Annotated in this window: 116 protein-coding genes and 1 tRNA gene (1 of these 117 only partly in view); 55 read left to right on the top strand and 62 right to left on the bottom strand. The window is 63.6% G+C overall.

Annotation, left to right across the window (positions count from 1 at the left end; translation table 11 throughout):
* Window positions 1-19: 19 nt before the first annotated feature.
* A complete protein-coding gene (gene glpK, locus P7F60_RS07245) occupies window positions 20-1513 on the bottom strand; it encodes a glycerol kinase GlpK (RefSeq protein ID WP_277917207.1) in 1494 nt (497 codons plus the stop codon).
* 226 nt (window positions 1514-1739) lie between these two features.
* Between glpK and P7F60_RS07250 the strand changes: the two genes are divergently transcribed.
* From P7F60_RS07250 to xdhB, 3 genes are read left to right on the top strand one after another with little or no spacing between them, the layout of a single operon-like run.
* On the top strand, window positions 1740-2516 hold the full coding sequence (locus P7F60_RS07250) for a 3-hydroxybutyrate dehydrogenase (RefSeq protein ID WP_277917037.1): 777 nt from the start codon (window positions 1740-1742) through the stop codon (window positions 2514-2516).
* A gap of 42 nt (window positions 2517-2558) precedes the next feature.
* A complete protein-coding gene (xdhA, locus tag P7F60_RS07255) occupies window positions 2559-4025 on the top strand; it encodes a xanthine dehydrogenase small subunit (RefSeq protein ID WP_277917038.1) in 1467 nt (488 codons plus the stop codon).
* Window positions 4026-4061: 36 nt separating this feature from the next.
* The gene (gene xdhB / locus P7F60_RS07260; protein ID WP_277917039.1) at window positions 4062-6398 is read left to right on the top strand and encodes a xanthine dehydrogenase molybdopterin binding subunit; all 2337 of its coding nucleotides are present in this window, start codon (window positions 4062-4064) and stop codon (window positions 6396-6398) included.
* Between the two features lie 53 nt (window positions 6399-6451).
* Here xdhB and P7F60_RS07265 read toward each other — a convergent pair whose 3' ends face one another.
* A complete protein-coding gene (locus P7F60_RS07265) occupies window positions 6452-6598 on the bottom strand; it encodes a hypothetical protein (protein ID WP_277917040.1) in 147 nt (48 codons plus the stop codon).
* Window positions 6599-6713: 115 nt separating this feature from the next.
* On the opposite strand from P7F60_RS07265, the gene P7F60_RS07270 reads away from it, so the two are divergent.
* Complete coding sequence (locus P7F60_RS07270) at window positions 6714-7637, top strand: LysR substrate-binding domain-containing protein (RefSeq protein WP_277917041.1); 924 nt, start codon at window positions 6714-6716, stop codon at window positions 7635-7637.
* Here P7F60_RS07270 and P7F60_RS07275 read toward each other — a convergent pair.
* The gene (locus P7F60_RS07275; protein WP_277917208.1) at window positions 7613-7972 is read right to left on the bottom strand and encodes a hypothetical protein; all 360 of its coding nucleotides are present in this window, start codon (window positions 7970-7972) and stop codon (window positions 7613-7615) included. The two genes, P7F60_RS07270 and P7F60_RS07275, sit on opposite strands and share 25 nt — an antisense overlap.
* 302 nt (window positions 7973-8274) lie before the next feature.
* Between P7F60_RS07275 and puuD the strand changes: the two genes are divergently transcribed.
* Window positions 8275-9513 carry a urate hydroxylase PuuD gene (gene puuD, locus P7F60_RS07280; RefSeq protein WP_277917042.1) on the top strand — a complete coding sequence of 413 codons (1239 nt, stop codon included), beginning with the start codon at window positions 8275-8277 and terminating at the stop codon, window positions 9511-9513.
* A complete protein-coding gene (gene guaD / locus P7F60_RS07285) occupies window positions 9510-10823 on the top strand; it encodes a guanine deaminase (RefSeq protein ID WP_277917043.1) in 1314 nt (437 codons plus the stop codon). The genes puuD and guaD overlap by 4 nt, the downstream gene beginning before the upstream one ends.
* A gap of 19 nt (window positions 10824-10842) precedes the next feature.
* Here guaD and P7F60_RS07290 read toward each other — a convergent pair whose 3' ends face one another.
* Window positions 10843-11187 (bottom strand): VOC family protein, encoded by a 345-nt coding sequence (locus tag P7F60_RS07290; RefSeq protein ID WP_277917044.1) that lies wholly within the window; start codon window positions 11185-11187, stop codon window positions 10843-10845.
* Window positions 11188-11354: 167 nt separating this feature from the next.
* On the opposite strand from P7F60_RS07290, the gene P7F60_RS07295 reads away from it, so the two are divergent.
* Window positions 11355-12494: an alpha-hydroxy acid oxidase gene (locus P7F60_RS07295; protein WP_277917045.1), complete on the top strand. Its 1140-nt coding sequence runs from the start codon at window positions 11355-11357 to the stop codon at window positions 12492-12494.
* A 41-nt stretch (window positions 12495-12535) separates the two neighbouring features.
* Here the strand turns inward: P7F60_RS07295 and uraH are convergent, their stop codons facing one another.
* From uraH to P7F60_RS07325, 6 genes are all read right to left on the bottom strand, one after another.
* Window positions 12536-12892, bottom strand: a complete 357-nt coding sequence (gene uraH, locus P7F60_RS07300; RefSeq protein WP_277917046.1) for a hydroxyisourate hydrolase — start codon at window positions 12890-12892, stop codon at window positions 12536-12538.
* Window positions 12889-13389 (bottom strand): ureidoglycolate lyase, encoded by a 501-nt coding sequence (locus P7F60_RS07305; RefSeq protein WP_277917047.1) that lies wholly within the window; start codon window positions 13387-13389, stop codon window positions 12889-12891. Before P7F60_RS07305 ends, uraH begins: the two co-directional genes overlap by 4 nt.
* 63 nt (window positions 13390-13452) lie before the next feature.
* Complete coding sequence (uraD, locus tag P7F60_RS07310; protein WP_277917048.1) at window positions 13453-13950, bottom strand: 2-oxo-4-hydroxy-4-carboxy-5-ureidoimidazoline decarboxylase; 498 nt, start codon at window positions 13948-13950, stop codon at window positions 13453-13455.
* Window positions 13947-14876: an allantoinase PuuE gene (puuE, locus tag P7F60_RS07315; RefSeq protein ID WP_277917049.1), complete on the bottom strand. Its 930-nt coding sequence runs from the start codon at window positions 14874-14876 to the stop codon at window positions 13947-13949. The genes uraD and puuE overlap by 4 nt, the downstream gene beginning before the upstream one ends.
* 93 nt (window positions 14877-14969) lie before the next feature.
* Complete coding sequence (locus P7F60_RS07320; RefSeq protein WP_277917050.1) at window positions 14970-15677, bottom strand: DUF1045 domain-containing protein; 708 nt, start codon at window positions 15675-15677, stop codon at window positions 14970-14972.
* A 90-nt stretch (window positions 15678-15767) separates the two neighbouring features.
* Window positions 15768-16973: an FAD-binding oxidoreductase gene (locus tag P7F60_RS07325; RefSeq protein WP_277917051.1), complete on the bottom strand. Its 1206-nt coding sequence runs from the start codon at window positions 16971-16973 to the stop codon at window positions 15768-15770.
* Here P7F60_RS07325 and mnmD point away from each other — a divergent pair.
* Complete coding sequence (mnmD, locus tag P7F60_RS07330) at window positions 16972-17709, top strand: tRNA (5-methylaminomethyl-2-thiouridine)(34)-methyltransferase MnmD (protein WP_277917052.1); 738 nt, start codon at window positions 16972-16974, stop codon at window positions 17707-17709. The genes P7F60_RS07325 and mnmD overlap by 2 nt on opposite strands.
* Window positions 17710-17746: 37 nt before the next feature.
* Here the strand turns inward: mnmD and P7F60_RS07335 are convergent, their stop codons facing one another.
* Entirely contained in the window at window positions 17747-21391 is a 3645-nt protein-coding gene (locus P7F60_RS07335) for a PAS-domain containing protein (protein ID WP_277917053.1), read from the bottom strand.
* 258 nt (window positions 21392-21649) lie between these two features.
* Between P7F60_RS07335 and P7F60_RS07340 the strand changes: the two genes are divergently transcribed.
* The 3 genes from P7F60_RS07340 to P7F60_RS07350 all read left to right on the top strand — a co-directional run bounded on the left by P7F60_RS07340 (window position 21650) and on the right by P7F60_RS07350 (window position 25388).
* Complete coding sequence (locus P7F60_RS07340; RefSeq protein WP_277917054.1) at window positions 21650-23233, top strand: trimethylamine methyltransferase family protein; 1584 nt, start codon at window positions 21650-21652, stop codon at window positions 23231-23233.
* A gap of 118 nt (window positions 23234-23351) precedes the next feature.
* Entirely contained in the window at window positions 23352-23648 is a 297-nt protein-coding gene (locus P7F60_RS07345) for a hypothetical protein (RefSeq protein WP_277917055.1), read from the top strand.
* Between the two features lie 279 nt (window positions 23649-23927).
* Window positions 23928-25388 carry a DEAD/DEAH box helicase gene (locus P7F60_RS07350; RefSeq protein ID WP_277917056.1) on the top strand — a complete coding sequence of 487 codons (1461 nt, stop codon included), beginning with the start codon at window positions 23928-23930 and terminating at the stop codon, window positions 25386-25388.
* 51 nt (window positions 25389-25439) lie between these two features.
* Here the strand turns inward: P7F60_RS07350 and P7F60_RS07355 are convergent, their stop codons facing one another.
* Window positions 25440-26321, bottom strand: coding sequence for a DMT family transporter (locus P7F60_RS07355; RefSeq protein WP_277917057.1), 882 nt, complete (start codon window positions 26319-26321; stop codon window positions 25440-25442).
* Window positions 26322-26421: 100 nt separating this feature from the next.
* Here P7F60_RS07355 and P7F60_RS07360 point away from each other — a divergent pair, with 100 nt between their 5' ends.
* From P7F60_RS07360 to P7F60_RS07380, 5 genes are all read left to right on the top strand, one after another.
* Entirely contained in the window at window positions 26422-26658 is a 237-nt protein-coding gene (locus P7F60_RS07360; RefSeq protein ID WP_277917058.1) for a hypothetical protein, read from the top strand.
* 19 nt (window positions 26659-26677) lie between these two features.
* Window positions 26678-28087 (top strand): circularly permuted type 2 ATP-grasp protein, encoded by a 1410-nt coding sequence (locus tag P7F60_RS07365; RefSeq protein WP_277917059.1) that lies wholly within the window; start codon window positions 26678-26680, stop codon window positions 28085-28087.
* Window positions 28088-28094: 7 nt separating this feature from the next.
* Window positions 28095-29036 carry an alpha-E domain-containing protein gene (locus tag P7F60_RS07370; RefSeq protein WP_277917060.1) on the top strand — a complete coding sequence of 314 codons (942 nt, stop codon included), beginning with the start codon at window positions 28095-28097 and terminating at the stop codon, window positions 29034-29036.
* Window positions 29037-29056: 20 nt separating this feature from the next.
* Entirely contained in the window at window positions 29057-29878 is an 822-nt protein-coding gene (locus P7F60_RS07375) for a transglutaminase family protein (protein WP_277917061.1), read from the top strand.
* Window positions 29879-30216: 338 nt separating this feature from the next.
* Window positions 30217-31278, top strand: a complete 1062-nt coding sequence (locus tag P7F60_RS07380; RefSeq protein ID WP_277917062.1) for an HD domain-containing phosphohydrolase — start codon at window positions 30217-30219, stop codon at window positions 31276-31278.
* Between the two features lie 215 nt (window positions 31279-31493).
* On the opposite strand, the gene araD is transcribed toward P7F60_RS07380, so the two are convergent.
* From araD to chvE, 5 genes are all read right to left on the bottom strand, one after another.
* A complete protein-coding gene (araD, locus tag P7F60_RS07385) occupies window positions 31494-33239 on the bottom strand; it encodes an L-arabinonate dehydratase (protein WP_277917063.1) in 1746 nt (581 codons plus the stop codon).
* Between the two features lie 62 nt (window positions 33240-33301).
* Window positions 33302-34300, bottom strand: a complete 999-nt coding sequence (gene araD1 / locus P7F60_RS07390) for an AraD1 family protein (protein ID WP_277917064.1) — start codon at window positions 34298-34300, stop codon at window positions 33302-33304.
* 165 nt (window positions 34301-34465) lie between these two features.
* Window positions 34466-35677 carry a multiple monosaccharide ABC transporter permease gene (gene mmsB, locus P7F60_RS07395; protein WP_277917065.1) on the bottom strand — a complete coding sequence of 404 codons (1212 nt, stop codon included), beginning with the start codon at window positions 35675-35677 and terminating at the stop codon, window positions 34466-34468.
* Window positions 35677-37212: a multiple monosaccharide ABC transporter ATP-binding protein gene (gene mmsA, locus P7F60_RS07400; protein WP_277917066.1), complete on the bottom strand. Its 1536-nt coding sequence runs from the start codon at window positions 37210-37212 to the stop codon at window positions 35677-35679. The genes mmsB and mmsA overlap by 1 nt, the downstream gene beginning before the upstream one ends.
* 157 nt (window positions 37213-37369) lie before the next feature.
* A complete protein-coding gene (chvE, locus tag P7F60_RS07405) occupies window positions 37370-38440 on the bottom strand; it encodes a multiple monosaccharide ABC transporter substrate-binding protein (RefSeq protein ID WP_277917067.1) in 1071 nt (356 codons plus the stop codon).
* A 278-nt stretch (window positions 38441-38718) separates the two neighbouring features.
* Between chvE and P7F60_RS07410 the strand changes: the two genes are divergently transcribed.
* The gene (locus P7F60_RS07410; protein WP_277917209.1) at window positions 38719-39732 is read left to right on the top strand and encodes a LysR family transcriptional regulator; all 1014 of its coding nucleotides are present in this window, start codon (window positions 38719-38721) and stop codon (window positions 39730-39732) included.
* A 46-nt stretch (window positions 39733-39778) separates the two neighbouring features.
* Window positions 39779-40231 carry a hypothetical protein gene (locus P7F60_RS07415; protein ID WP_277917068.1) on the top strand — a complete coding sequence of 151 codons (453 nt, stop codon included), beginning with the start codon at window positions 39779-39781 and terminating at the stop codon, window positions 40229-40231.
* Between the two features lie 51 nt (window positions 40232-40282).
* Here the strand turns inward: P7F60_RS07415 and P7F60_RS07420 are convergent, their stop codons facing one another.
* Window positions 40283-40522 carry a hypothetical protein gene (locus tag P7F60_RS07420; RefSeq protein WP_277917069.1) on the bottom strand — a complete coding sequence of 80 codons (240 nt, stop codon included), beginning with the start codon at window positions 40520-40522 and terminating at the stop codon, window positions 40283-40285.
* A 207-nt stretch (window positions 40523-40729) separates the two neighbouring features.
* Here P7F60_RS07420 and P7F60_RS07425 point away from each other — a divergent pair.
* Together P7F60_RS07425 and P7F60_RS07430 are read left to right on the top strand one after the other, a co-directional pair.
* Window positions 40730-40806: transfer RNA gene (locus P7F60_RS07425), tRNA-Arg, on the top strand.
* A 36-nt stretch (window positions 40807-40842) separates the two neighbouring features.
* Window positions 40843-41157, top strand: a complete 315-nt coding sequence (locus tag P7F60_RS07430) for a GNAT family protein (protein WP_277917070.1) — start codon at window positions 40843-40845, stop codon at window positions 41155-41157.
* A 186-nt stretch (window positions 41158-41343) separates the two neighbouring features.
* Here P7F60_RS07430 and P7F60_RS07435 read toward each other — a convergent pair whose 3' ends face one another.
* The 6 genes from P7F60_RS07435 to P7F60_RS07460 form a co-directional block, all read right to left on the bottom strand.
* Complete coding sequence (locus P7F60_RS07435; RefSeq protein ID WP_277917071.1) at window positions 41344-41505, bottom strand: hypothetical protein; 162 nt, start codon at window positions 41503-41505, stop codon at window positions 41344-41346.
* A 79-nt stretch (window positions 41506-41584) separates the two neighbouring features.
* Window positions 41585-41803, bottom strand: a complete 219-nt coding sequence (locus P7F60_RS07440) for a hypothetical protein (RefSeq protein ID WP_277917072.1) — start codon at window positions 41801-41803, stop codon at window positions 41585-41587.
* Window positions 41804-41935: 132 nt separating this feature from the next.
* A complete protein-coding gene (locus P7F60_RS07445; protein WP_277917073.1) occupies window positions 41936-42982 on the bottom strand; it encodes a Gfo/Idh/MocA family oxidoreductase in 1047 nt (348 codons plus the stop codon).
* A 10-nt stretch (window positions 42983-42992) separates the two neighbouring features.
* Window positions 42993-43778 carry a ThuA domain-containing protein gene (locus P7F60_RS07450; protein WP_277917074.1) on the bottom strand — a complete coding sequence of 262 codons (786 nt, stop codon included), beginning with the start codon at window positions 43776-43778 and terminating at the stop codon, window positions 42993-42995.
* A gap of 157 nt (window positions 43779-43935) precedes the next feature.
* Entirely contained in the window at window positions 43936-44277 is a 342-nt protein-coding gene (locus P7F60_RS07455) for a multidrug efflux SMR transporter (protein WP_277917075.1), read from the bottom strand.
* A gap of 19 nt (window positions 44278-44296) precedes the next feature.
* On the bottom strand, window positions 44297-44860 hold the full coding sequence (locus tag P7F60_RS07460) for a TetR/AcrR family transcriptional regulator (RefSeq protein WP_277917076.1): 564 nt from the start codon (window positions 44858-44860) through the stop codon (window positions 44297-44299).
* Between the two features lie 151 nt (window positions 44861-45011).
* On the opposite strand from P7F60_RS07460, the gene P7F60_RS07465 reads away from it, so the two are divergent.
* Complete coding sequence (locus P7F60_RS07465) at window positions 45012-45398, top strand: group II truncated hemoglobin (RefSeq protein WP_277917077.1); 387 nt, start codon at window positions 45012-45014, stop codon at window positions 45396-45398.
* A gap of 2 nt (window positions 45399-45400) precedes the next feature.
* Window positions 45401-45769 (top strand): DUF423 domain-containing protein, encoded by a 369-nt coding sequence (locus tag P7F60_RS07470; protein WP_277917210.1) that lies wholly within the window; start codon window positions 45401-45403, stop codon window positions 45767-45769.
* Between the two features lie 60 nt (window positions 45770-45829).
* On the opposite strand, the gene P7F60_RS07475 is transcribed toward P7F60_RS07470, so the two are convergent.
* The 5 genes from P7F60_RS07475 to P7F60_RS07495 form a co-directional block, all read right to left on the bottom strand.
* Window positions 45830-46144, bottom strand: coding sequence for an antibiotic biosynthesis monooxygenase (locus tag P7F60_RS07475; protein ID WP_277917078.1), 315 nt, complete (start codon window positions 46142-46144; stop codon window positions 45830-45832).
* Between the two features lie 36 nt (window positions 46145-46180).
* Window positions 46181-46441, bottom strand: a complete 261-nt coding sequence (locus P7F60_RS07480) for a hypothetical protein (RefSeq protein ID WP_277917079.1) — start codon at window positions 46439-46441, stop codon at window positions 46181-46183.
* Complete coding sequence (locus P7F60_RS07485) at window positions 46434-46841, bottom strand: DUF2325 domain-containing protein (RefSeq protein WP_277917080.1); 408 nt, start codon at window positions 46839-46841, stop codon at window positions 46434-46436. The genes P7F60_RS07480 and P7F60_RS07485 overlap by 8 nt, the downstream gene beginning before the upstream one ends.
* Window positions 46842-47055: 214 nt before the next feature.
* The gene (locus P7F60_RS07490) at window positions 47056-48360 is read right to left on the bottom strand and encodes a TonB family protein (protein WP_277917081.1); all 1305 of its coding nucleotides are present in this window, start codon (window positions 48358-48360) and stop codon (window positions 47056-47058) included.
* Window positions 48361-48427: 67 nt separating this feature from the next.
* A complete protein-coding gene (locus tag P7F60_RS07495) occupies window positions 48428-48835 on the bottom strand; it encodes a hypothetical protein (RefSeq protein ID WP_277917211.1) in 408 nt (135 codons plus the stop codon).
* A gap of 191 nt (window positions 48836-49026) precedes the next feature.
* Here P7F60_RS07495 and P7F60_RS07500 point away from each other — a divergent pair, with 191 nt between their 5' ends.
* The 7 genes from P7F60_RS07500 (at window position 49027) to P7F60_RS07530 (ending at window position 53992) form a co-directional block, all read left to right on the top strand.
* On the top strand, window positions 49027-49209 hold the full coding sequence (locus P7F60_RS07500) for a hemin uptake protein HemP (protein WP_277917082.1): 183 nt from the start codon (window positions 49027-49029) through the stop codon (window positions 49207-49209).
* 7 nt (window positions 49210-49216) lie between these two features.
* Window positions 49217-50269 (top strand): ChuX/HutX family heme-like substrate-binding protein, encoded by a 1053-nt coding sequence (locus P7F60_RS07505; RefSeq protein ID WP_277917083.1) that lies wholly within the window; start codon window positions 49217-49219, stop codon window positions 50267-50269.
* A gap of 14 nt (window positions 50270-50283) precedes the next feature.
* Entirely contained in the window at window positions 50284-51171 is an 888-nt protein-coding gene (locus P7F60_RS07510; RefSeq protein WP_277917084.1) for an ABC transporter substrate-binding protein, read from the top strand.
* Between the two features lie 63 nt (window positions 51172-51234).
* A complete protein-coding gene (locus P7F60_RS07515) occupies window positions 51235-52299 on the top strand; it encodes an iron ABC transporter permease (RefSeq protein ID WP_277917212.1) in 1065 nt (354 codons plus the stop codon).
* A gap of 5 nt (window positions 52300-52304) precedes the next feature.
* Window positions 52305-53093, top strand: coding sequence for a heme ABC transporter ATP-binding protein (locus tag P7F60_RS07520; protein ID WP_277917085.1), 789 nt, complete (start codon window positions 52305-52307; stop codon window positions 53091-53093).
* Between the two features lie 135 nt (window positions 53094-53228).
* The gene (locus tag P7F60_RS07525) at window positions 53229-53576 is read left to right on the top strand and encodes a hypothetical protein (RefSeq protein ID WP_277917086.1); all 348 of its coding nucleotides are present in this window, start codon (window positions 53229-53231) and stop codon (window positions 53574-53576) included.
* 5 nt (window positions 53577-53581) lie between these two features.
* Window positions 53582-53992, top strand: a complete 411-nt coding sequence (locus P7F60_RS07530) for a hypothetical protein (RefSeq protein ID WP_277917087.1) — start codon at window positions 53582-53584, stop codon at window positions 53990-53992.
* Between the two features lie 304 nt (window positions 53993-54296).
* Here P7F60_RS07530 and P7F60_RS07535 read toward each other — a convergent pair whose 3' ends face one another.
* On the bottom strand, window positions 54297-54854 hold the full coding sequence (locus P7F60_RS07535; RefSeq protein WP_277917088.1) for an RNA polymerase sigma factor: 558 nt from the start codon (window positions 54852-54854) through the stop codon (window positions 54297-54299).
* A 7-nt stretch (window positions 54855-54861) separates the two neighbouring features.
* Complete coding sequence (locus P7F60_RS07540) at window positions 54862-55068, bottom strand: NepR family anti-sigma factor (protein ID WP_277917213.1); 207 nt, start codon at window positions 55066-55068, stop codon at window positions 54862-54864.
* Between the two features lie 278 nt (window positions 55069-55346).
* Between P7F60_RS07540 and P7F60_RS07545 the strand changes: the two genes are divergently transcribed.
* The 5 genes from P7F60_RS07545 to P7F60_RS07565 all read left to right on the top strand — a co-directional run bounded on the left by P7F60_RS07545 (window position 55347) and on the right by P7F60_RS07565 (window position 62578).
* The gene (locus tag P7F60_RS07545) at window positions 55347-56141 is read left to right on the top strand and encodes a response regulator (protein ID WP_277917089.1); all 795 of its coding nucleotides are present in this window, start codon (window positions 55347-55349) and stop codon (window positions 56139-56141) included.
* A gap of 158 nt (window positions 56142-56299) precedes the next feature.
* The gene (locus tag P7F60_RS07550; protein ID WP_277917090.1) at window positions 56300-57316 is read left to right on the top strand and encodes a sensor histidine kinase; all 1017 of its coding nucleotides are present in this window, start codon (window positions 56300-56302) and stop codon (window positions 57314-57316) included.
* Between the two features lie 488 nt (window positions 57317-57804).
* On the top strand, window positions 57805-59166 hold the full coding sequence (locus tag P7F60_RS07555) for an NAD(P)-dependent oxidoreductase (RefSeq protein ID WP_277917091.1): 1362 nt from the start codon (window positions 57805-57807) through the stop codon (window positions 59164-59166).
* Between the two features lie 13 nt (window positions 59167-59179).
* Window positions 59180-60493 carry an NAD-dependent dihydropyrimidine dehydrogenase subunit PreA gene (gene preA, locus P7F60_RS07560; RefSeq protein ID WP_277917092.1) on the top strand — a complete coding sequence of 438 codons (1314 nt, stop codon included), beginning with the start codon at window positions 59180-59182 and terminating at the stop codon, window positions 60491-60493.
* Window positions 60494-60871: 378 nt separating this feature from the next.
* Window positions 60872-62578 (top strand): adenylate/guanylate cyclase domain-containing protein, encoded by a 1707-nt coding sequence (locus P7F60_RS07565; RefSeq protein ID WP_277917093.1) that lies wholly within the window; start codon window positions 60872-60874, stop codon window positions 62576-62578.
* On the opposite strand, the gene P7F60_RS07570 is transcribed toward P7F60_RS07565, so the two are convergent.
* Window positions 62553-63194: a TetR family transcriptional regulator C-terminal domain-containing protein gene (locus P7F60_RS07570; RefSeq protein ID WP_277917094.1), complete on the bottom strand. Its 642-nt coding sequence runs from the start codon at window positions 63192-63194 to the stop codon at window positions 62553-62555. The genes P7F60_RS07565 and P7F60_RS07570 overlap by 26 nt on opposite strands.
* Before the next feature lie 291 nt (window positions 63195-63485).
* Here P7F60_RS07570 and P7F60_RS07575 point away from each other — a divergent pair, with 291 nt between their 5' ends.
* The 3 genes from P7F60_RS07575 to P7F60_RS07585 all read left to right on the top strand — a co-directional run bounded on the left by P7F60_RS07575 (window position 63486) and on the right by P7F60_RS07585 (window position 66701).
* A complete protein-coding gene (locus tag P7F60_RS07575) occupies window positions 63486-64739 on the top strand; it encodes a Zn-dependent hydrolase (protein ID WP_277917095.1) in 1254 nt (417 codons plus the stop codon).
* Between the two features lie 133 nt (window positions 64740-64872).
* A complete protein-coding gene (hydA, locus tag P7F60_RS07580; protein ID WP_277917096.1) occupies window positions 64873-66327 on the top strand; it encodes a dihydropyrimidinase in 1455 nt (484 codons plus the stop codon).
* A 2-nt stretch (window positions 66328-66329) separates the two neighbouring features.
* A complete protein-coding gene (locus tag P7F60_RS07585; protein WP_277917097.1) occupies window positions 66330-66701 on the top strand; it encodes a hypothetical protein in 372 nt (123 codons plus the stop codon).
* 23 nt (window positions 66702-66724) lie between these two features.
* Here P7F60_RS07585 and P7F60_RS07590 read toward each other — a convergent pair whose 3' ends face one another.
* Window positions 66725-67138 (bottom strand): cupin domain-containing protein, encoded by a 414-nt coding sequence (locus P7F60_RS07590; RefSeq protein ID WP_277917098.1) that lies wholly within the window; start codon window positions 67136-67138, stop codon window positions 66725-66727.
* A 168-nt stretch (window positions 67139-67306) separates the two neighbouring features.
* Here P7F60_RS07590 and P7F60_RS07595 point away from each other — a divergent pair, with 168 nt between their 5' ends.
* The 7 genes from P7F60_RS07595 (at window position 67307) to P7F60_RS07625 (ending at window position 76197) form a co-directional block, all read left to right on the top strand.
* Entirely contained in the window at window positions 67307-68098 is a 792-nt protein-coding gene (locus P7F60_RS07595) for an ABC transporter ATP-binding protein (RefSeq protein WP_277917099.1), read from the top strand.
* Between the two features lie 93 nt (window positions 68099-68191).
* Window positions 68192-68527: a hypothetical protein gene (locus P7F60_RS07600; protein WP_277917100.1), complete on the top strand. Its 336-nt coding sequence runs from the start codon at window positions 68192-68194 to the stop codon at window positions 68525-68527.
* Window positions 68528-68529: 2 nt separating this feature from the next.
* Complete coding sequence (locus P7F60_RS07605) at window positions 68530-69414, top strand: ABC transporter permease (RefSeq protein WP_277917101.1); 885 nt, start codon at window positions 68530-68532, stop codon at window positions 69412-69414.
* Window positions 69411-70277, top strand: a complete 867-nt coding sequence (locus P7F60_RS07610) for an ABC transporter permease (protein ID WP_277917102.1) — start codon at window positions 69411-69413, stop codon at window positions 70275-70277. Before P7F60_RS07605 ends, P7F60_RS07610 begins: the two co-directional genes overlap by 4 nt.
* 15 nt (window positions 70278-70292) lie before the next feature.
* Window positions 70293-71285 (top strand): ABC transporter substrate-binding protein, encoded by a 993-nt coding sequence (locus P7F60_RS07615; protein ID WP_277917103.1) that lies wholly within the window; start codon window positions 70293-70295, stop codon window positions 71283-71285.
* 376 nt (window positions 71286-71661) lie between these two features.
* Window positions 71662-72849 (top strand): efflux RND transporter periplasmic adaptor subunit, encoded by a 1188-nt coding sequence (locus P7F60_RS07620; RefSeq protein WP_277917104.1) that lies wholly within the window; start codon window positions 71662-71664, stop codon window positions 72847-72849.
* Between the two features lie 15 nt (window positions 72850-72864).
* A complete protein-coding gene (locus tag P7F60_RS07625) occupies window positions 72865-76197 on the top strand; it encodes an efflux RND transporter permease subunit (protein ID WP_277917105.1) in 3333 nt (1110 codons plus the stop codon).
* 58 nt (window positions 76198-76255) lie between these two features.
* Here the strand turns inward: P7F60_RS07625 and ureG are convergent, their stop codons facing one another.
* The 11 genes from ureG to P7F60_RS07680 form a co-directional block, all read right to left on the bottom strand.
* Window positions 76256-76867, bottom strand: coding sequence for an urease accessory protein UreG (gene ureG, locus P7F60_RS07630; RefSeq protein WP_277917106.1), 612 nt, complete (start codon window positions 76865-76867; stop codon window positions 76256-76258).
* A gap of 34 nt (window positions 76868-76901) precedes the next feature.
* Window positions 76902-77603, bottom strand: a complete 702-nt coding sequence (locus P7F60_RS07635; RefSeq protein WP_277917107.1) for an urease accessory protein UreF — start codon at window positions 77601-77603, stop codon at window positions 76902-76904.
* Window positions 77575-78033: an urease accessory protein UreE gene (ureE, locus tag P7F60_RS07640; protein WP_277917108.1), complete on the bottom strand. Its 459-nt coding sequence runs from the start codon at window positions 78031-78033 to the stop codon at window positions 77575-77577. Before ureE ends, P7F60_RS07635 begins: the two co-directional genes overlap by 29 nt.
* Before the next feature lie 94 nt (window positions 78034-78127).
* A complete protein-coding gene (locus tag P7F60_RS07645) occupies window positions 78128-78667 on the bottom strand; it encodes a peroxiredoxin (protein ID WP_277917109.1) in 540 nt (179 codons plus the stop codon).
* A gap of 180 nt (window positions 78668-78847) precedes the next feature.
* Complete coding sequence (gene ureC / locus P7F60_RS07650; protein WP_277917110.1) at window positions 78848-80560, bottom strand: urease subunit alpha; 1713 nt, start codon at window positions 80558-80560, stop codon at window positions 78848-78850.
* Window positions 80561-80564: 4 nt separating this feature from the next.
* Entirely contained in the window at window positions 80565-81230 is a 666-nt protein-coding gene (locus P7F60_RS07655; RefSeq protein WP_277917214.1) for a Urease operon accessory protein, read from the bottom strand.
* Window positions 81227-81649 (bottom strand): lysozyme inhibitor LprI family protein, encoded by a 423-nt coding sequence (locus tag P7F60_RS07660; RefSeq protein WP_277917111.1) that lies wholly within the window; start codon window positions 81647-81649, stop codon window positions 81227-81229. The genes P7F60_RS07655 and P7F60_RS07660 overlap by 4 nt, the downstream gene beginning before the upstream one ends.
* 26 nt (window positions 81650-81675) lie before the next feature.
* Window positions 81676-81981: an urease subunit beta gene (locus tag P7F60_RS07665; protein ID WP_277917112.1), complete on the bottom strand. Its 306-nt coding sequence runs from the start codon at window positions 81979-81981 to the stop codon at window positions 81676-81678.
* Window positions 81982-81991: 10 nt separating this feature from the next.
* Complete coding sequence (locus P7F60_RS07670; RefSeq protein ID WP_277917113.1) at window positions 81992-82246, bottom strand: DUF1272 domain-containing protein; 255 nt, start codon at window positions 82244-82246, stop codon at window positions 81992-81994.
* A 10-nt stretch (window positions 82247-82256) separates the two neighbouring features.
* Window positions 82257-82559 carry an urease subunit gamma gene (locus tag P7F60_RS07675; protein WP_277917114.1) on the bottom strand — a complete coding sequence of 101 codons (303 nt, stop codon included), beginning with the start codon at window positions 82557-82559 and terminating at the stop codon, window positions 82257-82259.
* 21 nt (window positions 82560-82580) lie between these two features.
* Window positions 82581-83399: an urease accessory protein UreD gene (locus tag P7F60_RS07680; RefSeq protein ID WP_277917115.1), complete on the bottom strand. Its 819-nt coding sequence runs from the start codon at window positions 83397-83399 to the stop codon at window positions 82581-82583.
* A 64-nt stretch (window positions 83400-83463) separates the two neighbouring features.
* Between P7F60_RS07680 and P7F60_RS07685 the strand changes: the two genes are divergently transcribed.
* On the top strand, window positions 83464-83628 hold the full coding sequence (locus P7F60_RS07685; RefSeq protein WP_277917116.1) for a hypothetical protein: 165 nt from the start codon (window positions 83464-83466) through the stop codon (window positions 83626-83628).
* Between the two features lie 132 nt (window positions 83629-83760).
* Here the strand turns inward: P7F60_RS07685 and P7F60_RS07690 are convergent, their stop codons facing one another.
* The 11 genes from P7F60_RS07690 to P7F60_RS07740 form a co-directional block, all read right to left on the bottom strand.
* Window positions 83761-84885 (bottom strand): branched-chain amino acid ABC transporter substrate-binding protein, encoded by a 1125-nt coding sequence (locus P7F60_RS07690; RefSeq protein WP_277917117.1) that lies wholly within the window; start codon window positions 84883-84885, stop codon window positions 83761-83763.
* Window positions 84886-85000: 115 nt separating this feature from the next.
* Window positions 85001-85345: a DUF6867 family protein gene (locus tag P7F60_RS07695; RefSeq protein WP_277917118.1), complete on the bottom strand. Its 345-nt coding sequence runs from the start codon at window positions 85343-85345 to the stop codon at window positions 85001-85003.
* 24 nt (window positions 85346-85369) lie between these two features.
* Window positions 85370-86095, bottom strand: a complete 726-nt coding sequence (locus P7F60_RS07700; RefSeq protein ID WP_277917119.1) for an ABC transporter ATP-binding protein — start codon at window positions 86093-86095, stop codon at window positions 85370-85372.
* On the bottom strand, window positions 86095-86970 hold the full coding sequence (locus P7F60_RS07705) for an ABC transporter ATP-binding protein (protein ID WP_277917120.1): 876 nt from the start codon (window positions 86968-86970) through the stop codon (window positions 86095-86097). Before P7F60_RS07705 ends, P7F60_RS07700 begins: the two co-directional genes overlap by 1 nt.
* Window positions 86970-88523, bottom strand: coding sequence for a high-affinity branched-chain amino acid ABC transporter permease LivM (gene livM / locus P7F60_RS07710; RefSeq protein WP_277917121.1), 1554 nt, complete (start codon window positions 88521-88523; stop codon window positions 86970-86972). Before livM ends, P7F60_RS07705 begins: the two co-directional genes overlap by 1 nt.
* Window positions 88524-88527: 4 nt before the next feature.
* Complete coding sequence (locus tag P7F60_RS07715) at window positions 88528-89430, bottom strand: branched-chain amino acid ABC transporter permease LivH (RefSeq protein ID WP_277917122.1); 903 nt, start codon at window positions 89428-89430, stop codon at window positions 88528-88530.
* A 313-nt stretch (window positions 89431-89743) separates the two neighbouring features.
* Window positions 89744-92170, bottom strand: coding sequence for an FAD-dependent oxidoreductase (locus P7F60_RS07720; protein WP_277917123.1), 2427 nt, complete (start codon window positions 92168-92170; stop codon window positions 89744-89746).
* 152 nt (window positions 92171-92322) lie between these two features.
* Window positions 92323-92862, bottom strand: coding sequence for a sarcosine oxidase subunit gamma family protein (locus P7F60_RS07725; RefSeq protein WP_277917124.1), 540 nt, complete (start codon window positions 92860-92862; stop codon window positions 92323-92325).
* Window positions 92863-92874: 12 nt separating this feature from the next.
* Window positions 92875-95835: a sarcosine oxidase subunit alpha family protein gene (locus tag P7F60_RS07730; RefSeq protein WP_277917125.1), complete on the bottom strand. Its 2961-nt coding sequence runs from the start codon at window positions 95833-95835 to the stop codon at window positions 92875-92877.
* Window positions 95832-96110 carry a sarcosine oxidase subunit delta gene (locus P7F60_RS07735; protein ID WP_277917126.1) on the bottom strand — a complete coding sequence of 93 codons (279 nt, stop codon included), beginning with the start codon at window positions 96108-96110 and terminating at the stop codon, window positions 95832-95834. The genes P7F60_RS07730 and P7F60_RS07735 overlap by 4 nt, the downstream gene beginning before the upstream one ends.
* An 84-nt stretch (window positions 96111-96194) precedes the next feature.
* Window positions 96195-97448, bottom strand: coding sequence for a sarcosine oxidase subunit beta family protein (locus P7F60_RS07740; protein WP_277917127.1), 1254 nt, complete (start codon window positions 97446-97448; stop codon window positions 96195-96197).
* 37 nt (window positions 97449-97485) lie between these two features.
* On the opposite strand from P7F60_RS07740, the gene P7F60_RS07745 reads away from it, so the two are divergent.
* The 4 genes from P7F60_RS07745 (at window position 97486) to P7F60_RS07760 (ending at window position 100565) form a co-directional block, all read left to right on the top strand.
* Entirely contained in the window at window positions 97486-97782 is a 297-nt protein-coding gene (locus tag P7F60_RS07745; protein WP_277917128.1) for a hypothetical protein, read from the top strand.
* On the top strand, window positions 97776-98549 hold the full coding sequence (gene cysQ, locus P7F60_RS07750) for a 3'(2'),5'-bisphosphate nucleotidase CysQ (protein WP_277917129.1): 774 nt from the start codon (window positions 97776-97778) through the stop codon (window positions 98547-98549). The genes P7F60_RS07745 and cysQ overlap by 7 nt, the downstream gene beginning before the upstream one ends.
* A gap of 135 nt (window positions 98550-98684) precedes the next feature.
* Window positions 98685-99725, top strand: a complete 1041-nt coding sequence (locus P7F60_RS07755; protein ID WP_277917130.1) for a DUF2793 domain-containing protein — start codon at window positions 98685-98687, stop codon at window positions 99723-99725.
* Window positions 99726-99878: 153 nt separating this feature from the next.
* Window positions 99879-100565 carry a sugar transferase gene (locus P7F60_RS07760; RefSeq protein WP_277917131.1) on the top strand — a complete coding sequence of 229 codons (687 nt, stop codon included), beginning with the start codon at window positions 99879-99881 and terminating at the stop codon, window positions 100563-100565.
* A gap of 38 nt (window positions 100566-100603) precedes the next feature.
* Here the strand turns inward: P7F60_RS07760 and P7F60_RS07765 are convergent, their stop codons facing one another.
* On the bottom strand, window positions 100604-101254 hold the full coding sequence (locus tag P7F60_RS07765; protein WP_277917132.1) for a LuxR family transcriptional regulator: 651 nt from the start codon (window positions 101252-101254) through the stop codon (window positions 100604-100606).
* A gap of 464 nt (window positions 101255-101718) precedes the next feature.
* On the opposite strand from P7F60_RS07765, the gene P7F60_RS07770 reads away from it, so the two are divergent.
* On the top strand, window positions 101719-101994 hold the full coding sequence (locus P7F60_RS07770; protein ID WP_018327815.1) for a DUF1153 domain-containing protein: 276 nt from the start codon (window positions 101719-101721) through the stop codon (window positions 101992-101994).
* A 138-nt stretch (window positions 101995-102132) separates the two neighbouring features.
* The gene (locus P7F60_RS07775; protein ID WP_277917133.1) at window positions 102133-102411 is read left to right on the top strand and encodes a GNAT family N-acetyltransferase; all 279 of its coding nucleotides are present in this window, start codon (window positions 102133-102135) and stop codon (window positions 102409-102411) included.
* Window positions 102412-102613: 202 nt separating this feature from the next.
* Here P7F60_RS07775 and P7F60_RS07780 read toward each other — a convergent pair whose 3' ends face one another.
* Window positions 102614-102964 (bottom strand): flagellar export protein FliJ, encoded by a 351-nt coding sequence (locus P7F60_RS07780; protein ID WP_277917215.1) that lies wholly within the window; start codon window positions 102962-102964, stop codon window positions 102614-102616.
* A 441-nt stretch (window positions 102965-103405) separates the two neighbouring features.
* Between P7F60_RS07780 and ctrA the strand changes: the two genes are divergently transcribed.
* A complete protein-coding gene (ctrA, locus tag P7F60_RS07785) occupies window positions 103406-104107 on the top strand; it encodes a cell cycle two-component system response regulator CtrA (RefSeq protein WP_109457174.1) in 702 nt (233 codons plus the stop codon).
* Window positions 104108-104266: 159 nt separating this feature from the next.
* Here the strand turns inward: ctrA and P7F60_RS07790 are convergent, their stop codons facing one another.
* Window positions 104267-104629, bottom strand: a complete 363-nt coding sequence (locus P7F60_RS07790; protein ID WP_277917134.1) for a response regulator — start codon at window positions 104627-104629, stop codon at window positions 104267-104269.
* Window positions 104630-104808: 179 nt separating this feature from the next.
* On the bottom strand, window positions 104809-105471 hold the full coding sequence (locus P7F60_RS07795; protein WP_277917135.1) for a histidine phosphotransferase family protein: 663 nt from the start codon (window positions 105469-105471) through the stop codon (window positions 104809-104811).
* Between the two features lie 235 nt (window positions 105472-105706).
* Between P7F60_RS07795 and P7F60_RS07800 the strand changes: the two genes are divergently transcribed.
* Together P7F60_RS07800 and P7F60_RS07805 are read left to right on the top strand one after the other, a co-directional pair.
* On the top strand, window positions 105707-106294 hold the full coding sequence (locus P7F60_RS07800) for an EipA family protein (RefSeq protein WP_277917136.1): 588 nt from the start codon (window positions 105707-105709) through the stop codon (window positions 106292-106294).
* Window positions 106295-106414: 120 nt separating this feature from the next.
* Window positions 106415-107563 (top strand): hypothetical protein, encoded by a 1149-nt coding sequence (locus P7F60_RS07805; RefSeq protein WP_277917137.1) that lies wholly within the window; start codon window positions 106415-106417, stop codon window positions 107561-107563.
* 7 nt (window positions 107564-107570) lie between these two features.
* Here P7F60_RS07805 and P7F60_RS07810 read toward each other — a convergent pair whose 3' ends face one another.
* Window positions 107571-108392 (bottom strand): RNA methyltransferase, encoded by an 822-nt coding sequence (locus P7F60_RS07810; RefSeq protein ID WP_277917138.1) that lies wholly within the window; start codon window positions 108390-108392, stop codon window positions 107571-107573.
* A 5-nt stretch (window positions 108393-108397) separates the two neighbouring features.
* Window positions 108398-108787, bottom strand: a complete 390-nt coding sequence (locus P7F60_RS07815) for a hypothetical protein (protein WP_277917139.1) — start codon at window positions 108785-108787, stop codon at window positions 108398-108400.
* A 118-nt stretch (window positions 108788-108905) separates the two neighbouring features.
* On the opposite strand from P7F60_RS07815, the gene P7F60_RS07820 reads away from it, so the two are divergent.
* Window positions 108906-109928 carry an RluA family pseudouridine synthase gene (locus P7F60_RS07820; protein WP_277917140.1) on the top strand — a complete coding sequence of 341 codons (1023 nt, stop codon included), beginning with the start codon at window positions 108906-108908 and terminating at the stop codon, window positions 109926-109928.
* On the opposite strand, the gene P7F60_RS07825 is transcribed toward P7F60_RS07820, so the two are convergent.
* Window positions 109918-110685, bottom strand: the 3' portion of a protein-coding gene (locus P7F60_RS07825; RefSeq protein ID WP_277917141.1) for a DMT family transporter. The gene runs 132 nt beyond the window's last position; only the last 768 of its 900 coding nucleotides appear in the window; its start codon lies beyond the right edge, outside the window; its stop codon occupies window positions 109918-109920. The two genes, P7F60_RS07820 and P7F60_RS07825, sit on opposite strands and share 11 nt — an antisense overlap.

Consider the following 110685-nt stretch of genomic DNA (forward strand, 5'->3'; position numbering starts at 1 on the left):
CCTTGTTAAGACTCCGCAATCAGGAGTCGCTTAATGTGCGGCGCACGGCGTTGCGCCAGCCCCGGAGCTTGGTGTTGCGCGTCTTCTCGTCCATTTCCGGCTCGAAACGCCTGTCGCGGGCCCAGGCAGCCGAAAAACCTTTTTTGTCAGGGAAGACCCCTGCCCGGCTGCCGGCGAGCCAGGCGGCGCCGAGTGCGGTGGTTTCGAGAATGGTCGGGCGGTCGACGGGGGCGTCGAGCAGGTCGGCGAGGCGCTGCATCGTCCAGTCGGAAGCGACCATGCCGCCGTCGACGCGCAGCACGGTGTCGTCGCCGCCATTCTTCCAGTCCTTGTGCATGGCGTCGAGCAGGTCGCGCGTCTGGTAGCAGACGGCCTCCAACGCCGCGCGGGCGAATTCCGCCGGGCCGGTGTTGCGGGTCATGCCGAAGATCGCGCCGCGCGCATCCGGATCCCAATGCGGCGCGCCGAGCCCGGTGAAGGCCGGCACCAGATAGACCTCCTGCTCGGAATCGGCGGCGCGGGCCAGCGGCCCGGTCTCGGCAGCGTTCTGAACGATCTTCAGCCCGTCGCGCAGCCACTGCACGGCCGCGCCGGCGATGAAGATCGAGCCCTCCAGCGCATAGGTCGTTTCGCCCTCCAGCCGATAGGCGATGGTGGTGAGCAGGCGGTTCTTCGAGCGCACCATGTCGGTGCCGGTGTTGAGCAGCGCGAAGCAGCCGGTGCCATAGGTGGATTTCAGCATGCCGGGCTCGAAGCAGGCCTGGCCGATCACCGCCGCCTGCTGGTCGCCGGCAACCCCGAGGATCGGCACCGCCGCCCCGAAAATCCCGGCATCGGTGACGCCGAAATCGGCGGCGCAATCCTTGACCTCCGGCAGCATTGCCGAGGGAACGCGCAGGATATCAAGCAGTTCCGCGTCCCATTCATTGGTGGCGATATTGAACATCAGCGTGCGCGAGGCATTGGTGGCGTCGGTGACGAAACTCTTTCCGCCCGTCAGCCGCCAGATCAGGAAGGTATCGATGGTGCCGAAGCACAATTCCCCCTTGGCGGCGCGCGCCCGCGCGCCCTTCAAATTGGCGAGCATCCACGAAAGTTTCGTGCCGGAGAAATAGGGATCGAGCAGCAAGCCGGTCTTGCGGGTGAAACGCCGCTCCAGCTCCTGCCGTTTCAGCTTGTCGCAATAGCTCGCGGTGCGCCGGTCCTGCCAGACGATGGCGTTCTGGATCGGCGCGCCGCTATCACGCTCCCAGACGACGACGGTCTCGCGCTGGTTGGTGATGCCGATGGCGGCGATGTCGCTGGGCTTGATTTTTGCCTTGGCGATGGCGGTGCGGATGGTCTCGACGACGCTGTCCCAGATCTCTTCCGGATCGTGTTCCACCCAGCCGGGCCTGGGATAGATCTGCGAGAATTCCTTCTGCCCGGTGCCGACCACCTTCATCTGCGAATCGAAAACGATCGCCCGGCTCGACGTCGTGCCCTGGTCGATCGCCAGCACATAACCGCCCATCATGTCCCTCCCATCCGCATGGCTTGACGCCATCTCTCCCACTCGCAAAATTTCAATACGACACAAAAACGAATGTCAAACGAAAATAAAACGCAAATCCACTCCCCGGATTCGGTTGCAGCGCGTTCTCCATATCACAATTGCCAGCAAGCCGGATTTCATCCTAACCTGCAATCGATTTTGCGCCGCACAGTCGCGGACGCGTTACGCTTGAATGGAGCATCTCATGACAAGATCAGTCGTCGTCACCGGCTCGACCAGCGGCATCGGCCTCGCCATCGCAAAAGCCTTCGCCGCCGAGGGCGCCAACGTGGTGCTGAACGGTTTTGGCGCACGCGAGGACATCGACAAGGCGATTGCCGAGGTCGGGGCGCAAGGCGCGGGCCGCGTCGTCTATCACGGCGCCGACATGACCAAACCGGCCGAGATCGCCGATCTGATCGCCACGGCGGCCAAGGAATTCGGCGGCCTCGACGTGCTCGTCAACAATGCCGGCATCCAGCATGTCGAGAAGATCGAGGATTTCCCCATCGAGAAATGGGACCAGATCATCGCCATCAACCTCTCCTCCTCCTTCCACACCATGCGCGCCGCCATTCCCCTGATGAAGGAGAAGGGCAAGGGCCGGATCGTCAACGTCGCCTCGGCGCATGCGCTGGTCGCCTCGCCGTTCAAGGCGGCCTATGTGGCGGCCAAGCATGGCGTGCTGGGCCTGACCAAGACGGCGGCCTTGGAACTGGCCGAATTCGGGATTACAGTGAATGCCATCTGCCCCGGTTACGTACTGACCCCGCTTGTGGAAAAGCAGATTCCCGACACGGCCCGCGCCCGGGGCATCACCGAGGATCAGGTGAAATCCGACGTCATGCTGAAGTTCCAGCCGACCAAGGATTTCGTCAAGGTCGAGGAAGTGGCTTCGATGGCGCTGTATCTGGCCAGCGACGTGGCGCGCCAGATCACCGGCACGCATATCTCGATTGATGGCGGCTGGTCGGCGCAGTAACCTGAGAAGAAACGCGAAAATAACAACAAGAACAGGAACGACATGACCGACGCGATCCGCTTCATCCTCAATGGCGACGATATCACGCTGACTTCCGTCCGGCCGACGGAAACCCTGCTCGACTATCTTCGCCTGCAGCGCCGGCTGACCGGCACCAAGGAGGGATGCGCGGAAGGCGATTGCGGCGCCTGTACGGTTCTGGTCGGGCGGCTGGTGGATGGCGTTCTCGTTTACGAGAGCGTCAACGCCTGCATCCGCTTTCTCGCCTCGCTGCACGGCACGCATGTGGTCACCGTCGAGCATCTGGCCAGCGCGAACGGCGCCCTGCATCCGATCCAGCAGGCGATGGTCGACTGTCACGGCTCGCAATGCGGCTTCTGCACGCCGGGCTTCGTCATGTCGCTCTACGGGTTGTGGCTGTCGACGGAAAAGCCGACGCGCGCCGATATCGAGCGGGCGCTGCAGGGCAATCTCTGTCGTTGCACGGGTTATGAACCCATCATCCGCGCCGCCGAGCAGGTGAGCGCCGCCCGCCCCTCCTCGATCTTCGATCCGCTGGAGCGAAACCGCACCGACATCCTCGCCCGCCTGTGGACGCTACGGTCAGGCGAAACGATCCGCATCGAAACATCAGGCGAAAAGCTGGTCATTCCCGGCACGACCAGCGCGCTGGCCGAGGTGCTGGCCGAGGAGCCGAAGGCGACCATCGTCGCCGGCTCCACCGATGTCGGGCTGTGGGTCACCAAGCAGATGCGCCCGCTCGGCACCGTCGTCTTCATCAACAACCTTTCGGAGTTGCAGGCGATCCATGCCAGCGATCGCGGCATCTCCATCGGCGCCGGCGTCACCTATTCGCAGGCGCTCGATACGCTTTCGACCCATATTCCGGCACTGAAGCCGTTTATCCATCGTATCGGCGGCGAGCAGGTGCGCAACATGGGCACCATCGGCGGCAACATCGCCAACGGCTCGCCCATCGGCGACACGCCGCCGCCGCTGATTGCGCTGGGCAGCAGCGTCAACCTGCATTCGAAAGCCGGCATGCGCATGGTGCCGCTCGATATCTTCTTCATCGACTACGGCAAGCAGGACCGGCGGCCGGACGAATTCGTCGAAAGCATCTTCGTGCCGCTGCCGCCGGCCGAAAACCATGTCGGCGTCTACAAGATCACCAAACGGCGCGACGAGGATATCTCCGCCGTCTGCGGCGCCTTCAACCTCTCGCTTGCCGACGACAACACCGTCCGCTCGATCCGCATCGCCTATGGCGGCATGGCCGGCACGCCGAAGCGCGCCCTCTCCGTCGAAGCCTTTTTACGCGGCAAGCCGTGGACGGAAGAAACGGTGCTGGCCGCCCGCGACCAATTCGACCGCGATTACAAGCCGCTGACCGATTGGCGCGCCAGCGCGCAATACCGTCAGTTGACGGCGAAAAACCTGCTTTTGCGCTTCTTCCTTGAAAGCACGGGAACGCCGCAGGGCCTGACACGGTTCGAGGAGGTGGCGTGATGACGCCCGCCCGCCGCAAAGAAGGAGACCGATGACATGGACACCTCGACCTTCGAACTGAAGAGCGACATCAACGGCCGCATGCATGTCTCGCTCAAGCATGATTCCGCCCACAAGCATGTCTCCGGCGAGGCCGAATATATCGACGACATCCCCGAAATGGCCGGCACGCTGCATGGCGCGGTCGGGCTTTCCACCTGCGCCCATGGCGAGATCGTTTCCATCGATCTGGCGGCGGTGCGCGCCGCCCCCGGCGTCGTGCGTGTCTTCACCGGCAAGGATGTGCCCGGTGTCAACGACGTCTCGCCCGGCGGGCGTCATGACGAGCCACTGCTCGCCACCGACCGGGTGGAATTCCACGGCCAGCCGATCTTCGCCGTGATTGCCGAGACACGCGAGGCCGCCCGCCGCGCCGCGCGTCTAGCGAAGATCGAATACAAGCCTCTGCCGCATTACCTCGATGTCGACAGCGCCCGGCAGAATGGCGGCGCGCTGGTCACCGAGCCGATGACGCTGAAACGCGGCGAGCCGGAAGCCGAACTCGACAAGCCGCCCTTCCGCCTGCAGGGCCGGATGGCCATCGGCGGCCAGGAGCATTTCTATCTCGAAGGCCATATTGCCATGGCCATTCCCGGCGAGGACGAAGAGGTCACCGTCTGGTCCTCCACCCAGCATCCAAGCGAAGTGCAACATATGGTCGGCCATGTGCTCGGCATCCCCTCCAATGCCGTGACGGTGCAGACGCGGCGCATGGGCGGCGGTTTCGGCGGCAAGGAAACGCAAGGCAACCAGTTCGCGGCCCTCGCGGCGCTGGCGGCCAAGACCTTGAAACGGCCGGTGAAATTCCGCCCCGACCGCGACGAGGACATGGTGATGACCGGCAAGCGCCACGATTTCGTGGTCGATTACGACGTCGCCTATGACGGCGACGGCCGCATCCATGCCGTCGATGCCACCTTTGCGGCGCGCTGCGGCTTTTCCTCCGATCTCTCCGGCCCGGTCACCGACCGCGCCCTCTTCCATGCCGACAGCTCCTACTTCTATCCGCATGTGAAGCTGACCTCGCAACCGCTGAAGACGCATACGGTTTCCAACACCGCCTTCCGCGGCTTCGGCGGCCCGCAGGGCATGGTCGGCGGCGAGCGCATCATCGAGGAAATTGCCTATGCGACGGGGAAAGACCCGCTCGATATCCGCAAGGCGAATTTCTACGGCCAGCCGGGCTCGGGGCGCGATCTGACGCCCTATCACCAACAGGTGCAGGACAATATCATCGCCCGCCTGGTTGACGAGCTGGAACACTCCAGCGATTACCGCGCCCGCCGGCAGGCTATCGTCGATTTCAACCGCAGCAGCCGTTTCATCCGCAAGGGCATCGCGCTGACGCCGGTAAAGTTCGGCATTTCCTTTACCATGACCGCCTTCAACCAGGCCGGCGCGTTGGTGCATGTCTACAATGACGGCTCGATCCACTTGAACCATGGCGGCACCGAAATGGGCCAGGGCCTGAACACCAAGGTGGCGCAGGTGGTGGCCGAAACCTTCCAGGTGGATATCGACCGCATCCGCATCACCGCGACGACCACGGCCAAGGTGCCAAACACGTCCGCCACCGCCGCCTCCTCCGGCTCCGACCTCAACGGCATGGCGGCTTACGACGCCGCCCGCCAGATCAAGGAACGGCTGATCGAATTCGCCGCCTCGGCTTACGGCGTCGAGGCGACGGAGGTCGAGTTTCTGCCCAACCGGGTGCGCATCGGCGGCGAGGTCGTGCCCTTCGATACGTTCGTGCGCATGGCCTATTTCGCCCGCGTGCAGCTTTCCGCCGCCGGCTTCTACAAGACGCCGAAAATCCATTGGGACCGGCAGAGTGGCAAGGGCCATCCCTTCTATTATTTCGCCTATGGCGCCGCCTGCAGCGAGGTCTCCATCGACCTGCTGACCGGCGAATACATGATGGAGCGCACCGATATCCTCCACGATGTCGGCAAGTCGCTGAACCCGGCGCTGGATATCGGCCAGATCGAGGGCGCCTTCATCCAGGGCATGGGCTGGCTGACGACGGAGGAATTGTGGTGGGACGACAAGGGGCGGCTTCGCACGCATGCGCCCTCCACCTACAAGATCCCGCTCGCCTCCGACCGGCCGAAAGTGTTCAACGTCAAGCTGGCGGATTGGGCCGAAAACGCCGAGCCGACCATCGGCCGCTCCAAGGCGGTCGGCGAACCGCCCTTCATGCTGGCGATCTCCGTACTGGAGGCGCTGTCGATGGCGGTCGCCAGCGTTGCCGACTACCGCCTCTGCCCCCGCCTCGACGCGCCGGCAACGCCGGAACGGATTTTGATGGCGGTTGAGCGGTTGCGGGGGATGTAAGCCCCGACTTTCCCATGCGACAGAGGCGGCCCGTGAAAAGCCGCCTCTTTCCATCACCCGCCCAGATGCGGATCGCGCCCGTCGATCAGCCCGATATCGCGCTTGCGCGTCTCGGGCAGCGTCGCCATGTCGAGCCGCGCCCGGCCGGCGCCACGGGCGCCAATGAGTTGCGACAACCAGTGTTTCATCCAGTCCACCATCGAAAACCTCCGCAGGGTTTCCCCTGTCCATTTGATGATCCTGTGGCTAGGATGCGCCAGAAAATCCTGCCGATCCAATCGAATGACCGTCTATATGCATGAAGAGGCCTGATGCATGAAGCTCTCGAAACAGGTTCCGCTGAACGGCTTGCGCGTTTTCGAGGCGGCGGCCCGGCATCTGAGTTTTACCAAGGCGGGCGAGGAACTCGGCCTGACGCAGACCGCTGTCAGCTACCAGATCAAGCTGCTGGAAGAGACCATCGGCGAGCCGCTGTTCGAACGCCGGCCGCGCCAGGTGGCGCTGACCGCCGTCGGCGAAAAGCTGGCGCCGAAGGTGGCGGAGGCTTTCGGGCTGCTGGGCGACGCGCTGTCCTCGGTGCAAACCATGGCCGGCGATACGCTGACCATCCATTCGACCGCCACCTTCGCCCAGCAATGGTTTTCCCGCCACCTCGGCGCCTTCCAGCTTCGTCATCCGAAAATTGCCGTGCGGCTGCTCGCCTCCGCCAACATGGGGGATTTCAACCGCGAGAGCGCCGATGTCGCCATCCGCTGGGGCAAGGGCGACTGGCCGGGCCTTGTTTCCCACCGCATCATGCGGCTGGATTTCATGCCGATGCTGAGCCCGAAACTGGCAGCGCGCAGCGGCGGGCTGAAGGAACCGGCCGACCTGCTGAAGCTGCCGATCATCAGCGCCGGCGATCCCTGGTGGCGGCAATGGTTTACCGCCGCCGGCATCGAGGAGCCCGGCCTGGAGCGCTTTCCCCAGCATGAATACGGCACGCAACTTCTCGACGCCAACATCGCCATGGCCGGCGATGGCGTCGCCATCCTCAATCCCGATCATTTTCGCGAGGACATCGCCGCCGGCCGCTTGGTCCAGCCCTTCGACATCCTCTGCAACGACGGCCGCGACTACTGGCTCGCCTATCCGCAAAGCCGCCGCAACGTGCCGAAGATCAAGGCGTTTCGCACCTGGCTGCTGGCCGAGATGGGCGCGGAAACCTTGCGCGATCAGAACGCCATGTCGGGGGCGTAGAAGCAGCGCGGCGTATTTTCATCGGGAAACAGGCAGAGATGGTAGGAGCCGTCCTGGGAGCGGCGGGCGTCGCTCTGCTTGAGGCGGAAGATATGACTTCGGGTGATCAGGCGGTGGTCGCCGGGCACCAGCAACAACTGGTAGCCGCCGGGTGTGATCGTGACGCTGCGCGTCGGGATCGCCTGGCAATCGCCGATCACGGTATTGCCGTTGCAGCAAAAGGCTTCATAACTCCAGCCCGTATGGGCTTCATGGGCTTGAACGCTGGAGGCACAGGCAATCATCACGGCAAGCATGCCGCGCAAAAGTGTGAAACGGTTTTGCGATAACGGCATGCGATAAAGCAAAAATTTAAAGCGAAGAGAGCGAGTCCGAAGGACCGCGACGCGCTTTGAGATCGGAATGCAGCGCATGGCACATCTCCATCGATGATGGCGTCGTCTGCAGACTGCATCGCCGATCCCTCGCGCCCGCTCAAAGCCGGGGCAGCTTGTAGCGATTCAGGATTGCAGGCCAAGGCAAAACGCGCCGGCACGGCTTCCGTTCCTTTCCGCCGTGTATGGCGGCGATTTTCCCTTTCCCGCAACTCGTTTTTTTCGCAATGTGACGAGTCGGAAAAGAGCACGAGGGGAAGCCGATGTATGAATATGCGATAGCCTGGGAATGGCTTGCCTTTGCGATCCGCTGGCTGCATGTGGTGACCGCGATCGCCTGGATCGGCTCCTCCTTCTATTTCATCGCCCTCGATCTCGGCCTGGTGAAACGCCCGCATCTGCCGCCCGGCGCCTATGGCGAGGAATGGCAGGTGCATGGCGGCGGCTTCTACCATATCCAGAAATATCTGGTGGCGCCGGCCAACATGCCGGAGCATCTCGTCTGGTTCAAATGGGAGAGCTACGCCACCTGGCTTTCCGGCTTCGCGCTGCTCTGCGTCGTCTATTATGGCGGCGCCGATCTGTTCCTCATCGACCGGCATGTGCTGGATATCAGCCAGCCGGTGGCGATCGGCCTCTCCGTCGCATCGCTGGCGCTCGGCTGGCTCGTCTATGATCTCCTGTGCAAATCGCCGCTCGGCAGGAATATCTGGGGGCTGATGCTGGTGCTCTATGTGGCGCTGGTCGCGATGGCCTGGGGCTATACGCAGGTGTTCACCGGCCGCGCCGCCTTCCTGCATCTCGGCGCCTTCACCGCGACGATCATGTCGGCCAATGTCTTCATGATCATCATCCCCAACCAGAAGATCGTCGTCGCCGACCTGATCGCCGGGCGCACGCCCGATCCGAAATATGGCTTCATCGCCAAGCAGCGCTCGCTGCACAACAATTACCTCACCCTGCCGGTGATCTTCTTCATGCTGTCGAACCACTATCCGCTGGCCTTCGGCACGGCGTTCAACTGGATCATCGCGGCGCTGGTCTTCCTGATGGGCGTCACCATCCGCCACTGGTTCAACACCACCCATGCGCGAAAAGGGCGTCCGACCTGGACCTGGATCGCCACCCTCGTCCTGTTCATCCTCATCATGTGGCTTTCCACCGTGCCGAAGGCGCTCACCGGCGAGAGCCAGGCGGCCCTGCCCGCAGCATCGCAGCGCTTCGCCGCCAATGCGCATTTTCCGGCGGCGAAGGACGTCGTCCAGAGCCGCTGTTCGATGTGCCATGCGGCCGAGCCCGTCTGGGAAGGCATTGTACGCCCGCCCAAGGGCGTGAAGCTGGAGGAGGATGCCGAGATCGCCACCCATGCCCGCGAGATTTATTTGCAGGCCGGCCGCAGCCATGCCATGCCGCCCGGCAACGTCACCGAAATCACCCCTGAGGAGCGCCAGGTGCTGACCGCCTGGTTCGAAAGCGCCATATCGCAGGAGAAAACCCAATGACATCAATCCTTCTGCGCGGTCGCACCCTTAGCTTCCACCGCCGGCCGGAAAGCCTCGACGACCACGCCAGCTATGCTTATGAGGAAGACGGCGCCCTGCTGGTCGAGGACGGAAAAATCCTCGCCCGCGGCGCATACGATACGGTGCGGGCGCAGGCGCAGGCCGATGCGGTCGAGATCGACCATCGCCCGCATCTCCTGCTGCCCGGTTTCATCGATACGCATCTGCATTTCCCGCAGATGCAGGTGATCGGCTCCTATGCCGCCAACCTGCTGGAATGGCTGAATACCTATACCTTCCCGGAGGAATGCCGTTTCGTCGAAAGCGATCATGCGGCGCGTATCGCCGGCCGCCTGTTCGACGAACTCGTACGCCACGGCACGACGACGGCCGTCGCCTATTGCTCGGTCCACAAGGCCTCCGCCGACGCCTTCTTCGCCGAAAGCCTCCGGCGTGGGCTGTGCATGGTCGCCGGCAAGGTGATGATGGATCGCAACGCCCCGCAGGGCCTGCTCGACACGCCGCAGATGGGCTATGACGAAACCCGGGCGATCATCGAGCAATGGCACGGCAAGGGCCGCAATCATGTCGCCATCACTCCGCGCTTCGCCATCACCTCGACGCCGCAGCAGATGGAAGCGGCGCAGGCGCTCGCCCGCGACTTTCCCGACCTGCACATCCAGACACATCTCTCCGAAAACATCGAGGAGATCGACTATACCTGCTCGCTCTACCCGGATGCCATCGACTATACCGACATCTACGCCCATTACGGCCTGCTCGGAGAAAAGACGCTGCTCGGCCATGCCATCCACCTGTCGGAACGCGAGATGGACGCGCTGAGCGAGGCGGGCTCCATCGCCGTGCATTGCCCGACCTCGAACCTGTTCCTCGGCTCCGGCCTGTTCCCGTGGCGAAAGCTGACGCGCCGCGACAAGCCGGTGCGCGTCTCGGTCGCCACCGATATCGGCGGCGGCACCAGCTATTCCATGCTGCGCACGCTGGACGAGGCCTACAAGATCCAGCAATTGCTGGGCGAACGCCTGAACCCGCTGGAAAGCTTCCACATGATGACCCGCGGCAATGCCGAGGCGCTCGGCCTCGTCGACCGCATCGGCACTTTAGAGCCCGGCAGCGATGCCGACATCGTCGTGCTGGATGCCAGCGCGACGCCGGCCATGGCGCTGAAGATGGAGGTGGTCAACCGGCTGACGGAGGAGCTTTTCCTGCTGCAGACCATGGGCGACGACCGCGCCGTGATCGAGACCTACGTCGCCGGCAAGCCGGCCAAATCGACACTGACCGCCTGAGCCCCGCGCCGGCCGGGCCTCACGTCCGGCCCGGCTGTGCCAGCACCACCAGATTGCCGTCGGGATCGCGTAGCCGCATGATCGTCGTATAGTCGGCGGCCTCGATCCGGTTGGCCTGGATGCCGCCCGCCATCAACCGCTCGCGTTCGCCGGTGATGTCGTCGACCATCAGCGTCAGCGTGCCCTTGCCGGCATGTTCGGTATCTTCGAAGAGCTGGAACCCCGCCTGCGTGCCGTGATGCCATTCCACCAGTCCCGACATGGGCTGGGCATCCGGCTGGCGCGCGAAGACATTCGTGAACCAGACCACGCTGCGCCCGAGGTCGGAGCAGCTCAATTGCGCGTAGATCGCCGTCAGTGCCATGGTGGTCTCCTTACAGAGAAGGAACCGGGAGAAGCCGTTTTCGTTCCGGGGCGGCGTGATCCTGTCACAGGTCAACAGAATTGACCTCTCTCGATCCTCCGCCCTTAACAAGCCGGCCCCGGACATGCTATGGCGCGGTCTGGGTATCAGCAAAACAGGGGTCGGGCATGGGCAAGCCGCTTGAAATCAAGGACATCAAGGCGCTGGCAAAGCGTCGCGTGCCAAAGATGTTCTTCGATTATGCCGATAGCGGCGCCTGGACGGAAAGCACCTATCGGGCCAACGAGGACGATTTCGCCAGGATCAAGCTGCGCCAGCGGGTTCTGGTCGACATGACCAACCGGTCGCTGGCGACGACGATGATCGGCCAGCCGGTCTCCATGCCGGTGGCGCTGTCGCCGACCGGCCTCACCGGCATGCAGCATGCCGATGGCGAGATGCTGGCGGCGCAGGCGGCGGAAGAATTCGGCGTTCCCTTCACGCTCTCGACCATGAGCATCTGCTCGATCGAGGATGTCGCCTCCGTCACGACCAAGCCTTTCTGGTTCCAGCTCTACGTGATGCAGGACCGGGATTTCGTGTTGAACCTCATCGACCGCGCCAAGGCGGCGAAATGCTCGGCGCTGGTGCTGACCCTCGACCTGCAGATCCTCGGCCAGCGCCACAAGGACATCCGCAACGGCCTGTCGGCGCCGCCGCGCTTCACCCCCAGGCACATCTGGCAGATGGCGACGCGCCCCGGCTGGTGCATGAAGATGCTCGGCACCAAGCGCCGCACCTTCCGCAACATCGTCGGCCATGCGAAAAGCGTCACCGATCTGTCGTCGCTATCGGTGTGGACCAGCGAGCAGTTCGATCCGCGCCTGTCGTGGAGCGATGTCGAATGGATCAAGGAACGCTGGGGCGGCCCACTGATCCTCAAGGGCATTCTCGATCCCGAGGATGCGCAGATGGCGGTCTCGACAGGGGCCGATGCAATCATCGTCTCCAACCATGGCGGCCGCCAGCTCGACGGCGCCATGTCGTCGATCGGCATGCTGCCGCGCATCGTCGATGCCGTCGGCCACAAGATCGAAGTGCATATGGATGGCGGCATCCGTTCCGGCCAGGATGTGCTGAAGGCGGTGGCGCTGGGCGCCAGGGGCACCTATATCGGCCGCCCCTTCCTCTACGGCCTCGGCGCCGGCGGCAAGCAGGGCGTCACCGACGTGCTGGAGATCATCCGCAAGGAAATGGACGTCACCATGGCGCTTTGCGGCCGTCGCAACATCCAGGATATCGACAAGAGCATTTTGCTGCGCGATTGATTTTTTTCAGCGGGCCGGCAGTCGCCTGCCCGCTGCCTGATCTAGCTGCCGCGATAGGTCGAATAGCTATAGGGCGAGAGCAGCAGCGGCACATGGTAATGCGCCGTTACGTCGGCGATGCCGAAACGCAGAGGGATGACATCGAGGAAGGGCGGCTCGGAAAGCGCCACGCCCTTGGCCCGCAGATAATCGCCGGCATGGAAGACCAACTCGTATTCCCCGACCTGAAAACTGTCGCCGATCAGGATCGGCCCGCCATCGACGCGGCCGTCGTGATTGGTGACGATGCTGGCGATCTTTTCGCGGGCGTCGCCGGAAAGACGGAAGAGATCGATGCGCAGGCCCTGCGCCGGGAGTCCTGCGGCGGTATCGAGAACATGGGTCGTCAATCCGGTCATGGCTTGGGCTCCGCGATGAGATACGGGATGTCGTAGAAGAATTCTTCGAGGTTGTTTTCCGCGCCTTCGCGATCGACGACGAGGAAATCGCTGACGCCGCCGAGCGACATCAGCGGATGATGCCAGGTATTGCGGCGATAGTTGACGCCCTGGTCGGCGCGGGCAAAGAAGACGCGCGGACGCCCCGGCCTGCCGTCCTCATCCTCGGAGACGACCACGAGGAAGGGCCGGCCGCTCAGCGGCGAAAAGCTCTGGCTGCCGAACGGATGACGCTCCATCATATCGACGGGATAGGGAAAGGCGCGCGGCTGGCCACGGAAGAGATTGACGATGACGCGGGCGTTTTCGCCGGCTGCCTCAGGCGCGAAAAGCGCATGGAACCGCTCGGTATTCCCGCCGTTGATCAGCCGCATCCGGGCCGGATCGGCCTCGATCACGTCGCCGAAGGGCGCGAACGCGTCCTGCGTCAGCGGTTCGATGGAAAGATAATCTTGCACGTTGATGTCCTTGGATTGGCGTGGCGCCTTTTCTGCGCATCGAAGCCGGGATGCAATCCTGCCTCAGCCCGGCGGCAACAGGCCGGAGAGCCTGAGCGCCGCAATCTTCTCGACCTCGGCGCAGGCGGTCGCGAATTCGCCCTCGCGCGGATTGTGGATGCGGCGCTCGAAAGCGGCGAGGATGTCGTCCTTGCCGAGCCCCTTGACGGCGATGATGAAGGGGAAGCCGAATTTTTCGACATAGGCCGTGTTCAGGGCGGTGAAGCGGGCGTGCTCCTGCGGGCTCAACCGATCGAGGCCGGCGCCGGCCTGCTCCTTGCGGCTGTCCTCGGTGAGTTCCCCGGCAATCGCCAGGCGGCCGGCGAGATCGGGATGGGCGCGCAGCACGCCCAGCCGCTCCGCCTCGCTCGCCGCGCGGAATATCGCGACGAAGGCAGCATGCACCCCCCTGACGGTCAGCGGCACCAGGATATTGCCGGAATCGTAGGCGCGCTCGGCGATGAACGGCGAATGCTCGAAGATGCCGCCGAACTTTTCGATGAAATCGGCCCGCGCACTCATGGCAGCAGGCTCGACGGCTTGTGATGAGCATGCCAGTGCCTGGCGATATCGATGCGGCGCGGCACCCAGACCTTCTCATGGCCGAGCACATATTCGATGAAGCGTTTCAGCGCCGCCGCACGGCCCGGACGGCCGACGAGGCGGCAATGCAGGCCGACCGACATCATCTTCGGGCTGCCTTCCCGGCCCTCTTCATAGAGCGTCTCGAAGGCATCCTTGAGATAGGTGAAAAACTGGTCGCCGGTGTTGAACCCCTGCGGCGTCGCAAACCGCATGTCGTTGGTTTCAAGCGTATAGGGGATGATCAGGAACGGCTTGCCGTCGACGCCCCTGACCCAGAACGGCAGGTCGTCCGCATAGGAGTCGGAGGAATAGAGGAAACCGCCCTCTTCCATCACCAGCCGCAGCGTGTTGTCGGAAGGCTTGCCCTGATACATGCCGTAGGGGCGCTCGCCGGTGAGTTCGGTATGCAGCCGCACGGCCTCGAGGATATGCTTGCGCTCTGCCTCTTCCGAAAAATCCTTATATTCCAGCCAGCGATAACCGTGGCTGGCGATTTCCCAGCCGGCTTCCTTCATGGCGGCCACCGCTTCCGGGTTGCGGGCCATGGCCAGGGTCACGCCATAGACGGTGACCGGCACGTTCAGCCCGGTAAACATGCGCCACAGACGCCAGAAGCCGGCGCGCGAACCGTATTCGTAGATCGATTCCATGTTGAGGTTGCGCTGCCCGGCCCAGGCCTGCGCGCCGACGATTTCGGAGAGCAGGCATTCCGAGGCCGGGTCGCCGTCGAGAATACAGCTTTCGCCACCCTCCTCGTAATTGACCACGAATTGCACCGCGACGCGGGCGTCTCCCGGCCATTTCGGATCGGGAATGGCGCGACCGTAACCAACGAGATCGCGCGGATAAGTCTCGGATACCATCGAAAGAACCCCATGCAGACAGGCTTCGACGGTAGCACTCATGCCGCGAAAGTCGAGATGGAAAACCGCCGGCGCACAGCTTTACCGTCGCTCTCAGGCCGTGCGTCGCCGTGAAATTCGCCCCAGCGGATGCAGGGAATGCACCCGGAAGGGCGCGCCTGACTCCTCCTCAACGAACAGCGCGAGATTGGCGATCTCCATCGGTGATTGCAGCACCGGCGCGAAAAAATCTTCCAGCGCCGGACCGAGCACGGTCATTATCGCCGGCGCCACCGGGCCGGTCAGGCTCATATAGAAGCGGAACTCGTCCATCACATGCGGGCAGCCCCAGCGATGCAGATTGGCGAGCTGGGCGGCGCTCAACCCATGCGGGTCGCGCCGCTCGATCTCCTCTTCGGTCAAAGGCGCGCGAAAGGCGTCGAATTCCTGCACCACGGCAGCGGCAAGGAAAAGCAGCTGCTCAGATGGGCAGGAGGGCACCAGCCCGTAGAAATCGCCGAGACGGGCAACCTCCATGCGCTCGACGGCAAACGGCGCGATGGTGCCGGCAAACCGCATGAGATGGCGCAGCAGCATCGATTCCGACATCTTTTCGGAGAGACGGAACGGCGCTTTCAGCGCCGCGTGAAAGCCGTAGCGGCGCGGCAGCGCAGTATAATAGGCGATCTCGGGAATCGTGAGGCCGCGCAGCGCCGGCGGCTCGACCGGATGGCCGGAAAAGGCATTACGCCCCAACCATTGCGTCGCCGCCAGCGTCAGCGGATTACCCGCAGGCGGCGTGAAAAAGATGGCATAACGCATGTCGTCCCCTTGTCCAAAACGACTCCTGCGGCCGGATCTAGGTGATTTGCATGACAGGGATGCGAAGTGCGATGCAGCAACCGGGGGTCTTTACGGCGCATTTCGTCCGGCGACGGCCAAATGGCTCTCCAGCGTGAAGCCGGGGGGCACGTCCATCGCCCGCCCCTCGATGGCATCCACCGCCGCGCGGGCGAGAACATGGGCGAGGCCGAAACTGACCTTGAACCCGCCGGTGAGCGCGACAATGCCGGGATGGTCCGGATGCGGGCCGACCATCGGATCGCGATCGATGGCCTTCGGCCGCAGCCCGGCCCAGCGCTCGACAACGGGCGCGTCCGCCAAGGCCGGCACGAGGTCGCGCGCCGCCGCCACCAGCCCGTCGAGCTGTGCATCGGTCGAAAACGCTTCGGCAAAGCTGTTCTCGCTGGTCGAACCGATGGCGACATGGCCGCCTTCATGCGCGACGACATAGAGCCCGTCGAGGAAGATCACCGGCAGGCCGGGATCGACATCGGCGGCCAGCAGCGCCGCCTGCCCCTTCACGGGCTGCCCCAGCGGTTTTTGCAGCGCCGGCCCCAGGGCTTCGAGCAATGGGAAGGCGGAAACGCCGGCGGCGACGATGCAGGCGCCATAGGACAGCGAGTCGCCGGACGTGAAATGCAGGCGTTTTCGCGCGGCATCGATGGCGGAAACGCCCTCCCCTTGCCGAAAGGCGAGGTTCGGAAAGGTCGCGAGCGCCGCCGCCAGCGCCGCCACCAGCCCGCGCGGAAAAATCCTGGCCGCCAGCGTGTCATGCACGAAGCCGGCGGCACCCGCCTCGGCCCGCACCCAGCCCGCGACCTGCGGCGCATCGATCACATTCCAATGAAAGGCCCGCGTCGGCGTCTTCCAAGCCGTTTCGGCATCGGCCTGGTGGCGCAACGCGATATCGCGCAGATGCGGCTTCGGCAGCGGGATCAGCCGGCCGCTGCGGCGATAGCCGGCGGAAAGTCCGGTTATCGCTTCCAGCTCGGCGATGCGCGCCTCCAGCGATACCAGCGCATCGAACTGAAACTGCTTCTTCACCGACCAGCGATCCGGCATATGCGGCATCAAGGCGCCGAGCAGCCCGCCGCTGGCCCCGGCCCCCGCACCCTGCACATCGATCAGCACCGTCTTCAAGCCGGCCTTCCCCGCCTCGAAGGCCGCCCACAGGCCCATGATGCCGGCGCCGACGATGACGAGGTCGGCGGACGATTGACCGGCGCTCGCCGGCGGCGTATCGGCAGGAACGGCATTGGACGAAGAAAGAGCCATGACTGAAACCACCTCCGAAACGACGCCCGCCCCGGCCGGGCAGGCGCTCGACTGGCGCGACGGCGATATGCCCTATTCGCTGGCCTTTGGCGATCACTTTTATTGCCAGACCGACGGCCGGCTGGAATGCGGCTACGTGTTTCTCGACGGGAACGGCCTGCCCGCGCGCTGGCAGGCGGCAGAGAGTTTCCGCATCGGCGAACTGGGTTTCGGAACCGGCCTGAATTTCTGCGAGACGTTTCGGCAATGGCGGGAAACGCGGGGGCCGGGCGGCCATCTCCACTTCGTCTCCTTCGAGCTTTATCCGATGGCGGCGGCCGATATCGACCGGGCGCTGTCGCGCTGGCCCGAGATCGACCGCGAGCGGCAGGCGCTTGTCGCCCTGTGGCCGGCCGAACCTGGCGGCCATGTCACGCTCGACATCGACGACCGGACCCGGTTGACCGTCGTCTGCGGCCCGGCGCTGGAAGGCGTGCGCGACTTCGATGCAGCCTTCGACGCCTGGTATCTCGACGGCTTCGCGCCGTCGCGCAATTCGGACATGTGGTCGCTCGAACTGATGCGCGCCCTCTACGACAAGACCGTCGCCGGCGGTCGTTTCGCGACCTATGCGGCGGCGGGCTTCGTGCGCCGCAATCTGGCGCAGGCGGGTTTCACCGTCGAGCGCCGGCCGGGCTTTGCTGGCAAGCGTGAGATGCTTTGCGGGGTCAAGCCAGTATTTCCAGATATAGCGTGAACCGGCTTTCCGACCGGAAATGTGATCAAATGGAAATTTAGTTTGTGCTTGACGCCTTCGCCTTGCGCGGCAGCCAGCGGCCGATCTTTTCCTCCAGCATTTCCGGGCTGAGCGGCTTGGAAAGATAGTCGTTCATGCCGGACTGGAAGCAGAGATCCCGGTCGGCGGCGTGCGCATGCGCGGTGACGCCGACGATCGGCACCGGCTCGACCGTCTCACCGCGCGCGATCGCCGCGCCTTCATGGGCGCGAATGGCGCGCGTCGCCTGATGGCCGTTCATGACCGGCATCGACACGTCCATCAGGATGACGCCCGGCTTGTGCTCCCGCCAGGCCTCCAGCGCCTGTTGCCCGTCATTGACGATCAGGAAGCGGAGATCCAGCCCCTGGAGGATCTGCGAGAAGACGATGCAATTGACCTCGTTGTCCTCGGCGACCAGCACATCCAGGCCGCCGGCCTGCGACTGGGCGGCGGCCGATGCCACGCCTGCGGATACGGTCGACGTGATCGCCGGCCGGTCAGGCGCCGCAGACAGCCGGCGGATGCGGGCGGCGCGCACCGCATCGACGATGGCATTGCGCAGCACCTTGGCGCGGGCCGGCTTCATCAGATGCGCCTGCACCTTCAGCGCCGAGAAGAAATCGTCGTCGCCGACGGCATCCATCGAGGTCAGGAAGATGATGGCGAGATCGTCGAAGCGGGGCTCGCGACGGATGGCGCGGGCGATATCGGCGCCCGACATGCCCTGCGCCCGATAATCGAGCACGACCGCGTCGACATCCACCCCGAAATCGGCGGCCGCTTGCAGAAGCGCCAGCGCTTCCTCGCCGCTGCCGGTGGCGAAGGCATCGAACCCCCAGCGCCGCGCCTGCTCCTCGAGAATGCCGCGGCTGACCGCATTGTCGTCGATGATGAGCACCCGCGCGCCATTGACGTTGACCGGCAGACCCTTGACCTCGCCGCTTCGGGCGGGTGCGACCATCGGCAGGCGCACGGAAAAGATCGATCCCCGCCCCGGCTCGCTGGTGACGGTGATATAGCCGCCGAACAAGTCGACGAGACCGGACGTGATCGCCAGCCCCAGACCCGTGCCGTCATGCCGGCGCGTCGAGGAACCATCACCTTGCGAGAATTTCTCGAAGATCGTGTCCAGCTTTTCCCCGGCGATGCCGATACCGGTATCCTCGACCCGCAGGCCCAGCAGTACCGCGCCCTCGCCGTCCGGCTCGGCGGTGACGTCGATCAGTACATAGCCCATCTCGGTGAACTTGACGGCATTGCCGACGAGATTGGTGACGATCTGGCGGAAGCGGCCGGCATCGCCGACGACCACCTGCGGCACATCCGGCCCGCAGCGGACCAGAAGCTCGATATCCTTGTCGGCCGCCGCGGAAGACATCAGCGTCGCCACGTCTTCCACCGCCTCGACCGGATCGAACGGCGCCTTGCGCAATTTCATCTGGCCGGCATCGATCTTGGAGAAGTCGAGGATGTCGTTGATGATGGTCAGCAGCGCATTGCCGGATTTGCCGATGATATCGACGAAGGTGCGCTGGCGGGTGTCGAGCTGGGTGCGCGACAAAAGCTCGGCCATGCCGAGCACGCCGTTCATCGGCGTGCGGATCTCATGGCTCATATTGGCGAGGAATTCGGACTTGGCGCGGTCGGCGGCCTCGCTGCGGGCGAGCAGCGCGGTCAGTTCCTCCTCGCGGCGCTTCATCTCCGTGAGGTCGTTGAGCACGAACATCCAGTGCCCTTGGCCGCTGAAATTCGCCTCCATGCGCACCCATGTCTGCCCCGCCGCGAGAAAACCGTGGGAGAAGGAATGCTTGTCGGCGATCACCTTGCGCCACGACTGGCCGAGCGCTTCCGGATCGCCGCCGAAATCGCCCCGCGCCGCGCAATGATCGAAGATCGCCGACGCGCTGCCGCCATGCGCAACCAGCTCCGGCGGCACATGCAGAATCCGCGCCGCCGCCTCGTTTGACAGCACGATCAGGTCGTTCTCCATGACGATCAGGCCCTGCGTCATCACGCAGGTGGCATCCTTCATGAACTGGCCGACACGCTCCAGCTCGCGGCGTGTCTCCTGCATGCGGCGCTCGCTGTCGCGGACTGCGGAGATATCGACATAGGAGATCAGCACCTTGCCGCCGGAAAGGTTCTTGGCGGTGATGATCAGGGTCTTGCCGTTGGGGATGGAAACTTCGCGCTGGTCGTTTTCACTGACGTCGCACAGTTCCCGCACACGGCGCTGGAAAACGTCCTCGAAATCTTCGCCGTAGCAGGCATAAAGGCCCCGGTCGAAGTTGAAGCGCACATAATCGCGAAACGGGCTGCCGGCAAGCACCGTTTCGGCGGGATAATCCCAGATCTCGTGAAAGGCAGGGTTGGCGAATTCGATGGTCAGGTCGGGGGTGAGGATCAGGATGCCGACCGGCATGGATTCGAGCACGCTGCCGACATCGCGATGCAGGGTCTCCGCCTCCAGACGCGCCTCCTCGAGCTGCGCCTCGCGTGCCTTTAGCATCGAGACATCGGTCATGGAACCGACCACGTATTTTTCGGTTCCCGTGTCGATGCGCGCCATGCGGGTGATGATCGGCAGCACGCTGCCGTCGCGGCGCGGCAGGACGTCGTCGCGCTGGATAAGCGTGCCGTTTTCCAGAACGTCATCGTTCTTGGCATGGAAGTCCCGGCCGGCATCGTCGAAGACTTCAGCTTCGGTGGTGCCGATCAATTCGGCGCGCGGCGCGCCAACCATGTCGGCATAGGCCTCGTTGACGAAGGTCAGGCGGTGGGCCGCGTCGCGCATGAAGACGGCGACCGGCATCTCTTCCAGCACCGATCGGAACAGTTCCGTTTCGCCGATATGCCGACGCAGCGCCAGTTCCTGCTCCTTCTGCGCGGTCACGTCCAGGCGCAGCACGATCATCGAGCCGTCGTCGAGCCGCCGGTTGACGCAGCGCAGCCAGCCGCCGTCGCAGGCCGGCTCCACCTTGTCGTAGTGGGGGCGCTGCGCCTGCTCGATGCGGCCGGAAACCCATTGCTCCCGCGTGCCGAAGCCTTGCACGATCTCGTCGCCGAAACGGGCGACGCCGTAATCGTAGATGCGCTCCAGCAGCATCCGATAGGTAACGCCGAGATCGAAATGGCCGCAGGGTTCGCCATAGATGACGCGGAAGCCGGCATTGCAATAAACCAGCCGCCCCTGCGGGTCGAAGACCCCGAGCCCGATATCGATGAGATCGAGCGCCTCGGTGACGGTGGCGTCGAGTGGTGGCGGTGTGAAGGCGGGCGGCGCGGGGATGCGTTCGAAATCCTCGCGAACCGGCGCATGGGTGAGCACGGGTTCGTCCCGCGCCTCGCGCTCCTCGTTCCAGGCGCCGAACAGGCCGAAGACGAAGGCGCGGTCATCGGCCGGCATGAAGCGCTCGATCACCACCACCTGGTCGTCGAACCAGCCGTCACCGGCAAACAACGCGGTCTCCTCGGTTCCGAACACCAGCGCGCGGCGCTCGCAATCGCCGACATCGCGCCGGTCGGAGACATCGTCGACATCTTCGGAACGCAGGCCGTGGAATTCGTCGGGCGCGCGGCCGAACAGGCGGGCATAGGCAGCATTCACGGCGACGAAGCGCAGTTCACTGTCCTTGATATAGGCGGGCCGCTCAAGGTGCATGATCCTTTCGCAGGCTATATCGAGCAGTTCGCCAGCCATTTCTTCCACACTCTGGTGCCACGCTTCCGGGCGCATTCCTCCCGCATATCACGGCGGGCATAACAACGCGTTAACCAACCGCGATAAAGGCCGAGCCTTGCCCGACGCGTTCGCCATGTCGCGCTATCCCAAGAAAGTCGGCTTCCTGTCGCAAACAGCGGCGACAAAAGGGACAAATTCCTGCGACAACCATGTCGAGAACACACCATCGGATTTGCCATGAGCGACATCAGCCCCGCAGTACCGCCTGAAACCGATACCGCCGCCCAGCCCGAACGTCGTCGCCGCAACGGCGGCCGCGGGGTCGAGCGCAGCCGCAAAAGCGGCGCTTCCGCCTATCTCAATCTGGTCAATTCGCTCGACAAGAGCAGGGCTCTGTCGCCGGAGGCGCTGGAGGACATCCACGAGGCGTCGCTGACCATCCTCGAAGAGATCGGCATGGACATCATGCTGCCGCAGGCGCGCGAGCGCATGAAGGCGGCCGGCGCCGAGGTGACACCCGGCAAGGACCGGGTGCGCTTCGACCGCGCCATGATCATGGACTATGTGGCGCACGCGCCCTCCACCTTCACCCTGCACGCCCGCAATACGCTGCGCAACGTCGCCATCGGCGGCGACAACCTCGTCTTCGCCCAGATCGCCAGCGCCCCCTTCGTCGCCGACCGCGACGGCGGCCGCCGTGCCGGCAACCAGGAAGATTATCGCAAGCTCCTCAAGCTGGCGCAGAGCTACGACATCATCCACACGACGGGCGGCTATCCGGTCGAACCGGTCGATATCCATGCCTCCGTGCGCCATCTCGATTGTCTCTCCGATCTCGTCAAGCTCACTGACAAACCGTTCCACTGCTATTCGCTCGGCCAGCAGCGCAATCTCGATGGTATCGAGATCGCCCGCATCGGCCGCGGCATCTCGATGGAGCAGATGGAGCGCGAGCCGTCGCTGTTCACCATCATCAATTCCTCCTCGCCGCTGCGCCTGGACGGGCCGATGCTGCAGGGCATCATCGAAATGTCCTCGCGCAATCAGGTTGTGGTGGTGACGCCGTTCACGCTGGCCGGCGCCATGGCCCCGGTGACCATCGCCGGCGCGCTGGTTCAGCAGAATGCCGAGGCGCTGTGCGGCATCGCGTTTACGCAGATGGTGCGAAAGGGCGCGCCGGTCATCTATGGCGGCTTTACCTCGAATGTCGACATGAAGACGGGTGCGCCGGCCTTCGGCACGCCGGAATACATGAAGGCGGTGATCGCAGGCGGCCAGCTCGCGCGCCGCTATCGTCTTCCCTACCGCACCTCCAACACCAATGCCGCCAACACGCTGGATGCGCAGGCAGCCTATGAATCGGCCCTGTCGCTCTGGGCTCTGACGCAGGGCGGCGGCAATTTCATCATGCATGCCGCCGGCTGGAGCGAAGGCGGGCTCACCGCCTCCTTCGAGAAGTTCATCCTCGACGTCGACATGCTGCAGATGGTGGCGGAATTTCTGAAACCGCTCGATGTCAGCGCCGATGCACTGGCGCTCGACGCCGTGCGCGATGTCGGCCCCGGCGGCCATTATTTCGGCACGGCGCATACGCTGGCGCGCTACGAAAACGCCTTCTATTCGCCGATCCTGTCGGACTGGCGCAATTTCGAGACCTGGAGCGAAGCCGGTCGTCCCACGACCTACGACCACGCCAACCGGGTGTTCAAGGAAACGCTGAAGCATTACGAGCAGCCGCCGCTCGATCCGGCCGTTTCGGAGGAACTCGACGCCTTCGTCGCGCGCCGCAAGGCGGAAGGCGGCGTGCCGACCGATTTCTGAGGCCGTCGAACATGAACGAAATTTAACCCGCAATGGCGCAAATGTGGCGTGGTTCCGCCACGTTGCGCGATCATCTTCGATCCTGGCTCTTCGGAGCGAAACAGAAAGGATTCGAACGATGTCCGTATTGCAAAAGACTGTCTCTGCGGGCCTGATCGCAACCACGCTCGCCATCGCCAGCGTCGCGACCTCCGCGCCCGCCGCCGCCCATGGTCGCTTCTGGGGCGGCTTTGCCGCGGGCGCCGTCGGCGGCCTCATCGGCGGGGCGCTCGCCGCCGGCAGCCAGCCCTATTACGGCCGTCCGGTCTATTATTATCCGGACTACCTGCCGCCGCCGCGTCCGCGTTACTGCCACATGGAATGGCGCCATGATTATTGGGGTCGCGGCTATCGCGTCGAGGTCTGCCCTCGCTGAGCCTTCGGCACGAACACCCCGAACGCTTCCGGATCAGCCTGCGCGGCGGCTCGCGCAGGCTTCGTCATTTCTGCTTGGCCCTTGACATTTGCCCCGAAAACCTCCAAATGCCCGACAGCTTTCCCCTCTCCGAACGCCGCGTGAGCGTTCGCGTCGGATTTGACGCGCAAGAGAGGATGGCTCGGCCAAGAGACTTCGCCACGGTGGCGGACAAAACACGAGCGCTGGAAAGCACTTTCCAACACAAGTTCCCACTTCACGCGGGGTTCTTGACGCCAGATGCCACGGAGCCGCAATCCTGCGGCCCGCTATGGCTTCCGGCGCCACGAAGAGGCATTTATTTTGACCAATTTCCAAACGCTCGGCCTGTCGGCGCAGATCGTCGCGACCGTGTCCGCTCTCGGTTATGAAACGCCGACGCCGATACAGGAGAAGGCGATTCCGCTGCTGCTCGAGGGACGCGACCTGATCGGTCTCGCCCAGACCGGCACCGGCAAGACGGCCGCCTTCGGCCTGCCGATCATCGAGATGCTGATTGCGGACGCCCGGCGCCCGGCCAATCGCACCACCCGCGTTCTCATCCTCGCGCCGACCCGTGAGCTGGTGAACCAGATCTCCGACAGCCTGCGCTCCTTCCTCAAGAAGACGCCGTTGCGGATCAACCAGGTCGTCGGCGGCGCCTCGATCAACAAGCAGCAATTGATCCTGGAGCGCGGCACCGACATCCTCGTCGCCACGCCCGGCCGCCTGCTCGATCTCATCAACCGCAACGCCATCTCGCTCGCCCATGTCACCCATCTGGTGCTGGACGAGGCCGACCAGATGCTCGATCTCGGCTTCATCCACGATCTGCGCCGCATCGCCCGCATGGTTCCGGCCAAGCGCCAGACACTTCTGTTCTCGGCGACCATGCCGAAGTCGATCGCCGATCTCGCCGGCAGCTTCCTGAAGGACCCGGTCAAGGTCGAGGTCACGCCGCCCGGCAAGGCCGCCGACAAGGTCGAGCAATATGTGCATTTCCTCGCCGGCAAGAACGACAAGACCGAGCTTCTGAAGAAGACGCTGAACGACAATCCGCAGGCGCAGGCCATGGTGTTCATGCGCACCAAGCACACGGCGGAAAAGCTGTCCAAGCACTTGGCGGAAAAGGAATATGCCGTCGCCTCGATCCACGGCAACAAGAGCCAGGGCCAGCGCGAGCGCGCCCTGAAGGCCTTCCGTGACGGCGAAATCCGCATCCTCGTCGCCACCGACGTCGCCGCGCGCGGCATCGACATCCCCGGCGTCAGCCATGTCTTCAACTACGACCTGCCGGAAGTGCCGGACGCCTATGTTCACCGCATCGGCCGCACGGCCCGCGCCGGCCGCGACGGCATCGCCATCGCCTTCTGCACGCCCGACGAAGCGCATCTGCTGCGCGACATCGAGCGCCTGATGGGCATCGAGATCACCACTGCCGGCGGCGAGCGTCCGGAATTCAGCGGACGCGGCAATGGCGGCGGTAACCGTCAGCCGGCCCGCTCCGGCAACCGCAGCCGCGGCGGCAACGGCAATGGCGGCCAGCCGCGCAACGGCAACGGACAGCGCCGTCAGGGCGGCGAGGCTTCCGCCTCCGAGCCCGGCAAGGCCCATCCACACGCCCGCCCCGGCCAGAAGCGCCCGCCGCGCCAGAAGTTCGCCGACCGCACCGGCGGCCAGCCGCGCCGCGACGGCGGCGCCAAGCGCTCGTCCAGCCGTTAAGAGCGGGTGTAACGATCAGAAACGCCGGTCCCCTGGGGCCGGCGTTTTTCATTATCGACCAATCGGCCGGCGGTTGGTGAAATAGACGCCGATCACAACGATGACGGTGCCGACGATCATCGGCAGGGTCAGCGGCTCGCCGAAGGCGATGGCCGCCTCGACCGCGACCAGCGGCGGCACGAGATAGATCAGCGAGGCCGCCTTCGACACCTGTCCGCGCCGGATCAGGTAGAGGAGCAGGCCGATGGCGCCCATCGAAAGGCCGAAGATCGACCACAGCATGGTCAGGATCGCCGGCCAGGAGCCGTCGAAATGCAGCCGTTCGGTAAACAGCGCCAGCGGCGCGGTGACCAAGAGCGCCCCGACATATTGCAGCGTCGCGATGGTCCGGATGTCGCCGACCTGCAGGTGCTGCTTCTGGTAGACCGTGCCATAGGTCACCGAGACCATGCCGAGCAGGTTGACGACGAGCGGCACCGCCGTCTGGCCGAGATTGCCGGGATCGATGGCCATCAGCTTCGGCGAGATGGCGATGGCGATGCCGAGGAAGCCGAGCGCCAGCCCGAGTTTCTGCAGCCGCGACAGGCGTTCGCCAAGCAGGCTGGCCGCGGCCACAGCCGTCAACAGCGGTTGCAGCGCCGCGATGATGCCCGACAGCCCCGCCGGCACACCGCGCGCCACCGCCCACCACAGACCGGCAAGATAAAGCCCATGCAGGAAGATGCCGGAATAGACCGCCTTCAAGGCCTGCCGCCAGTCGCGTGGCCAGCGCGCCCCGGCGACGATGCACAGCGCCGCGAAGGCGAGGAAGGACAGGCCGTAGCGCCAGGCGAGAAAGGTGAAGGGTTCCGAATGGATGGCGGCATAACCAGCAGCGATCCAGCCTGTCGACCATAGGAACACGAACACGGCGGGAGCAAGACGATCGAGCATGGATGGTTCCGGAAACGGGAGCGTGCGGCGGCATTGCCCGGGTTGGCAAGCGTCGGCAGGTCAGGCTCTACGCCCCCGCCCCCGCCCCGTCAAAACGCGAATGGCGCCGCCGCACGCCGCCGATCGCCTTTTCCAGCCGATCGGCACCGAACTGCAACACTGCCGCATTTTCCGGCATTTGCCGAAACGGCGGCCAATCGCTTCCGGTCTTCTTCGCCAGCAAAAACCGCAGGTTGCGCCGCCACGGGCGAAAACGCCGGAAAACCGCCGCTCAAAAACTTCGATGGCGATTGTGCATGGTTCTTGCATTGCCTCTTCCGTTGTATTCAAATGGTAAAAAAATGGGGAATGCGCCATTGGCATTTGATGAAATGATGAATGCGGACGACGCGCCGCGCCAGCCTTACCAGCAATATTTCGAGTGGTATTCCGGACAGAATCCCGCGCATCTGATCGGCAAGTCCCGGGATGCGGAAAGCATCTTCCGAAAAACCGGCATCACCTTCGCAGTCTACGGCCACGCGGACTCGGCCGAAAAGCTCATCCCCTTCGATCTCATCCCGCGCATCATCTCGGCCAAGGAATGGCGCAAGCTGGCGCAGGGGATCGAACAGCGCGTCGTGGCGCTCAATGCCTTTCTCGACGACATCTATCACAAGCAGGAAATCATCCGCGCCGGGCGCATCCCGCGCGCGCTGATCGAGAAGAACAGCGCCTTCCTGCCGCAGATGATCGGTTTTCGCCCGCCCGGTGGCGTCTACACCCATATCGTCGGCACCGATATCGTGCGCACCGGCGAGGACCAGTTCTATGTGCTGGAGGACAATGCCCGCACGCCCTCCGGCGTCAGCTACATGCTGGAAAACCGCGAAACCATGATGCAGATGTTCCCCGAGCTGTTCCACCGCAACAAGGTGCAGCGCGTGGAAGACTATCCGATGCTGCTGCGCCAGAGCCTCGCGTCGCTGGCGCCTCCTGGCTGCAAGGGCAAGCCGCGCCTGGCGGTGCTGACGCCGGGCATCTACAATTCCGCCTATTACGAGCATTCCTTTCTCGCCGACATGATGGGTGTCGAGCTGGTGGAAGGCTCGGACCTGCGCGTCATGGACGGCAAGGTGAAGATGCGCACCACGCGCGGCTACGAGGCCATCGACGTGCTGTACCGCCGCGTCGACGACGATTTCCTCGACCCGCTGACCTTCCGGCCGGATTCGGCGCTCGGCATACCCGGCATCATGGATGTCTACCGCGCCGGCAACATCACCATCGCCAATGCGCCGGGCACCGGCATTTCCGACGACAAGGCGATCTATTCCTACATGCCGGAAATCGTCGAATTCTACACCGGCCGCAAGCCGCTGCTCGAAAACGTGCCGACCTGGCGCTGTTCGGAGCCGCAGAGCCTGCAATACGTGCTCGACAATCTCGCCGACCTCGTCGTCAAGGAAGTCCACGGTTCCGGCGGGTACGGCATGCTGGTCGGCCCGACGGCGTCGAAGAAGGAACGCGCCGAGTTCGCCGCCAAGCTCGCTGCCCGCCCGGCCAATTACATCGCCCAGCCGACGCTGTCGCTGTCGACCGTGCCGATCCTCGTCAAGAAGGGCATCGCGCCGCGCCATGTGGATCTGCGTCCCTACGTGCTGGTTTCCGACAAGGTGCAGATCATCCCCGGCGGGTTGACGCGCGTGGCGCTGAAGCAGGGGTCGCTGGTGGTCAATTCCAGCCAGGGCGGCGGCACGAAAGACACATGGGTGCTGGAGGACTGAGACGGACATGCTTGGAAGAACCGCAAATGGCCTCTACTGGATGTTCCGTTACATCGAGCGTGCCGAAAACATCGCCCGGCTGATCGATGCCGGCCTGCGCATGTCGTTGACCCGCAGCGGCGTTACCGACGACGACTGGGACGGGGTGCTGCAAAGCGCGGGCGTGCGCGAGCCCTATGGCGAAATGCACGACAAGACGACCAGTGTCGATGCCATCGACTACCTGCTGCGCGAGCGCGCCAACCCCTCCAGCGTCATGTCCTGCTTCGAATCCGGACGCAACAATGCCCGCATGGTGCGCACGGCCCTGACCCGCGACACCTGGGAAGCGGTCAACGAATGCTGGATCGAGATGAAGACGCTGCTGGCCAAGCGGGTGAAGCCCGCCGACCTGCCCGAAGTCATCGACGCGATCAAGCGCCGCGTCGCCCTGATCCGCGGGGCCTTCCACGGCTCGATGCTGCGCAACGAACTCTATAATTTCGCCCGCATCGGCACCCTGATCGAGCGCGCCGACAACACCAGCCGCATTCTCGATGTCAAATATTACGTGCTCTTGCCCTCGGTCTCGGCGGTCGGCTCGTCGCTCGACAATGTGCAATGGGAATCAATCCTGCGCTCGGTCTCGGCGCATCGCTCCTATAGCTGGGTCTATGACGCCGAGTACAAGCCGGCCAACATCGCCGATTTCCTGATCCTCAACGGCCAGATGCCGCGCTCGCTCAGCTACTGCTACGAAAAGATCGTCAGCAATCTCGGCTATCTCGCACAGGAATATGACGAGCGCCTGCCGGCGCACGAGACCGCCGACGCGATGCTGCGCGCCTTGCAGGCGCTGTCGGTGCGCGACATCATGGACAAGGGCCTGCATGAGTTCCTCGAGGATTTCGTGCAGCGCAACAATCAGTTGGGTCAGGAAATCAGCGAGGGCTACCGCTTCTACCAGTGAGGCGGGGATAGGTGACAGGCATGAAACTGAAGATCAGCCATACCACGCATTACACCTATGACGGCCCGGCGCACTACACCTTGCAGCGGCTGCGCCTCTCGCCGCCGACCGCGCCGGGGCAAAAGGTGTTGAACTGGTCCGTGACCGTCGAGGGCGCCGACCCCCAGGTCGTCTATGACGACCAGTTCGGCAACCGGACCGAACTGCTGTCGATCAGCGGCGACCACCACACCGTCAGCGTCGTCGCCGCCGGCGAGGTCGAGACCGAGGATCGCAACGGCGTCTTCGGCGAACATCTCGGCCATTGCCCGCTCTGGCTTTTCCTGCGCGAGACGCCGCTGACCAAGCCCGGCAAGCACATCCGCGAACTGGCGCGCGGCATCGCTGACGACAACCCTCTGGCGCGCCTGCATGCCCTGATGGGCGCCGTTCATGAGGCCGTGGCCTATGAACCGGGGGCGAGTGGCACGGAAACCACCGCCGAAGCGGCGCTGGACGCCAAGGCTGGCGTCTGCCAGGATCACACCCATATCTTTCTTGCGGCCGCCCGCCTGCTCGGCGTTCCCGCGCGTTACGTCTCCGGTTACCTGCTGATGGACGATCGCACGCAGCAGACGGCCTCCCATGCCTGGGCGGAGGCCCATGTCGCCGGGCTCGGCTGGGTCGGCTTCGATGTCGCCAACAAAATCTGCCCCGACAGCCGTTATGTGCGCGTCGCGACCGGCCTCGATTATGTCGACGCCGCCCCGATCTCCGGCCTGCGGCTTGGCGAGGCGGACGAGACCATGACCGTCTCGCTCTCCGTCGAGGCGGCGATGAGCCAGAGCCAGTCGCAGAGCTGAACAGTATAAAAGAATAACCTTATATAATTATCGTGTATTGAACCGGCGCGCCGCAGCAATGGGGCGCCCATTCATCGTTTCTTCCGGCAGTAAAACCGGATCCTACGCCCCGAATTTAGCCTTCGTTAAGCACGATGGAATGCGGCTTCGGCCTGCGCCATCATTTAGCATGCCGTCCTCAAGACTATTTTAACAGGCGCCATGCAGGCTCCGGTTGAAACATTGGGAGATATTTCAGAGCGCCGCCGCCGATGCCAGCAAGCGACCTTCGGAGGAAGGGTTTCGCTTGACGCTCGGTTCGACGGCAGCGCGGAAACGGATTTTTTTGGGGGTTTCGAATGCCGCTCCTTATCATCGATGACAGCAGGTCCAGCCTTCTGGCGATCGAAACGGCTGTCCGGCAGTTCGTGACGGACGAGGTCGAGACTTATACCAGCCCGGTCCGGGCGCTGGCACGCGCCGAAGCCGTCACCTTCGACATCGTCTTCGTCGACTACATGATGCCGATCCTCAACGGCGTCGACGTCATCAAAACGTTGCGCGAGCGTCCCGAATACGAAAACGTGCCGATCGTCATGGTGACCTCGGAGCGCGAACGCTCGATCCGCCTGCAGGCGCTGGAAGCCGGCGCCACCGATTTCCTCAACAAACCCTTCGATCCGCTCGAACTCAGGGCGCGCCTCTCGAACCTGCTGGCGTTGCGCCAGGCGCAACTGGCGCTGGCCGACAAGGCCGACAATCTCGACAAGGCGCTACGCACCGCCTCGAAACGCGCCGACATGCGCGAGCAGGAGATCATCTGGTGCCTGGCGCAGGCCATGGCCTGGCGCGACGGCAATACCGGCGATCATATAGAGCGTGTCGCGGGCGTCGCCGAGCTGATCGCCGAGGGCATCGGCCTCGACCGCATCCGGCGCCGCAACATCTATCTCGCAACGCCGCTGCACGATATCGGCAAGATCGGCATCCCCGACGCCCTGCTCCTGAAGCCCGGCAAGCTGGAGCCGCATGAAATCGAAAAGATGCGCGAGCATGTGCCGATCGGCGTCAACATCCTGCGCAACAGTTCCGCCGAACTTGCCCGCGTCGCCGTCGCCATCATCGGCGGTCATCACGAGAAATGGGACGGCACCGGCTATCCCAACGGCTTGAAGGGCGAGCAGATCCCCATCGAAGCCCGCATCGTCGCCGTGGCCGATGTCTTCGATGCGCTCTGCTCGGAGCGTCCCTATAAGAAGGCCTGGCCGATCGAGGAGGCCTACCGCGAGATCCTCGCCTGCAGCGGCACCCATTTCGACCCCGCCTGCGTCACCGCTTTCCGCGAGAAATGGCCTCAGATCCTCAAGCTTTGCGAGGCGGAAGGGCAGGATGCGCCGGAAACGGCGCGCGAGGCGGGTTAATCGTTTTTCCTGAGTGGAGCGCAAGGGTGCTGGAATAGAAGCGTTGCGTCAAAGCCCCTTCCCCTTGCGGGAGAAGGTGGCGGCAGCGGGATGAAGGGGATGCCGAAGGCAAGAAACCTCAAGGATTCCATGCGCTCGCACCCCCTCGTCCGTCCCTTTCAGACCCCCTTCTCCCCGGGGGGAGAAGGGGTTTTCCGCACCGACGTGCCACAACCTCAATGGCTGTCACGGTTCATCGGGATATCCGAACCACGCGGGCCGATGAGGAAGTCGAGATCGGCGCCGGTGTCGGCCTGCATCACGGTCTTGACATAGAGCCCGCCGTAACCGCCGGTGAGCGGCTTCACCGGATTGACCCAGGCGGCACGACGCCGCGCCATGTCCTCGTCGGAAATTTCCAGTGTGATCGAGCGGTTCGGCACGTCGACGGCGATCATGTCGCCGGTCTCCACCAAGGCCAGCGGCCCGCCATCGGCGGCCTCAGGCGCGGTGTGCAGGATGACGGTGCCATAGGCAGTGCCGGACATGCGCGCATCGGAAATGCGGATCATGTCGGTGATGCCCTTCTTCAGCACCTTGGGCGGCAGGCCCATATTGCCGACCTCGGCCATGCCGGGATAACCCTTGGGACCGCAATATTTCAGCACCATGATGCAGCTCTCGTCGATATCGAGATCGTCGCGGTTGATGCGGGCATGGTAATCCTCGATGCTTTCGAAGACCACGGCGCGGCCGCGATGCTGCATCAGATGCGGCGAGGCCGCGGACGGCTTCAGCACACAGCCCTTGGGCGCCAGGTTGCCGCGCAGCACGGCGATGCCACCCGATTGCGTCAGCGCGCGCTCGCGCGGCACGATGACGTCCTCGTTGTAGTTGACCACGTCCTTGACGCCGTTCCAGATCGTGTCGCCGGTCACGGTGATCGCGTCATTGTGCAGCAGGCCCATCTCGGCGACCGCCTTGATGACCACCGGTAACCCGCCGGCATAGTAAAACTCTTCCATCAGGTATTTGCCCGACGGCTGCAGGTTGACGATGGTCGGCACATCGCGGCCGAGGCGATCCCAGTCGTCCAGCGTCAGTTCGACGCCGACGCGGCCGGCGAGCGCCAGGAGATGCAGCACGGCATTGGTCGAGCCGCCGACGGCGCCATTGACGCGGATGGCGTTCTCGAAAGCCTCTTTGGTGAGAATGTCCGACGGCTTGAGGTCTTCCTTGACCATGTCGACGATACGGCGGCCGGAAAGCTGCGAGATCACCCGGCGCCGCGCATCGACGGCGGGAATGGCGGCATTGCCCGGCAGCGTCATGCCGAGCGCCTCGGCCATCGACGCCATGGTCGAGGCCGTGCCCATGGTCATACAGCTGCCTGCCGAACGCGCCATGCCCTGCTCGGCATCCATGAATTCTTCCAGGCTCATCTCTCCGGATTTCACCATTTCCGAGAACTGCCAGACGGCGGTGCCGGAGCCGACATCCTTGCCGCGCCACTTGCCGTTCAGCATCGGGCCGCCGGACACCAGGATAACGGGGATATCGACGGACGCAGCGCCCATCAGCAGGCTGGGCGTGGTCTTGTCGCAGCCGCCGAGCAACACGACGCCATCGACCGGATTGCCGCGGATCGATTCCTCGACATCCATGGCCGCGAGGTTGCGGAACATCATCGCGGTCGGGCGCAGCGTGCTTTCACCGGTCGAAAACACCGGGAATTCGACCGGGAAGCCGCCGGCCTCGTAGACGCCGCGCTTCACCCGCTCGGCGAGATCGCGAAGATGCGCGTTGCAGGGGGTCAACTCCGACCAGGTGTTACAGATACCGATGATCGGTCGGCCGTCGAAGGTATCGGAGGGCAGGCCCTGGTTCTTCATCCAAGAGCGATGCATGATCGCGTTCTTGCCCGTGCCGCCGAACCAGTCATAGGAACGCAGCTTGCGGGGCCATTCGGCTTTCTTCTTCATGAGTTTCATCCTCGGTTTTGCCGGGTTTCCCGGGAGCGGAAACGCCGGCAAATTGTCATGGGTTAGAGCTGGCGCACGACGATGTCGTCCTCGGGGGCGACGCTTAGCGCATTGCGCAGCGGCAGGCCGAATTCGGCGACCTCGATTTCGAAGACATCACCTTCCTCGGGCTTGATGCCGTCGGCAAAAGAGAGCGTCGCCGTGCCGAACATATGAACATGCACATCGCCAGGCGCCCGGAACAGGTCGTATTTGAAATGATGGTATTCGAGATTGGCGAAGGTATGGGACATGTTCGCCTCGCCCGACAGGAACGGCTTTTCGAAGATCAGTTCGCCGCCGCGACGGATGCGCGATGCACCCCTGATGTCGTCGGGCGCGGCGCCGATGCGGATTTCCGGACCGAAGCTCGCCGGGCGCAACTTCGAATGGGCGAGATAGAGATAGTTGATGCGCTCGGTCACATGGTCGGAGAATTCGTTGGCGAGCGCGAAACCAAGGCGGAACGGCGTACCGTCGTCAGCGATGATGTAGATGCCGGCCATTTCCGGTTCCTCGCCGCCATCCAGCGCGAAAGAGGGCGAGACGAGATTGCCCCCAGGGGCTGCCGCCTGGGTGCCGTTGCCCTTGTAGAACCATTCCGGCTGCACGCCCTTTTCACCAAGGGCCGGCTTGCCGTTTTCGAGACCCATGCGGAACATCTTCATCGAGTCGGTCAGCGTTTCCTCGGCCTGCTCGCTCGCCTTCTTGTGCATGGAATCGCGCGTCGCAGCCGAACCCAGATGGGTGAGGCCCGTACCGGTCAGGTGCAGATGCGCCGGATCGGGATGGGTGATCGGCGGCAGGAAACGCCCCTCGGCATAGACGGCCTCGAGATCGACGCTCTCGCCGAGCCCATGGGTTGCGACGACATCGGCGAAGCGCTTGCCACCATTCGCCGCTTCCAGCGCCAGTGCATAGACGCTCTCCGCGCCATTGACGATGCGCGCCGCCTCGCCCGGGCCGCCGCGCACTGCAACGGCGATCTTTCCATCCTTATCCTTGATCTGCGATATCAGCATTGTCTCGTTCCTTTCAGAGCATTTCGCGGAAAAGTGGAGATCGGTTTTCCGTCCGGAAATGCGAAATATAGTATGCTTCAGGCAAAGCCTGTCCGTTCCCGCCGCGTTATGCGGCGGGACTGCCCATTTCCATGATGTATGCAGTGCGGCTGGAGCCTTGGGGCCTCAGCCCTTGTTCTTGTTATAGACGTCGAAGAAGACGGCAGCGAGCAGCACGAGCCCTTTGACGAGCTGCTGATAATCGATGCCGAGGCCCATGATCGACATGCCGTTGTTCATGACGCCCATGATGAAGGCGCCGATGACCGCGCCGGTGATCTTGCCGACGCCGCCGGAGGCGGAGGCGCCGCCGATGAAGCAGGCGGCGATGACGTCGAGCTCGAAGCCGACGCCGGCCTTGGGCGTCGCCGAGTTGAGGCGGGCAGCGATGATCATGCCGGCGAGCGAGGCCAGCACGCCCATGTTGACGAAGGCGTAGAATGTCAGCCGCTCGGTGTTGATGCCCGAAAGCTTCGCCGCCTTCTCGTTGCCGCCCATGGCATAGATACGCCGGCCGATGGTCGAGCGGTTCGTGATGAAGGTATAAAGGGCAATCAGCAGCGCCATGACCACCAGCACGTTCGGGAAGCCGCGATAGGTCGAGAGCTGGAAGCCGATGAAGATCGCGACAGCGCCGATGATGACCATCTGCAACGCGAAAAAGACGAAGGGCTCATTCTCGGTGCCGTGCTTGGCATTGACCGCGCGGTTGCGCAGACCGAAATAGACGGCCGCCGCCACCAGCGCCACGACGACGACCAGCGCGAAGAAGTTGGTGATGGTTTCCGGGGCCGGATTGGCGAAATACAAGAGATCCGGCACGAAGCCGGTCGACAGTCTCTGAAAGTCCGGCGGGAACGGGCCGATCGGGCGGTTCTGCAGCACCAGATAGGTCAGACCGCGGAAGACCAGCATGCCCGCCAGCGTCACGATGAAGGACGGAATCTTCTGGTAGGCCACCCAATAGCCCTGCGCAGCGCCGACCAGGCCGCCGAGGATCAAACACACCGGCACGACGATGGCAAAATGGATACCCCATTTGACCAGCATGATCGCCGACAACCCGCCGGTGAAGGCGACGATCGAGCCGACCGACAGGTCGATATGCCCGGCCACGATGATCAGCAGCATGCCGAGCGCCATGATGACGATGAAGGAATTCTGCAATACCAGGTTGGTGATGTTGACCGGGCGGAAGAGAACGCCCTGCGTAATGACCTGGAACAGCGCCATGATCACGACCAGCGCCACAAGCAGGCCGTATTCACGAATATTGTTGCGCAGGTAGCTTCCGATCGAAGCCGTGTTTTTTGCGTCGGTTTCGCTCGCCGTTGCCATTAATGTTTCTCCCCGGAGCGCATGATAGCGCGCATAATCGATTCCTGACTTGCCTCGGCCTTGGCAAGCTCGGCGACGATGCGGCCTTCGTTCATCACATAGATGCGGTCGCATGTGCCCAGCAGTTCCGGCATTTCCGACGAAATCATCAGGACGCCCTTCCCCTCCGCCGCAAGCTCGTTGATGATGGAGTAGATCTCGAATTTCGCCCCCACGTCGATGCCGCGCGTGGGTTCATCGAGGATCAGCACCTCCGGATTGGTGAACAGCCACTTCGACAGCACCACCTTCTGCTGGTTGCCACCGGAGAGGTTGACCGTTTCCTGGTAGATCGAATGCGAGCGGATGCGCAGTCGCTTGCGATAGTCGGTCGCCACCTGCATCTCGCGCCGGTCGTCGATCACGCCGTTGTTGGCCACGGCGTCGAGATTGGCGAGCGTGGTGTTGTGCATGATGTTGTTCATCAGCACCAGGCCGAGATGCTTGCGGTCCTCCGTCACATAGGCGAGCCCCGCCTCGACGGCGCGTGGAATGGTGCTGACATCCACCGGCTTGCCGTGCATCAGCACTTCGCCGGTGATCTTGTGGCCCCAGGAACGGCCGAAGATGCTCATCGCCGTTTCGGTGCGTCCGGCGCCCATCAGCCCGGCAATGCCGACGACTTCGCCGGCCTTCACATGGAAATTGACGTCATGCAGGAATTTCCGGTCGCGATGCTGCTGGTGATAGACGTTCCAGTTCTTCACCTCCAGCAGCGTCGGGCCGATATCCGGCTCGCGCGGCGGATAGCGATCCTCCATGTCACGGCCGACCATGCCCTTGATGATGCGGTCCTCGCTGATGTCCTGCGTATGACAGTCCAGCGTCTCCACGGTGCCGCCGTCGCGCAGGATGGTGATCTTGTCGGCGACCAGCTTGATCTCGTTCAGCTTGTGCGAAATGATGATCGAGGTCAGGCCCTGGCGGCGAAACTCCATCAGCAGCTGCAACAGCGCATGGCTGTCGGTTTCGTTGAGCGAGGCGGTTGGCTCGTCGAGGATCAGCAGCCGCACCTTCTTCGACAGCGCCTTGGCGATTTCCACGAGCTGTTGCTTACCGACGCCGATATCGGTGATCAGCGTCGCCGGCGCCTCGTTGAGGCCGACCTTGGCGAGCAGTTCCTTCGTGCGCGCGAAGGTCTCGCGCCAGTCGATGACGCCCTTCTGGGCGATTTCGTTGCCGAGAAAGATATTTTCGGCGATCGACAGAAGCGGCACCAGCGCCAGCTCCTGGTGGATGATGATGATGCCGAGTTCCTCGCTGTCGGAAATCGTGCTGAAGGCGCGGACCTTGCCGTCGTAGTGGATTTCACCCTCATAGGTTCCGGCGGGATAGACGCCGCTCAGAACCTTCATCAGGGTCGACTTGCCGGCGCCGTTCTCGCCGACCAGCGCGTGGATCTCGCCTTCGCTGACCTTGAAGCTGACGTTGTCGAGAGCCTTCACCCCCGGAAACGTCTTGGTGATGTTGCGCATTTCGAGAATGATGTTTTCCATGTCAGGCATTCCCTGACCGCCCGGTTCTGTTCGGGCATTTCTCGATGGAAAACCGGTATTTCCCTGGAAATGCGCGCGATCCGGCCGGCGATAGACCTCCGAGTCCGAAGGGAATCCGCGCGTCTCGCGCGGATTCCCTCATGGCTTGCAGATGCGATTACTTGTCGATCTGGTCGGCGGTATAGTAACCGGCGCCGACAAGCACGTCCTTGACGTTCGACTTGTCGACGGCGACGGGCTTCAGCAGGTAGGAGGGAACGACCTTGACGCCGTTGTCATAGGTCTTGGTGTCGTTGACCTCGGGTTCCTTGCCTTCCATCAGCGCGTTGACCATGTTGACGGAAACCTTGGCGAGTTCGCGCGTGTCCTTGAAGATGGACGAATACTGCTCGCCGGCGAGGATCGACTTGACGGAGGGCAGCTCGGCGTCCTGGCCGGTGACGATCGGCATCTTCATGTCGCCGGAACCGTAACCGACGCCCTTGAGGGCCGAAAGGATGCCGATCGACAGGCCGTCATAGGGCGAGAGAACGCCGTTGACATGCGCATCGGTATAAGTCGAGGAGAGCAGGTTTTCCATGCGCGCCTGGGCGACGGCGCCGTCCCAGCGCAGCGTGCCGACCTGTTCCATGCCCTTCTGGCCGGACTTGACGACGATGTCGCCGCTGTCGATCAACGGCTGCAGGACGGACATGGCCCCGTCATAGAAGAAGAAGGCGTTGTTGTCGTCCGGCGAGCCGCCGAACAGTTCGACGTTCCACGGCTTGGTGTCGGCGAAATTCGCCTTCAGGCCGTTGACCAGCGTCGTCGCCTGCAACACGCCCACCTGGAAGTTGTCGAAGGTGGCGTAATAGTCGACATTGGCAGAGTCGCGGATCAGACGGTCATAGGCGATGACCTTGACGCCGGCGTCATGGGCGCGCTGCAGGATGTCCGACAGCGTCGTGCCGTCGATGGCGCCGATGACCAGAACCTTGGCGCCCTTGGTGACCATGTTCTCGATCTGGGCGAGCTGGTTGGGAATGTCGTCATCGGCAAACTGCAGGTCCGGCGTGTAGCCGGCATCCTTGAACAGCTTTTCCATGGTCTCGCCGTCCGAGATCCAGCGCGTCGACGTCTTCGTCGGCATCGAGATGCCGACCACGCCCTTGTCGGCGGCCAGCGTCGGCATGACAAACGAAGCGACGCTGATCGCGGTCGCTGCGAACAACGAAAGAAGGGTTTTCATGTCTCTCTCCCTGAGTGGCAATAAACAGGCCGGAAAGCCCGCAAGTCGGTCCGTGGCCGGCCGGTGACGAAAGGCGTCGTCGCCCGTCGGGCTGTGTCTGCCAGCGTCTCCCCGTCCCGCCAGCCGCTTGAGCTGCTCCAGCACACACTTTGCAACCTCGTCTTTTTTCCCATACCTGTCAAATACGATATCTTGCATATCGCATACCAAAATTGATATAATGCCTCCGTTTGCAACGTTTTAAATGGCATTTGCCGGAAACAGCCCTTCTCATGACTATGCACGTCCCGATAGCGAATTCCGGCAAGGCACACGGCCAGGACAGTGACGGCCCCACCCTGATGAAGAGCGGCCTGAAGCTCGGCCATCTGCAGATGCTGGTGGCGCTGGAAGATCTCGGACAGGTCTCGGCGGCGGCCGAAGCGCTGCACATGTCGCAGCCGGCGGCCTCGCGCATGGTCTCGGAAATGGAAGCGATCGTGCGCGCACCCCTATGCGAACGCATCGCCCGCGGCGTCGTGCTCACCACCTATGGCGCCGCCCTTGCCAAGCGCGCTCGAAAAATCCTGCTGGAACTGCGCGAGGCCGGCCGCGAGCTTTCGGAGTTGCGCACCGGGCGCGGCGGCTCGGTCTTCGTCGGCGCCGTCACCGCGCCGGCGCTCAGCCTTGTCGTGCCTGCCGTGCGCCGGGTGACCTCGGCCTATCCCGGCATCGAGATCAACGTTCAGGTGGAAACCAGCAACATTCTCGCCCGCGAGTTGATGGCGGCGCGCCACGATTTCATCCTCGGCCGCATTCCAGAAGACATCAATCCCCAGCAATTCCATATGCATGAGATCGGCGTCGAGCGCGCCTGCCTGATCGTGCGCAGCGGCCATCCGCTGTTGAAGCAGGCGCTTGCAAGCCTTGCTGACCTGACCCGCTACGACTGGGTGTTCCAGCCGCCGGGCACGCTGCTGCGCCGCACGCTGGAGGATATCTTCGTGCGCGCTGACCTGCCGATGCCGGCCAACATCATCAACATGACCTCGCTGTTGCTGACGGTCGCCGTCATTCGCGATTCCAACGCCATCGCTCCCGTTGCCCTCGACATGGCGCAGTTCCTGGTCGGGCAGAGTTCGCGCGCCGGCGAAATCCGCATCCTGCCTGCCGATTTCGACATCACCGTCAAGCCCTACAGCCTGATCACCATGCGCGAACGCGCGCTTCCGCCCAGCGCCCGCCTGCTTTACGACATGATCCTGGAGCAGTCGCGCATCCTGTCCGAAACCACCAGTTTCGCGCCACTTTGACCTCTTAGCCTTCGCGTCGCTTCACAGGGAAGAAAGGAAGCGGCCCGTGCTGTTTGGAAAATCGCTGTTCGAATCCGTTCTCGACCGGCTGAGGCAGGAGAGCGAACCGGAGGACGAAGACGGAATGCCCGCCGCCCAATCCAGCCTTTCCGCCTTCGGCGGCAGCTTTGTCGGCGCCGTTTTCGAACCCGCTTCCGACCATTGCGGCAGCCTGGACCACGGCTATCGCAACGCGCTTGACGGGATCGACGCCCCGCCGCCACCCGAACCGCAAATACCGCCGCACCTGCTGCGCCTGACGCTTGCCGAGATATCGGAGGATCTGGCCCTAGACTCCGACGATACGGTGCAAATCCTTCAGGACAAGCGTCGCGCCTTTGCCAGGAAGAACCATCCCGACGGCTTTTCCGAACCCTATCGCGACAAGGCCAATATCCGCATGACCGTCGCCAACCTGATGGTCGACGAAGCCCTGCGCCGCCTCCAGCCAGGCCGTTAAGGCATTTCCAGGAGAAGTGCGGCGGTTTTCCGGTCCAAGAAGCGTCGCGTGTTAGGGCTGCTCCGGCCCGTTGCTGTCTGAAGACGGCGGCGCGGCAGGCGTTTCAGGGGCCGGCTTGTAGGTGAACAGCAGCATATAGGCTGAATAGACCGCCGCAGCCCCGGTGATGACCGCCCAGAAAGGCTGCCGCGCATAGGCTTCGACCGCCGTCCACGCCGTACAGGACCCGACGACCAGCAATCGGATCCAGAGCGGTCGGTAGAACGGATGGCTCGGATCGATCAACTGCATGGCACTGGCTTCCCGAAAGGACGTTTTCCCAGCTCTACCCCGGAACGCCTTCAAACGAAATCCCGCGCTGCACACCCGGACGAACTTTACGGTAACATTCCACCCACCGTAAATCGCATCCGGCAGGCATTTTCAGATTGAAGCCCCGCCCATCCTGAGCTAAGAACCCTACATCAGCACGACGGCGAATCTTCGCCGCTCACGGATGCACCCGTAGCTCAGCTGGATAGAGTGTTGGATTCCGATTCCAAAGGTCACAGGTTCGAATCCTGTCGGGTGCGCCACTATTCCACGTCCCGGCTTCTTTGCTTAGTCTATTCTTGAAGGAATCCGACAAGCTTGTCGGCGATCTCTTCGCGGTTCACGAAGACGGCGATACCTTCTCCGTCGGCTGGAATTTCAATCCGGCGTTCGGCGGAGCCGGCTATGCCTTCGAAGCCGCGACAGCGCTGTTCGCCCATCTTTTCGCAGCGCGGGCAGCGCGGTGGTTTTATGCCTCTGTGGAGGACCACAACACGTCCTCCCAGCGGCTATGCGAGAAACTGGGAATGCACCGGGAAGGATTGCTCAAGGAATTCGTATCGTTCAAGAAAGACGACGGCGGCATTCCCATTTACGGGAACACGATTCAGTAGCCATCCTGCGGAAGGAATGGAAGCAAGCGGCGAGGTGAACGCGCTGCTTTAATCCGCGGCTGCCGGCGAGCCGTCGATCCGCCAAAGCGGCCATACCATGGCGCTTGCCAAAACCGCTGAATATCGATCGAGCGCTTTCGCATTGCTTGCGTAAAACGTTACATCCCGCTGTTTTCCTGAAGAACATCACACGCCGGCGGCCGCACCCGTCAGCGCGAAATAGACATAGGCAGCGATGAAGAAGGCCGCGATGGCCAGCACCACCAGCAGGCGTTTCGCCCAGGGCGGCGTCTGCCGCGGCGGCTGCGGTTTCGGGCGGGGCTGAAATTTGATGACGTTGTCGGACATGGCCCTTGCATAGCCGCAGCGGCGACATTTGCCAAACGAAGATTGCGTCGAGTCCGTGCGCAATCGTGCCGGGACAAGCTCAGGAGCGCAACACCGCATGGCCGATATCGAGCAGCATCTCCTCCTCGGCGATGCCGCGCTGAAAGGAGCGGATCAGCGTACCGGCGCAACGCGCGGCAACCGAACTGCTGGTCGGCTCGTTGCAATCGGCGCAGACCCGTTCGAAAACCCGCGCGACGACCGCAAGGTCGTCCGGGTTCAGGGCGGGCAAGACGCGATGAATCGGTGTATAGGACATGGGGCATCATCCTCTGTCCGGCAGCTTGGCTGCGTGAAACGAATCGTTGCTGAGATCGACTGCGCACCGCGGCTACAATGCGCACGAGAGCAAGGCTATCGCAAGCCTGTTTCAACCGGATGACGGGCGCTGCTACACGATGCCGCGCTCGCAACGTTCCTTTTCGGTGAGGATGGCGAGATCGAGGATTTTTTGCAGGTCGGCTGCGTGGCGGAAAGCGGGATCGGGCGGAATGCCGGTGCGCACTGCCTCGGCGAAGCGCATGTAATTGGTCGGCACCGTGCCGGCATCGAGCGTGCGCCAGGTGGCGGTTTCGGCGTCTGCGCCGAGGCAGCCGCGCAGCGACGAGCCTTCCGTGCTGTGGCTGATTTCCAGCCCGCCCTTCTCGCCATAGATGCGCAGGCGCAATTCGTTGAGATGGCCGGTCGCCCAGCGGCTGGCATGGACGACGCCGAGCGCGCCGTTGGAAAAATCCACCGACATGGTGAAGCTGTCATTGGCATCGAGCTTGTAGTCGCCGATCGACCCGCCTTGAACCTTGTCGAAGGTTTTGAGCCGCGCGAAGACGTGTTCGATGTCGGCAGCCGCGCCATAGGAGGCGAAATCGAGGATGTGGATGCCGATATCGCCGAGCACGCCATTGGAGCCGTGGCCGGTGGAGAGCCGCCACAGCCATTGCGATTCCGTGCGCCAGTCGCCCCAGGCGCGCGACACCAGCCAACTTTGCAGATAGGAGGCCTCCACATGCTTGACGCCGCCGATCTCGCCGGAAAGCACGATCTCGCGGGCCTTCTGCAATGGCGCGACATTGCGATAGGTGAGGTTCACCATATTGATGATGCCGGCGGCTTCGGCCGCCTGCGTCATCTCCAGCGCCTTCTCATAGGTCTCCGCCAGCGGCTTTTCGCACATGACATGCTTGCCGGCGGCGATCAGCGCCAGCGTCGTCGGATGATGGATGCGGTCGGGCGTGACATTGGTCGCCGCATCGAAGCCGCCCCAGGCGATCGCCTCGTCGAGCGAGGTGAAGCGGCGCTCGATGCCGTGCAGGTCGGCAAAGGCGTTGACGCGCGCGGCATCGACATCGACGGCGGCGACGACCTCGACGCCGTCGATCGCCTGAAAATTCTTGGCATGGCTATTGGCCATGCCGCCGGTTCCGAGAATGACCAGACGCATGGAAGTTCCCTCAGCGATAACCGGCCTCGCCGGCCTGGTGCAATCTCGGTCCGCGCTCCTCGATCGGCTCCAGCGCCTGTTCCACCGGGACGTTCGGAGCCTCGTTGATCGATTTCAGGTCGCCTTGCGGATTGTAGGCCCATTTGACGGCATTCACGAGCACCTTGCGGACATTGGCGTCGTGGTAGGTCGGATAGGTTTCGTGGCCGGGACGGAAATAGAAGACATTGCCGGCGCCGCGCCGCCAGGTGAGACCCGAGCGGAACACTTCGCCGCCCTGGAACCAGGAGATGAAGACGGTTTCGAGCGGCTCCGGCACGGAGAACTGCTCGCCATACATTTCCTCGTATTCGACGACGAAGCTCTCGTCGAGGCCGGCGGCGATGGGATGGCGCGGATCGATGACCCACAACCGCTCGCGCTCGCCGGCCTCGCGCCATTTCAGCGCGCAAGGCGTGCCCATCAGGCGCTTGAAGATCTTGGAGAAATGCCCGGAATGCAACACGATCAGGCCCATGCCTTCCCAGACGCGGCGCGCGACACGCTCGACCACTTCGTCGGAAACCGCGCCGTGGTCCTTGTGGCCCCACCAGGTGAGAACGTCGGTGCGGGCGAGGCGCTCTTCGCTGAGGCCGTGCTCCGGCTCCTGCAAGGTCGCGGTGGTCGCCTCGATGGCCGGATCGGCGTTCAGCGCCTCGGCGATGGTGACATGCATTCCCTTCGGGTAGATGCCGGCGACGATCTCGTTCGTCTGCTCGTGGATGTTTTCACCCCAGACCACGGTGCGTATGGCCATCACGACGGCCTCCTCTCTGACATTTGCGATGCGGAAAAAATTGCTGTCAGGGCCAAAGCGATGAGGCGGCAACTTGTTCCCGTCGTCCGTGGTCCATCGCTATCGAATAGCCATGCGCAACCGCCACGCAAGAGGGACTTGAGGTTGCAGCGGCAATTTAATGCGAAATGCTGTTGGAAAACAGATTGACGACCAGCACGCCGGCAATGATCAGCCCGAGGCCGATAATCGCCGCCAGATCCAGCGTCTGCCGGAAGAAGAAATAACCGACCGCCGAGATCAGCACGATGCCGAGCCCGCTCCAGATCGCATAGGTCAGCCCGACCGGAATGGTGCGCAGCACATGCGACAGGCAATAGAAGGAGGCGACATAGCAAAGGATCATCGCCAGCGTCGGCAACGGCCGGGTGAACTGCTGCGACATCTGCAGCGCCGACGTGCCGGCGACTTCGAGGCCGATGGCGGTGAACAAAAGGGCATACAACATCGTCGGGCTCATCGGCCTTTGCTCCAATCCGTCAGGCCAGCGTCATCGCCACCAGTCGCTCGACCAGCGCCTTGCGCGCCTCCGGGTCGATCGTCTGGCAATCGGTGACGTCCGCAAGCCAGAGCCCGTCTGCGGCGAGTCGGACGATGAGAGCGGAAACGGAGGAATCCGTGCCGACGTAGTCGGTGTTGCGCTGCTCGACCCAAGCCCGCCAGCGCTCGCGCAGATGCGGCTCGTTCAGCATCGCCATGGTCAGGCCAGCCCATTGCCGGCTTTCGACCGGGTTGTCGCGCAGGTCGGCGACGACGCGCAGATAGGCGCGGGAAAATCGCCCCTGCGCCACCGGATCCTGGCGCATTTCCTCGGCCAGCGCCCGATCGAATTCCTCGACCAGATGCTCGAACAATCCGTCGAGCAGCGGCAGCTTGCCGGGAAAATGATGCAGCAGCCCGCCCTTGCTGACGCCGGCGGCCTGGGCCACGGCGTCGAGGGTGACGGCGCCCACCCCCTGCTCGGAAGCGATGCGCGCGGCGACATCGACGAGTTGCCGGCGGACACGTTCAGGCTGTTTCTTGCGGCGGTGCGATTCTGACATATCGTATAAAGATACCGTCTGGACGGTTTTGTCAAGATGGACGCCTGGGCGAGGCCGGCTCGCCGAAAGGTCGCAGCTGACGCTTTTCCATTGAATGCAGGCCGAGAAGACGGCATGTAAGCCATATGAACACGATGAAACGGACGGGGCGATGACAGAAACCATCACGCTTTACGAAGCCATCGGCGGCGATGCGACGGTGCGCGCGCTCACCGAGCGCTTCTACGCGCTGATGGACACGCTGCCGCAAGCGGCGCGCTGCCGCGCCCTTCACCCCGCCGATCTCGGCAGTTCCCAGCAAAAGCTCTACGATTATCTCACCGGCTATCTCGGAGGCCCGCCCGTCTATGTCGAGAAGCATGGCCATCCGATGCTGCGGCGGCGGCATTTCATCGCGGAAATCGGACCGGCCGAACGCGACGAATGGCTGCTCTGCTTCCGCTTGGCGATGGAGGAGACCATCGCCAACGCAAAATTGCGCGATATCATCTGGGCGCCGGTCGAGCGTCTTGCCCACCACATGCAGAACAGGGAATGACCATGCCGTCCACCGCCTCGCCCTCGCCCTCTTTGCTGCTGGCCGGCCTGCTCGGCATCACCGGCGTGGCGCTTGCCGCGGCCGCCTCGCATCTCGGGGACGGCCATCTGCTCGGCAATGCGGCGCAGATGTGCCTCGTGCATGCGCCGGCGCTGGTCGCCATCCACGCCGCCGGCGAGCGTCTGCGCACCGGCAATGCCGCCAGCCTGCTGCTCGGCCTCGGGACGGTGCTGTTTGCGGGGGATCTGGTCTATCGCCATTCATCCGGCAACGGCCTGTTTCCGATGGCGGCGCCCACGGGCGGCATCGTCATGATGGCCGGCTGGCTGGCGGTCGGCGTCGGGGCCCTTTTCAGGCCACGGATGCCGTAAAGAATTTCCAGGAAAAGTGTGAGGCGGTTTTTCGTTCGGAAATGCGCCGAACGAAACAACTCAGATGCCTTCGACGGCATTAAACCCTTCGAAGACCGGCGGCCCGAGATAGATGGCCTTGTGGTCGCCGGCATTGCGGTGGGCGGCGCGGAAATTTTCCGACTTCGTCCAGTCGGAAAAATGCTGCTCGCTGTCCCAGATGGTGTGCGAGGCATAGAGCGTATAGCCGTCTTCGGCAAACGTCTTGCCGCGCAGCATGTGGAACTGCACGAAACCCGGCATGTCTTTCAGCGTCGAATTGCGGTTGCGCCAGATGGCTTCGAAAGCCTCTTCCTGACCCGTCGCCACCTTGAAACGATTCATCGCCACGAACATGCCTTCGTCCTCCAACTCTATTCCGTCTCGGCCCGATCAGCGGGCCTGGCGCTCATCCCGTTTTTCCACCACCGGCAGCGCAAAGGCAAGCACTTTGGCCTCGACCGGCGTTTCCGCCGCATCGCCGGGACGGCGCGTCGCCCAGGCGGGGAATTTCACGACGTTCGGATGATCCTCGCGCCAAAGGGCCTCGCGCATCAGCGCATCGTAAAGCTCCGGCACCAGCCCGTCGCCGCGGCTCGCCACCAGGCGATGCAGCCCCAGCAACCCGAAGCCGGTCAGCTTGCTCTCATCCATTGTTCGCTTCCCGTTCCTGAATCGTCAACAAAGCCCGCTCCAGGCTCGACTTGCTGCCGTTGCGCAAGGGAATGAACGCCTTGCCGAACTTCTTGCAACCGGTCTTCACCCGAAGACATGCGTCGTGGCTGATGCAGTCGATCGGGCAGAAGACGCAATCGACCGAGGGAAGCACGGTATCGATGCGCGACACCGCTTCGCGCAGGCCCCCATCATGATGGATGAGTTCGGCGCCGTGGCGGCTGGCGATTTCCCTCAGATGCGCCACCTGGCAGTCGCGGCCGCCGACATAAAGGAAGCTGCGTCCGTCCAGGCTGCTGGCCCCGCCGCGCTTGTCCGCCATCTCGCCGCCCGCCGCCGCTGCCTGGCGGTTGTTCTGCTTGCGCAATTTCTTGGCCATACCCTCTCCGTCCGCGATCTCTCTCAAACGCAATTCCGACGGGAATTGCTCCACCGACTCTCGGCCGGGCACGGGCGCACCATATTAAACTTGATTATAGGAGTAAAGTATAAACTGGAACGAATAACTCATATTTTATAACATTGATTTAAAACAAAAAACCTGCGCCGAAAGCAGCGCAGGTTTAGAATTTTCATCCCTGTGACGGCCGCGCTCAGCGGCCGGTCACCTGAACTTCCTGGGTGAAGGTCCAGCTCGGCTTGCCCCATTCCGGCGGCAAGGGCGGGAAGGGCGCGGCGCGGCGCACGCCGTTGACGACGGCTTCGTCCAGCTCGGAAACGCCGGAGCTGCGCGCCACCGAAACGCCGCCGAGTTGGCCCGAGGAAACGATGGTCAGCCGTACCCGCACGCTCATCGAGGCACGCTCGCGCCGGAAGGCGGAGGGAACGCGCACCGAGCGGCGGATCTTCGACTGCACCTTGCCGGGATAGTTGGCGACGGCGGCGCTGCCGGCGCCCGTGGCGCTGCGGCCCGCAGTGCGCGAACCGTCGCGATTGGCGTTTGCGGCCTCGGAACCGTCGGCCGAACCGCGCTTGCGATCTTCGGCGGCGTCACCCTTCGAGCCAGCCTTTTTCGGCGTCGGCTTCTTCTTCGGCTTCGGCTTTTCCACCGGCTTTTCGCGGGCCACCGGCTTCTTCGGTTCGGGCTTCTGGATGACGGGTTGCTCGACGGGCTTTTCCGGCTCCGGAGGCTGAATGTCCTGCGGCTCGACCGGCGCGACCGCGGTCTGCGTCATCGCCTCGACGGGCTCGACCGGTTCGGCCGGCGCCATGACGGGGGCTGCCTGGGCGACCATCGGCTCGGCCGGAACGATCGAAGTCAGGACGTCCGGCTCGTTGGAAACCATCGGCTCCTGCGGCTCGACCGGCGGCGTTTCCGGCTGTGCCTCGGTCGGCGCGACAGCTTGCGCTGCCTGCACCGGCTGGGTCACCACCGGCTCCGGCTCGGCGGGCGTCAGCTCCTCGGGTTGCACTTCCTCTGATTCGACGATTTCAGGGTCGCCGGCGGCAAGCTGGTCGAATTCGTTTTCGCCGAGCATGGTCACGGAAACGACGGCGCCCGCCTCTTCCACCGGCTCTTCCGGCACCGCCACCATGGTCACGGCCAGCAGCGAGAAGACAGCGGCATGGGCCAGGCAGGACATCAGCCCGGCGGCGATGCTGCGCGCCCCGCGCTTCGGCTTCGCCGCCGCCTCGCGTTCCGCGCCGTCATCGAGCGTCGGCATCGTCGTCTCGGCCGGCTGCGTCGGCGCATCGGCCGCGTTTTCCGGGAAGGAGCCGATCTGGGCGATGCGGGCGTAATGGATGACGGTCTCGGCCGCGGGCTGGCGTGGAACGCCATCGAGATCGGACATCTGGTGCCCCGGCACCAGGCCGGGAATATTGTCGTTGACGCCCCGCCCGGTCGGCAGAGTGTGAACGGCAACGGCGTCCGCCCGCATTTTCCTGGAATAGACCATCCTCGATCCTTTCAACACGGGCGGCCCGCCTGCCGCCATCACCTCGCCGGGCCTGCGCCCGGCCGCGTCAACCTTCGAACGGCACAGAAATCTGCGAGCGTGTGGTCAGGCTTTTCATGCATTCGCCGGCGGCCGGGCCTTCGCAGACCGGCGTGTCATTGACGATGATGCGGCTGATGCTCTCGCATTTGACGTTGGGCATGTCGAACTGGCGCACGCGCTTCTTGCCAACCGGCAGATCGCGGAAATCCAGCACCGTGATGCGGTCGACCACGTTCTTTTCGTTGAAGAAGGCGAGTTCGAAAGAGATTTTGCCGATGGCCGTGGGCATATCGTTTTTCGCGACGAAGGTGATCATGCAACCCTTCTGCGACGGCGCGAGCGCGTTCAGCTCGACTTCCAGCCCCGGCTTGGCTTCCTGGGCGCCAGCACCGGCCGCCGGCAAGATCGCCAGCGCAATCGCGGCGGCCTGCATCGCAAACGTCTTCATATGTCCCTCTAAACGCTGTCATGGCCGCGAGCCGGGACGATCCCCGGGGCGCGGCCGATAAAGTTGATAACTCAAGTCCTGTATTGCCACCTTAAAAAACATGAATTATGAAATCAAGATAATTTCCACCCTGTCGCGTCCGTTGCCGGCCGCGCGCCGGAGATACCCACAGCGATATGATTGCCGATGCCCCCGATGCCCCCGAGGCTCCTGTTTCACCAGCCGCCCTCCCCCGCGACATGCGGGTCATCGAGGCCGCCGAGCTGTTTCGCGGCGGCAAGGAAATCGCCATCCTGCACGAAGGGTCCGTCTACCGGATGAAGATCACCCGCCAGGGCAAGCTCATTCTCAACAAATAGGTTTATCATGACTGCACAGATCTCCCCCACGCCCGCCGACATCCGCGCCTACCGCGCCGAAAACGCCAAGCTGCGCGAGCGCGACATCGCCGCCAATCTCGGCATTTCGGAAGCAGCGCTGGTCGCCGCGGAAGTCGGGCTGACCGCCACCCGCATCGACTCCCATCCGAACCGTCTGCTGGAGCGCGTCAAGGAACTGGGCGAGGTCATGGCGCTCACCCGCAACGAAAGCGCCGTGCATGAGAAGATCGGCGAGTTCGAGACCATCAAGATCGCCGACCACGTGTCGCTGACGCTCGGCGAGAACATGGACATGCGCATCTTCAACACTGTCTGGGCGCACGGCTTCGCCGTCACCAAGAAGGATGGCGACAACGAGCGCCTCAGCCTGCAATATTTCGACAAGGCCGGCGATGCCGTCTTCAAGCTGCACCTGCGGCCGACGTCGAACGTGGACGCCTATCGTGCCCTCGTCGCGGACCTGTGTCTCGACGACCAGTCGCAGGACTTCACCGCCGAGACGCTTGCCAGCAGCGAGGAGGACGATCCGTCCGTGACACAGGAAAGCCTGCGCGACCAGTGGAGCAAGATGACCGACACCCACCAGTTCTTCGGCATGCTGAAGAAGCTGAAGATCGGCCGTGCCCGCGCCATCCGCATCGTCGGCGAGGATTATGCTTGGAAGCTGGCGGACGGCGCCGTCGCCGACATGCTGCGCGCCGCAGCCGATGCCGGCACCTCGATCATGTGCTTCGTCGCCAATCGCGGCATGGTGCAGATCCATGGCGGCCCGATTTCCAACGTCCAGCCGATGGGGCCGTGGATCAACATCATGGATCCGAGCTTCCACCTGCATCTGCGCCAGGATCACATCGCCGAGGCCTGGGCGGTGCGCAAACCGACCGTCGACGGCACCGTCACATCCTTCGAGGCCTTCAACGCCAAGGGCGAGATGATCATCCAGTTCTTCGACAAGCGCAAGGAAGGCGGCGGCGAACGCGCCGACTGGCGCGCCATCGTCGAGGCGCTGCCGCGCGCGCAGACCAGCGTCGCGGCCTGAGGTAGAGCGGCCAGATGCGATCCTCCCCATCCATCTCTTCCCGCCTCGGCACGCTCGCGCTGACAGCCGCGCTGGCGCTGCTGCCGCTCGTCTCCCATGCCGAAGAGGCAAAGCCGGTTGACACTTCCCGCATCGTTTCCATCGGCGGCGCGGTCACCGAGATCGTCTATGCGCTCGGCGAGGAAAAGCGGCTGATCGCCCGCGATTCGACCAGCCTCTATCCACCCGAGGCCTTGAAGCTTCCGGATGTCGGCTACATGCGCCAGCTTTCGCCGGAGGGCGTGCTGGCCACAAACCCGACCGCCATCCTCGCCATCGAGGGCTCCGGTCCGCCGGATGCGTTGGCCGTGCTGAAAAGCGCCAGCGTCCCCGTCGCTATGGTGCCGGACAAGTTCAGCCGAGACGGCATCCTGGAGAAGATCGACACCATCGGCGCCGTCCTGCATGTCGAGGAGAAGGCCAAGACGCTGCATGACAGCGTCGCCGCCGATCTCGACAAGGCGATCGCCGCGGCCGAAGCGCGCCCGCAGGCCGAGCGCAAGCGTGTGCTGTTCATCCTCAGCCTGCAGAACGGCAAGGTCATGGCATCGGGCACCGGCACCGCCGCCGACGGCATCATCCGCCTTTCCGGCCTCGTCAACGCCGCCGGCGATTTCCCCGGCTACAAGGCGATGACCGACGAGGCGATCGTCGAAGCAAAACCGGATGTCATCCTGATGATGGAGCGCGGCGGCAACCATGACGCCACAGTCCAGGAAATCGTCGCCCATCCGGCGCTCGGCCTGACGCCGGCCGCCGTCCACAAGGCGGTGATCCGGATGGACGGCCTGCATCTGCTCAGCTTCGGCCCGCGCACCGCAATCGCCATCCGCGACCTGATCGCCCGCGTCTACGGAGGATAAGCCATGGCCTACCAGCAGGCGGCGGATGGGGAGCGCGGGCTCATGCGGTTTTTCGAGCGCGCCATGAGCGAATATCGCGACGGCGACCGCACCCGCATCGCCCGCATCGCCATTGTCGCTTTGCTGGCGGCGGCGGTCTTCTCCATCCTGATGTCGATCACGACAGGCGCCTCCGATGCTTCCGTGATCGATGTGCTGCGCGCCATGGCCGATCCGAATGCCGCCGACGGCGCGATGAGCGCCCGCGACCGCATCATCGTCTTCGACATCCGCCTGCCCCGCGCCCTGCTCGGTTTTCTGATCGGCGCGGCGCTCGCCGTTTCCGGCGCAGTCATGCAGGGACTGTTTCGCAATCCGCTGGCCGATCCCGGCCTGATCGGCGTTTCCTCCGGCGCCAGCCTGGGAGCGGTCACGGTCATCGTGCTCGGCACCAGCATGGTCGCTCCCGTTGTCGCGATGTTCGGCAGCTTCGCGCTGCCGCTCGCCGCCTTTGCCGGCGGTCTGGTCTCGACCGTCATTCTCTACCGCGTGGCGACGCAAGGCGGCCAGACGTCGGTCGCCACCATGCTGCTCGCCGGCATCGCGCTCGGCGCGCTCGCCATGGCGCTGACCGGCATCCTGATCTTCATGGCCGACGACAAGCAGTTGCGCGACCTGACCTTCTGGAGCATGGGGTCGCTCGCCGGCGCCACCTGGGCCAAGATCGCCACCGCTGGCCCGATCATGGCCGCCTCGCTCTTGCTGATGCCCTTCCTCGCCCGCGGGCTGAACGCCATGGCGCTGGGGGAAGCCGCCGCCTTCCACATGGGCGTGCCGGTACAACGCCTGAAGAACGTCGCCATCGTCGGCGTCGCCGCCGCCACCGGTGCGGCGGTGGCCGTCAGCGGCGGCATCGGTTTCGTCGGCATCGTCGTGCCGCATCTCTTGCGGCTCGCCATCGGCCCGGATCACCGCGCGCTGCTGCCGGCCTCCGCCCTGCTCGGCGGCACGCTGCTGATCAGCGCCGACATGCTGGCGCGCACCGTCGTTGCGCCTGCCGAACTGCCGATCGGCATCATCACGGCGGCCGTCGGCGGTCCCTTCTTCCTGTGGATCCTGCTGCGCAACCGCGCGCGGCTGGGAATGTAATCCCCATGATCGACGTTTCAGACCTGACCGTCACGCTTGGCGGGCGGCGCACCCTGCATGGTCTGTCCCTGCAGGCCCGCCCCGGCGAACTGACCGCCATCGCCGGCCCCAACGGTTCCGGCAAGAGCACGACGCTGAAGGCGATCACCGGCGAAATAGCCTATGGCGGCACGGTGCGCATCAACGGCGCCGACATCCGCAACCTGCCCGGCTGGAAGCTGGCGGGCTTGCGCGGCGTTCTGCCGCAGGCGAGCACCATCTCCTTTCCCTTCACCACCCGCGAGGTCGTCGGCCTCGGCCTGACCGCCGGCGGCGCCCGGCCGAATGCCGAGGCGGCGCGGCAAATCGCCCAGGCGCTGGCCGCGGTCGATCTCGCCGGCTTCGAGGGCCGCTACTACCAGGAACTGTCCGGCGGCGAGCAGCAGCGGGTGCAGCTTGCCCGCGTGCTCTGTCAGATCCCGCAGGCCGTGCGCGACGGCGAGCCCTGCTGGCTGCTGCTCGACGAGCCGGTCTCCAGCCTCGACATCAGCCACCAGTTGACGATCATGGCGCTGGCAAAAACCTTCTGCCGGCAGGGCGGCGGTGTCATCGCCGTCATGCACGACCTCAACCTGACCGCGCATTTTGCCGATCGCCTGATCCTTTTGAAGAAGGGCGAGATCGCCGCCGCCGGGACGCCGGCCGAAGTTATCGACACCGATATCCTCCAGCATGTCTTCGGTTGCGCGCTGAAGGTGAACCAGACACCGGCGGATCGCTCGCCCTTCGTCCTGCCGCAAAGCGCCATCGCCTGAGAAAGCGGCGGCTGGCCGGAACTTTTGCGGGATCTGTGCGTTTGTCTCGCGCATCCGTCAGTGCCGGCCTGCCGAGGTCGCGCCGGATGTCGAGTTTCACGCCCCTTCGTGGCCCCAAGTTCAGGAGCGCTCCCCATGGCACCGTCCATCCTTCAATCCGTTCGCGGCAGCAAGAAATCCGGCACGCTGGATTCGATCGAGGAAACGCTTGAGGATCAGGTTGAGGCACTGAAGGCCGAACTGGCCTCGCTGAGTAAGAATCTGCGCGAGCGCGGCCGCGACCAGGGCCGGCGCACCCGCCGCAAGGCGGAAGCCGGCGTCGACGACCTCATCCAGTCCGGCGAGGAAATTCTTGGCGAATTGCGCGACCTCTACGGCCGCAGCGAGGCACAGGTGCGCAGCACCGTGCACCGGCATCCGCTGGCGACGATCGGCGCCGCCGCGGCGTTCGGCCTGGTCGTCGCCCTGCTCGCACGGCGCTGATCCCCATGAAGGGTTTGCTCGGCCTGATCGGCCAGATCGCCGCCTTGAACGTCACGAGAACCGTTGCGCGCGCCAAGCGCAGCGGCATCATGATCGGGATTTCCGTCCTCCTCTTCCTCACCGCCTATATGTTCGGTCTGATCGCGCTGGCGTTGCGGCTGGCGCGGCATCATCCGCCTGAAGTCGCCACCCTGTTCGTCGCCGGCGGCGCACTGCTGCTCGGGCTGATCGTGCTGGTGGCGCTGATGATCTGGAACCGCATCGAGGATCGCCGCGCCCGTCGCCGGCGCCTCGACATGCAGGCCAATATCGCCTTCGGCCTCAGTCTGCTGCAATCCCAGCCCATGCTGATGGCAGCGCTTGCCGCCGGCTTTGCCGCATCCCTTTTCGGGGGCAGGAAGGACGACGACGCGTAGCGCGTCATTAAGACGATACGGAGAATAAGGCCGTTCCGGAAACCGGAGCGGCCTTATTTTTTGGCACCCCGCCGCCACATTCGTCATCCTCGGGCTCGTCCCGAGGATCTGAACACGCACGCTAAGCAATTGACATTAATGGGATATTTTGCCGTTGGTAGATGCTCGGGACAGGCCCGAGCATGACGGCGGCGGGTGGGGTGAGGGCCTGCCCATTGACAACGCGCAAACGCAGACATCGGCCGCCCACAGTCAGCAGGCGGCCGTCAAAATATCGGCTTGCGTGTGGGAGATTGCCGTCGCGTTAGAAGGCGAAGGCCTTGGAGGTCAGGGGGGCGGAGGTCGCATCGGGGCCATAGTCGCCCTCGCCGCTCACCTGGAGCATTTCCTGCAGGCGCAGGCGCGCGCGGTTGACGCGGCTCTTGATCGTGCCGACGGCACAACCGCAGATTTCAGCCGCCTCTTCATAGGAGAAGCCGGAAGCGCCGACGAGGATGATGGCTTCACGCTGGTCCGGAGGAAGCTTTTCCAGCGCGCGGCGAAAATCCTGCAGATCCATCGAACCGTATTGGGAGGGATGGGTCGCCATGGATTCGGTGAAGACGCCGTCGCTGTCCTGCACCTCGCGGCCATGCTTGCGCATCTGGCTGAACAGCTCGTTGCGCAGGATCGTGAACAGCCAGGCCTTCATGTTGGTGCCCATCTGATAATGATCCTGCTTCGCCCAGGCCTTCATGATCGTGTCCTGGACGAGATCGTCGGCGCGGTCGTGCCGGCCAATGAGCGAGATGGCGAAGGCACGCAGGCTTGGAAGAGCGGCCAGCATCTCGCGCTTGAAGCTCGGTTGCGAATTGTCGTCCATGGGCGCCTCACTCCTTGCCCGTCTGGACGGTTGCCAGGCGCTCGACATGGTCGAGCTTTTCAAGCAGGTCGAGGAAGCGATCGGGAATGACCTCTTCCTGCACCGCAGCATACAGGGACCGAAGGCGAATGCCGATCTGGTTGTTCGGATCCAGGATGTCCGCGACGCGCCCGCTTTGCGCGGGCAGCTCCCGATCCTCTTTCTTGCTGTTCATCATCAAGGTTTCGCTCTTGTCCGTTGCGTCATGAATGTTACCCGTTACAGTTCCACGCCGAAGATGCGGTCATGGACACATCATCCACCGTCCGCGCCGAGCGCCGCCCCAAAATCCGTCAGAGGATCGATGTCATCTGCGCACGATCATGAACTGCAAGTAACGGGGATAATCCCGTTATGGCAAAAAAGTTCCAGCCTTTGCGGAACTTTTTTGCCAAGCTTGCGTTTCTGGCTCATCAGTACCCGCGTACGGGGTATATTTACGGGAGCATATCAATGACTTTGTCTACACGAATCGCGCCGCACATTCCCTATCTGCGGCGCTATTCTAGAGCGCTGACCGGCAGCCAGACCTCCGGCGATGCCTATGTCGCCGCCGTCCTCGAGGCGATCATCGCCGATATCAGCATCTTCCCGAGCAGCTCCGACGATCGTGTCGCCCTGTACAAACTCTACACAGACCTCTTTGGTTCCGCCGTCATCTCCATCCCCGAACCGGTATCGCCCTATGCCTGGGAGCAGCGCGCCTCGCTCAACCTCGCAAAAGTGTCGCCGCTCGCCCGTCAGACCTTCCTGCTCGCCTCGGTGGAAAATTTCCGCATCGACGAGATCGCCGAGATCCTCGGCCAGTCCGAGAAGGAGGTTTTCGGCCTGCTCGACGAGGCCTCGCAGGAGATCTCCCGTCAGGTGGCAACCGACATCATGATCATCGAGGACGAGCCGCTGATCGCCATGGATATCGAGCAGATGGTGGAAAGCCTCGGCCATCGCGTCACCGGCATCGCCCGCACCCATGCCGAAGCCGTCAAGCTCTACAACAGCACCCAGCCGCGCATGGTGCTGGCCGACATCCAGCTCGCCGACGGCAGTTCCGGTATCGATGCGGTCAACGACATCCTCAAGAACAGCTCCATCCCGGTGATCTTTATCACCGCCTTCCCCGAGCGCCTGCTGACCGGCGAACGTCCCGAACCGACCTTCCTCGTCACGAAGCCGTTCAATCCGGACATGGTCAAGGCCTTGATCAGCCAGGCCCTGTTCTTTAACGAAAGCACAAAGGCAGCGGCGTAATATCTTTTTCGCCGAACCGGGAACCGGCAGCGCCAACCGCCGTTCTAAGGCGGTAGGCGTCGACCCCGAGTTTCGGGGTCGGCTCGTGTCTCCGCCGCAGGGTATGTTTGACACCCGCCCATGGTGCGGCACGGGCGGGGTCAAGGAAAGGCTGTTATGTGAGTAGTCATTCAATTTCGGGGCCGGAATTCAGCACCGCATCGAAAACGCTCATCCTGGAAAAAGCTCTTTCCGGTGCCGGAATCGGCGTCATCCAGCAGGATGATACGCTCGGCATCCGTTACGTCGAAAATCTGCCGGCGCATTTCGCCGCCTCCTCCGCGACGCTGGGGCGCGACGACGCAGCCCTGTTCGGCGAGGTCGACGGCGTCCGTCTCGGCGCCATCAAGCAACAGGTTCTGCGCAACGGCGAACCGGCGGTGACCGAAGTCGAAAGCACGACGTCGGAGGGCGTTCGCATCTACGAACTGAAGATCGAACGCATCCTGGAGGACGGCCGCTTCGGCTTGCTCTCCGTCGTTTCCGACGTTACCGATACCCGCCACCGCGAGCGCGTGCTGAAATCGCTGCTGCGCGAATTGTCGCACCGCTCGAAGAACCTGCTGGCCATCATCCAGGGGATCGCCATGCAGACGGCGCGCAACACCATCTCGCTGGATTTCTTCCTCAAGAAATTTCGCGGCCGGCTGCAGTCTCTGTCGCATTCGCAGGATCTGATCACCGATTCGAGCTGGCGTGGCGCCTATCTCTTCGAACTAGCCGAAAAGCAGTTCGCGCCCTATTGGCCGGATCGCGCCTCGCCGCTGCGCGTCCAGGGCGTCAATGCGCATCTGAGCCCGAATGCCGCCGTGCATATCGGCCTTGCCCTGCATGAACTGATCGTCAATTCCGCCGCCCATGGCGCCATCGCCTCGGGAGCGTCGAGCATTTCGCTGGAATGCCGCGAGATCGAAACCGAAGGCCGCGTGGCCATCCAGATCGTCTGGAGCGAATTGCTCGGCCTCAGCCGCAGCGGTAGCGAATTCGAGGAAAAGAGTTTCGGCCGCACCGTGCTCGAACGCGTCGTGCCGACCTCGGTCGCCGGCTCTGCCAGCTTCCAGATGACGCCGCACAGCATCGAATACAGCCTGACCGTGCCCGAAGCCGAATTCGAGATCCTGACGCGTTCAGCCTGAAACGGCCGGCATCGCATTGGGCAGAGCCCGTGCGCTGTCCCTCGAAACAGTAAAGGCAGCCAGCGATTGGGGTGCGCTGGCTGCCTTGACACTCACCGGGAGGGGAACCGTGAGTGAAGATCCGAGGGCCCTTGGGGCGCGCATTGGGGTCGATGCGATAAGCCGTCGGATACGAATAAAACGGCGTCTCACCGGAAAGGTTCCGACCCTCGGCCAACTTTTTGAATTTTTTGCGCCGCCGCACTCCTGTTTTCAAAATATGAGTTTTAAAGTATAATTTTAAAACAACGCGATCCCGGTGCTTCCGGTTTGGGCGCTCTCTTGGTCGCTGAAGGCTTGACCTTGAAAAATGCGAGACTTTTCATTCGCATAGATGGGCAGGACGGCCCATCAAAGCTCGCTTCGGTTTAAAATTTTACCGTTTGATAAATAAATTTTCCTGAGTTACGCTCCATATCACTGGCCGTTTACTAAAAGAGGGAACTTCAATGGGACGTCTGGACACTGGGATAAAGGCGAGCCGGCTGTCGCCGGCCGAATACGCCGCCAATTTTTCCGACCTTCACCCGCGCCTCGAGAACCACGAGGCGCTGGTCGCTTCCGATCGCTGCTATTTCTGCTACGACGCGCCGTGCATGACGGCCTGTCCGACCTCGATCGACATTCCGCTGTTCATCCGCCAGATCTCGACCGGCAATCCGATCGGCGCGGCCAACACCATCTTCGACCAGAACATCCTCGGCGGCATGTGCGCCCGCGTCTGTCCCACTGAAACCCTGTGCGAGCAGGCCTGCGTGCGCAACACCGCCGAGCATCGCCCCGTGGAGATCGGTCGGCTGCAGCGTTACGCCACCGACATCGCCATGGAGCAGGGCAAGCAGTTCTATGCCCGGGCGGCCTCGAGCGGCAAACGCATCGCCGTGATCGGCGCCGGCCCCGCCGGCCTCGCCGCCGCCCATCGCCTCGCAGTCAACGGCCACTCGGTCGTCATCTTCGATGCCCGCGAAAAGGCCGGCGGCCTCAACGAATACGGCATCGCCACCTATAAATCGACCGACGACTTCGCCCAGCGCGAGGTGGATTACGTGCTTTCGATCGGCGGCATCGAGGTTAAGCACGGCCAGAAGCTCGGCCGCGACTTCAACCTTGCCGATCTCACCGGCGAATTCGACGCCGTCTTCCTCGGCATCGGTCTTGCCGGCGTCAATGCGCTGCGCACCGAGGGCGAGGAACTGGAAGGCGTGGTCGACGCGGTCGACTTCATTGCGGCGCTGCGCCAGGCGGGAGACAAGGGATCGGTCGAGATCGGCCGCCGCGTCGTCGTCATCGGCGGCGGCATGACGGCGGTCGATGCCGCCGTTCAGGCCAAGCTGCTCGGCGCGGAGGAAGTCACCATCTGCTACCGCCGTGGCAAGGAGCACATGAACGCTTCCGAATTCGAGCAGGATCTCGCCGCATCCAAGGGCGTCATCCTGCGCCACTGGCTGGCGCCGAAGAAGATCATCGCCCGCGACGGCCGCGTCGCCGGCATCGAAGTGGAATATACCGAACTGTCCGAAGGACGTCTTGTTGGCACCGGCGAGACCGGCGTGATCGCGACCGATCAGGTGTTCAAGGCCATCGGCCAGACCTTCGAGGCCTCGGGCCTTGGCCACCTTGCCATGGAAGGCGGCCGCATCGTCGTCGATTCGGACGGCCGCACCTCGATGCCCGGCGTCTGGGCCGGCGGCGACTGCGTCGTCGGTGGCGAGGACCTGACGGTCGCCGCCGTCGCCAATGGCCGCGATGCCGCCGAGTCGATCCACCGCGCGCTGCTGGCCGGTGCGCAGCCAACCGCTGCCGTCGCCTGAAGGGAACACGACCATGGCTGACATTCGCAACAATTTCGTAGGCATCAAATCCCCCAATCCCTTCTGGCTGGCCTCCGCACCGCCCACCGACAAGGCCTACAACGTCGAGCGCGCCTTCAAGGCCGGCTGGGGCGGCGTCGTCTGGAAGACGCTGGGCGAGGAAGGGCCGCCGGTGGTCAACGTCAACGGCCCGCGCTACGGCGCGATCTGGGGCGCCGACCGCCGCCTGCTCGGCCTCAACAATATCGAGCTGATCACCGACCGCGATCTCTACGTGAACCTGCGCGAGATGAAGCAGGTGAAGATGAACTGGCCGGACCGGGCGCTCATCGCCTCGATCATGGTGCCTTGCGAGGAGGAAAGCTGGAAGGCGATCCTGCCGCTGGTCGAGGAGACCGGCGCCGACGGCATCGAGCTGAACTTCGGCTGTCCGCACGGCATGTCCGAGCGCGGCATGGGTGCTGCGGTCGGCCAGGTGCCGGAATATATCGAGATGGTGGTGCGCTGGTGCAAGCAATACACCCGCATGCCGGTCATCACCAAGCTGACGCCGAACATCACCGACATCCGCAAGCCGGCCCGCGCCGCAAAGGCCGGAGGCACCGACGCCGTGTCGCTGATCAACACCATCAACTCCATCGTCTCGGTCGATCTCGACAATTTTGCGCCCAACCCCACCGTTGGCGGCAAGGGCACCCATGGCGGCTATTGCGGCCCGGCGGTCAAGCCCATCGCGCTCAACATGGTGGCCGAGATCGCCCGCGATCCGGAAACCTACGGCCTGCCGATCTCCGGCATCGGCGGCGTCACCACCTGGCGCGACGCGGCCGAATTCCTGGCCCTCGGCGCCGGCAACGTGCAGGTCTGCACCGCAGCCATGACCTATGGCTTCAAGATCGTGCAGGAAATGATCACCGGTCTGTCCGACTGGATGGACGCCAAGGGTCATCGCAGCCTGGACGACATCACCGGCCGCGCCGTGCCGAACGTCACCGACTGGCAGTATCTCAACCTCAACTACATCGCCAAGGCCCATATCGACCAGGATGCCTGCATCAAGTGCGGCCGCTGTCATATCGCCTGTGAGGACACCTCGCACCAGGCGATCACCAGCTTCGTTAATGGCGTGCGCCATTTCGAGGTGATGGAAGACGAATGCGTCGGCTGCAATCTCTGCGTCAACGTCTGCCCGGTCGAGAACTGCATCTCGATGGTCGCCCTCGACGCCGGCGCCCTCGACCAGCGCACCGGTAAAAACGTCGACCCGAACTACGCCAATTGGACGACCCACCCCAACAACCCGATGGCCCGCCAGGCCGCCGAGTAAACCGGACGGCGCCGGCCGCGCGATAGCGGCCGATATTCTGATGGCATAAAATCATCACCGCAAAGCCTCTTCTCCCCTCGGGGAGAAGGTTCGCGGCAGCGGGATGAGGGGGATGCCGAAGGCACATTATCGATGAGGCATTCGGCTTCGCCGCCCCCTCATCCGGCCCTTCGTGCCTCCTTCTCCCCCGAGGGGAGAAGGAGGTGTACGGCACCGGCGTGCCATGGACGGTGCGTTCACGTTACAGCCGCCGGCCTGTGCAGCGGTGCCCCACCGATAAACACATCGTCTCCAAAACGTGCGTTGCCCGCAAACGCGAAGTCGCGGATAAGGAACAGGACGGCAAAAGCCGCCTACGCCGCCAACGGGAATGTCCGCTTGAAGGTTCTTTCCTCGCGCACACGCAAGCGCCTGCATCTGGTGACCGGGCTCTGCCTCGGCCTGTTCCTGCTGACGCATTTTCTCAATCATGCGCTGGGCCTGATCTCCGTCGACGCGATGGAGCAAGCGCGAACGGTCTTCAATCTCCTCTGGCGCAGTGCCCCGGGCACCGTCCTGCTCTACGGCTCGCTGCTGACCCATTTCCTGCTGGCGCTGGAAAGCCTCTATCGCCGCCGGACGTTGCGCATGCCGCTACGCGAGGCGCTGAAAATTCTGTTCGGCCTCACATTCCCGTTCCTGCTCGTCAACCATGTCATCGGCACCCGCATCGAATGGGTACTGACCGGCAGCGGCGACGGCTATTACGATGTCCTGCCGAAGATGTGGGCCGATCCCGCCTTCGCGACCCGGCAGTCGGTGGCACTGCTGCTCGCCTGGTTCCATGGCTGCCTCGGTTTCTGGTTCTGGATACGCGCCCGCGACTGGTATCCGCGCTATGCGCTGTTTCTCTATTCCTTCGCCCTGCTGGTGCCGCTTCTGGCGTTGCTCGGCTTCGCCGCCGGCGCCCGCTCGCTGCCGCCGGCCTCCGACATGTGGTTCAAGCCGCCGCGCAGCGATGCCGAAACGCTGAATGCCATCCGCCTTGCCATCCTCGGCGTCCTCTGGGGCGGCATCGGCGCGACGCTGGTCGCCCGCCTCGTGCCGGTGCGCGGCAAGGTGAAGGTTACCTATCCCGACCGCACCGTCGCGGTGCCGCGCGGTTACAGCGTTCTGGAGGCGAGCCGCGCCGCCGGCATCCCGCATCTTTCGACCTGTGGCGGGCGCGGGCGCTGTTCCACCTGCCGCGTGCGGGTGACCGAGGGGCTAGCGGAACAGCCACCGCCGAATGAAACGGAACAGGCGACCCTCGCCCGTATCCACGCCCCCGACAATGTCCGTCTCGCCTGCCAGCTGCGCATGACCCATGACCTCACCATCGCCCCGGTGCTGGGCGCCGAGAATGTCGGCGTCAAGGTCCAGCCGAGCGTGCAGGAAGCGGCCGGGCGCGAACGGCGCATCGCCGTGCTGTTCTGCGACCTGCGCGATTTCACCCTGATTGCCCAGCAGCGCCTTCCCTTCGATACCGTCTTCTTGCTCAACCGCTATTTCGAGACGGTCGGCGAGGCGGTGGAGGCCTCGGGCGGCGTCATCGACAAGTTCATCGGCGATGGCGCCCTGGCGCTGTTCGGCCTGAAGAACGGCATTGAGGAAGCCAGCCTGCAGGCGCTCAACGCCGCCTCGCGCATCGCCCGCGGCATCGAGGGGCTGAACCGCGGCGTCACCACCGAGCTGGAAAAACCCTTGCGCATCGCCATGGGCATGCATGCCGGCACGGCGATCATCGGCCAGCTCGGCTATGGCCGCGCCTCGTCGCTGACGGCGGTCGGCGATACGATCAATGCCGCCAGTCGCCTCGAAGGTTTCGCCAAGGAATACGATGCGCAGCTCGCGGTCTCGGCCGACGTGTTGCGCTTCGCGGGCCTTGCGAAAGCGGATTGCGAGACCCACGACATTTCCATCCGCGGCCGCTCCGGCACGCTGGAAACGCTGATCGTCCACGATATGTCGGAGCTCGACGGGCTGCTGGCCGAAGCGCAGACCGGGCGGGCGACGGCGGAAACACGCAAGGCCGCGCGGCCTATTCGTGGATTTCGAGCCCCTTGACGAACATGCTTTCGAGGAAACGCGCTGCATCCTCGAAACGCCCCTCGCCGGCCTGATCCTGGCCGAGCACGGCGCGCACCTGCACGTCGAAGTCGGCATAATGCTGGGTCGTCGACCAGATGGCGAAGATCAGGTGGTAGGGATCGCATTTGGCGATCTTGCCGGAATCGGCCCAGGCGCGAATCACCTCGGCCTTTTCGTCGACCAGGCTTTTCAGCGGCCCCTTCAGCTCGTCCTCGATATGGGGAGCGCCCTGCAGCACCTCATTGGCGAACAGCCGGCTTTCGCGCGGAAAATCCCGCGCCAGCTCCAGTTTGCGGCGGATATAGCTGCGGATTTCCTGATGCGGATGGCCGTTGGCGTCGAAGGCGCGCAAGGGGTCGAGCCAGGTATCGAGCACCCGGTCGATCAACGCCCGATGCATGGCGTCCTTGGTGCGGAAATAATAGAGCAGGTTCGGCTTGGACATGCCGGCGACATCGGCGATCTGGTCGATGGTGGCGCCGCGGAACCCGTGCTGTGAAAACACCTCCAGCGCCGCCTCGAGAATCTGTTCTTCTTTCTCTTCCTGAATGCGGGTGCGCCGTTGCGTTTTCGCTGCTCTCGGGATAGCCATGGGCTGCCTGTTTCCGTTTGAAATTCAACCTTTTCAGTCAGCTTTGCTCGCAGGACGGCATTGACGAAATAATGTGCAACTGCCCGTCATTTTGTCGATGAATTTTATCTTTTCCGTCTTGAGTGCTGCTGGAGAAGTTGTAATTTACCATTCGGTCAAATTATCGCCGAAAGGCTGGTAAAGGCAATATCGATTGGGGTCTGGGCGGCAGAAAAGATGCCGCCGACATTCGCATCCGACAACGGCGCAACAATGGCCGGCGGCTTGCGGCAAACTGGTGAGGATGATGACATGGTGGCAGCACCGGGTGAAAACCTGCGCGTAAACGGCGACCGTCTCTGGGACAGCCTGATGGACATGGCCAAAATCGGCCCGGGCGTCGCCGGCGGCAACAACCGCCAGACCCTGACCGATGTCGACAAACAGGGCCGCGATCTGTTCAAGTCCTGGTGCGATGCGGCCGGGCTGACCATGGGCGTCGACAAGATGGGCACCATGTTCGCCACCCGCCCCGGCGCCGATCCCGATGCCCTGCCCGTCTATATCGGCAGCCATCTCGACACCCAGCCGACCGGCGGCAAGTTCGACGGCGTGCTGGGCGTGCTCGCCGGCCTCGAAGTGGTGCGCAGCCTCAACGATCTCGGCATCGAGACCAAGCATCCGATCGTCGTCACCAACTGGACCAACGAGGAAGGCGCCCGCTTCGCCCCCGCCATGGTCGCCTCCGGCGTCTTCGCCGGCGTGCATACGCTCGAATATGCCTATGAGCGCAAGGATCCCGACGGCAAGACGTTTGGCGACGAACTGCAGCGCATCGGCTGGCTCGGCGACGAGGAAGTCGGCGCGCGCAAGATGCATGCCTATTTCGAATATCACATCGAGCAGGGCCCGATCCTCGAAGCCGAGGACAAGCAGATCGGCGTCGTCACCCATGGCCAGGGCCTGTGGTGGCTGGAATTCACGCTCACCGGCCGCGAAGCCCATACCGGCTCGACGCCGATGACAATGCGCGTCAATGCCGGCCTTGCCATGGGCCGCATTCTGGAAGCGGTGCAGACGGTGGCGATGGACAACCAGCCGGGCTGCGTCGGTGGCGTCGGCCAGGTGTTCTTCTCGCCCAATTCCCGCAATGTGCTGCCGGGCAAGGTTGTGTTCACCGTCGATATCCGCTCGCCCGACCAGGCAAAGCTCGACGCCATGCGCGCCCGCATCGAAAAGGAAGCAGCCGCAATCTGCGAAAAGCTCGGCGTCGGCTGTTCGGTGGAGGCGGTCGGCCATTTCGATCCGGTGACCTTCGATCCGAAGCTGGTGGCCTCGGTGCGCAAGGCGGCCGACGATCTTGGCTACAGCCACATGGACATCATCTCCGGCGCCGGCCACGACGCCTGCTGGACCGCCAGGGTGGCGCCGACCGTGATGATCATGTGCCCCTGCGTCGGCGGCCTGTCGCACAACGAGGCGGAGGATATTTCCAAGGAATGGGCCTCGGCCGGCGCCGATGTCCTGCTGCGCGCCGTGCTGGAAACGGCGGAGATCGCGGGGTGACCGATCCGCATCTGTGTCACCGGACACATGTGGCGCGGCATCGCAATAGGACAAGATTGAAGAGGCAGGAACGCTGCCGCATGACATGCGTTGATCTGCCCGGCCGCATAATTCGAAAAAGGGAACAGCGGATATGAGCAAAGTCATCAAGGGCGGAACCATCGTCACCGCCGATCTGACCTACAAGGCGGATGTCAAGATCGAGGGCGAGAAGATCGTCGAGATCGGGCCGAACCTTTCTGGCGACGAGGTGCTGGACGCCACCGGCTGTTATGTCATGCCGGGCGGCATCGATCCGCATGTACACTTGGAAATGCCCTTCATGGGCACCTATTCCGCCGACGATTTCGAAAGCGGCACCCGCGCCGGCCTTGCCGGCGGCACGACCATGGTGGTGGATTTCTGTCTGCCCGATCCCGGCCAGTCGCTGCTCGACGCGCTGAGGCGCTGGGACAACAAGTCGACCCGCGCCAATTGCGACTACTCCTTTCACATGTCGGTGACCTGGTGGGGCGAGCAGGTCTTCAACGACATGAAGACGGTGGTGCAGGACCACGGCATCAACACCTTCAAGCATTTCATGGCCTATAAGGGCGCGCTCATGGTCAACGACGACGAGATGTTCGCCTCGTTCCAGCGTTGCGCCGAACTCGGCGCCCTGCCGCTCGTCCATGCCGAGAACGGCGACGTCGTCGCCGCCATGCAGCAGAAGCTGATGGACGAAGGCAATAACGGCCCTGAGGGACATGCCTATTCGCGCCCGCCGTCGGTCGAGGGCGAGGCGACCAACCGCGCCATCATCATCGCCGACATGGCCGGCGTGCCGCTCTATGTCGTCCACACCTCCTGCGAACAATCCCACGAAGCCATCCGCCGCGCCCGCCAGAACGGCATGCGGGTCTATGGCGAGCCACTGATCCAGCACCTGACGCTCGACGAGGGTGAATATTTCGACAAGGACTGGGACCACGCGGCGCGGCGCGTCATGAGCCCGCCCTTCCGCAACAAGCAGCATCAGGACAGCCTCTGGGCCGGCCTTGCCTCCGGTTCGCTGCAGGTGGTGGCGACCGACCATTGCGCCTTCACCACTGACCAGAAACGCTATGGCGTCGGCGATTTCCGCAAGATTCCCAACGGCACCGGCGGCCTCGAAGACCGCATGCCGATGCTCTGGACCTACGGCGTCGCCACCGGCCGCATCACCATGAACGAATTCGTGGCGGTGACCTCGACCAACATCGCCAAGATCCTCAACGTCTATCCGAAGAAGGGCGCGATCCTCGTCGGCGCCGATGCCGATATCGTCGTCTGGGATCCGAAGCGTTCCAAGACCATCTCGGCCAAGGCGCAGCAATCGGCGATCGACTACAACGTCTTCGAGGGCAAGCAGGTGACTGGCCTGCCGCGCTTCACGCTGACGCGCGGCGCGCTCGCCATCGAGGAAGGCGCGGTCAAGACCCAGGAAGGCCACGGCAAGTTCGTCAAGCGCGAGCCGTTCCAGGCGGTCAACAAGGCCCTGTCGACCTGGAAGGAACTGACGGCGCCGCGCAAGGTCGAGCGCAGCGGCATCCCGGCCAGCGGAGTTTGATCATGATGCGCCGCCCTCTCGCACTTCTGGTTCTGATGGCGGCGCCCACATTGGCGCAGGCCGCAGGCGGGCCGCTCGACGGCAATTACGGAAACAAGGAAGGCTGCATCTACGCCCGCACCGGCGATTCATCCGGCGCAGACGACTTTTTCCTGCTGACGAAGGAAGCACTGACCACGTCCGTCGCCGCCTGCGAGATCAAGAAGATCGGCAAGACGCGCGGCGACACAACTGACGTCACCTTCTCCTGCCAGGCAGAAGGCGAGGATAGCGGCGGCGACATTGCCGGCAAGGTCATCAGGACAGGCAAGGACGCCGTCAAGGTGACGATGGGCGACGGCTCGTCCTACGGACCTTACAAGCGATGCAAATGAGAAGGGTCTGGCGACGAACTCCGCTAATCCGCGCGGCTTTCCAGATCCGGCAGCAGGACGACGCTTTCCTGCTCGCGCGGATCGGTGCGGGCAATGACGGCGCTGCAGGGCTGTGTCGTCGAACGGTTGACCGGCAGATGCGGCATGCCGGCGGGAATGTAGAACATGTCGCCCGCCCTGGTAATGATTCGGTGTTCGAGGTTATGGCCGTAAAAGGTCTCGACTTCGCCGGAGAGCACGAAAACCGCGGTTTCATGGGCCTCGTGCAGATGCGCCTTTGCGCGGCCGCCGGGCGGCACGGTAAGCAGCATCATCGCAATGCCCTTGGCGCCGCAGGACTCGGCGGAAATGCCTTCCAGATAGGAAAAGCCCTGCTTGCCGTCATAGGGCGCGGCCGGGCGGATCAGCTTGCACTCGGAATCGGGGGATGACGACATCGATAATCTCTCCAGGAGTTTGTCAGGGAAAAGTGGAAACCGGTTTTCTCGAAAAGGCAAACGGAAACAAAGAAATTCAGAGTCTGTCAGGTTCAGGGTGACCTGACAGGTTCTCAAGGACAATCACGCGCAGGCCTGGCCGCGTTACAAGAACCATATCGGGGAACCATGCCACTATCCAATGAAACCGTCGTGCGCGCCGAGGAGCTGGGGCTCACCTTCCAGACCAATGACGGGCCGGTGACGGCGCTGACCGGCGTCTCGCTCGACATCCGCAAGGGCGATTTCGTCTCGTTCATCGGCCCCTCCGGCTGCGGCAAGACGACCTTCCTGCGCATCATCGCCGATCTCGAACAGCCGACGTCTGGCCGCATCTCCGTTAACGGCATGACGCCGGAACAGGCGCGCAAGGCACGCGCCTACGGTTATGTCTTCCAGGCCGCAGCCCTTTATCCCTGGCGCACCATCGAGAAGAACATCGCTCTGCCGCTGGAGATCATGGGTTTTTCCAGCGCCGAGAAGAAAGAGCGCGTCGAACGGACGCTGGCGCTGGTCAACCTTTCCGGCTTCGGCAAGAAATATCCGTGGCAGCTTTCCGGCGGCATGCAGCAGCGTGCCTCCATCGCCCGCGCGCTCGCCTTCGATGCCGACCTGCTGTTGATGGACGAACCCTTCGGCGCGCTCGACGAAATCGTCCGTGACCATCTCAACGAGCAACTGCTGAAACTCTGGGCGGCGACCCGGAAGACCATCTGTTTCGTCACCCACTCGATTCCCGAGGCCGTCTATCTCTCGACCAGGATCGTCGTCATGTCGCCGCGCCCGGGGCGGGTGACGGATGTGATCGAATCCACGCTGCCCAAGGACCGGCCGCTCGGCATCCGCGACACGCCGGAATTCCTGGAAATCGCCCATCGCGTCCGCGAAGGCCTGCATGCGGGGCATATCCATGAGGATTGAGAGCGTCCACTGTCCGCGCCATTTTTTCTCGTGGGTCTTTCTCGGGAAAACCGGCTCGCGCGTTTCGCTGACAAACACGGGAAGGAGCCACGCATGAGCCTGCCCTTCCTTCTCTGGCTCTGCGCCTCGACGGCCGCGTTCCTCACGGCCGCCACCGCCTCGCGCACTTATATCGCCACGAGCAACGTCCTGTTCCTCGTCCTGTCGCTCGGCCTCTATTGCATCGGCAACCTGATGATGATCCGGCTGATGCGCGAGGGCGGACTGGCGCTGGCGATCTCCATATCCGCCGTGGTGCAGTTGCTGCTGATCAACTTCATCGCCGTCAGCGTCTTCGGCGAGCGTTTGCCGACGCTACAATTGCTCGGGGTCGCCACCGGCGTCGTGGCGATGGCGCTGATGATGTTCCCCGGCACAGGAAAGGTGTGAGCATGGCGCGCACCGGTTTCTTCAAGGATCACGTCCTGCCGATCCTCACCGTCGTCCTGGCGATCCTGATCGTCTGGCATGTCTTCGTCGTCATCCTCAACGCCCCCTTCGAATACGACCAGGCGGCGCGCGCAGGAATGCCCACCAGCTTCATGGAAGTGCTGCCCAAAACCTTCGCGCAGGAGCGCCCGGTTCTGCCCGCGCCGCACCAGGTCGTCGCCGAACTCTGGGACACCACCATCGACAAGCCGATCACCTCCAAGCGCAGCCTCGTCTACCATGCCTGGATCACGCTCTCGGCAACCTTGCTCGGCTTTGCCATCGGCACGGTGCTCGGCATCGTGCTGGCGGTCGGCATCGTCCATAACCGCGCCATGGACCGCTCGCTGATGCCCTGGGTCATCGCCTCGCAGACGATCCCCATCCTCGCCATCGCGCCGATGATCATCGTCGTGCTGAATTCGATCGGCATCACCGGCCTGCTGCCCAAGGCGCTGATCTCCACCTATCTCTCCTTCTTCCCCATTGTCGTCGGCATGGTGAAGGGGTTGCGCAGCCCGGAGCAGATCCATCTCGACCTGATGCGAACCTATAATGCCAGCGGCGCGCAGGTGTTCTGGAAGCTGCGCTGGCCGGCCTCGATGCCCTATCTGTTCACCTCGCTGAAGATCGCCATCGCCATCTCGCTGGTCGGGGCCATCGTCGGCGAGTTGCCGACCGGGGCGGTCGCAGGCCTTGGCGCGCGCCTGCTCTCCGGCTCCTATTACGGCCAGACGATCCAGATCTGGGCGGCGCTGTTCATGGCGGCCGGCCTTGCCGCCATCCTGGTCGGCATTGTCGGCATGGCGCATACGCAAGTCCTCAAACGCATGGGAGCGCGGCCATGAACCTGCCCATCCTCGCAGCGCTGGCCTTCTGGATCGCCGCCTGGGCCTTCAACGAATGGCTGGTGCGCCAGCGTTTCCGGTCGCCCGCCATGGACCGGGCGGCGCGCATCTTCGTGCCCGTCCTGTTCGGCGTCACCATCCTCATCCTCTGGGAAGGCTTCGTGCGCGGCTTTCAGGTTCCGTCGATCCTGCTGCCTGCGCCGAGCATGATCTGGGCGCGGCTGATCAATTCGCTGCCGACGCTGTGGGCCGATTTCAGCCAGACCTTCCTCAAGTCGGTGATCACCGGTTATGTCGCCGGCTGCGGCCTCGGCTTCGTCGTCGCCATCCTCATCGACCGCTCGCCCTTCCTGCAGAAGGGCCTGCTGCCGATCGGCAATTTCGTCTCGGCGCTGCCAATTGTCGGCGTTGCGCCGATCATGGTCATGTGGTTCGGCTTCGACTGGCAGTCGAAGGTCGCGGTCGTGGTCATCATGACCTTCTTCCCCATGCTGGTGAACACCGTGCAGGGCCTGGCCTCCGCAAGCGCCATGGAGCGCGACCTGATGCACACCTATGCCGCGAGCTGGTGGCAGACGCTCACCAAATTGCGCTTGCCAGCCGCCGGTCCTTTCATCTTCAATGCATTGAAGATCAATTCGACGCTGGCGCTGATCGGGGCGATCGTGGCGGAATTCTTCGGAACGCCCATCGTCGGCATGGGTTTCCGCATCTCCACCGAGGTGGGGCGGAGCAATGTCGACATGGTCTGGGCGGAAATCGCGGTCGCCGCGGTCGCCGGCTCGGCCTTTTATGGTGTGGTCGCGCTCTTCGAGCGGGCCGTGACATTCTGGCATCCGTCTGTCCGTGGTGGACAGGCATAACGAGAGGGAACAGACATGCAGAAAAAAATAATATCGCTGCTTCTGGGAAGCGTCATGTCGCTGTCCGCCGCGCAGGCCATGGCGGCCGACAAGGTGACGCTGCAACTGAAATGGGTGACCCAGGCCCAGTTCGGCGGCTATTACGTCGCCAAGGACAAGGGCTTCTACGAGGAGGAAGGCCTCGATGTCGACATCAAGCCGGGCGGCCCGGATATCGCCCCGCCCCAGGTTCTGGCCGGCGGCGGCGCCGATGTGATCGTCGACTGGATGCCGTCCGCGCTCGCTACCCGCGAAAAGGGCGTGCCGCTCGTCAACATCGCCCAGCCCTACAAGTCCTCGGGCATGATGCTCACCTGTCTCAAGGAGAGCGGCGTCAAGACGCCGGAAGACTTCAAGGGCAAGACGCTCGGCGTCTGGTTCTTCGGCAACGAATATCCATTCCTGTCGTGGATGGCGCATCTGAAAATCCCGACCACGGGCGGCGCCGATGGCGTGACCGTGCTGAAACAGGGCTTCAACGTCGATCCGCTCTTGCAGAAGCAGGCCGCCTGCATTTCGACCATGACCTATAACGAATACTGGCAGGTCATCGATGCCGGCATCAAGCCGGACGACCTGATCACCTTCCAGTACGAGAAGGAAGGCGTGGCGACCCTGGAAGACGGCCTCTACGTGCTTGAAGACAAGCTGAAGGATCCGGCCTTCAAGGAAAAGATGGTCAAGTTCGTCCGCGCTTCGATGAAGGGCTGGAAATATGCCGAGGAGCATACCGACGAGGCCGCCGAAATCGTCCTCGAAAACGACGCCAGCGGCGCCCAGACCGAAAAGCACCAGAAGCGCATGATGGCCGAAGTCGCCAAGCTGACCGCCGGCTCCAACGGCGCGCTTGACGAGGCCGACTATACCCGCACCGTCAAGACGCTGCTCGGCGGCGGCTCCGATCCGGTCATCACCAAGGAGCCCAGCGGCGCCTGGACACATGAGATCACCGACGCCGCACTGAAGTGACGATATGGCAATTTCGTCACATATCTAATGAAAACGCGCGATGGCTTCCATCGCGCGTTTTTACTTTTCAATAACTTAGCGAAAATTCATCGAATCCCTTGATGGCCGGATCACGCAAAAACCGTTGATTTGTGCAGCGCCACCAAGTAGAACACTTGCCGAACGGCAGTATTTGCAATTCTGCGCTTGCGGGTGGTCCAGGCCGTCCCCATCTAGACGCGGAGTGGGAGCGTTGAAGAACGCCTGGAAGCGGGAACCGGTCAGAAGCGGACCCGCCGATCTGAAAAATCGCTGCCCGATCCATGGAAGCACCCGGCTGGCGCGACGCGCACGCGCAACTGGGTGCCGAGTATCTTTTTGCAGGGGTTTTGAGACGATGATCCGCTTCGGTTCGTTGACTATGGCTGCGGTCGCCGCGTTGATGGTGGCAACAAGCCTGCCGGTTCTGGCAGAGGAAACGCCGGCCAAGCCGGCGATGCAAGCGCATCCGGCGATCGTGGTGACGCCGACCACGACGCGTTCGCTCACCGATAAGGCGGTGACCACCGGCACGATCCGCGCCGTCGACGAAGTCTATATCCAGCCGATGGTTGATGGCCTGTCGATCCGCGCCCTGAACGTCGATGTCGGCGACCGGGTCGAGGCGGGCAGCACGCTCGCCGTGCTGAATGACGACGCCTTGCTGCTGCAGAAGAGCCAGTTCGAGGCCAACAAGGCCAAGGCCGAAGCCGGCGTTGCCCAGTATCGCGCCCAGGTGATCGAGGCCGAAGCCAATCTCAAGGACGCCGTCAGCCAGCGCGACCGCCTGGTCCGCCTTGGCAAGAACGGTACGGCCAGCACCTCGCAGGTCGAGCAGGCGGTCGCCGCCGCCGACGTGGCCGAGGCGCGGCTGCAAGCCGCCCGCCAGGCGGTCACCGTCGGTCAGGCCGACATCAAGGTCGTCGACAGTCAGATCGCCGATACCGAGTTGAAGCTCGCCCGCACCGCCGTCAAGACGCCCGTCTCCGGCATCGTCGCCGCCAAGAACGCCAAGGTCGGCGCCATCGCCAGCGGCGCCGGCGAGCCGCTGTTCACCGTCATCGAGGACGGGGCGCTGGAACTGGTTGCCGATGTCGCCGAAGGCGATATCCTGAGGATCAAGACCGGCCAGAAGGCGACGATCGCGCTTGCCGGCAGCCGCGACGTCCTGCCCGGCAGCGTTCGCCTGATTTCCCCCACCATCGATCCCGTGACCCGTCTCGGCACGGTGCACATCGCGCTTGACGACAGCGGCAAGGCGCGCGCCGGTATGTATGGCAGCGCCACCGTCGTCATCGACACCGCCGACGCGCTCGCCCTGCCGCTAACCGCCATCCTCACCGGCAGCGATGGCGAAACCACCGCCCGCAAGATCGAGAACGACACGGTGAAGCAGGTGAAGGTGACGACCGGCATCCAGGACGGCCCCTATATCCAGATTGTCAGCGGCCTTCAGAGCGGCGACGAAGTCGTCGCCAAGGCCGGAGCCTATGTGCGCGACGGCGACAAGATCACGCCGGTCCGCGACGCGGCGCAAACCAATTGACGAGGACCTGACCCGATGAATTTCTCCGCCTGGTCTATCCGAAATCCGATCGCGCCGCTGCTCGCCTTTGGCCTGCTGCTGTTCGTCGGCGTCCAGTCCTTCTACAAGCTGCCGATCACTCGTTTTCCGAACATCGACGTGCCGCTGGTGGCGATCACCGTCACCCAGAGCGGCGCCTCGCCGGCCGAACTGGAAATGCAGGTGACCAAGGAGGTCGAGGACGCCGTCGCCTCGATCACCGGCATCGACGAGATCCAGTCGACGGTCACCGACGGCCAGTCGCAGACTGTCGTCATGTTCCGCATGGAAGTGCCGACCGAACAGGCCGTGCAGGACACCAAGGACGCCATCGACCGCATCCGCAGCGACCTGCCGGCCAATGCCGAAGCGCCCATCGTCACCAAGATCGACGTCGAGGGCCAGGCAATCCAGACCTTTGCGGTCTCGGCCCCCGGCATGTCGCTGGAGGAGCTCTCCTGGTTCGTCGACGATACCGTCAAGCGCGCCCTGCAGGGCCAACCGGGAATCGGTCGCATCGACCGCTACGGCGGCGCCGAGCGCGAGGTGCGCATCGAGCTCAACCCCGACAAGCTGAACGCCTACGGCATCACCGCCGCCGGCGTGAACCAGCAACTGCGCGGCACCAATATCGATCTCGGCTCCGGCCGCGGCCAGGTGGCGGGCGCCGAGCAGGCGATCCGCGTGCTCGGCGACAAGCGTGACGTCGCAGCCCTTGCCGATACCACCATCGCGCTTCCGAACGGCCGCTTCGTCAAGATCTCCGATCTCGGCGCCATCAAGGACACCTATGCGGAGCCGAAATCCTTCTCGCGCTTCGACGACACCCCCGTCGTCACCTTCGGCGTCTTCCGCGCCAAGGGCGCCAGCGAGGTCTCCGTCGCCGAAACCGTGGCCAAGAGCCTCGACAAGGTGCGGGCCGAAAATCCGAACGTGCAGATCGAACTGATCAACGACTCGGTCTACTTCACCTACGGCAATTACGAAGCCGCCATGCACACGCTGGTGGAAGGCGCGCTGCTGGCAATCGCCGTCGTCTTCCTGTTCCTGAGGAACTGGCGCGCGACGCTGATCTCGGCCGTCGCCCTGCCGCTGTCGGCGATCCCGACCTTCTACATCATGGACCTGATGGGTTTCTCGCTGAACCTCGTCAGCTTCCTCGCTTTGACGCTCGCGACGGGCATTCTCGTCGACGACGCCATCGTCGAGATCGAGAACATTGCCCGCCATATCAAGATGGGCAAGACGCCCTATCGCGCGGCGATCGAAGCGGCCGACGAAATCGGCCTGGCGGTGATCGCCACCACCTTCACCATCATCGCCGTCTTCGTGCCTGTCTCGTTCATGCCAGGCATTCCGGGACAATATTTCATCCAGTTCGGCCTGACAGTTGCCTTCTCGGTGTTTTTCTCGCTGATGGTGGCGCGCCTCATCACCCCGATGATGGCCGCCTATTTGATGCGCGCCGAAGACGGGATGGAAGACCATCACGACAATGATGGTCTGCTGATGAAGGGGTACACCAGGCTGGTGCGCGGCACGACCGGGCGCTGGTACACCCGCTATGCGACGCTGCTGGCCGCCATCGGCTTCCTGATCGGCTCGCTGGTTTTGCTCTCGCAGGTTCCCGGCAGCTTCCTGCCGCCGGAAGATGCCTCGCGCATCGTGCTCTCCGTCGAGCTGCCGCCGAACGCGACGCTGGACGAGACCGGCAAGACCACCAAGGCGATCTACGACCGCGTTCACGACATCAACGGCGTCGAGAGTGTCTTCGTGCTCGGCGGCGCCTCACCCAAGGGCGACCTGGAACTGCGGCGCGCCACCGTGACGCTGTCGCTGCAGAAACTCGACCATTCGCTGGTCAAGAAGGTGGTCAACGACGTGCTCGGAAAGCTGCCTGTGGTCGGCCCGATGCTGCCCAAGGTCGAGGTCCATGGACGCGTGCGGCCGCAATGGGATATCGAAAAGGAAGTCTTCGCCAAGCTGCGCGACATTCCGGACGTTCGTATCCTCAAGCTCAACGACCGCGGCGAGCGCGACCTGTCGTTCAACTTCCTGTCCAAGAACGAGAAGGATCTGAACGAGGCCGTCGGCGTGCTCGAATCCAAGCTGCGCGCCGATCCGCTGCTCGCCAATGTCAGTGCCGAAGGCGCCCTGCCCCGGCCGGAGTTGCAGGTTCGCCCGCGTCTCGACCAAGCTGCCCGCCTGGGCATCACGCCGCAGCAGATCTCCGAGACCGTGCGTGTCGCCACCATCGGCGATGTCGATGCGGCGCTGGCGAAAATCTCGCTCGACGACCGCCAGATCCCGATCCGCGTGCAGACCTCGCTCGATTTCCGCCGCGATCTCGCTTCCATCCGGGCGCTGAAGATTCAGACGGCCAGCGGCGGCATGGTGCCGTTGTCGAGCGTCGCCGACATCGATTATTCGGAAGGGGCAAGCTCGATCAAGCGCAACAACCGCAATCGCGTCGTCGCCATCGGTTCCGATCTGCCGCAGGGTGTCGCGCTGGATTCGGCCTCGGCGCGCTTCCGCGAGATCGTGAAGGAGGCCAACCTGCCGCCGACCGTGCAGCTTGCCGAAAGCGGCGACACCAAGGTGCAGCAGGAAATGCAGCAGAGCTTCGTCAACGCCATGTTGATGGGCCTGATGCTGGTGCTGACCGTGCTGATCCTGCTGTTCAAGGACGTGATCCAGCCGTTCACAATCCTGTTCTCGCTGCCGCTCGCCATCGGCGGCGTCGCGCTTGGCCTGATCGTCACCAGCAATCCGCTGTCGATGCCGGTGCTGATCGGCATCCTGATGCTGATGGGCATCGTTACCAAGAACGCCATCCTGTTGGTCGATTTCGCCATCGAGATGCGTCGCCACGGCATGGAGCGCGTCGAGGCCATGGTCGAGGCCGGCCGCAAGCGCGCCCGCCCGATCATCATGACCTCGATCGCCATGTCGGCGGGCATGTTGCCCTCGGCGCTCGGTGTCGGCGAAGGCGGCTCGTTCCGCGCGCCGATGGCGATTGCCGTGATCGGCGGCATCATCGTCTCGACGGTGCTGTCGCTGGTGGTCGTGCCCTCCTTCTTCCTGATCATGGACGACCTTTCGCGCCTGCTCGGCTGGGTTTTCGGCCGCCTCGTCGGCAAGAAGGACGAGGAGCAGTTGCCGCTGTCGCGCGAGGAACTGTCCTCCGCCGTCAGCGAAAACCAGCAGACGCTGGCGACCGTCGAGGAACGTCTCGCCTATCTGGAAAAACAATCGAGGGCGCAGGCCAAGGACGGCCAGGACCACCCGACCAGCAACGTCGTGCGCCTGCCGCCGCTGGCCGCAGAGTAAGGGAAATGGAAAACGCCGGGTCGAAAGCCCGGCGTTTTGTTTTCGGTGATGAACTGAATTAAAGACCGCCCTGTTCTTTCAGAAAGGCGACGATGGTATCGACGCCCGCACCTCGCTTCAGGTCGGTGAAGACGAAAGGACGGGATGCCCGCATGCGGTCGGCATCGCCACGCATCACTTCGAGATCGACTTCGACATAAGGCGCGAGATCCATCTTGTTGATCACCAGCAGGTCGGAGCGGGTGATGCCCGGCCCGCCCTTGCGCGGAATTTCCTCGCCTTGGCAGACGGAGATGACATAGATCGTCAGGTCGGCGAGATCGGGCGAAAAGGTCGCGGCCAGATTGTCGCCGCCGGATTCGATGAAGACGACATCAAGATCAGGGAAGCGGCTGTTGAGATCGGCGATTGCCTGCAGATTGATCGAGGCATCCTCGCGAATGGCGGTGTGCGGGCAGCCGCCGGTCTCGACGCCGAGGATGCGGTCGGAGGTCAGCGCCTGCATGCGCACCAGCGCCTCGGCATCCTCCTTGGTGTAGATGTCGTTGGTGACGACAGCGACGGAAAAGTGTTCGCGCATCGCCTTGCACAATTTCTCGGTCAGCGCCGTCTTGCCCGAGCCCACTGGCCCGCCGATCCCGACCCGAAGCGGTCCGTTTTGCGATTTCATCGAAATATCCTCGATCTTTCAAACATAGAGCGTTTCACGAGCGGAACAGCCGCGTCCCCTGCATCTCATGGCGCAGCGACACGATCTCGGCATGGATCATGGCGCTGCCGAGATCGTCGAGCGTCGAAGCCGCCGCCCGCGTCGCAATCGCCCCGATCCCCTCTTCCAGCCCGGCGAGAATGGCAACGCCATCGCGCTGGCCGATAGCGCCAAGGCGGATGCCGGCGGAGACAAGCTGCGAGGCGAGGCTGTGCAGGAACGCCGCCAGCGCTTGCCGCAGCGCCACCCCATGCGCCGCCGCGACAACGCCAACGGCCACCGGATAGGCCGTGCCCGAAGCCAGCCCGTCGAGCACCGCTTGCGGCCAGGCGCGCGCGGCGGTCACAAAGGCATCGCCGAGCAGCGTGGTTTCCGCATGGCGCTCGCGTGAGCCGGCCAGCGCCGCCGCCAGTTCCCGCACCGCCGCCAGCCTTTCGGCATCCGCGACGGCATGAAAGGCTTCGGCCAACAGCACCGCATCGTTCCAGCCGCTGCCGCGTTCCAGCAGCAGGGCGATCCAGGAACGCAGCGTCTCCGCATCGCCAACCAGCCCGTCCCCGACCGCCCGCTCCAGCCCGCCAGAATAAGCAAAAGCCCCGACCGGAAAGGCCGGCGAAAGCCAGGTCATCAATCGCAGCAGGCTTTGCGTTTCGGGGACGCTGCCGGCCTCAATCATGGTGATGGTGGCTATGCCCATGACTGTGGTAGGCGCCGCGCACCGGCTGGAACGGTTCTTCCACATCCTTCACCGTCGCGCCCAGGCCTTCGAGCATGGCGCGGATGACGTGGTCGCGCAGGATGAGGATGCGCTCTTCCTCGATCTGGGCGCCGAGATGGCGATTGCCAAGATGCCAGGCAAGCTCGATCAGGTGCAGCCGGTCGCGGGCGCGGATCTCGAACAGTTTTTCCGGGGCGGCATGGATCTCGATATAGTCGCCGTTTTCCAGCTGCAAGCGGTCGCCATGGGCGAACAGCACCGGCTCCTTGAGATCGAGCATGACCATGTCGCCGGTTTCGAGATGCAGCACCTTGCGGCGCAGATGGCGCAGGTCATGGGCCAGGACGACGATACCGACAGGCGGATCGGAGGGCGTGCCGGCGGGGAGATAAGAGGTGACGCGTTGCATGAGGAACCCCGTGATTGTCGTCCCTCAGGATGCCGGATGCATCGCCGCACTGCAATAAAAAACCCCGGTGAAAACCGGGGTTTGTCGTTCTCAATCAGGCTGCCTTGCGGGCGCCCTGCAGCGCGGCCAGAATGTTCTGCGGCGCGGAAACGCCGTAGGGATCCGACTCGCAATTGTCGGCATATCCCTCTTCCTCGAACCACTGCTCGACGGTACCGTCATCGATGACGGCGGCATAGCGCCAGGAGCGCATGCCGAAGCCGAGATTGTCCTTGGCGACCAGCATACCCATCTTGCGGGTGAATTCGCCCGAACCGTCCGGGATCAGCTTGACGTTTTCCAGGTTCTGCGACTTGCCCCAGGCATTCATCACGAAAGCGTCGTTGACCGAGATGCAGTAGATGTCGTCGATGCCTTCGGCGCGGAAATCCGCCGTGAGCTTTTCGAAATCGGGAAGCTGGTAGGTCGAGCAGGTCGGCGTGAAGGCGCCCGGCAGCGAGAACAGAACGACGCGCTTGCCGGCGAAATAATCGTCGCTGGTCTTGTCTTCCCACCGGAAGGGATTGGGGCCGCCCACGGCCTCGTCACGAACGCGGGTGCGGAAGGTAACGGCGGGAACTTTTCTGCCCAGCATGATGATCTCCTTGAAAACTGACGCGCGGCACAGGTCCCGTGGGAGTTGCCGCAATTGCGTTTTCGTTTTCGTAGCGAAGAATCTCCCGCACTGCAGCATCAAAAATGTCGCACATAGCAGCTATGCGCCATGCGCATGGACGTGGCCGGCCGGTTGCTCAAATTCCGGCAGGCGCGGCTCTTAGAACAGGAAATAACGCTGCGCCATCGGCAGCACGGTGGCTGGCTCGCAGGTCAGCAATTCGCCGTCAGCGCGCACCTCATAGGTCTCCGGGTCGACCTCGATATGCGGTGTCAGGCTGTTGTGGATCATCGACGCCTTGCCGATGCCGCCGCGCACATTCTGAACCGGCAGCATCTGTTTGGCGGTGCCGAGCCGGTTCTGCAGCCCGTTGTCGAGCGAGGACTGCGACACGAAGGTGACGGAGGAGTTGGTAAGGTTCTTGCCGAGGGTGGCGAACATCGGCCGGTAATGCACCGGCTGCGGTGTCGGGATCGAGGCGTTCGGATCGCCCATGGGTGCCGCGGCGATCGAACCGCCGAGCAGGACCAGATCCGGCTTAACGCCAAAGAAGGCCGGGTTCCAGATCACCAGGTCGGCGCGCTTGCCGATCTCGATTGAGCCAATTTCCTTGCTCAGGCCATGGGCGATGGCCGGGTTGATCGTATATTTGGCAATGTAGCGCTTGGCGCGAAAATTGTCGTTGTCGCCGGTCTCTTGCTTCAGCCGGCCGCGCTGGCGCTTCATCTTGTCGGCCGTCTGCCAGGTGCGGATCGCCACTTCGCCGACGCGGCCCATGGCCTGGCTGTCGGAGGAGATGATCGAGAAGGCGCCGATATCGTGCAAGATATCCTCGGCCGCGATGGTCTCCTTGCGGATGCGGCTTTCGGCAAAGGCGATGTCCTCGGGAATCGACGGCGACAGGTGATGGCAGACCATCAGCATGTCCAGATGCTCGGCCAGCGTATTGACGGTATAGGGTCTCGTCGGGTTGGTCGAGGAAGGGATGACGTTCGGCTGGCCGCAGATGCGGATGATGTCGGGCGCATGGCCGCCGCCCGCGCCTTCGGTGTGGAAGGCATGGATGGTGCGGCCTTTCAGCGCCGCGATGGAATCCTCCACGAAACCGCTTTCGTTCAGCGTGTCGGTGTGGATCATCACCTGCACGTCGTATGCATCGGCAACGCTCAAACAACAATCGATGGCTGCCGGCGTCGTGCCCCAGTCCTCGTGCAGCTTCAGCGAGGTGGCGCCGGCCAGCACCATCTCCTCCAGCGCCGCCGGCAGCGATGCATTGCCCTTGCCGGCAAAGGCGAGGTTCATCGGCAGCGCATCCGCCGCCTCGATCATCCGGGCGATGTGCCACGGCCCCGGCGTGCAGGTGGTGGCGAGCGTGCCATGCGCCGGGCCGGTGCCGCCGCCGAGCATGGTGGTGAGGCCGCTCACCAGCGCCTCCTCGATCTGCTGCGGGCAGATGAAATGGATATGGCTGTCCATGCCGCCGGCGGTGACGATCTTGCCTTCCCCGGCAATCACTTCCGTGCCCGGCCCGACGACGATGGTGACGCCGGCTTGGGTATCCGGGTTGCCTGCCTTGCCGATGGCGACGATGCGCCCATCCTTCAGCCCGATATCGGCCTTGACGATGCCCCAATGGTCGAGAATGACCGCATTGGTGATGACGGTATCGACCGCGCCCTCGGCGCGCGTCACCTGGCTCTGGCCCATGCCGTCGCGGATGACCTTGCCGCCGCCGAATTTCACCTCGTCGCCATAGGCGGTGAAATCCTTCTCCACCTCGATGAACAGATCGGTGTCGGCCAGCCGCACCTTGTCGCCGGTCGTCGGTCCGAACATATGGGCATAGGCGGCGCGGGACATCTTGTAGGGCATGGGATTACCTCACGGGTTCGGAAGAGGAATGCGAAAGAACGGAAGCGCCGAGAAGGCTGTCGATGCGCGACAGCCGGCCGGCCGCGACATGCGCCTCCACCCAGGCGCGCTCGGCGGCGAAGGGATGCCATTCCCAGCCCTGATGCCCGAAGCCGGCAAGGCAGACGGCGTCCTGCGCGAAGACCGGCGACGACAGCACATGCGCAATCGTCACCAGCCCGCTGGAAGGCACGACATAAGGCGGCGGCGCATGAACCGCCAGTTCCACCTCCAGCGCCTCATGGCAGGCGCGGGAGAGCACGAGATGCGCCTTGCCGTGTGCGGCGGCGATGCCGGCGAAACCGGCGGTATAATCGTCGCAGAAATCGTCGAGATCGGGATGGCTGCGCGACAGCGGTTCACGCATCGCGGCGAATTTTTCCGGGTCGCGCACGCACCAGATGGCGGCGGCGGCACGCACCGGCGGGCTTCCCGCCCAGCCGGTCTGCGCCATCGCCTTGCCCGGCCGGCCGGTGTTGCATACCGCAACGATATCCGTGCGGCTGCCACCGGCCCCGACCGAGCGGCAATCGTTGAAACGGATCACCAGATCGGCGGCATCGATCAGGCCCGCAGCACCTTCCGGCACGGAGCCATTGCCGACGATCATGATCCGCCGGGCGGCCATCAGTTGTTTTGCCCTTCCGCCAGTTCCTTCAGTTCCTTTGTGCGGGCGCGCGTCAACTCCGCCTGGCATTGATAGATCAGCATCGGCTCCATCGTGCCCATATGTGCCTGAAAACCGTAGGCCGCGCATTGGCCGTCGCGATAATCCACCCAGGCGCGCTGCGCCTTCAGCAGTTGCTCCTCGGCGCCGCGCTGGTCGGCCTCGAAATCGGCGTCCATCTGGCGCATGGCGGCGCGGGTCTGCTTGTATTGCGCATTCAGCGCCGCATCGGCCTCGTCGAAATCCTGCGAGGCGCAGCCGGTCATCTCGACCTGCGTCTGCGCATTGTCGCAATCCAGCTCCGGCGCATCCTCCTGCGCCAGCGCCGGTAGCGGCAGGACGAAAAGGGTTATCAACCCCAGCGCCGCACCCCAGTTTTTCATGCGTATTCTCCCCGTTTATGGAATTTTCAGAGCTTGCCCATGACCTGCTGGCGGAAACCGTAGACCTCGCGCTTGCCCGAGATCGGAACGAGGGTGACGGTGCGCGTCTGGCCGGGCTCGAAACGCACGGCGGTGCCCGCCGGAATATCGAGGCGCATGCCGCGCGCTTTGTCGCGGTCGAAAAGCAAGCCGGCATTGGTCTCGGCGAAATGATAATGGCTGCCGACCTGCACCGGCCGGTCGCCGCTGTTGGAGACGTCGAGGCTGACGGTCGGCTGGCCGGCATTGAGTTCGATGTCGCCGCTGGCGGCGATGATTTCTCCGGGAATCATGTCGGTCTCCTCATGCGGCCTGGCCGGGCGGGCAGCCCTCGGCCTTCAGGATGCGTTTGGTCGAGGCGGGATACTTGGCAAGCAAACCCGCCGGGCGCACCGGCCGACGCACGAATTCGCCGCCGCAATTTGGGCAATCACCGCCGAGCTTGTTGGTCACGCAATCGGCGCAGAAGGTGCATTCGAAGGTGCAGATCATCGCGTCCGGGCTGTCGGGGGCGAGGTCGCGGTCGCAGCATTCGCAATTGGGGCGCAGGTCGAGCATGGCCGCCTCCTCAGCGGATCGGTTCGTGAACGGTCACCAGCTTGGTGCCGTCGGGGAAGGTCGCTTCCACTTGCACGTCATGGATCATCTCGGGAATGCCCTCCATCACCTGCGCGCGGGTCAGGACATGCGCGCCCGCCTCCATCAGCTCGGCGACAGAGCGGCCGTCGCGCGCGCCCTCGACGACGAAATCGGAAATCAGCGCGATCGCTTCCGGATAGTTCAGCTTGACGCCGCGTTCCAGCCGGCGGCGCGCCACCATGGCCGCCATGGAGATCAGCAACTTGTCTTTTTCCCTGGGCGTCAGGTTCATGTCCGCATCGCTCCCCTTCGTTCAGATGTTCCAGACTTTTGGCACGGGCGCGCCATTGCGCAAGATCGAAATCAGCGGGATCAAGGTTTTTCTGAGCGCGAACCCGTCTTCCGCCGAAAGCCTCACCACAAGCTTGTCGTTCCAGGCGCTGGCGCCGCCGAAAGCCTCGCCCATGCCCGCCCGAATGGCGGCGAGAAACGCCTCGGCCTTCGGGCCGCAATAGAGCATGGTGGCGAAAGCGATGCGGCCGGACAGCACGCCGGGCGCTGCGGCAAGCGACGCGACCGCACCATCGAGGCGGATATCTTCGGCATGGATCAATCGGCCGGCACGGCGGATGCGCCAGCGATCGGCAAACGCCCCGTTCCGCATCGTCTCGCCCATGGCGCGGCGACCGAGCAGCACCGCCTCAAGTCCCAGAAATTCCGCGCTCTCGTCCAGATCGACCTCCAGCCGCCGCGCCATGGCAGCGCGGTCGAACAGGATGGTTTCCTGCGGCAGCCAGTCGACGCGAGCACCTGCGGCAACCGCGATCCGTGTCGTCACCTCGGCCGTGCCGGCGGACGCCTTATAAATCTTCTCGCAGGCCTGCGTCGTCGCTGTCACATGGCAGTCGGCGCCGGCAGTCACGCCCCAGGCCATCTCATCGCCGCCAGTCAGCCCGCCCGACGTGTTGATGATCACCGCCTCCATCTCAGGCGAAAAGGTCTGCGGCAGGCGGATCTTGGCCGAACCCTCCTGGAAGAGTTCGGCCAGCCGCGTGCGCCCGTCAAACAGCTTGGCCGTCAGCCGTCCGACGCCGAAAGCGCGCTGCGGCCGGCTGATCGCCACCCCCGTCACACCCCATCTCCTGTCTTGCCGGACCGCATCGACTTGCCGTTCTCCATAGACATTTCCAGGAAAAATGCGCAGCGGTTTTCCGTCCGGAAATGCGAAAAAAGGACAGAGCGTTTTCGCGATTCGGAGAAAAGCGGAAATGCTCCAGGATCGTCGCAGCAAATTCCATGCCTGTCCGACCAACGTCAAGATCGAAGCGTATGACCGGCAGGCCAAGTTTGGGCATGCCTGAACAACGGGCATCGCGCCGCATATTTCATCACCTTGATTGCCGGACGGCGCATGAAAAAAGCCCGGCTGCGCGAGGCGGCCGGGCCGAATGGTGAGCGCGCCGGCACGAGGGCCGGCGCGGCAATCGCGCGAATTACTTCGCGTCGATTTCCGTATAGGTGTACTTGCCGTCGGAGCCCTTGCCCCACTTGTACATCACGTAGTCCGGGCGGGTGATGTCGCCCTTGGCGTCGAAGCCGAGATCGCCGATGGCGGTCTTGAACGGGCCCTTGGCCTTGATGGCGTCGGCAACCGCCGTCGCATCGGTCGTGGATGCGGCCTTGGCGGCCTCAGCGATCACCTGCACGCCGGCATAGGAATACAGCGTGTAGGCTTCCGGCTCGAAACCGGCCTTGCGGAACTTCTCGACGAGGTCCTTGGCGGCCGGGTTCTTGCGCGGATCGGGCGCAAACGTCATCAGCGTGCCGTCGACGGCGTCGCCGGCGATCGAGGCCAGCTCGTTCGAAACGATGCCGTCGCCCGACATCATCACGGCGTTGAGGCCCTGGTCCTTCATCTGGCGCATGATCAGGCCGGCTTCGGTGTGCAGGCCGCCCCAGTAGACGAGCGAAACGCCGGCTTCCTTCATCTTGGCAACGAGGGCCGAGAAGTCCTTGTCGCCAGCGGTGACGCCTTCATAGATGGCCTCGGTGACGCCGGCGGCGTTCATGGCCTTCTTGGTTTCGTCGGCCAGACCCTGGCCATAGGTGGTCTTGTCGTGCAGGACGGCGATCTTTGCGTCCTTGAAATGCTGGGCGATGTAGCCACCGGCAACCGCACCTTGCTGGTCGTCACGGCCGCAGGTACGGAAGGTGTTCCACAGGCCGCGCTCGGTGAAGACCGGGTTGGTGGAGGCCGGCGTGATCTGCAGGATGCCGTTTTCGGCATAGACTTCCGAAGCCGGGATCGAAACGCCGGAGTTGAAGTGACCGATCACGAACTTGACGCCGTCGGCCACGAACTTGTTGGCCACCGAAACGCCCTGCTTCGGATCGGAAACGTCGTCGCCGAGCACGATCTTGATCTGTTCCCCGTTGATGCCGCCGGCAGCGTTGATATCGGCTGCGGCCTGCTCTGCGCCTTTCTGCAGCTGCGCGCCGAAGGCCGCGTTCGGGCCGGTCAGCGGGCCGCCGACGCCGATCAGGATATCGGCATAGGCTGTGCCGCCGAAAGCGACCATGGCGGTCAGTGCGACGGCCGACAGGAGAGACTTCTTCATATTGTTACTCCCATTTTTAAGAAAGCAGGTTTGAATTCGATTGCCCGCACGCAATACCCACCACGATTGCGCCGGTTGCGGCGGAGCCACCAATGCCCGATGAACTCGGGTCTCGTTATTTTGCGCGCCACGAAAAGGGCGATGCCTTCTCGTAGAGCCAGTAATAGTTGTTCGCCATCTGCCGGGTCCGGTAGTAGCGGTAACCAGCGGTAGAGAACAACAAAAGCACGATCGTGTCCACGACGTAGTATTGCAGGGTAAACATGGTGCCCGCAAACAGCGCATGATGGACGAAGCGGATGCCGATGCCGAGCAGCAGCGTGTAAATGACCAGCGTTCGATAGGTCTGCCAGTTTTCGGCGACGCTTTTTCCCGTGCGCCAGGCCGTCCAGCCGCCGATGATGACGGTGATGAACAGGAACTGCAGGATGGACGGTTCTTCGTAGAGAATACCTTGCATGATGAAATCCCCTCGGGCTCGCCTTCAGTGGCGGCCGCCCTCCAGATAGGCCGCGCGCACTTCCGGATTGGCCAGCAATTCCTGGCCCGATCCGCTCATCGTCACCCGTCCGTTGACCATCACATAGGCGCGGTCCGAGAGTTTCAGCGCCGCAAAGGCGTTCTGCTCGACGAGGAAGACGGTGAGCCCCTCTTCCTTGTTGAGCTTCTTGATCGCCTCGAAGATGCTCTTGACGATCAGCGGCGCCAGACCCAGCGACGGCTCGTCCAGCAAAAGCAGCTTCGGACGCGCCATCAGCGCGCGCCCGATGGACAGCATCTGCTGCTCGCCACCCGACAACGTGCCGCCGCGCTGTGCCTGACGCTCCTTGAGGCGCGGGAACAGCGCGAAGATCTTCTCGACGTCTTCGTTGAAATATTTGAGGTTGTCGAGGCCGGCGCCCATCTGCAGGTTTTCGAACACCGTCATGCGCGGGAAGATGCGCCGCCCCTCGGGCGATTGCGCGATGCGCAGCCTTGCGATCTCGTGGGTCGGCATCTTGGTGATGTCGTGGCCCTCGAAGACGACCGAGCCGTGGCGCGCCTGCGGGCTGCCGCAGATGGTCATCATCAGCGTCGACTTGCCGGCGCCGTTGGCGCCGATCAGGCTGACGATCTCGCCCTTGTTGACCTCGACGCTGACGCCGCCGAGCGCGCGGATATTGCCGTAGAACGTCTCGACGTTCTGCACTTTCAGAAGCGTTTCGGCCATCAGTTCACGCCTCCATCGAGGGACTCGACTTCGGAAATCACCTCTTCAACCTCATCGTCTTCCACACCCAGATAGGCCGCGATGACCTTGGGGTCGTTCTTCACATGCTCGGGCGTGCCATCCGAAATCTTCTGGCCGTATTCGAGAACCACGACGTGGTCGGAAATTTCCATGACCACCGACATGTCGTGCTCGATGAGCAGCAGCGAGGTGCCGCTATCGGCACGAATGCCGCGCAATAACTCGTTGAGGGCCAGCGATTCGCGCGGATTGAGGCCTGCGGCCGGCTCGTCGAGGCACAGCAGCTCCGGGCCGGTGCACATGGCGCGGGCGATCTCCAGGCGGCGCTGGGCGCCGTAGGAGAGATCACCGGCCGGGTCGTCGGCGCGGTCGATCAGGTCGGCCTTTTCCAGCCAGAAGCTGGCGAGCTCGATCGCTTCCTTCGCCGCCTTCTTGTAGCCTGGCAGGCCGAGAAGGCCGAGGATGGTGAAGCCCGAGGCCAGCATCAGCTTGTTGTGCTGGGCGACCAGCAGGTTTTCCAGCACCGTGAGGCCGGAAAACAGGCGGATGTTCTGGAAGGTGCGGGCCACCTTTGCATATTTGGTGATCTCGAAATCCGGCAGGCGCTCCAAAAGGTACTGCTTGCCGGACTTCTGGTTGAGCGTGATCATGCCCATCGTCGGCTTGTAGAAGCCGGTGATGCAGTTGAAGACGGTGGTCTTGCCTGCCCCGTTCGGGCCGATCAACGCGGTGATGTCGCCGCGTTTGGCCTCGAACGAGAAGTCGTTGATCGCCATCAGCCCGCCGAAGCGCATCGACAGATGTTCGACCTTGAGGATCGTATCGTTGTTCATCGCATTCGCTCCGGAGGACATCAGCCGTGCCCTTCCTTGGTAAAGCTGCCGGAGACCACCTTGCGCTCCCTCAGGAAGGCGGTCGGCTCACGGCTTCCGACGAAGCCACGCGGTTTCCAGACCATCACCACCACCATGGCGATGCCGAAAAGCAGCATGCGATAGAGTTCCGGCGTGAAATCGTCGCCGAAGATATTTTTCAGGAATTCCAGCTCGCGCAGGATTTCCGTGCCGCCGACCATGACGGCCGCCGCAATCGCGATGCCGACCAGCGAACCCATGCCGCCGAGAACCACGATGGCGAGAATCACGGCCGATTCGAGGAAGACGAAGGATTCGGGCGAGACGAAACCCTGGCGGGCGGCGAAGAAAGAGCCGGCGAAACCGCCGAACATCGCACCCGTGGCAAAGGCCGTGAGCTTGGTGGTCACCGTGTTGATGCCGAGCGAGCGGCAGGCGATCTCGTCCTCGCGCAAGGCTTCCCAGGCACGCCCGATCGGCATGCGCCGCAGGCGGATGGTGACGAAGGCCGTCAAGAGCGCCAGCGCCAGGATCAGGTAGAACAGGAAGATCTTGTAGTAGGCGGAGGACATCGGCAGGCCGAAGGCCTTGGCGAAATTGTTCGGCGCCGAGACGTCGAAGGACCAGATGCCGAAGACGGACGCCTTGGCGACGCCGGAAATACCGGCCGAGCCCTTGGTGACCTCGGTCCAGTTGAGCAGCACGAGGCGGATGATTTCCCCGAAGGCCAGGGTCACGATGGCGAGGTAATCGCCGCGCAGGCGCAGCACGGGGAAGCCGAGGATCATGCCCCAGAAGGCGGCGAGAATGCCGGCCATCGGCAGCAGGATCCAGAAGGACAGTCCGAACTTGTCCGACAGCAGCGCATAGGAATAGGCGCCGACCGCGTAGAAGGCGACATAACCGAGATCGAGCAGGCCGGCGAGGCCGACGACGATGTTGAGCCCCCAGGCGAGCATCACATAGATGAGGATCTGGATTCCGAAGTTATCGACCCATTTCAGCGAGCCCTGCGCCCCGAAGATCGCGACCATGACGATAGGATAGAGCAGCAGCGCCACGATGGCGAGCTTGGCGAAATGCGCCTGGATGAACGGCCGGAACAGATAGAAAACCGCCGCCAGCACATAGATGATCGCCGCACCGCGCAGGATCGTCACATAGGCCGCCCCGGTCGGCGACAGCGAGGCGCCGAGGAAAGGCAGAGCGACCGCCAGCACTAGCGCGATAGCGACGAACGGCAGGCGGAAGAAGCTCGAGGCAATGCTGTCAGCCTCGCCCTCGGCCGCCTGGATCGCCTTGCGCGAGGCCATCATCGGCTGGATATAGGCGACCATGACGAAGCGGCCGATCATGGCGAGGATCACGAAGATCGCCAGCAGTCCCCAGCGCTGCACCAGCACCAGCTCGTTGTGGATGTTCTGATCGGTCTTCAGACCGATGAACAGAACGAACAGGCCGAGCGCGATCACGCCGGCATAAAAGGCCTCGCGGAAAGCCCGCGCCGTCAGGTTCCCGGCGGCGTTGTCTTGATTGGACATCGTATTTGCCATGGGTTCAGACCTTCTCGACTTCCGGACGCCCGAGGATGCCGGACGGCTTGAAGATCAGCACGATCGCCAGGATCGAGAACGTCGCCACATCCTTGTAGGCGATGGAGAAATAGGCAGACCACAGCGATTCGATCAGGCCGATCAGCAGACCGCCGAGAACGGCGCCCGGCAGCGAGCCGATGCCGCCGAGAACGGCCGCCGTGAAAGCCTTGACGCCGGGAATAAAGCCATCCGTGAAGGTGACGACGCCGTAATACATCAGGTACATGGTGCCGGCGACCGCCGCGAGCGCCGCGCCCATGATGAAGGTGACGGAGATGGTGCGGTCGACGTCGACGCCGAGCAGCGCCGCCATCTTGCGATCCTGTTCGGTCGCCCGCTGAGCGCGTCCCAGCGGCGTGCGATGCACGATGTACCAGAAGACTGACAGGAGCACGACGGTGATGACGATGATGATCACCTGCTTCAGCGAAATTGACAGGCCGAAGACGTTATAGACCGTGGAAACCAGCGGCGGGATCGGCTTGTTGCGCGGACCTTGCGTCACCTGGATGAAGTTCGACAGCGCGATCGACATGCCGATGGCAGTGATCAGCGGCGCCAGGCGGAACGAGCCGCGCAGCGGGCGATAGGCCACTTTTTCGATGGTCCAGTTCCACAATCCCGCCATAAGCATCGCTATGATCAGCATCACCAGCAATGCCACGACCACCGGCACGCCGGCAAACAGACCCGTGAGGATGAGGTAGACGATCAGCGCGGCGAAGCCGCCGAGCATGAAGATATCGCCATGGGCGAAATTGATCATGCCGATGATACCGTAAACCATCGTATAGCCGATGGCCACCATTCCATAGATGGAACCGAGAGTCAGCCCGTTGATGAGCTGCTGCGTAAAATACTCCATTGCATTTCCCCTGGATGCGGTTTTTGTTTTTACTCGCATCTCTTGTATGAATTTCCCTTATGGGAATTATCGTATTTTGAAATCCATACCGCTTTCGATGAAAATGTGAAGCCTAAAAGCGGGCAAGCGAAGAGAAAACGCGCCTTTGCGCACAGCCTCGCGCAAGATGGCGCAAATCGACATGGCGCGTTTCAAAATGCGCCATCGCAGCTTCGACTTTCGTCTAATCCGCCCCGCGCCGGAACACCGAAAACATAAGGCGCCGGCGATGACTCGCCGGCGCCTTATGAAGATCCGAAAATAAATTAACCGCTCAGGCGCGCATGCGCGAACCGTTGGCATCGAACAGCGCGACTGGTTGGCGCCGCGCCGGCAGCATCTCGCCGAGCAGCTCGATGCTCCAGCCGTCGATCTCGTCGGCGATCTCCTTCGGCACGTAACCGAGCGCCACCGAGACGCCGGAGGCATGGGCATAGCCGCCCGATGTCACCCAGCCGCGCACTTGGCCATTAAACGAGATCGGCTCGTCGCCGATGACGTCGGCGTCCTTTGCGTCGATGACGAAGGTGCGCAGGCGCAGCGTTCCACCGGAAGCTTTTTCGGCGATCGCCGCCTGTTTGCCGATGAAATCGGCCGGCTTGTCCAGCGCCACAAAGCGCGAGAGCCCGGCTTCCAGCGGGCCGTAGAGCGGGCGGTACTCGCGCGACCAGCTTCCGAAAGACTTGTCGAGGCGCAGTGCATTCAGGGCGCGAAGTCCGAACAGGCGGATGCCGAATTCCTGGCCTGCCTCCATCAGCGCGTTGAAGACATAGCGCTGATATTCCGGCTTCATCCAGATTTCATAGCCGAGATCGCCGGTATAGGAGACGCGTCCGACGATGGTCTTCGCCATGCCGAGATCCATACGACGGATATCCATGAACTTGAATGCGGCGTCCGAGAGGTCGAGATGGGTGAGTTTCTGCATCACCTCCCGCGCCTTCGGGCCGGCAACCGACAGGCCGACGAGGCCGAGATTGAGCGGTTCGACGTTCACCGAACCGTCGGCCGGCAGATGCTGCTCGAACCAGCGCATATGATAATCCTCGGCGATGCCGGAACCGATGACGAGGAAGTCCCCTTCCCCGAGCTTGGCCAGCGTAAAGTCGCCGATCAGCTTGCCGTCGTCCTTCAGCATCGGCGCCAGCACCATGCGGCCGATGGCGGGAATGCGGGCGGCGAGCAGCCGGTCGAGCCAGGCTTCCGCGCCTGGGCCGCTGACCTTGTATTTGGCGAAGCCGGAGGTTTCCATCAGGCCGACGCTGTCGCGCACGGCTTTCGCTTCCGCGCCGACCGCCTCGAAATCCGTCGAGCGCCGCCAGGAGAATTTATCCGTCGCGCCATCCGGCGAGAACCACAGCGGGCTTTCCAGCCCGTAGGAGGCGCCGAACACCGCGCCGGCCTCCTTAAGCCGGTCGTAGATCGGCGTGGTCAGCAGCGGGCGGGCGCCGGGCAGTTCCTCGTTCGGATAGCGGATCGAGAAGCGGCGCGAATAGTTTTCGCGCACCTTGGCATTGGTATAGGCGAGCGTCGCATAATCGCCGTAGCGGCAGACATCCATGGCGAAGACGTCGAAACCGGGATCGCCGTGGATCATCCAGTTGGCGAGCGCCAGCCCCACGCCGCCGCCCTGCGAAAAGCCGGCCATGACGGCGCAGGCCGACCAGAAATTGGTCATGCCGCGCACCGGCCCGACCAGCGGATTGCCGTCCGGCGAGAAGGTGAAGGGGCCGTTGATGATGCGGCGGATGCCGGCCTTATTGAAGGCCGGGAAATGGCGAAAGCCGACTTCCAGCTCGCCGGTGATGCGCTCGATATCTTCGGCCAGCAGTTCATGGCCGAAATCCCAGGGCGTGGTGATCGGCGACCACGGGCGGCAGTCCTTTTCATAGGTGCCCATCAGCATGCCGTTGCGTTCCTGGCGGATATAGATCTCGCCGTCGAAATCGACGCAATGCATCAATTCCTTGCCGGTCGTCCGGTTGAAGTCGATGACCTCGGGCATGTCCTCGGTAATCAGATACATGTGTTCCATGGCGAGAACCGGCAGTTCCAGCCCGACCATGCGCCCGACTTCGCGCGCCCAGAGGCCGGCGGCATTGACGACATGCTCGGCGCGAATCTCGCCCTTGTCGGTGATCACCCGCCAGGTGCCGTCGGCAAGCTGGACGAGATCCTCGACCTTGGTGTGGAGCTCGATCTCCGCACCGTTCTTCTTCGCCGACCTGGCATAGGCATGGGTGGTGCCGTAGGGGTCGAGATGGCCCTCATGCGGATCGAAAACCGCGCCGACGAACTGGTCGGGGTCGAGCAACGGCATCATCTCATGCGCCTCGCGGGCGGAGATCAGGGTCGCCTCGCCGCCGGCATATTTGCCCTTGGCAAGCAGCGATTTCATCCAGTCGAAGCGCTCGTTGGTGGCCGCCAGCATCAGGCCCGAGGTCATGTGCAGGCCGATATCCTGGCCGGAATAGTCCTCGATCTCCTTGTAGAGTTCGACCGTGTATTTCTGCAGCTTGGCGACGTTCGGATCGCCGTTGATGGTGTGCATGCCGCCGGCGGCATGCCAGGTCGAGCCGGAGGTCAATTCGGAGCGCTCCAGCAGCACGACATCGGTCCAGCCGAATTTCGTCAGGTGATAGAGAACGGAACAGCCGACGACGCCACCACCGATGACGACGACCTTGGCATGGCTTTTCATGTGGGATTCTCCGAAACGGCGCGAGGAAACGGGACCGGCGCGCCCATGCGGGACGTTCCGGAGATCAGAAACCTAATGCGATTTTTCCGGGCTCAAAAGTCCGGCCTGCGAAGCGAAATGTCGCTTGCAACACATTCCATGTCCGGCGCGCGTCACGCGTCGTCGAATGCACTGGTCAGCGAGAATTCGCGACCCATCTCGACGATCTCCTCGAAGACGTCGTCGGCATAGGAGCGCGGCACCGCGATCTCGAAGGCATCCACCCCGACGCGCGCCACATTCGCCGCCACATGGCAGCACATCATCGCCGCCGCCCGACCGAGCGCGAAGACATCCGCATGCAGGTCGACGGCGATGCATTTCGCCAGGATGCGCCGGACATTCGGCCCGGCGATGCGCATCAGCACGGTGCCGTCGCTCTGGTCGACGACATGCGCCCCCCGCCCCGCCAGCGCGGCGAAGAGGGACTCTGCCAGCAGCGGCCCCGGCAGGCTTTGCGACACCGCCAGCCATTGCCCCGGCCCGACCGGGCGGAGACTCACCTCGGCCATGCCCGACAGCGCCTCGACCGGCCCACCGGCCAGCACCGAGGCGATGGCCGGACGGCGCAGCACCGTCAGGTGATCGGCATGGACGGGCCGGCCGAAATCGCCGATACGCTCTTCCAGGATATGACGCGGCATAAAGCTCATGAGGCCCGTCCTTTACTGATGCAGCTTGCTGTTGTCGGGATCGACGAAGACGGGCGAGCAGACCTCGGCAACGATCTCGTCATGGCCGCGCAGCTTGTCCCAGACCACGATCCGCTCGCCATAACGTTCGCGCCCGGATTTGAGCAGCGCCAAGCCAATCGAGCGGCCGAGCACCGGCGAGAAGCAGACCGACGTCACATGGCCCTGATCGTTGGCCATCGAGGGTTTTGCACCTTCCTTCAGCAGATGCGCGCCGGCCGTCAATTCCTTCGCCTTGTCGACGGGCCTGAGGCCGACCAGTTGCAGCCGGTCGGCGGCAGTGAGACCGAAACGGCTTGACAGGCGCTTGCCAATGAAATCCGGCTTGGAAGCGGCAAACATTTTTCCGAGGCCGAGATCGTCCGGCGTGGTGCGGCCGTCGATTTCCGCATGCGTCACATGGCCCTTCTCGATGCGCATGACGTTCAGCGCCTCGACGCCATAGGGGCAGATATCGTGCGGGCGGCCGGCCTCCATCAGCACATCGGCGACCGCCTCGCCATAATTGGCCGGCACCGCCAGCTCATAGGCAAGCTCGCCGGAGAAGGAGATGCGGAACAGCCGCGCCTTCAGCCCGCCCTTCAGCGTCACCGCCCGGGCGGCGAGGAAGGGGAAGGCTGCATTGGATACGTCGTCCTCGACGATCTTTTCCAGCACGAGGCGCGCCTTCGGCCCGACCAGCGACATCTGCGCCCATTGATCGGAGACGGAAACGAAACGCACGTCGAGGTTCAGCCACAATGCCTGGGCGCAGAATTCCAGATGCGCCATGGCCTCGGCCGCATAGGCCGTCGTCGTGGTGATCAGGAAATGATCCTCCGCGAAACGGCTGACTGTGCCGTCGTCATAGACCATGCCGTCCTCGCGCAGCATCAGCCCGTAGCGGGCGCGCCCGACCGGCAGCTTCAGCATGGCGTTGGAATAGACGCGGTTCAGGAATTCGGCGGCATCCTTGCCGAAGACCTCGATCTTGCCGAGCGTCGAGACATCGCAGAGGCCGACATTGGCGCGCACCACCAGCACTTCGCGGTCGACGCTCTGCCGCCAGCCCTTTTCGCCCGATTGCGGGAACCAGGCGGAGCGGAACCAAAGGCCGGCATCGACGAACTGCGCGCCGTTCTTCTTCGCCCAGCCATGCAGCGGCGAGGTGCGGGTTGGGCGGGCGCGTTCGGCGCGCGCCGTACCCGCCATCGCCCCGAAGGAGACGGGGGTATAGAAAGGCCGGAAGGTGGTGGTGCCGATCTTGGCCGGGCTGACGCCCCTCATGCCGGCGACGATGCCGACCGTATTGACATTGCCGAGCTTGCCCTGATCGGTCGCCATGCCCAGCGTCGTATAACGCTTGGTATGCTCGATATGGCCGAAGCCCTCGCGCTGGGCGAGGCTGAGATCCCTGACATGCACGTCGTTCTGGAAATCGACGAAGGCCTTGTCCTTGGCGCCCGGTACATACCAGAGCGGCGCGAAACCGGCGTCGTATTCGCCCTCGACCTCGGGAATCTCCGGCGCCGAAACGGGTTTTCCGAGCGCGGCCAGACAGTCCAGCGCCTTTGCCGCGCCGTCGCGCAGGCAATCGCCGATCCCGGAGAGACCGGCGGCCGAGCCGGCAAGCCGCAGGCGCGGCCCGACATCCGGCGCGACGAAGGCCTGGTGGTCTTCCGACCAGACCGGTTTTGCCCCGCGCTGGCAGGCGAGATGGATGACCGGCGACCAGCCGCCGGACATCAGCAGCGCATCGCAGTCGATGGTTTCCTCATGCCCCGAACGCTCGACCACCAGCCCCTCGATGCGGTGGCGTCCAAGCGTCTTTGTCACGCCGGCATTGACGATCATTCGGGTTCCCGCCGGCATGGCCTCGCAGGCGGAGGCACGGCCGTCAATGACAGCGGCGATCTCGGCTCCTTGGGATGCCAGGTCGCGCGCGGCCTGATAACCGCTGCCGCCATTGGTGAAGACGGCAACCTTGCGGCCGACGCCGACACCGAAACGGTTGAGATAGGTGCGCGCCGCACTCGCCATCATCACGCCCGGCCGGTCGTTGCCGCCAAAGACCAGCGGCCGCTCCTCTGCACCGGAAGCGAGGATCGCGGCCTTGGCGGCGATGCGCCACAGGCGCTCGACCGGCAGATCGGGTGAAGGATTGGCCAGATGTTTCTGGACCTTCTCGACCGCGCCAAAAACGTTGTCGTCATACCAGCCGAAAACGGTAGTGCGCGGCATCAGCGTCAGAGTGTCGAGGCTCGCCAGTTCCTGCAGCACATCGCGTACGAAATCGGCAGCGGCGGCATTGCCGATGGAGACGCGCTCCGACAGCAGCGAGCCGCCGAGCCGGAATCCTTCATCGGCGAGGATGACACGCAAGCCGGCGCGGGCGGCGGTCAGCGCCGCCATCAGTCCGGCGGGGCCGGCGCCGATCACCAGCAGGTCGCAATGCGCCCATGCCTTCTCGTAGCGATCCGGGTCCGCCTCCATCACCGCCCGGCCGAGACCGGCGGCGCGGCGGATGATCGGCTCATACACCTTTTCCCAGAAAGCGGCGGGCCACATGAAGGTCTTGTAGTAGAAACCCGCCCCGAGGAAGGGGGACAGCAAGCCGTTAATCGCGCCAAAATCGTGCTTCAGCGACGGCCAGCGGTTCTGGCTCTTCGCCACCAGCCCGTCATAGAGTTCCTGCACGGTGGCGCGGGTATTGGCTTCGCTGCGCGCGCCCGTGCCGATGGTCAGCAGTGCATTCGGCTCGGACGAACCTGCGGTGACGATGCCGCGCGGGCGGTGATACTTGAACGAGCGGCCGACCAGCAGCCGGTCGCTGGCGAGCAGCGCCGAGGCCAGCGTATCGCCCTCATAGCCGCGCAAGTCATCGCCGTCGAAACGGAAGCCGATGCCGCGGCTGCGATCCACCAACCCGCCATGGCTGAGACGAAACGCGCTCATGCTTCTTTCCTTTTCGCCCAATCCGCCGCATCGGTGACCCTGAAGACCTCATGGGAAAGATTGTCGCGCTCGACCACCAGCCAGCGGCGACAGCCGAGCGCATGGTGCCAATGCTCGACGATGCGGCCTTTCGGATTGTCGCGGATATGCACGTAGCGGTGCCAGCTCTCGTCCGAGGCGGTCGGTGCCGGGCGAACCGGCGAGGCGTCGCCGCGAATGGAAAATTCCTCCTTGGGGCGGAGGCCGCAATGGGGACAGGGGATCAGGCTTGCCATGCTCGTCTCATCTCGTATTGCAGGTCGAAGCATTTCCAGGAAAAGTGTGAAGCGGTTTTCCGGCTGGAAATGCGACAAAACAATCTAGTGCAAATTTGGCTGCGGGCCTTTGCCGCCCTCATCGATCGGAAAACCGCGCTCAAAACGGTCGAGGCGCAGGAAGCGGGCGACCGGATGGCTTTCGTTGCGGGCGATCAGATGCGCGAAGCAGAAGCCGGAGGCCGGCGTCGCTTTGAAGCCGCCGTAACACCAGCCGCAGTTCAGGTAGAGATTGTCGACCGGCGTGCGATCGATGATCGGAGAACCATCCATCGACATGTCCATCACCCCGCCCCAGGCGCGCAAGACGCGCACCCGCGACAGGCCGGGGATCAGCGCCACCCCCTCCTCCAGCGTATGCTCGACGGTCGCCAGATTGCCGCGCTGGGCATAGGAGGAATAATAATCGATGTCGGCGCCGAACACCAAACCGCCCTTGTCCGATTGCGAAATGTAGAAATGGCCGGCGCCATAGGTGATGACCTGGTCGATGGCCGGCTTCAGCCCTTCGGTGACGAAAGCCTGCAGCACATGCGTCTCGATCGGCAGCTCCAGATCGGCCATGCGGCCGACCGTGGTCGTATTGCCGGCCGCCGCCAGCGCCAGCTTGTTGCAGCCGATGAAGCCGCGCGTCGTCTCGACGCCGAGCACGCCGCCATCGGATCCACGGCGAATGCCGGTCACCTCGCAATGCTGGATGATATCGACGCCGCGCTCATCGGCCCCGCGCGCATAGCCCCAGGCGACGGCATCGTGCCGGGCCGTGCCGGCGCGCTTCTGGTAGAGGCCGCCGAGGATCGGGAAACGGGCATGGTCGAAATTGAGATAGGGCATCATCCGGCGCAGCTTCGCCCGGTCGAGCAACTCGGCCTCGACGCCATGAATCATCATCGCATTGCCGCGCCGCGCATAGGCGTCGCGCTGGCTATCGGAATGGAACAGGTTGACGATGCCGCGCTGCGACACCATCGCATTGTAGTTCAGATCCGTCTCCAGCCCTTCCCAGAGCTGCATCGACAGTTCGTAGAAGGGCTCGTTGCCTTCCAAGAGATAGTTGGAGCGGATGATCGTCGTGTTGCGCCCGACATTGCCGGAGCCGATATAGCCCTTTTCCAACACGGCGACATTGGCGATGCCGTGCTCCTTGGCCAGATAATAGGCGGTCGCCAGCCCATGGCCGCCACCGCCGACGATGATGACGTCGTAATGGGGCTTCGGCTCGGGTTCGCGCCAGGCGGGCTTCCAGTCGCGATTGCCCGAAAAGGCCTGTCGGAGAATGGAGAGAGCGGAGTAACGCATCGGCATTTCCATCGGTAGAATGGCCGCACCATTGCACATGAAGCCGAAACGACAAGTCTTGAAGCGGCAAAAAAATGTCGCGGCCGCACTCGCCGCCGGGCTGTGGGATTTCTGCATCGCAGCAGGCGAAAGCCTGTGCCGATTTTGCACGCCCGGCGCAGAATTCGTAACCTCGCGGACAAAAGCCGCCGAATTCCCTTCGCGCGATCCACGTCAAAGCGCTATGCAACGGACATGCCGCATCGAAAAGCCGGTTCGCCCTCCCTATATCAGCAAAGGCGTTCCGCTGCCGACCGCGGGCAAGACCGCCGGAGTTCATGAAAGTCCATGCTGACCGTTTTCGAAACCGCCGCGCTGGAAGCCGGGCGTGCCATCATCGAGATCTATCGCGCCGGCGCGACCGTCAGCCTCAAGCCCGACGCCTCGCCGGTAACCGAGGCCGACGAGCGCGCCGAAGCGATCATCCTCGGCCACCTCAAGGCGCATTTCCCGGAGATCCCCGTCGTCGCCGAGGAAAGCGTCGCCGCCGGCGTCATGCCCGATATCGCGGGGGAGGAATTCTTCCTTGTCGATCCGCTTGACGGCACCAAGGAATTCATCGCCCACAATGCGGATTTCACCGTCAACATCGCGTTGATCCGCGATGGCGCGCCGGTGGCCGGCATCGTGTATGCGCCGGCCCGCGATGTCGCCTATGTCGCCGAGGCCGGTCATGCCGAAAGGCTCGACATCGCGGATTTCCGCATTGTCGCCCGCCATCCGATCCATGCCCGCCTGCCGGGCACGCCGATCGTCGCCGTCGCCAGCCGTTCGCATCATTCGAGCGAGGTCGACAGCTTCCTCGATGCGCGCGGCATTTCCGGCTGTCGCTACAGCGGCTCATCGCTGAAATTCTGTCTGCTGGCCGAGGGCGAGGCCGATATCTATCCGCGCTTCACCCGCACCATGGAATGGGATACCGCCGCCGGCGACGCCATCCTGCGCGCCGCCGGCGGCATGACGCTCGGTTCGGAAGACAGGCCATTGCATTACGGCAAGACGAACGAAGCCGGCGAGCGTTTCTGCAACCCGCATTTCATCGCCTTCGGCCGCCGGCCGTAACCAATCTCCAGCAGAAGCATGAAGCGGTCTTCCAGCCGCAGACACGGCAAGAAAAGATAACGGGAATCGTCCCCTTCGATCCCCACACCGCCGTGGCGCCGCATACTCACGCCCTATCCTCTTACGGAGACCGGCATGAGCGAGCAGACCGAAAACCTTTCCCTCCCCTATATCCTGCCCTCGCAGGCACAAAAACACGTCACCCATAACGAGGCGCTGCAGCGTCTGGACGCCGTGGTCCAGCTCGTCGTCACGGCAGCGCTCAGCGCGCCGCCGCCCACGCCCGCCGAAGGCAAGGTCTATGCAGTGACCGCCACCGCCACCGGAGACTGGGCCGGGCAGGAGGGCAAGCTGGCGCTGCGCCAGGACGGCGCCTGGCTGTTCCTGCAGCCGCGCGCCGGCTGGCGGGCCTGGCGCGCCGATACGGCCGCGCCCGTTCTGCATGACGGCAGCGGCTGGGTGGAGCCGCCCTTGCCATCAAGCGGAACGATGCAGCAACTCGGCATCGCCACGGGGGCCGACGCCACCAACCGCCTGGCGCTGTCCTCGCCGGCGACGCTGCTGACCCATGCCGGCGCCGGCCACCAGCTCAAGATCAACAAGGCGTCGGTCGACGATACCGCGACGCTTTTGTTTCAGAGCGACTGGTCCGGCCGCGCCGAGATCGGCCTGGCCGGCGAGGATGCGCTGTCCTTCAAGGTCAGTCCCGATGGTGCAAGCTGGCGCACGGCGCTCGCCCTCACCGGCCACGGCCGCGTCCACCTGCCTCACCGACCGCTCGCCGAAGCAACCAGATCCGCCGGCAGCGCCATCCGTACCGATGGCGAGGCTGTCGGCTTTGACGGCCTGTCGCTGGCCCAGGGCGATGTCGCGCTCGGCGCCACCGTTCCCGGCGGCAGCGGGCTTCGGCTGCTGGTGCCGGAGACCGGCCTCTACCGCCTCGGGCTGACGCTCGCCTCCAGCGCTACAGCCGCCCATGGCGTCGATCTCCTACGCAATGGCAGCACAAGTCTGACGCGCATCCGCAAGATTTCCACCGCCGGCCTTGAGACCACCGCGTTTGCCGGCGCACTGGTTTCGTTGGCCGCTGGCGATTGGCTCAGCCTGTCTCATTTTGGCACATCGACGGTTCATTATGGCACAACCGGAACAAGGTTGCATATCGCACTCGAATAACAATCAAAAGGCGCAGTCCCGAAAGGGGCTAGATTCTCGGCGGCCGACCGGTCTTTTTGGGTTAATCCTTCGTTAACATGCTGGCGGCGTTCGCATAACCGTGCTTTACTCGCCGCCGACGAAAAGGCGCGTTTGTCGCGTATGAGGGCACCCTTGACAGTCAGCGATTTCCACAACCACGGCGATTGCCCCGGCGCGCGGTCGGGCTATCGGCCATCGCGCGCCGGCGGCCGGAGGCTGCAATTCGCCATCAAGCGATTGCTGGATCTGCTGCTGGCGGCGATGGGGCTGGTCGTGCTGCTGCCGCTGCTTCTGGCGCTCGCCGCCCTCATCCGGCTGGAAAGCCCGGGCTCCCCGGTCTTCACCCAGAAACGCTGGGGCCGGAACGGACGCGTCTTCAAGGTCTATAAATTCCGCTCGATGCACAGCGAACTCGGCGACCGCTCCGGCGTCACCCAGACAGTGCCCAACGATCCGCGGGTGACCCGTGTCGGCGCCGTCATCCGCCGCACCAATCTCGACGAGTTGCCGCAGCTTCTCAACGTGCTCAAGGGCGACATGTCGCTGATCGGCCCGCGCTGCCATGCGGTCGGCATGCTGGCGGCGGGCATGCCCTACGAGCTGCTCGTACCAGACTACCACGCCCGCCATGCGGTGCGCCCCGGGATGACCGGACTGGCGCAGATGCGAGGCCTGCGCGGCCCGACCGACCGCGCCGACCGGGCTCGCGCCCGCATCGCCGCCGATCTCTATTATGTGGAAAACTACTCGCTGCTGCTCGACCTGCACATCGCCGCCGGCACCATCGTCTCGGAACTGCGCGGCGGCAACGGCTTCTGAGCTGGCCTTGTTTTCGCATTTCCGGGCGGAACACCGCTTCAGAGCAGCCGGTAACGACAGGCGCGCGCAACCGCCTGCATGCGGTTGACCGCATCGAGCTTGCGCATCGCGCTTTTCAGATAGGTTGCGACGGTATGGGCGGAGATGTCGAGGATGATCGCGATCTCCTCGCTGCTCTTGCCCGCCGCCGACCAGCGCAGGCATTCGAGCTCGCGCCCGCTCAACCGCTCCAGCGGCTTCTCATCCCACTCGTCCTGCCGCCCGCAACCGTCGACGATCTGGTGAGCGCGATAGAGGAGTTGGCGCGCCTCCTCCGGCGACGGCGCGTCGCGCTCGCCCGACAGCGCCAGAATATGATGGCGCAGGCGCTGGTCGTGCAGGGAGAGCGCCCAGGTGGCGGACAGGCCATGGCCGGCAAACAGCGCCGGCAATTCGCCGGCCGCCGGGCTGCGGGTAAAGGCGTTGCGCAGGAAGACCGGCATGATCGTCTGCTTCAGATGCGCCACGAGATCGCAATCGCGGAAGGCGTCGCTGGCGTCGTAACGCTGGAGCAGCGCCGCCGGCCAGTTGCTCGCCAGACAGTTGCCGGAAAAATCCTGGCGGTCGCCCAGCGGAAAGCGGATCAGCAGATGATGGGAAAACCGGAAATCCCGCGCCAGCCGCGCAAGTTGCTCGGAGGCTCCGGACACGACCCCGTCTCCGCCGGCCTTCCTTGCGGCCGGCACCGACTCTGCTGGCATTGACATACTCCTTCAGGCATGCGCCGGCAGGAAAATGCCAACGCAAAAGAGGCGCGACACCCAGAATGGCGCGCACCGACAAAAAGCCACGTCCTTCAAAGCATAGAAAGACTGGAAAGCTGCATTGTTCGTGAAATTCGACAGGTATGTACAGCGCAAGCCACGCCGCTCGATTTCATGCTGCTCACACTATACTATCGAAACGCCCGGCAAAAATGCATTTTCCGCATGGTAGCCATGCATTTGCATCAAATTCGAACAATGCATTACCGGCAGCGTGCGACCCGCCGGGCTATAGCTTTGCGTGCTCAATCCGCCACATCCGTAAAATCCGCTGCAAAGGCTTAGGCAATTTTTAAATGTGGCAAGCTAGATTGCCCGCATATGGTCTTGAGTTTGTGTAGAGAGTGCCAATGACCGAAATGATACGTCCACGAGTGAAATATGTCATCGGCCCGGATGGCAGCCCGCTGACGATTGCTGATCTGCCCCCGGCCAATACGCGCCGTTGGGTGATCCGTCGCAAGGCGGAAGTTGTCGCAGCGGTGCGCGGTGGCCTGTTGAGCCTGGAGGAAGCCTGTGAGCGCTATACGCTCACCGTTGAGGAATTCCTGTCCTGGCAATCGTCGATCAACGATCACGGTCTGGCGGGCCTGCGCACCACGCGCATTCAGCAATATCGCCACTGACCTCCGGGGAAATCCGTTGTGGACCGGAAAGGCGGCTTGCCCGGACAGGGCAGGCCGCCTTTCGGCGTCTTGAACCCCGAAATCGACAAGCCGGATCGGGACAGATAGGATTGCCGCGAAAGCAGCAGGAGACATGGTATGGATATTCGCCTGGAGGGCAAGCCAAGCGGCGGCCGTTATGTCGCAACCGTCGACGGTCATGAAGCCGAGATGACCTTTTCGCGCAGCTCGCCGCAATTGATCATCGTCGATCACACCGGCGTGCCCGATGCCTTGCGCGGTCGCGGCGTCGGCCAGGCGCTCGCCGCCCATGCAATCGAGGCGGCCCGGGCCGGCGGCTGGAAGATCATTCCGCTCTGCCCTTTCATGCGCGCCCAGGTCGAGCGCCATCCCGAATGGCGCGACGTCATCAGCTAGAGCATTTCCGGTCGAAGCCAGTTCGCTTCGGCGTCGGCAGATGCGGTAAGAACAAAAGATAGAGCACTTCCGGGAGAGGGGGCGCCGCAACAACCGCAGACGGCAAAACACAGGCGCGGCGACTGCCGCCGCCACCGCCTGGTGTCTGTCGATATCCGCGAAGCCACCGGCCCGGAGAGGCCGGTGGAGCGCCCCGCGCCTCTTAGGCGCGGGCGCGCACCGCCAGATCGCGCTCCTCGAGCGCGGCGGCGCGGGCATGTTCGGACTGTGCCTCTTCCAGCGACAGTTCGGCCGCCTCCTGCTGCACCCGCAATTCCCGAATCGAAACCTGCAGATTGTCTGCCCGTTGCCGCGCCGCCTTGGCGAAGGTCGGATAGGCAAAATGATTCGGGTCCGAAATTCCCGATTTCTTTTCTTCGAGAACGATCTGGGTCTCCAGTTCCTTGGCCATTCTCTCGAATTCGGCCATCATCAACTGCAATTGCTGCAATTGACGACGTTTTTCGTTCACCTGAAACTCTTTCAGGCGAACATGGCTCTCACGCGATTTCATACGCAATACTCCCGTGATGCGAGACCCCGGCTCAACTCTTGGCCTGCCCGTCCCGATACGAACCGGATCGGGCGAAAAAAATTCATTCCGCGTTAATGAAAACCTACCGCTGGTAACCTTTCGTTTACGGGCATGATCGATGATACAGCCTATCATTTAAAGCTCGGTAAACACCAAGCGGGACGTGCAGAGCTTGTCGAATGGTTGAGTCAACTGAATCGGTTAGCGGAGTTTGTTGAAGCAGGAGTTGAGCGGCCTCGATTTCATATTCCCTTTGAAAAACATGCAAGTGGTATAAATTTTTAACGAACCAGATACGACTTGCCAGAGGGAATCAGAATTTGTTAACCATTTCGTGGCAGCTTTCAAATCAGGCAAAAACGGGCTCTGTGGCGCCTTTGAGGACGAAAGCGACCTTTAAGCGGCGGTAAGGGGATAATTATGCGGGTTCTACTCATCGAAGACGATAGCGCGACAGCGCAGAGCATCGAATTGATGCTCAAATCGGAAAGTTTCAACGTCTACACGACCGATCTCGGCGAAGAAGGCGTGGATCTGGGCAAGCTGTATGATTACGACATCATCCTGCTCGATCTCAACCTGCCGGACATGTCGGGCTACGAGGTGCTGCGCACCCTTCGCCTGTCGAAGGTGAAGACGCCGATCCTCATCCTCTCCGGCATGGCCGGCATTGAGGACAAGGTTCGCGGCCTCGGCTTCGGCGCCGACGACTACATGACCAAGCCCTTCCACAAGGACGAATTGGTGGCGCGCATTCATGCGATCGTCCGTCGCTCCAAGGGCCATGCGCAATCGATCATCTCGACCGGCGAGCTCATCGTCAACCTCGACGCCAAGACCGTCGAAGTCGGCGGCCAGCGCGTGCATCTGACCGGCAAGGAATATCAGATGCTGGAGTTGCTCTCGCTGCGCAAGGGCACGACGCTGACCAAGGAAATGTTCCTGAACCACCTCTATGGCGGCATGGACGAACCCGAACTGAAGATCATCGACGTCTTCATCTGCAAGCTGCGCAAGAAGCTGGCCAATGCCGCCGGCGGCGCCAACTACATCGAAACCGTCTGGGGCCGCGGCTATGTGCTGCGCGAGCCCGACGGCAGCGATTACCTCGAAACGGCCTGATCCCCGCGCCTCCAGGCCGCCGCCCGAATTCGATCCTGTCCGCGAGAGCGGGCAGGATTTTTGTTTTCCACAACCTCCCCTTTCAGGCCAGCCGCCCCGCATGAAAAAACCGCCGCTCGGGAGCCGAGGGCGGTTTTCGAAAAGCGCAATGCAAATGTTTCAGGCGGCTGCCGCCAGCGTGCCGAACGTGGCGGTCAGAACCTTGCGATCGAAGGGTTTCAGCAGGAAGTCATTGGCGCCGGCGCGCTTTCCGATCATCATCTTCTTCAGATCCGCCTCGATGACGCAATAATAGATGCGCACCTTGTCGCCGCCCGGCAGACCGCGCACGCCGCCGATCAGGTCCAGCGCGCCGTCCATGGCGGCATCGACGATCAGGATGTTCGGCATCTCCTCGCCGCAGCGGCGCAGGCCCTCGCGGTCGGTGCCGGCCTCCACCACCAGGAATCCGAGTTCCGACAGGATCCGCTTGCCGACCTTCCGAACGACATCCGACGTATCCGCGATCATCAAACGCTGCATGACCAACTCCATACAAAAAGCGACCGGATCGACCGCCGGCCCAAGGCCAACTCTAGTTCCGCGCATGCTAAGAAGTGGTTAAGTTTGTACGAAGCCCTGCCCGAGCTGGTTGCACGCAAAAGCCGCGCACCATTCCTGAAGCGCGGCCTTGATGGATTTCGAGTCGGTTCGGGAACCGTTCAGACGGCGTTCGTCTCGCCGGCGTCCATCGTCGCCTTGAAGATGATCTCCTCCGGCGTCTGCTCATAGCTCAGCTCCATGCCGGCCTCTTCGGCAAGCAGCACGGTGTAATAGGGCTGGATCGAATGCGCATCGACCGCCTCCTCCATCCTGTCGGAGCAGATCTCGGCGAATTTCTGCGGTACGCGCATCATCCGGCCCTTGGCGACGATGGTGAAGGCGGCGTCGAATTCCGGGTTTTCCAGGGTAATGTCGAGCGAGCCGCCACGCGGGATCGAGCCGTATGCCACAAGGAACAGGTTGAGCAGCAGCTTGACCCGGTTCTTGGCGATGATGGCGCGCGGGCCGTTCCAGGAGACTTCCGTCTTCTTTTCGGCGGCGGCGAAATCCTTGGCGGCCTTTTCGGCTTCGCCGGTATCGATCGAGGCGCCGACCGAGCCGGAGGCGCCGAAGGCAAGCCGCGCGAATTTCAGCCGCACCGAGGCATTGAGCGCGCTGGTGCGGATGAGGTCCATCGCATCCGCATCGGCCCCGCCTTCGTCGAGCAGTTCCAGCCCGTTGTTGATGGCGCCGACCGGCGAGATGACGTCATGGCAGACGCGGCTGCACAACAGCGCCGCCAGGTCAGGCCCGTTAAGGGTAAGGTTGATGTTCTTCGGCATGGATCTGCTCCTGGATTTTCCGTCTCGGCCTGCATCCTGCCCGACATGCATTGCGCGAATATGGTCGCGGACCCGCGCCGGACATGGGGCGTCGATCCGCACCGGCCCTGCGGGGAGCGGCGACTGGCGTCATAATGACACCATATTTGGTAAACCGATTGTTAAGACCAACCGACCAAAATGTGAAAAGCGGCGGTCAGACGCCCGATTCGCATTGCAACGAACGGATGAGATCATGCATTTCAAGCCACTCCGCCTCTTCGCCGGTCTGAATTTCCTCGTGGCGCTCGTCGCCATGGTCTGGGCAGCGCTGCCGGTCAATGCGTGGTCGGCCGATTCGAGCCAGTACACCGCCCAGGAGATCGTCGATGCCGGCCACAGCTTCTTCGGCTCGGCCAGCGGCGGCCTCGCCAAGGTGGTGGAGCGCGCCTTTTCGCAATACGGCTTGCCGAACGGCTATATCCTCGGCCAGGAAGGCTCCGGCGCCTTCATCGCCGGCCTGACCTATGGCGAAGGCACGATGTATACCAAGAATGCCGGCGAACATAATCTCTTCTGGCAGGGCCCCTCGCTCGGCATCGATTATGGCGGCCAGGGCAGCCGCGCCATGATGCTGGTCTACAATCTCGACAGCATCGACGACGTCTATGCCCGCTTCGGCGGCGTCAGCGGCTCGGCCTTCGTCGTCGCCGGCGTCGGCATGACCGTGCTGCACAATAACAACGTCATCCTCGTGCCGATCCGCACCGGTCTCGGCGCCCGCCTCGGCGTCAATGTCGGCTATCTCAAGATCACCCGCCAGCCGACCTGGAATCCCTTCTGAACCCACCGGTTTGCATCCCTTCCCCGTTAAGCCTGATTTGGAAGAAAGCTTGCGGCAGGTCCGGCGGCATGGTTATGTCGCCTCCTGTTCTGTCGCCAACCGCCGGTTTTTGGTCCCGCTTTGATTCAATACGCCATCCTGTTCGGACTGGGTTTTCTGACGGCCGCGCTGATCGTGTTGCTGCTGGCGCCGTTCGTGCTGCGGCGCGTCGTCTGGTTCACCGAGCGGCGGCTGCGCGCCACCATGCCGATCAGCCCGCAGGAACTGCGGGCCCAGAAGGACATGGCGCGCGCCCTCTATGCCTCCGAAAACGCCAGGATCGCGCATGCGTTGAAGCAGGAGAGCGAAAAGGCGATCGCCCTGCAGCTTCGCGGCGATGCGCTCGCACAGGATGCCGGCCGCCTGCAGTCGGAAAATGCCGACCTTCGCAACCTTGTCGAGGAGATGAACGTCGAGGCCGGTGACCTGCGCTCGCGGCTTCGGCGCGAGGAGGAAGCGGCACTGCATCTCAAGGCGCGCTTCGGCGATCTCGAAACCGTGCTTTTCGGCCGCAACCAGGAAATCGAGACCCTGGAAAAGCGCGTCAACCGGCTGGTCATGGATATCGACAATCTCAAGCTCGACCTCGCCGCGTCCGACACAACCTCGGAAAGCATGCAGTCGCGCCTCGCCTCGCTGCGCGACGAGCGCGAAAACCTGCGACGCGACCTGAAACTGATGACGCAGCGCGCTCGCGATGCCGAAATGCGCCTCGACAAGGAAGAGCACAAGGCGCTGCGCCTCGAGGAGCGACTGATGCGCGAGCAGATGCTGAACGCCGACCGCGAGACGCTGCTGGAACGGCGCGGAAGCGAAAACAAGCGGCTGCGCGAAAAGCTGAAGCTTTCTACCCAGCAGGCCCGCCAGGCGGGCCGCGCCCTGCGCCTCGCCGGTCTCGGCGATCTCACGGCGGAGGAAACCGAACTGCTCGATGAACCCATGCCCCCCGAACTCGATCCCGCCGACGACCGCATCGCCATGCTGGCCGAAACCGTGCGCAGCCGTGGCGTAAGCGTCGCCGAGCGCCTGCTTCAGGCCAAGCCCGCCGAGGATGCCGAGATGCGCGAGGAAATCGCCGCCGTCGCCGCCCGGATGGTGGCGCTCACGGCTCTGAAGGAGGGCGAGGCTTCGCCGATCCCTTCCCTGCTCTCCGCCGCGCCGCCGAAAGCGCGCGCCAGCCGCCAAAGTCTGGCGGACCGCATTTCCGACGTCATGAACCTGCCTTCGTAGCAGACACTCAGATCCGCCCCATGGCCGAGGCGATCTGGTAAAGCGCGATGCCCGTCGCCGTACCGACGTTCAGGCTGTCGAGCCCCGGTGCCTGCGGCACGCGCACGCTGTCGAAACGCGCCAGAATCTCCGCCGGCAGGCCCTCGCCTTCGGTGCCCAGCACCAGCGCCGTGCGCGCGCCCGGCTTGGCCGCGCGAATATCGATCATTCCGGAAGGCGAAAGCGCCATGATGCCGAAGCCGGTGGCGGCGAGCGTCGCCAGAATGTCTTCCGCCCGGCCAGCGCGGCTATAGGGCACGGCCAGCACAGCGCCGACGGACACGCGCAGCGCCTTGCGATAGAGCGGATCGCAACAGGTCTCGTCGAGCAGCACGGCATCGGCGCCAAGCGCCGCGGCATTGCGGAAGATGGCGCCGATATTGTCGTGATTGGAAATGCCGCAGCAGACGACGGCAAGCGCTGCCTGCGGCAGGCCGGCGATCACCGCCTCCGCCCCCGCCTTCTCCACCCGCCGCCCAAGCGCGAGGACGCCGCGATGCATGTCGAAACCGACGATGCCGTTCATCACGGCCTGATCCGCCACATAGACCGGCACACCATCGGGAAGTCGCGCGAGGATGTCGCGCACGCCATCGACTCGGTTGGAGAGCAGCAGAACAGCCTCGACCGCAAACCGGACATGCGCGTGCGCCTCCGCCAGCACCCGCAGCACCACCGTGCCCTCGGCGATGAACCGATCCTGCCGCCCGGTCAGATCCCGCTCGCGGATATCGCGAAAGGCGGCAATGCGCGGATCGCCGGCCTCCTCGATGCGGATGGTCTCTCGCATCGGCGTCAGTTGCCGGCGATGTCGATATCGGCGACGATGCGCCCGACGGCGATGTCGAAGACCAGCGCCTTGCGCTTTCCGTCCGCCAGACGGCCGGTAAACAGGATCTGGGCGCCCGACAGGCTGGTATTATCGATGACGAAGCCCGCCGGCAGGTTGGCCATCGCCTTCAGCGGCTCGTCGGAGGGGATGGCAAGGCCGCCGGCCGTGACCGGGGCTGCGGCCGGCGCGGAGGAGCGTGTCAGCTTGTAGCCGATGGTCACCAGCACGGCCATCAGCAGCACGCCCATGATGCCGGCGGAAACGAGCTGAAGGCGCACCATCTTGCGGCGGACATTTTCCATCGCCGGATCGAGCGGCTTTTCTTCCTGTTCGTCTGGTTCGACATTTGACATGGGTCGAGTCTCGGTTCATGACGGCCGCAAGGAACAATGCCTTCCCCGACGCAGACGCCGAAACCGGGGAGAGGCCAGCAAGCCAGAGCACCGGTGGATGACACACGGGATGACGTGAATGAACGAACCCTTTAAACAAGGCGAAGCCAATAGAAAAGTCCTGGAAGCGGACGAAACCGCTGAAGGCCGCCTCGATGCCTGGCTGGCGACGATGCTGGAGGGCGAATTTTCGCGCAACCGCATCAAGTCGCTGATCGAGGAAGGCGCGGTCTCGATCAACGGCGTCGCCAAGATCGAGCCGAAACGCAAGGTCCGCCCCGGCGACCTCATTGTCATCGACCTGCCGGAACCGCTTGATCCCGAACCGCAGGGCGAGGACATTCCCCTCGACGTGCTCTACGAGGACGAGGATCTGATCGTCATCGCCAAGCCGGCCGGGCTCGTCGTGCATCCGGGCGCGGGCAACTGGACCGGAACCTTGGTGAATGCCCTGATCCACCATTGCGGCGACAGCCTCTCCGGCATCGGCGGCGTGCGCCGCCCCGGCATCGTCCACCGCCTCGACAAGGACACGACCGGCGTCATGGTCGTCGCCAAGAACGACGCCGCCCACCGCCATCTCGCCGACCAGTTCGCCGATCACGGCCGCACCGGCCCGCTGGAGCGCGCCTATCAGGCCGTCGTCTGGGGCCGGCCGCGCCAGTTGCACGGCACCATCGACGCGCCGCTCGGCCGCGGCGCCGACCGCACCAAGCGCGCCGTCAAGCGCGAGCAGAGCGAGGATGCGCGCGAGGCGATCACGCATTTCGAGGTGATCGAGCGGTTTCACGAGCGCCCGGATGCGACGTCGCTGGCCTCGCTGGTGGAATGCCGGCTGGAAACCGGCCGCACGCATCAGATCCGCGTGCATATGGCCCATATCGGCCATCCGCTGATCGGTGACGCCGATTACGGCGCCGCCTTCAAGACCAAGGCGAACCTGCTGCCGGATTCCGCCCGCGCTGTCGTTGCCCTGTTCGACCGGCAGGCGCTTCACGCCTTCCTGCTGCAGTTCGAGCATCCACGTACCGGCGAGGTCATGCATTTCGAGGCGCCGATGCCGGAAGACATGCAAAGATTAATCGACGCTCTCAAGGATTGATCCCGGAACATTCGGCGGCGGCAGAAGCGGCGCGCCGCCGGCCGCCGAAATCGGCCAGCACATGCAGGCAGACGGCGGCCATCACCAGTCCGCCGCCGATCAGCGTCATGCGGTCCAGCAACTCGCCGAACACCAGCCAGACCCAGAAGGGCGCCAGCGGCGCATCCAGCGCCCCGACCAGCGAGGTCTCGACCGGCGGCAGCAGCCGCGCGCCGATCAGCATCAGCGCCAGGCCGGCGGCAAAACCGAAAATGCCGAACAAGGCGACCACCCAGATTTCCTGCACCGGCCAGTTGATGGGTGTGGCGAAGGGAGCCGCAAGCAGCGAGCCGAGCAATGCCGAAAGGGTGGCGATCGCCAGCATCGGCATATCGGGATAGCGTCGGGCCAGCAGCGTGTTGACAACGATGCACAGCGTCATCATCAGCGCCAGCGCATCACCCAGAAGACCGCCGCCCTCACCCGTGCCGACCATCAGCCCGACGCCGGCCAGCGCCGCGAAGCTGGCGACGATGGCGCCGGCGCCCGGTTTTTCCCGCAGGAACAGAAAACCCAGAGCCGCCGCGATCAGCGGCGCGGTGGCGAAGATGATCGCCACATGTGCGACGCTGGTGCGATGCAGGGCGGCGATGAACAGGCTCATGCTGGCCGTGGTGACCACGACGATCGCCCAGCCCGGCAGGCCCAGCCGGCGAAAATCCAGCACCGTCCGGCGCGGCGAGCGCACCAGCATCAGCAGCGCCACCGCGCCGCCGCC

The organism is Rhizobium sp. YJ-22, from assembly GCF_029601685.1.
Classification (GTDB): Bacteria; Pseudomonadota; Alphaproteobacteria; order Rhizobiales; family Rhizobiaceae; genus Metarhizobium.

What these genes read in the sequence shown, in the direction of transcription:
- P7F60_RS07350 (WP_277917056.1), top strand. Translation starts at nt 23,928, where the DNA reads ATGCCACGGAGCCGCAATCCTGCGGCCCGCTATGGCTTCCGGCGCCAC.
- P7F60_RS07470 (WP_277917210.1), top strand. Translation starts at nt 45,401, where the DNA reads ATGCCGTCCACCGCCTCGCCCTCGCCCTCTTTGCTGCTGGCCGGCCTG.
- P7F60_RS07540 (WP_277917213.1), bottom strand. Translation starts at nt 55,068, where the DNA reads ATGAACAGCAAGAAAGAGGATCGGGAGCTGCCCGCGCAAAGCGGGCGC.
- P7F60_RS07590 (WP_277917098.1), bottom strand. Translation starts at nt 67,138, where the DNA reads ATGTCGTCATCCCCCGATTCCGAGTGCAAGCTGATCCGCCCGGCCGCG.
- guaD (WP_277917043.1), top strand. Translation starts at nt 9,510, where the DNA reads ATGACATCAATCCTTCTGCGCGGTCGCACCCTTAGCTTCCACCGCCGG.
- P7F60_RS07600 (WP_277917100.1), top strand. Translation starts at nt 68,192, where the DNA reads ATGAGCCTGCCCTTCCTTCTCTGGCTCTGCGCCTCGACGGCCGCGTTC.
- mmsA (WP_277917066.1), bottom strand. Translation starts at nt 37,212, where the DNA reads ATGGAAAACATCATTCTCGAAATGCGCAACATCACCAAGACGTTTCCG.
- P7F60_RS07820 (WP_277917140.1), top strand. Translation starts at nt 108,906, where the DNA reads ATGAACGAACCCTTTAAACAAGGCGAAGCCAATAGAAAAGTCCTGGAA.
- P7F60_RS07500 (WP_277917082.1), top strand. Translation starts at nt 49,027, where the DNA reads ATGATTGCCGATGCCCCCGATGCCCCCGAGGCTCCTGTTTCACCAGCC.
- P7F60_RS07455 (WP_277917075.1), bottom strand. Translation starts at nt 44,277, where the DNA reads ATGAGCCCGACGATGTTGTATGCCCTTTTGTTCACCGCCATCGGCCTC.
- P7F60_RS07360 (WP_277917058.1), top strand. Translation starts at nt 26,422, where the DNA reads ATGGCGCCGCCGCACGCCGCCGATCGCCTTTTCCAGCCGATCGGCACC.
- P7F60_RS07475 (WP_277917078.1), bottom strand. Translation starts at nt 46,144, where the DNA reads ATGTTCGTGGCGATGAATCGTTTCAAGGTGGCGACGGGTCAGGAAGAG.
- P7F60_RS07295 (WP_277917045.1), top strand. Translation starts at nt 11,355, where the DNA reads ATGGGCAAGCCGCTTGAAATCAAGGACATCAAGGCGCTGGCAAAGCGT.
- P7F60_RS07485 (WP_277917080.1), bottom strand. Translation starts at nt 46,841, where the DNA reads ATGGCCAAGAAATTGCGCAAGCAGAACAACCGCCAGGCAGCGGCGGCG.
- P7F60_RS07610 (WP_277917102.1), top strand. Translation starts at nt 69,411, where the DNA reads ATGAACCTGCCCATCCTCGCAGCGCTGGCCTTCTGGATCGCCGCCTGG.
- P7F60_RS07645 (WP_277917109.1), bottom strand. Translation starts at nt 78,667, where the DNA reads ATGCTGGGCAGAAAAGTTCCCGCCGTTACCTTCCGCACCCGCGTTCGT.
- P7F60_RS07375 (WP_277917061.1), top strand. Translation starts at nt 29,057, where the DNA reads ATGAAACTGAAGATCAGCCATACCACGCATTACACCTATGACGGCCCG.
- uraD (WP_277917048.1), bottom strand. Translation starts at nt 13,950, where the DNA reads ATGAGTGCGCGGGCCGATTTCATCGAAAAGTTCGGCGGCATCTTCGAG.
- P7F60_RS07290 (WP_277917044.1), bottom strand. Translation starts at nt 11,187, where the DNA reads ATGGCACTGACGGCGATCTACGCGCAATTGAGCTGCTCCGACCTCGGG.
- chvE (WP_277917067.1), bottom strand. Translation starts at nt 38,440, where the DNA reads ATGAAAACCCTTCTTTCGTTGTTCGCAGCGACCGCGATCAGCGTCGCT.
- P7F60_RS07545 (WP_277917089.1), top strand. Translation starts at nt 55,347, where the DNA reads ATGACTTTGTCTACACGAATCGCGCCGCACATTCCCTATCTGCGGCGC.
- livM (WP_277917121.1), bottom strand. Translation starts at nt 88,523, where the DNA reads ATGGCAAATACGATGTCCAATCAAGACAACGCCGCCGGGAACCTGACG.
- P7F60_RS07615 (WP_277917103.1), top strand. Translation starts at nt 70,293, where the DNA reads ATGCAGAAAAAAATAATATCGCTGCTTCTGGGAAGCGTCATGTCGCTG.
- P7F60_RS07720 (WP_277917123.1), bottom strand. Translation starts at nt 92,170, where the DNA reads ATGAAAAGCCATGCCAAGGTCGTCGTCATCGGTGGTGGCGTCGTCGGC.
- P7F60_RS07570 (WP_277917094.1), bottom strand. Translation starts at nt 63,194, where the DNA reads ATGGCTATCCCGAGAGCAGCGAAAACGCAACGGCGCACCCGCATTCAG.
- P7F60_RS07510 (WP_277917084.1), top strand. Translation starts at nt 50,284, where the DNA reads ATGCGATCCTCCCCATCCATCTCTTCCCGCCTCGGCACGCTCGCGCTG.
- P7F60_RS07270 (WP_277917041.1), top strand. Translation starts at nt 6,714, where the DNA reads ATGAAGCTCTCGAAACAGGTTCCGCTGAACGGCTTGCGCGTTTTCGAG.
- P7F60_RS07520 (WP_277917085.1), top strand. Translation starts at nt 52,305, where the DNA reads ATGATCGACGTTTCAGACCTGACCGTCACGCTTGGCGGGCGGCGCACC.
- P7F60_RS07810 (WP_277917138.1), bottom strand. Translation starts at nt 108,392, where the DNA reads ATGCGAGAGACCATCCGCATCGAGGAGGCCGGCGATCCGCGCATTGCC.
- P7F60_RS07745 (WP_277917128.1), top strand. Translation starts at nt 97,486, where the DNA reads ATGAAGCCGAAACGACAAGTCTTGAAGCGGCAAAAAAATGTCGCGGCC.
- P7F60_RS07605 (WP_277917101.1), top strand. Translation starts at nt 68,530, where the DNA reads ATGGCGCGCACCGGTTTCTTCAAGGATCACGTCCTGCCGATCCTCACC.
- uraH (WP_277917046.1), bottom strand. Translation starts at nt 12,892, where the DNA reads ATGACCGGATTGACGACCCATGTTCTCGATACCGCCGCAGGACTCCCG.
- P7F60_RS07715 (WP_277917122.1), bottom strand. Translation starts at nt 89,430, where the DNA reads ATGGAGTATTTTACGCAGCAGCTCATCAACGGGCTGACTCTCGGTTCC.
- xdhB (WP_277917039.1), top strand. Translation starts at nt 4,062, where the DNA reads ATGGACACCTCGACCTTCGAACTGAAGAGCGACATCAACGGCCGCATG.
- P7F60_RS07340 (WP_277917054.1), top strand. Translation starts at nt 21,650, where the DNA reads ATGAGCGACATCAGCCCCGCAGTACCGCCTGAAACCGATACCGCCGCC.
- P7F60_RS07755 (WP_277917130.1), top strand. Translation starts at nt 98,685, where the DNA reads ATGAGCGAGCAGACCGAAAACCTTTCCCTCCCCTATATCCTGCCCTCG.
- P7F60_RS07790 (WP_277917134.1), bottom strand. Translation starts at nt 104,629, where the DNA reads ATGCAGCGTTTGATGATCGCGGATACGTCGGATGTCGTTCGGAAGGTC.
- P7F60_RS07465 (WP_277917077.1), top strand. Translation starts at nt 45,012, where the DNA reads ATGACAGAAACCATCACGCTTTACGAAGCCATCGGCGGCGATGCGACG.
- P7F60_RS07380 (WP_277917062.1), top strand. Translation starts at nt 30,217, where the DNA reads ATGCCGCTCCTTATCATCGATGACAGCAGGTCCAGCCTTCTGGCGATC.
- P7F60_RS07530 (WP_277917087.1), top strand. Translation starts at nt 53,582, where the DNA reads ATGAAGGGTTTGCTCGGCCTGATCGGCCAGATCGCCGCCTTGAACGTC.
- P7F60_RS07660 (WP_277917111.1), bottom strand. Translation starts at nt 81,649, where the DNA reads ATGAAAAACTGGGGTGCGGCGCTGGGGTTGATAACCCTTTTCGTCCTG.
- xdhA (WP_277917038.1), top strand. Translation starts at nt 2,559, where the DNA reads ATGACCGACGCGATCCGCTTCATCCTCAATGGCGACGATATCACGCTG.
- P7F60_RS07735 (WP_277917126.1), bottom strand. Translation starts at nt 96,110, where the DNA reads ATGGCAAGCCTGATCCCCTGTCCCCATTGCGGCCTCCGCCCCAAGGAG.
- P7F60_RS07685 (WP_277917116.1), top strand. Translation starts at nt 83,464, where the DNA reads ATGCGCAGCGGTTTTCCGTCCGGAAATGCGAAAAAAGGACAGAGCGTT.
- araD1 (WP_277917064.1), bottom strand. Translation starts at nt 34,300, where the DNA reads ATGCTGATATCGCAGATCAAGGATAAGGATGGAAAGATCGCCGTTGCA.
- P7F60_RS07355 (WP_277917057.1), bottom strand. Translation starts at nt 26,321, where the DNA reads ATGCTCGATCGTCTTGCTCCCGCCGTGTTCGTGTTCCTATGGTCGACA.
- P7F60_RS07775 (WP_277917133.1), top strand. Translation starts at nt 102,133, where the DNA reads ATGGATATTCGCCTGGAGGGCAAGCCAAGCGGCGGCCGTTATGTCGCA.
- P7F60_RS07265 (WP_277917040.1), bottom strand. Translation starts at nt 6,598, where the DNA reads ATGGTGGACTGGATGAAACACTGGTTGTCGCAACTCATTGGCGCCCGT.
- ureC (WP_277917110.1), bottom strand. Translation starts at nt 80,560, where the DNA reads ATGCCCTACAAGATGTCCCGCGCCGCCTATGCCCATATGTTCGGACCG.
- cysQ (WP_277917129.1), top strand. Translation starts at nt 97,776, where the DNA reads ATGCTGACCGTTTTCGAAACCGCCGCGCTGGAAGCCGGGCGTGCCATC.
- P7F60_RS07515 (WP_277917212.1), top strand. Translation starts at nt 51,235, where the DNA reads ATGAGCGAATATCGCGACGGCGACCGCACCCGCATCGCCCGCATCGCC.
- mmsB (WP_277917065.1), bottom strand. Translation starts at nt 35,677, where the DNA reads ATGGCAACGGCGAGCGAAACCGACGCAAAAAACACGGCTTCGATCGGA.
- mnmD (WP_277917052.1), top strand. Translation starts at nt 16,972, where the DNA reads ATGACTGAAACCACCTCCGAAACGACGCCCGCCCCGGCCGGGCAGGCG.
- P7F60_RS07250 (WP_277917037.1), top strand. Translation starts at nt 1,740, where the DNA reads ATGACAAGATCAGTCGTCGTCACCGGCTCGACCAGCGGCATCGGCCTC.
- P7F60_RS07700 (WP_277917119.1), bottom strand. Translation starts at nt 86,095, where the DNA reads ATGGCCGAAACGCTTCTGAAAGTGCAGAACGTCGAGACGTTCTACGGC.
- P7F60_RS07795 (WP_277917135.1), bottom strand. Translation starts at nt 105,471, where the DNA reads ATGCCGAAGAACATCAACCTTACCCTTAACGGGCCTGACCTGGCGGCG.
- P7F60_RS07620 (WP_277917104.1), top strand. Translation starts at nt 71,662, where the DNA reads ATGATCCGCTTCGGTTCGTTGACTATGGCTGCGGTCGCCGCGTTGATG.
- P7F60_RS07635 (WP_277917107.1), bottom strand. Translation starts at nt 77,603, where the DNA reads ATGGGCATAGCCACCATCACCATGATTGAGGCCGGCAGCGTCCCCGAA.
- P7F60_RS07740 (WP_277917127.1), bottom strand. Translation starts at nt 97,448, where the DNA reads ATGCGTTACTCCGCTCTCTCCATTCTCCGACAGGCCTTTTCGGGCAAT.
- ctrA (WP_109457174.1), top strand. Translation starts at nt 103,406, where the DNA reads ATGCGGGTTCTACTCATCGAAGACGATAGCGCGACAGCGCAGAGCATC.
- P7F60_RS07815 (WP_277917139.1), bottom strand. Translation starts at nt 108,787, where the DNA reads ATGTCAAATGTCGAACCAGACGAACAGGAAGAAAAGCCGCTCGATCCG.
- P7F60_RS07445 (WP_277917073.1), bottom strand. Translation starts at nt 42,982, where the DNA reads ATGCGTCTGGTCATTCTCGGAACCGGCGGCATGGCCAATAGCCATGCC.
- P7F60_RS07420 (WP_277917069.1), bottom strand. Translation starts at nt 40,522, where the DNA reads ATGCAGTTGATCGATCCGAGCCATCCGTTCTACCGACCGCTCTGGATC.
- P7F60_RS07525 (WP_277917086.1), top strand. Translation starts at nt 53,229, where the DNA reads ATGGCACCGTCCATCCTTCAATCCGTTCGCGGCAGCAAGAAATCCGGC.
- P7F60_RS07800 (WP_277917136.1), top strand. Translation starts at nt 105,707, where the DNA reads ATGCATTTCAAGCCACTCCGCCTCTTCGCCGGTCTGAATTTCCTCGTG.
- P7F60_RS07770 (WP_018327815.1), top strand. Translation starts at nt 101,719, where the DNA reads ATGACCGAAATGATACGTCCACGAGTGAAATATGTCATCGGCCCGGAT.
- P7F60_RS07780 (WP_277917215.1), bottom strand. Translation starts at nt 102,964, where the DNA reads ATGAAATCGCGTGAGAGCCATGTTCGCCTGAAAGAGTTTCAGGTGAAC.
- P7F60_RS07435 (WP_277917071.1), bottom strand. Translation starts at nt 41,505, where the DNA reads ATGTCCGACAACGTCATCAAATTTCAGCCCCGCCCGAAACCGCAGCCG.
- P7F60_RS07690 (WP_277917117.1), bottom strand. Translation starts at nt 84,885, where the DNA reads ATGAAGAAGTCTCTCCTGTCGGCCGTCGCACTGACCGCCATGGTCGCT.
- P7F60_RS07625 (WP_277917105.1), top strand. Translation starts at nt 72,865, where the DNA reads ATGAATTTCTCCGCCTGGTCTATCCGAAATCCGATCGCGCCGCTGCTC.
- P7F60_RS07345 (WP_277917055.1), top strand. Translation starts at nt 23,352, where the DNA reads ATGTCCGTATTGCAAAAGACTGTCTCTGCGGGCCTGATCGCAACCACG.
- P7F60_RS07450 (WP_277917074.1), bottom strand. Translation starts at nt 43,778, where the DNA reads ATGGCCATACGCACCGTGGTCTGGGGTGAAAACATCCACGAGCAGACG.
- P7F60_RS07275 (WP_277917208.1), bottom strand. Translation starts at nt 7,972, where the DNA reads ATGCCGTTATCGCAAAACCGTTTCACACTTTTGCGCGGCATGCTTGCC.
- P7F60_RS07585 (WP_277917097.1), top strand. Translation starts at nt 66,330, where the DNA reads ATGATGCGCCGCCCTCTCGCACTTCTGGTTCTGATGGCGGCGCCCACA.
- P7F60_RS07320 (WP_277917050.1), bottom strand. Translation starts at nt 15,677, where the DNA reads ATGCGTTATGCCATCTTTTTCACGCCGCCTGCGGGTAATCCGCTGACG.
- P7F60_RS07480 (WP_277917079.1), bottom strand. Translation starts at nt 46,441, where the DNA reads ATGGATGAGAGCAAGCTGACCGGCTTCGGGTTGCTGGGGCTGCATCGC.
- P7F60_RS07440 (WP_277917072.1), bottom strand. Translation starts at nt 41,803, where the DNA reads ATGTCCTATACACCGATTCATCGCGTCTTGCCCGCCCTGAACCCGGAC.
- P7F60_RS07665 (WP_277917112.1), bottom strand. Translation starts at nt 81,981, where the DNA reads ATGATTCCCGGAGAAATCATCGCCGCCAGCGGCGACATCGAACTCAAT.
- araD (WP_277917063.1), bottom strand. Translation starts at nt 33,239, where the DNA reads ATGAAGAAGAAAGCCGAATGGCCCCGCAAGCTGCGTTCCTATGACTGG.
- P7F60_RS07595 (WP_277917099.1), top strand. Translation starts at nt 67,307, where the DNA reads ATGCCACTATCCAATGAAACCGTCGTGCGCGCCGAGGAGCTGGGGCTC.
- P7F60_RS07555 (WP_277917091.1), top strand. Translation starts at nt 57,805, where the DNA reads ATGGGACGTCTGGACACTGGGATAAAGGCGAGCCGGCTGTCGCCGGCC.
- P7F60_RS07370 (WP_277917060.1), top strand. Translation starts at nt 28,095, where the DNA reads ATGCTTGGAAGAACCGCAAATGGCCTCTACTGGATGTTCCGTTACATC.
- P7F60_RS07335 (WP_277917053.1), bottom strand. Translation starts at nt 21,391, where the DNA reads ATGCACCTTGAGCGGCCCGCCTATATCAAGGACAGTGAACTGCGCTTC.
- P7F60_RS07460 (WP_277917076.1), bottom strand. Translation starts at nt 44,860, where the DNA reads ATGTCAGAATCGCACCGCCGCAAGAAACAGCCTGAACGTGTCCGCCGG.
- P7F60_RS07705 (WP_277917120.1), bottom strand. Translation starts at nt 86,970, where the DNA reads ATGTCCTCCGGAGCGAATGCGATGAACAACGATACGATCCTCAAGGTC.
- P7F60_RS07695 (WP_277917118.1), bottom strand. Translation starts at nt 85,345, where the DNA reads ATGCAAGGTATTCTCTACGAAGAACCGTCCATCCTGCAGTTCCTGTTC.
- P7F60_RS07495 (WP_277917211.1), bottom strand. Translation starts at nt 48,835, where the DNA reads ATGCAGGCCGCCGCGATTGCGCTGGCGATCTTGCCGGCGGCCGGTGCT.
- P7F60_RS07725 (WP_277917124.1), bottom strand. Translation starts at nt 92,862, where the DNA reads ATGAGCTTTATGCCGCGTCATATCCTGGAAGAGCGTATCGGCGATTTC.
- puuE (WP_277917049.1), bottom strand. Translation starts at nt 14,876, where the DNA reads ATGGTATCCGAGACTTATCCGCGCGATCTCGTTGGTTACGGTCGCGCC.
- P7F60_RS07505 (WP_277917083.1), top strand. Translation starts at nt 49,217, where the DNA reads ATGACTGCACAGATCTCCCCCACGCCCGCCGACATCCGCGCCTACCGC.
- glpK (WP_277917207.1), bottom strand. Translation starts at nt 1,513, where the DNA reads ATGGGCGGTTATGTGCTGGCGATCGACCAGGGCACGACGTCGAGCCGG.
- ureE (WP_277917108.1), bottom strand. Translation starts at nt 78,033, where the DNA reads ATGCAACGCGTCACCTCTTATCTCCCCGCCGGCACGCCCTCCGATCCG.
- P7F60_RS07670 (WP_277917113.1), bottom strand. Translation starts at nt 82,246, where the DNA reads ATGCTCGACCTGCGCCCCAATTGCGAATGCTGCGACCGCGACCTCGCC.
- hydA (WP_277917096.1), top strand. Translation starts at nt 64,873, where the DNA reads ATGAGCAAAGTCATCAAGGGCGGAACCATCGTCACCGCCGATCTGACC.
- P7F60_RS07410 (WP_277917209.1), top strand. Translation starts at nt 38,719, where the DNA reads ATGCACGTCCCGATAGCGAATTCCGGCAAGGCACACGGCCAGGACAGT.
- P7F60_RS07575 (WP_277917095.1), top strand. Translation starts at nt 63,486, where the DNA reads ATGGTGGCAGCACCGGGTGAAAACCTGCGCGTAAACGGCGACCGTCTC.
- ureG (WP_277917106.1), bottom strand. Translation starts at nt 76,867, where the DNA reads ATGAAATCGCAAAACGGACCGCTTCGGGTCGGGATCGGCGGGCCAGTG.
- preA (WP_277917092.1), top strand. Translation starts at nt 59,180, where the DNA reads ATGGCTGACATTCGCAACAATTTCGTAGGCATCAAATCCCCCAATCCC.
- P7F60_RS07675 (WP_277917114.1), bottom strand. Translation starts at nt 82,559, where the DNA reads ATGAACCTGACGCCCAGGGAAAAAGACAAGTTGCTGATCTCCATGGCG.
- P7F60_RS07730 (WP_277917125.1), bottom strand. Translation starts at nt 95,835, where the DNA reads ATGAGCGCGTTTCGTCTCAGCCATGGCGGGTTGGTGGATCGCAGCCGC.
- P7F60_RS07535 (WP_277917088.1), bottom strand. Translation starts at nt 54,854, where the DNA reads ATGGACGACAATTCGCAACCGAGCTTCAAGCGCGAGATGCTGGCCGCT.
- P7F60_RS07490 (WP_277917081.1), bottom strand. Translation starts at nt 48,360, where the DNA reads ATGGTCTATTCCAGGAAAATGCGGGCGGACGCCGTTGCCGTTCACACT.
- puuD (WP_277917042.1), top strand. Translation starts at nt 8,275, where the DNA reads ATGTATGAATATGCGATAGCCTGGGAATGGCTTGCCTTTGCGATCCGC.
- P7F60_RS07325 (WP_277917051.1), bottom strand. Translation starts at nt 16,973, where the DNA reads ATGGCTCTTTCTTCGTCCAATGCCGTTCCTGCCGATACGCCGCCGGCG.